Annotated in this window: 99 protein-coding genes (1 of these 99 running past the window's edge); 50 read left to right on the plus strand and 49 right to left on the minus strand. The window is 51.2% G+C overall.

The window, feature by feature from the left end; all coding sequences use genetic code 11:
* Window positions 1-54: 54 nt before the first annotated feature.
* From AACZ19_RS16390 to AACZ19_RS16415, 6 genes are all read right to left on the minus strand, one after another.
* The gene (locus AACZ19_RS16390) at window positions 55-351 is read right to left on the minus strand and encodes a DUF3102 domain-containing protein (protein ID WP_339635580.1); all 297 of its coding nucleotides are present in this window, start codon (window positions 349-351) and stop codon (window positions 55-57) included.
* 703 nt (window positions 352-1054) lie between these two features.
* A complete protein-coding gene (locus AACZ19_RS16395) occupies window positions 1055-3031 on the minus strand; it encodes an AMP-binding protein (protein ID WP_339635582.1) in 1977 nt (658 codons plus the stop codon).
* A 620-nt stretch (window positions 3032-3651) separates the two neighbouring features.
* The gene (locus tag AACZ19_RS16400; protein ID WP_339635583.1) at window positions 3652-4461 is read right to left on the minus strand and encodes an enoyl-CoA hydratase/isomerase family protein; all 810 of its coding nucleotides are present in this window, start codon (window positions 4459-4461) and stop codon (window positions 3652-3654) included.
* A gap of 308 nt (window positions 4462-4769) precedes the next feature.
* Window positions 4770-5555, minus strand: coding sequence for an SDR family oxidoreductase (locus tag AACZ19_RS16405; protein WP_339635584.1), 786 nt, complete (start codon window positions 5553-5555; stop codon window positions 4770-4772).
* Window positions 5556-5597: 42 nt separating this feature from the next.
* A complete protein-coding gene (locus AACZ19_RS16410; protein WP_339635585.1) occupies window positions 5598-7010 on the minus strand; it encodes an AMP-binding protein in 1413 nt (470 codons plus the stop codon).
* Window positions 7011-7408: 398 nt separating this feature from the next.
* Complete coding sequence (locus AACZ19_RS16415) at window positions 7409-8170, minus strand: glucose 1-dehydrogenase (RefSeq protein WP_339635586.1); 762 nt, start codon at window positions 8168-8170, stop codon at window positions 7409-7411.
* Window positions 8171-8286: 116 nt separating this feature from the next.
* Here AACZ19_RS16415 and AACZ19_RS16420 point away from each other — a divergent pair, with 116 nt between their 5' ends.
* The 9 genes from AACZ19_RS16420 (at window position 8287) to AACZ19_RS16460 (ending at window position 18133) form a co-directional block, all read left to right on the plus strand.
* The gene (locus AACZ19_RS16420; RefSeq protein WP_339635587.1) at window positions 8287-9588 is read left to right on the plus strand and encodes a TetR family transcriptional regulator; all 1302 of its coding nucleotides are present in this window, start codon (window positions 8287-8289) and stop codon (window positions 9586-9588) included.
* 311 nt (window positions 9589-9899) lie between these two features.
* Window positions 9900-11450, plus strand: a complete 1551-nt coding sequence (locus AACZ19_RS16425; RefSeq protein WP_339635588.1) for an AMP-binding protein — start codon at window positions 9900-9902, stop codon at window positions 11448-11450.
* Window positions 11450-12241 (plus strand): SDR family NAD(P)-dependent oxidoreductase, encoded by a 792-nt coding sequence (locus AACZ19_RS16430; protein ID WP_339635589.1) that lies wholly within the window; start codon window positions 11450-11452, stop codon window positions 12239-12241. Before AACZ19_RS16425 ends, AACZ19_RS16430 begins: the two co-directional genes overlap by 1 nt.
* Window positions 12242-12295: 54 nt before the next feature.
* Window positions 12296-13489, plus strand: coding sequence for an ABC transporter substrate-binding protein (locus AACZ19_RS16435; RefSeq protein WP_339635590.1), 1194 nt, complete (start codon window positions 12296-12298; stop codon window positions 13487-13489).
* Between the two features lie 86 nt (window positions 13490-13575).
* Window positions 13576-14460 (plus strand): branched-chain amino acid ABC transporter permease, encoded by an 885-nt coding sequence (locus AACZ19_RS16440; protein WP_339635591.1) that lies wholly within the window; start codon window positions 13576-13578, stop codon window positions 14458-14460.
* On the plus strand, window positions 14447-15382 hold the full coding sequence (locus tag AACZ19_RS16445) for a branched-chain amino acid ABC transporter permease (protein ID WP_339635592.1): 936 nt from the start codon (window positions 14447-14449) through the stop codon (window positions 15380-15382). The genes AACZ19_RS16440 and AACZ19_RS16445 overlap by 14 nt, the downstream gene beginning before the upstream one ends.
* Window positions 15379-16152, plus strand: a complete 774-nt coding sequence (locus AACZ19_RS16450; protein ID WP_339635593.1) for an ABC transporter ATP-binding protein — start codon at window positions 15379-15381, stop codon at window positions 16150-16152. Before AACZ19_RS16445 ends, AACZ19_RS16450 begins: the two co-directional genes overlap by 4 nt.
* On the plus strand, window positions 16149-16871 hold the full coding sequence (locus AACZ19_RS16455; RefSeq protein WP_339635594.1) for an ABC transporter ATP-binding protein: 723 nt from the start codon (window positions 16149-16151) through the stop codon (window positions 16869-16871). Before AACZ19_RS16450 ends, AACZ19_RS16455 begins: the two co-directional genes overlap by 4 nt.
* Window positions 16872-17350: 479 nt before the next feature.
* Window positions 17351-18133 (plus strand): transglutaminase family protein, encoded by a 783-nt coding sequence (locus tag AACZ19_RS16460; RefSeq protein ID WP_339635595.1) that lies wholly within the window; start codon window positions 17351-17353, stop codon window positions 18131-18133.
* Window positions 18134-18207: 74 nt separating this feature from the next.
* On the opposite strand, the gene AACZ19_RS16465 is transcribed toward AACZ19_RS16460, so the two are convergent.
* The 4 genes from AACZ19_RS16465 to AACZ19_RS16480 form a co-directional block, all read right to left on the minus strand.
* Window positions 18208-18672 carry a thioesterase family protein gene (locus AACZ19_RS16465; RefSeq protein ID WP_339635596.1) on the minus strand — a complete coding sequence of 155 codons (465 nt, stop codon included), beginning with the start codon at window positions 18670-18672 and terminating at the stop codon, window positions 18208-18210.
* 326 nt (window positions 18673-18998) lie between these two features.
* A complete protein-coding gene (locus AACZ19_RS16470) occupies window positions 18999-20336 on the minus strand; it encodes a dicarboxylate/amino acid:cation symporter (protein WP_339635597.1) in 1338 nt (445 codons plus the stop codon).
* A gap of 311 nt (window positions 20337-20647) precedes the next feature.
* Entirely contained in the window at window positions 20648-21820 is a 1173-nt protein-coding gene (locus AACZ19_RS16475) for an MFS transporter (RefSeq protein ID WP_339635598.1), read from the minus strand.
* 16 nt (window positions 21821-21836) lie between these two features.
* Window positions 21837-22382 (minus strand): amino acid synthesis family protein, encoded by a 546-nt coding sequence (locus AACZ19_RS16480; RefSeq protein ID WP_339635599.1) that lies wholly within the window; start codon window positions 22380-22382, stop codon window positions 21837-21839.
* 246 nt (window positions 22383-22628) lie between these two features.
* Here AACZ19_RS16480 and AACZ19_RS16485 point away from each other — a divergent pair, with 246 nt between their 5' ends.
* Complete coding sequence (locus tag AACZ19_RS16485; RefSeq protein WP_339635600.1) at window positions 22629-23423, plus strand: LuxR C-terminal-related transcriptional regulator; 795 nt, start codon at window positions 22629-22631, stop codon at window positions 23421-23423.
* A gap of 156 nt (window positions 23424-23579) precedes the next feature.
* Here AACZ19_RS16485 and AACZ19_RS16490 read toward each other — a convergent pair whose 3' ends face one another.
* The 5 genes from AACZ19_RS16490 to AACZ19_RS16510 all read right to left on the minus strand — a co-directional run bounded on the left by AACZ19_RS16490 (window position 23580) and on the right by AACZ19_RS16510 (window position 30600).
* A complete protein-coding gene (locus AACZ19_RS16490; protein ID WP_339635601.1) occupies window positions 23580-25850 on the minus strand; it encodes a GNAT family N-acetyltransferase in 2271 nt (756 codons plus the stop codon).
* Complete coding sequence (locus AACZ19_RS16495; protein ID WP_339635602.1) at window positions 25850-26815, minus strand: hypothetical protein; 966 nt, start codon at window positions 26813-26815, stop codon at window positions 25850-25852. The genes AACZ19_RS16490 and AACZ19_RS16495 overlap by 1 nt, the downstream gene beginning before the upstream one ends.
* A 6-nt stretch (window positions 26816-26821) precedes the next feature.
* On the minus strand, window positions 26822-27826 hold the full coding sequence (locus tag AACZ19_RS16500) for a hypothetical protein (RefSeq protein ID WP_339635603.1): 1005 nt from the start codon (window positions 27824-27826) through the stop codon (window positions 26822-26824).
* Entirely contained in the window at window positions 27823-29016 is a 1194-nt protein-coding gene (locus AACZ19_RS16505; protein WP_339635604.1) for a KamA family radical SAM protein, read from the minus strand. Before AACZ19_RS16505 ends, AACZ19_RS16500 begins: the two co-directional genes overlap by 4 nt.
* A gap of 606 nt (window positions 29017-29622) precedes the next feature.
* Entirely contained in the window at window positions 29623-30600 is a 978-nt protein-coding gene (locus tag AACZ19_RS16510) for a TauD/TfdA family dioxygenase (RefSeq protein ID WP_339635605.1), read from the minus strand.
* Window positions 30601-30710: 110 nt separating this feature from the next.
* On the opposite strand from AACZ19_RS16510, the gene AACZ19_RS16515 reads away from it, so the two are divergent.
* The 5 genes from AACZ19_RS16515 to AACZ19_RS16535 all read left to right on the plus strand — a co-directional run bounded on the left by AACZ19_RS16515 (window position 30711) and on the right by AACZ19_RS16535 (window position 35455).
* Entirely contained in the window at window positions 30711-31121 is a 411-nt protein-coding gene (locus AACZ19_RS16515; protein ID WP_339635606.1) for an FdtA/QdtA family cupin domain-containing protein, read from the plus strand.
* Window positions 31122-31148: 27 nt separating this feature from the next.
* A complete protein-coding gene (locus tag AACZ19_RS16520; protein WP_339635607.1) occupies window positions 31149-32360 on the plus strand; it encodes an FAD-dependent oxidoreductase in 1212 nt (403 codons plus the stop codon).
* Window positions 32361-32367: 7 nt separating this feature from the next.
* Window positions 32368-33273 carry a glycosyltransferase gene (locus tag AACZ19_RS16525; protein WP_339635608.1) on the plus strand — a complete coding sequence of 302 codons (906 nt, stop codon included), beginning with the start codon at window positions 32368-32370 and terminating at the stop codon, window positions 33271-33273.
* A 207-nt stretch (window positions 33274-33480) separates the two neighbouring features.
* Complete coding sequence (locus tag AACZ19_RS16530; RefSeq protein ID WP_339635609.1) at window positions 33481-34221, plus strand: enoyl-CoA hydratase-related protein; 741 nt, start codon at window positions 33481-33483, stop codon at window positions 34219-34221.
* Window positions 34222-34540: 319 nt separating this feature from the next.
* A complete protein-coding gene (locus tag AACZ19_RS16535) occupies window positions 34541-35455 on the plus strand; it encodes a DUF2189 domain-containing protein (protein WP_339635610.1) in 915 nt (304 codons plus the stop codon).
* A 73-nt stretch (window positions 35456-35528) separates the two neighbouring features.
* Here the strand turns inward: AACZ19_RS16535 and AACZ19_RS16540 are convergent, their stop codons facing one another.
* On the minus strand, window positions 35529-35972 hold the full coding sequence (locus tag AACZ19_RS16540; RefSeq protein ID WP_339635611.1) for a nuclear transport factor 2 family protein: 444 nt from the start codon (window positions 35970-35972) through the stop codon (window positions 35529-35531).
* Window positions 35973-36183: 211 nt separating this feature from the next.
* Between AACZ19_RS16540 and AACZ19_RS16545 the strand changes: the two genes are divergently transcribed.
* From AACZ19_RS16545 to AACZ19_RS16555, 3 genes are read left to right on the plus strand one after another with little or no spacing between them, the layout of a single operon-like run.
* Window positions 36184-37338, plus strand: coding sequence for a cyclopropane-fatty-acyl-phospholipid synthase family protein (locus AACZ19_RS16545; RefSeq protein WP_339635612.1), 1155 nt, complete (start codon window positions 36184-36186; stop codon window positions 37336-37338).
* Complete coding sequence (locus AACZ19_RS16550; RefSeq protein WP_339635613.1) at window positions 37335-38696, plus strand: MFS transporter; 1362 nt, start codon at window positions 37335-37337, stop codon at window positions 38694-38696. The genes AACZ19_RS16545 and AACZ19_RS16550 overlap by 4 nt, the downstream gene beginning before the upstream one ends.
* Entirely contained in the window at window positions 38696-39223 is a 528-nt protein-coding gene (locus tag AACZ19_RS16555) for a DUF3833 domain-containing protein (RefSeq protein WP_339635614.1), read from the plus strand. The genes AACZ19_RS16550 and AACZ19_RS16555 overlap by 1 nt, the downstream gene beginning before the upstream one ends.
* A 32-nt stretch (window positions 39224-39255) precedes the next feature.
* Here the strand turns inward: AACZ19_RS16555 and AACZ19_RS16560 are convergent, their stop codons facing one another.
* Window positions 39256-39978, minus strand: a complete 723-nt coding sequence (locus AACZ19_RS16560; RefSeq protein ID WP_339635616.1) for a DUF6134 family protein — start codon at window positions 39976-39978, stop codon at window positions 39256-39258.
* A 97-nt stretch (window positions 39979-40075) separates the two neighbouring features.
* Entirely contained in the window at window positions 40076-40936 is an 861-nt protein-coding gene (locus AACZ19_RS16565) for an alpha/beta hydrolase (protein ID WP_339635617.1), read from the minus strand.
* 106 nt (window positions 40937-41042) lie between these two features.
* On the opposite strand from AACZ19_RS16565, the gene AACZ19_RS16570 reads away from it, so the two are divergent.
* The 3 genes from AACZ19_RS16570 to AACZ19_RS16580 all read left to right on the plus strand — a co-directional run bounded on the left by AACZ19_RS16570 (window position 41043) and on the right by AACZ19_RS16580 (window position 44066).
* On the plus strand, window positions 41043-42068 hold the full coding sequence (locus AACZ19_RS16570) for an amidohydrolase family protein (RefSeq protein ID WP_339635618.1): 1026 nt from the start codon (window positions 41043-41045) through the stop codon (window positions 42066-42068).
* A gap of 262 nt (window positions 42069-42330) precedes the next feature.
* Window positions 42331-43365 (plus strand): amidoligase family protein, encoded by a 1035-nt coding sequence (locus AACZ19_RS16575; protein ID WP_339635619.1) that lies wholly within the window; start codon window positions 42331-42333, stop codon window positions 43363-43365.
* Window positions 43338-44066, plus strand: a complete 729-nt coding sequence (locus tag AACZ19_RS16580) for a gamma-glutamyl-gamma-aminobutyrate hydrolase family protein (RefSeq protein ID WP_339635620.1) — start codon at window positions 43338-43340, stop codon at window positions 44064-44066. The genes AACZ19_RS16575 and AACZ19_RS16580 overlap by 28 nt, the downstream gene beginning before the upstream one ends.
* A gap of 111 nt (window positions 44067-44177) precedes the next feature.
* Here AACZ19_RS16580 and AACZ19_RS16585 read toward each other — a convergent pair whose 3' ends face one another.
* Genes AACZ19_RS16585 through AACZ19_RS16595 form a run of 3 tightly spaced genes read right to left on the minus strand, consistent with a single transcriptional unit; the run spans window position 44178 to window position 49663 of the window.
* Window positions 44178-47459, minus strand: a complete 3282-nt coding sequence (locus AACZ19_RS16585) for an error-prone DNA polymerase (RefSeq protein ID WP_339635621.1) — start codon at window positions 47457-47459, stop codon at window positions 44178-44180.
* Entirely contained in the window at window positions 47416-48873 is a 1458-nt protein-coding gene (locus AACZ19_RS16590) for a DNA polymerase Y family protein (protein ID WP_339635622.1), read from the minus strand. The genes AACZ19_RS16585 and AACZ19_RS16590 overlap by 44 nt, the downstream gene beginning before the upstream one ends.
* Window positions 48818-49663 (minus strand): hypothetical protein, encoded by an 846-nt coding sequence (locus AACZ19_RS16595; RefSeq protein WP_339635623.1) that lies wholly within the window; start codon window positions 49661-49663, stop codon window positions 48818-48820. The genes AACZ19_RS16590 and AACZ19_RS16595 overlap by 56 nt, the downstream gene beginning before the upstream one ends.
* 69 nt (window positions 49664-49732) lie before the next feature.
* Here AACZ19_RS16595 and AACZ19_RS16600 point away from each other — a divergent pair, with 69 nt between their 5' ends.
* From AACZ19_RS16600 to AACZ19_RS16610, 3 genes are all read left to right on the plus strand, one after another.
* Window positions 49733-50923, plus strand: a complete 1191-nt coding sequence (locus AACZ19_RS16600) for a hypothetical protein (RefSeq protein ID WP_339635624.1) — start codon at window positions 49733-49735, stop codon at window positions 50921-50923.
* A gap of 151 nt (window positions 50924-51074) precedes the next feature.
* Entirely contained in the window at window positions 51075-51719 is a 645-nt protein-coding gene (locus tag AACZ19_RS16605) for a DUF1007 family protein (protein WP_339635625.1), read from the plus strand.
* Window positions 51704-52675, plus strand: coding sequence for a nickel/cobalt transporter (locus tag AACZ19_RS16610; protein WP_339635626.1), 972 nt, complete (start codon window positions 51704-51706; stop codon window positions 52673-52675). The genes AACZ19_RS16605 and AACZ19_RS16610 overlap by 16 nt, the downstream gene beginning before the upstream one ends.
* 72 nt (window positions 52676-52747) lie before the next feature.
* Here AACZ19_RS16610 and AACZ19_RS16615 read toward each other — a convergent pair whose 3' ends face one another.
* Window positions 52748-53959, minus strand: coding sequence for a methyl-accepting chemotaxis protein (locus AACZ19_RS16615; protein WP_339635627.1), 1212 nt, complete (start codon window positions 53957-53959; stop codon window positions 52748-52750).
* A 19-nt stretch (window positions 53960-53978) separates the two neighbouring features.
* Window positions 53979-54515: a PAS domain-containing protein gene (locus tag AACZ19_RS16620; RefSeq protein WP_339635628.1), complete on the minus strand. Its 537-nt coding sequence runs from the start codon at window positions 54513-54515 to the stop codon at window positions 53979-53981.
* A gap of 711 nt (window positions 54516-55226) precedes the next feature.
* Between AACZ19_RS16620 and AACZ19_RS16625 the strand changes: the two genes are divergently transcribed.
* The 4 genes from AACZ19_RS16625 to AACZ19_RS16640 all read left to right on the plus strand — a co-directional run bounded on the left by AACZ19_RS16625 (window position 55227) and on the right by AACZ19_RS16640 (window position 59636).
* A complete protein-coding gene (locus AACZ19_RS16625) occupies window positions 55227-56072 on the plus strand; it encodes a DMT family transporter (protein ID WP_339635697.1) in 846 nt (281 codons plus the stop codon).
* A 444-nt stretch (window positions 56073-56516) separates the two neighbouring features.
* On the plus strand, window positions 56517-57557 hold the full coding sequence (gene dctP / locus AACZ19_RS16630; RefSeq protein ID WP_339635629.1) for a TRAP transporter substrate-binding protein DctP: 1041 nt from the start codon (window positions 56517-56519) through the stop codon (window positions 57555-57557).
* A gap of 187 nt (window positions 57558-57744) precedes the next feature.
* Entirely contained in the window at window positions 57745-58311 is a 567-nt protein-coding gene (locus AACZ19_RS16635) for a TRAP transporter small permease subunit (RefSeq protein WP_339635630.1), read from the plus strand.
* Window positions 58311-59636: a TRAP transporter large permease subunit gene (locus AACZ19_RS16640; RefSeq protein WP_339635631.1), complete on the plus strand. Its 1326-nt coding sequence runs from the start codon at window positions 58311-58313 to the stop codon at window positions 59634-59636. The genes AACZ19_RS16635 and AACZ19_RS16640 overlap by 1 nt, the downstream gene beginning before the upstream one ends.
* 46 nt (window positions 59637-59682) lie before the next feature.
* On the opposite strand, the gene AACZ19_RS16645 is transcribed toward AACZ19_RS16640, so the two are convergent.
* The 3 genes from AACZ19_RS16645 to AACZ19_RS16655 form a co-directional block, all read right to left on the minus strand.
* Window positions 59683-60585 (minus strand): neutral zinc metallopeptidase, encoded by a 903-nt coding sequence (locus AACZ19_RS16645; RefSeq protein ID WP_339635632.1) that lies wholly within the window; start codon window positions 60583-60585, stop codon window positions 59683-59685.
* 317 nt (window positions 60586-60902) lie between these two features.
* Window positions 60903-64055, minus strand: coding sequence for an efflux RND transporter permease subunit (locus tag AACZ19_RS16650; RefSeq protein WP_339635633.1), 3153 nt, complete (start codon window positions 64053-64055; stop codon window positions 60903-60905).
* Window positions 64056-64066: 11 nt separating this feature from the next.
* On the minus strand, window positions 64067-65245 hold the full coding sequence (locus AACZ19_RS16655; protein WP_339635634.1) for an efflux RND transporter periplasmic adaptor subunit: 1179 nt from the start codon (window positions 65243-65245) through the stop codon (window positions 64067-64069).
* Window positions 65246-66496: 1251 nt separating this feature from the next.
* On the opposite strand from AACZ19_RS16655, the gene AACZ19_RS16660 reads away from it, so the two are divergent.
* From AACZ19_RS16660 to AACZ19_RS16695, 8 genes are all read left to right on the plus strand, one after another.
* Window positions 66497-67906, plus strand: a complete 1410-nt coding sequence (locus tag AACZ19_RS16660; RefSeq protein WP_339635635.1) for a bifunctional diguanylate cyclase/phosphodiesterase — start codon at window positions 66497-66499, stop codon at window positions 67904-67906.
* Between the two features lie 207 nt (window positions 67907-68113).
* On the plus strand, window positions 68114-69340 hold the full coding sequence (locus AACZ19_RS16665; RefSeq protein WP_339635636.1) for an MFS transporter: 1227 nt from the start codon (window positions 68114-68116) through the stop codon (window positions 69338-69340).
* A 133-nt stretch (window positions 69341-69473) separates the two neighbouring features.
* Window positions 69474-70238 (plus strand): N-formylglutamate amidohydrolase, encoded by a 765-nt coding sequence (locus AACZ19_RS16670; protein WP_339635637.1) that lies wholly within the window; start codon window positions 69474-69476, stop codon window positions 70236-70238.
* On the plus strand, window positions 70235-70741 hold the full coding sequence (locus AACZ19_RS16675; protein WP_339635638.1) for a TRAP transporter small permease subunit: 507 nt from the start codon (window positions 70235-70237) through the stop codon (window positions 70739-70741). The genes AACZ19_RS16670 and AACZ19_RS16675 overlap by 4 nt, the downstream gene beginning before the upstream one ends.
* Window positions 70741-72063 carry a TRAP transporter large permease subunit gene (locus AACZ19_RS16680; RefSeq protein WP_339635639.1) on the plus strand — a complete coding sequence of 441 codons (1323 nt, stop codon included), beginning with the start codon at window positions 70741-70743 and terminating at the stop codon, window positions 72061-72063. The genes AACZ19_RS16675 and AACZ19_RS16680 overlap by 1 nt, the downstream gene beginning before the upstream one ends.
* Window positions 72064-72135: 72 nt before the next feature.
* Window positions 72136-73179 (plus strand): TRAP transporter substrate-binding protein, encoded by a 1044-nt coding sequence (locus AACZ19_RS16685; RefSeq protein ID WP_339635640.1) that lies wholly within the window; start codon window positions 72136-72138, stop codon window positions 73177-73179.
* 265 nt (window positions 73180-73444) lie between these two features.
* A complete protein-coding gene (locus AACZ19_RS16690) occupies window positions 73445-73654 on the plus strand; it encodes a dodecin (protein ID WP_339635641.1) in 210 nt (69 codons plus the stop codon).
* Between the two features lie 41 nt (window positions 73655-73695).
* Complete coding sequence (locus tag AACZ19_RS16695; protein ID WP_339635642.1) at window positions 73696-73962, plus strand: hypothetical protein; 267 nt, start codon at window positions 73696-73698, stop codon at window positions 73960-73962.
* A gap of 57 nt (window positions 73963-74019) precedes the next feature.
* Here the strand turns inward: AACZ19_RS16695 and AACZ19_RS16700 are convergent, their stop codons facing one another.
* The gene (locus tag AACZ19_RS16700; protein WP_339635643.1) at window positions 74020-74982 is read right to left on the minus strand and encodes an enoyl-CoA hydratase; all 963 of its coding nucleotides are present in this window, start codon (window positions 74980-74982) and stop codon (window positions 74020-74022) included.
* 397 nt (window positions 74983-75379) lie between these two features.
* Between AACZ19_RS16700 and AACZ19_RS16705 the strand changes: the two genes are divergently transcribed.
* The 3 genes from AACZ19_RS16705 (at window position 75380) to AACZ19_RS16715 (ending at window position 79193) form a co-directional block, all read left to right on the plus strand.
* Window positions 75380-75817, plus strand: a complete 438-nt coding sequence (locus AACZ19_RS16705) for a universal stress protein (protein WP_339635644.1) — start codon at window positions 75380-75382, stop codon at window positions 75815-75817.
* A gap of 12 nt (window positions 75818-75829) precedes the next feature.
* Window positions 75830-77377 (plus strand): alanine/glycine:cation symporter family protein, encoded by a 1548-nt coding sequence (locus tag AACZ19_RS16710; RefSeq protein ID WP_339635645.1) that lies wholly within the window; start codon window positions 75830-75832, stop codon window positions 77375-77377.
* Between the two features lie 157 nt (window positions 77378-77534).
* Entirely contained in the window at window positions 77535-79193 is a 1659-nt protein-coding gene (locus AACZ19_RS16715) for a hypothetical protein (protein WP_339635646.1), read from the plus strand.
* A gap of 17 nt (window positions 79194-79210) precedes the next feature.
* On the opposite strand, the gene AACZ19_RS16720 is transcribed toward AACZ19_RS16715, so the two are convergent.
* Complete coding sequence (locus AACZ19_RS16720; protein ID WP_339635647.1) at window positions 79211-79936, minus strand: HAD-IA family hydrolase; 726 nt, start codon at window positions 79934-79936, stop codon at window positions 79211-79213.
* Between the two features lie 337 nt (window positions 79937-80273).
* On the opposite strand from AACZ19_RS16720, the gene AACZ19_RS16725 reads away from it, so the two are divergent.
* The 3 genes from AACZ19_RS16725 (at window position 80274) to AACZ19_RS16735 (ending at window position 84461) form a co-directional block, all read left to right on the plus strand.
* A complete protein-coding gene (locus tag AACZ19_RS16725) occupies window positions 80274-82886 on the plus strand; it encodes a non-ribosomal peptide synthetase (RefSeq protein ID WP_339635648.1) in 2613 nt (870 codons plus the stop codon).
* A 160-nt stretch (window positions 82887-83046) separates the two neighbouring features.
* Entirely contained in the window at window positions 83047-83931 is an 885-nt protein-coding gene (gene yghU / locus AACZ19_RS16730) for a glutathione-dependent disulfide-bond oxidoreductase (protein WP_339635649.1), read from the plus strand.
* A 65-nt stretch (window positions 83932-83996) separates the two neighbouring features.
* Complete coding sequence (locus tag AACZ19_RS16735; RefSeq protein ID WP_339635650.1) at window positions 83997-84461, plus strand: L-2-amino-thiazoline-4-carboxylic acid hydrolase; 465 nt, start codon at window positions 83997-83999, stop codon at window positions 84459-84461.
* Between the two features lie 15 nt (window positions 84462-84476).
* On the opposite strand, the gene AACZ19_RS16740 is transcribed toward AACZ19_RS16735, so the two are convergent.
* From AACZ19_RS16740 to AACZ19_RS16760, 5 genes are all read right to left on the minus strand, one after another.
* Window positions 84477-84845, minus strand: coding sequence for a YdbL family protein (locus AACZ19_RS16740; RefSeq protein WP_339635651.1), 369 nt, complete (start codon window positions 84843-84845; stop codon window positions 84477-84479).
* Window position 84846: 1 nt separating this feature from the next.
* Window positions 84847-85047 carry a YnbE family lipoprotein gene (locus AACZ19_RS16745; RefSeq protein ID WP_339635652.1) on the minus strand — a complete coding sequence of 67 codons (201 nt, stop codon included), beginning with the start codon at window positions 85045-85047 and terminating at the stop codon, window positions 84847-84849.
* 19 nt (window positions 85048-85066) lie between these two features.
* Window positions 85067-87913, minus strand: coding sequence for a YdbH domain-containing protein (locus tag AACZ19_RS16750; RefSeq protein WP_339635653.1), 2847 nt, complete (start codon window positions 87911-87913; stop codon window positions 85067-85069).
* 129 nt (window positions 87914-88042) lie between these two features.
* Window positions 88043-88900, minus strand: coding sequence for a TauD/TfdA family dioxygenase (locus AACZ19_RS16755; protein ID WP_339635654.1), 858 nt, complete (start codon window positions 88898-88900; stop codon window positions 88043-88045).
* 179 nt (window positions 88901-89079) lie between these two features.
* Entirely contained in the window at window positions 89080-89655 is a 576-nt protein-coding gene (locus tag AACZ19_RS16760; protein WP_339635655.1) for a GNAT family N-acetyltransferase, read from the minus strand.
* A 263-nt stretch (window positions 89656-89918) separates the two neighbouring features.
* Between AACZ19_RS16760 and AACZ19_RS16765 the strand changes: the two genes are divergently transcribed.
* A complete protein-coding gene (locus tag AACZ19_RS16765) occupies window positions 89919-90806 on the plus strand; it encodes an alpha/beta hydrolase (protein ID WP_339635656.1) in 888 nt (295 codons plus the stop codon).
* A 291-nt stretch (window positions 90807-91097) separates the two neighbouring features.
* Here AACZ19_RS16765 and AACZ19_RS16770 read toward each other — a convergent pair whose 3' ends face one another.
* Complete coding sequence (locus tag AACZ19_RS16770; RefSeq protein ID WP_339635657.1) at window positions 91098-91697, minus strand: XRE family transcriptional regulator; 600 nt, start codon at window positions 91695-91697, stop codon at window positions 91098-91100.
* 77 nt (window positions 91698-91774) lie between these two features.
* Here AACZ19_RS16770 and AACZ19_RS16775 point away from each other — a divergent pair, with 77 nt between their 5' ends.
* The 5 genes from AACZ19_RS16775 (at window position 91775) to AACZ19_RS16795 (ending at window position 97222) form a co-directional block, all read left to right on the plus strand.
* On the plus strand, window positions 91775-92992 hold the full coding sequence (locus tag AACZ19_RS16775; RefSeq protein WP_339635658.1) for an FAD-binding oxidoreductase: 1218 nt from the start codon (window positions 91775-91777) through the stop codon (window positions 92990-92992).
* Window positions 92989-93927: a tripartite tricarboxylate transporter substrate binding protein gene (locus tag AACZ19_RS16780; protein WP_339635659.1), complete on the plus strand. Its 939-nt coding sequence runs from the start codon at window positions 92989-92991 to the stop codon at window positions 93925-93927. Before AACZ19_RS16775 ends, AACZ19_RS16780 begins: the two co-directional genes overlap by 4 nt.
* 64 nt (window positions 93928-93991) lie before the next feature.
* On the plus strand, window positions 93992-94411 hold the full coding sequence (locus AACZ19_RS16785; RefSeq protein ID WP_339635660.1) for a hypothetical protein: 420 nt from the start codon (window positions 93992-93994) through the stop codon (window positions 94409-94411).
* 12 nt (window positions 94412-94423) lie between these two features.
* Complete coding sequence (locus AACZ19_RS16790) at window positions 94424-95968, plus strand: tripartite tricarboxylate transporter permease (protein ID WP_339635661.1); 1545 nt, start codon at window positions 94424-94426, stop codon at window positions 95966-95968.
* Between the two features lie 141 nt (window positions 95969-96109).
* A complete protein-coding gene (locus AACZ19_RS16795; RefSeq protein ID WP_339635662.1) occupies window positions 96110-97222 on the plus strand; it encodes an acyl-CoA dehydrogenase family protein in 1113 nt (370 codons plus the stop codon).
* Window positions 97223-97234: 12 nt separating this feature from the next.
* On the opposite strand, the gene AACZ19_RS16800 is transcribed toward AACZ19_RS16795, so the two are convergent.
* The 9 genes from AACZ19_RS16800 to AACZ19_RS16840 all read right to left on the minus strand — a co-directional run bounded on the left by AACZ19_RS16800 (window position 97235) and on the right by AACZ19_RS16840 (window position 106068).
* A complete protein-coding gene (locus AACZ19_RS16800; RefSeq protein WP_339635664.1) occupies window positions 97235-98101 on the minus strand; it encodes a DUF1989 domain-containing protein in 867 nt (288 codons plus the stop codon).
* A 90-nt stretch (window positions 98102-98191) separates the two neighbouring features.
* Complete coding sequence (locus AACZ19_RS16805; RefSeq protein ID WP_339635665.1) at window positions 98192-100132, minus strand: DUF2207 domain-containing protein; 1941 nt, start codon at window positions 100130-100132, stop codon at window positions 98192-98194.
* 14 nt (window positions 100133-100146) lie between these two features.
* On the minus strand, window positions 100147-100713 hold the full coding sequence (locus AACZ19_RS16810) for a LemA family protein (protein WP_339635666.1): 567 nt from the start codon (window positions 100711-100713) through the stop codon (window positions 100147-100149).
* A gap of 78 nt (window positions 100714-100791) precedes the next feature.
* Window positions 100792-101955, minus strand: a complete 1164-nt coding sequence (locus tag AACZ19_RS16815; protein WP_339635667.1) for a phytanoyl-CoA dioxygenase family protein — start codon at window positions 101953-101955, stop codon at window positions 100792-100794.
* 72 nt (window positions 101956-102027) lie between these two features.
* Window positions 102028-103245 (minus strand): FAD-dependent monooxygenase, encoded by a 1218-nt coding sequence (locus tag AACZ19_RS16820; protein WP_339635668.1) that lies wholly within the window; start codon window positions 103243-103245, stop codon window positions 102028-102030.
* 185 nt (window positions 103246-103430) lie between these two features.
* Window positions 103431-103958 (minus strand): cupin domain-containing protein, encoded by a 528-nt coding sequence (locus AACZ19_RS16825; RefSeq protein ID WP_339635669.1) that lies wholly within the window; start codon window positions 103956-103958, stop codon window positions 103431-103433.
* Between the two features lie 189 nt (window positions 103959-104147).
* A complete protein-coding gene (locus AACZ19_RS16830; protein WP_339635670.1) occupies window positions 104148-104708 on the minus strand; it encodes a fasciclin domain-containing protein in 561 nt (186 codons plus the stop codon).
* Between the two features lie 95 nt (window positions 104709-104803).
* Window positions 104804-105526: an anti-sigma factor gene (locus AACZ19_RS16835; protein WP_339635671.1), complete on the minus strand. Its 723-nt coding sequence runs from the start codon at window positions 105524-105526 to the stop codon at window positions 104804-104806.
* The gene (locus AACZ19_RS16840; RefSeq protein WP_339635672.1) at window positions 105523-106068 is read right to left on the minus strand and encodes a sigma-70 family RNA polymerase sigma factor; all 546 of its coding nucleotides are present in this window, start codon (window positions 106066-106068) and stop codon (window positions 105523-105525) included. Before AACZ19_RS16840 ends, AACZ19_RS16835 begins: the two co-directional genes overlap by 4 nt.
* Window positions 106069-106286: 218 nt before the next feature.
* On the opposite strand from AACZ19_RS16840, the gene AACZ19_RS16845 reads away from it, so the two are divergent.
* Window positions 106287-107213, plus strand: coding sequence for an aminotransferase class IV (locus AACZ19_RS16845; RefSeq protein WP_339635673.1), 927 nt, complete (start codon window positions 106287-106289; stop codon window positions 107211-107213).
* Between the two features lie 57 nt (window positions 107214-107270).
* Here AACZ19_RS16845 and AACZ19_RS16850 read toward each other — a convergent pair whose 3' ends face one another.
* The 6 genes from AACZ19_RS16850 to AACZ19_RS16875 form a co-directional block, all read right to left on the minus strand.
* Complete coding sequence (locus tag AACZ19_RS16850; RefSeq protein WP_339635674.1) at window positions 107271-108464, minus strand: ABC transporter substrate-binding protein; 1194 nt, start codon at window positions 108462-108464, stop codon at window positions 107271-107273.
* Window positions 108465-108535: 71 nt separating this feature from the next.
* A complete protein-coding gene (locus AACZ19_RS16855) occupies window positions 108536-110368 on the minus strand; it encodes an AMP-binding protein (protein WP_339635675.1) in 1833 nt (610 codons plus the stop codon).
* Window positions 110369-110393: 25 nt separating this feature from the next.
* Window positions 110394-111167, minus strand: coding sequence for an ABC transporter ATP-binding protein (locus AACZ19_RS16860; protein WP_339635676.1), 774 nt, complete (start codon window positions 111165-111167; stop codon window positions 110394-110396).
* Complete coding sequence (locus AACZ19_RS16865; RefSeq protein ID WP_339635677.1) at window positions 111164-111928, minus strand: ABC transporter ATP-binding protein; 765 nt, start codon at window positions 111926-111928, stop codon at window positions 111164-111166. Before AACZ19_RS16865 ends, AACZ19_RS16860 begins: the two co-directional genes overlap by 4 nt.
* On the minus strand, window positions 111925-113034 hold the full coding sequence (locus AACZ19_RS16870; RefSeq protein WP_339635678.1) for a branched-chain amino acid ABC transporter permease: 1110 nt from the start codon (window positions 113032-113034) through the stop codon (window positions 111925-111927). Before AACZ19_RS16870 ends, AACZ19_RS16865 begins: the two co-directional genes overlap by 4 nt.
* Before the next feature lie 2 nt (window positions 113035-113036).
* Window positions 113037-113918 (minus strand): branched-chain amino acid ABC transporter permease, encoded by an 882-nt coding sequence (locus AACZ19_RS16875; protein ID WP_339635679.1) that lies wholly within the window; start codon window positions 113916-113918, stop codon window positions 113037-113039.
* A 505-nt stretch (window positions 113919-114423) separates the two neighbouring features.
* Between AACZ19_RS16875 and AACZ19_RS16880 the strand changes: the two genes are divergently transcribed.
* Window positions 114424-115343, plus strand: the 5' portion of a protein-coding gene (locus tag AACZ19_RS16880) for a pyridoxal-phosphate dependent enzyme (protein ID WP_339635680.1). The gene runs 175 nt beyond the window's last position; the window shows 920 of its 1095 coding nt (coding positions 1-920); the start codon lies at window positions 114424-114426; its stop codon lies beyond the right edge, outside the window.

Below are 115343 nucleotides of genomic sequence, written 5' to 3' on the forward strand. Positions count from 1 at the left end.
AAACAGATTCATCTTATTCTTGCTGCTAACTGGTCAAGAAAGCAGGACCACTTCTTAAGTTAACTCATGAAGTGACGTCCAATGTGGTGGCAAAAACTGTGCATTCTTAGGATCATTTATTCTTTTGTCTTTAGCAACTTTTACTAATTTTTCAGCTGTTCTACGGGAGAAAGGAAGCGAATTAGTTACCATATCCAGCCATTCTTTCCGACCGAGTTCCTCCTCTGCATCCATTAAAGCACGTCCAATATCCAAAAAATCCTTCAACGCGCTTTGAAACGACTTTTGTATTCTATTTATATATTTCTTGGATTTGCCACTTGGAACATAGGGTTTAACGAACGTATTCACTTTCCCTCCCTCATACTTATTTTTACGATTTCACTTAATGATTTGGTCCCATGGGACCAATCCAATCAAACCATTTTACATTTGTTTTTTCTATTTCAAAATATTCAAGAATAATAAGTTTTTATTCAACTAAAGATTTTAATTACAAATTTAAATAATTGTTATTATTGGATATTATTATATTATTTTTATTTGTAGAAATTTAATACTCCTTATAAGTGTATTTCTGTATTTTCACTAATAGAGTGCTTGTCGAGTCGCAGTCATATTTACACGGCAATATCCTTCACGCCTGTTTACTCAGGAAAATTAATGATTGCACATTTACTGCACATCTAATTTTTAGGATTTTTTTCTCATTTATTTCAATACGTTATATGGCAGCAACTCAACTGAAAATCCGCGTGTCGGTGGTTCGAATCCGCCCCTGGGCACCATTTTTTCAAAGCAATAAGATAGAACCGTGAAGCGAGTGTAAGCCAGCTTATGTTTGGGCTATAGATAGTCAGCTAAACTACTATAAGCAAACCTAATACTTGTAAGACTTAGAGGTCAGCTTCTAACACAACGCAGACGTTTAGCTTACTAGCAAGCCGCTGATTGGAAGTCCGTCAGCCGGCCTAATTTATTCGATGATACGCTTACCCGCAGATAGGAAAATTATTTTCTGTAAACTTCTGCGACGGACTGAGCCCCTGTGTCGTTACGGAACCTCAACGATCTTTGTCATGTGTCCGCTCCGGGAAGCCGCCTCCGATATCGTCTCCAGCGCCTCCGGATTGACCAGCGATGACGTATCGCCGAGTGGCTTGCCGAGGCAGACGGCGCGCACCAGCCGCCGCATCACCTTCATATTGCGCGTCTTCGGCAGGTCGGGCACGGTCAGGATGAATTTCGGCTTGTAGGGATAGCCGAGGCCCGCAATCACCGCATCGGACAGTTCCTTTTCAACGGCCGCGCCCGCCGCTATGTTCTTGTCCAGAACCACGACGCAGGCGACGCTTTCTCCCTTGATGTCGTCCGGAATGCCGATCGCCGCCGCCTCCCGCACCTTGCCGGTGGCGGTGAGCAGCGCCTCGATCTCCGACGGACCGGTGCGCTTGCCCGCGATTTTGAGCGTGTCATCGGATCGTCCCAGCACGAACCAGAAGCCTTCCTCATCCTGAATGGCCCAGTCGCCCTGCCGCCAGACCCCGGGAATATCCCGCCAGTAGCTGTCAAGGAAGCGTTCGTTATCTTTCCACAGTCCCCGGCTGAGCCCGATGGAGGGCTTGCGCAGCACCAGCTCCCCCACTTGGCCGGGGCCGACGGGCGTCCCCTCCATATCGACGATGTCGGCGCCCATCCCCGGCACCGGACCGGAAAAGGCGCAAGCCTTCATGGGGCGCAGGACGGACCCCGCCAGGATACCGCCGCCGATTTCCGTGCCGCCGGTATAGTTGATGATCGGCGCGTTCCTTTTCACGACATTTTCAAAGGTCCACCACCAGGCATCGGGCGTCCAGGCTTCCCCGGTCGAGGCCACGATGCGGAGCGAGGAAATATCATGATCGCCGATCCCCGCGCCATGCATGAAGCCGCGGATCAGCGTCGGCGCAACGCCCAGAAAAGTGACGCGGTGTTTTTCGATCAGCCGCCACATGCGCGTTGCGTCCGGGTAGTCCGGCGCGCCATCGGCGAGCACGAAGGACGCGCCCGTCAATGTGGCACCGAACGCCAGCAACGGCCCGACCAGCCAGCCCATATCGGAAAACCAGATGATCCGGTCGCTGCTTTTCATATCCATCATCAGCCCGAGATCGAGCGTCAGCTTGGCCGGAAAGCCGCCATGGGTATGCACGGTCCCTTTCGGCTGGCCCGAGGTGCCGGAGGTATACACCAGCAGCGCGGGCGCCTCCGCCGGGAGTTCCATATTCGGCATATCCGCCGGGCGGCCTTCGCACAGCTCTGCCCAGTCGATATCCTTTTCCCCCATGGTGACGGGGTGCCCGGTGCGCCGCAGGCACACAACATGACGGACTGTGGCCGCGCGGGCGGCGGCGGCATCGGCAAATTCCTTCATCGGCGCAATCTGCCCGCGCCGCGATGTGCCATCGACCGTGAGTACCGCAACCGCCCCCGACGCGTTCAGCCGGGCGGCGATTGCCTCCACCCCGAAACCGGAGAACAGCGGCATCACCACCGCGCCGATCTTGGGCACGGCCAGCAGGGCAGCGACGGCCTCATTCACATTGGGCATATAGACGGCGACCACCCCGCCCTGTTTGACGCCGAGCGACTCGAGGCCCGCCGCGAGGCGGGAGACTTCCGCATTCAGCTCCTCATAGGTCCAGATGCGGCTCTCCCCCCCTTCCGATTCGCCGAGGACGGCGGGCGATGTCCAGATTTCCGTGCCGCGATGACGCTCCAGCGTATTCTCGACGATGTTGGTCGTGCCGCCGATGAACCATTCGGGAAATTCGATTCCCCGTGCGGTGTCGAGAATCTTCTCATAGGGTTTCATGAAACGGAGCCGCCCGGCGATGGCGTTCCACCACCAGTCCGGCTCTTCCTCCGCCCGGCGCATCAGGGTCTCATAATCATTGATCCCGTGCTCGGCCATAAAGGCGACAAGGTTGCTCTCTTTGATCAGCTTCTCACCGGGTTCCCAGACGATGCTTTGACGTGCCAGTTCATTCATTGATTATAACTCCCATCTGAGTGACATTGCGAGGAAAGCGGCCCCATTGGCCCGTTCGCCGTTGTCTCAGGTTTTTCTTTGTTGGTGGCATCACCGCCATTTTACACGATAATCTAGCCTAGATAACGCCGGAATGCAGCATGATTTAGCGGGTGCGGAGATGACCCTCCTGCCCGCCCCGGATGCGCCCGATGCGGCCTTGAAATTGCCGCCTATCCGGACAGACTCTCCTTGCCTTTCTTCAAAAATATCAACCCATTGGTGTGTCTTTAAAATCAAAGGTTGCAAATCCTGCCGGGGAATGTTATAATATGCTTATATGACAGGATATTCCGGGCGGGAACCCCGGTCCCGATTTGACCTTCATGACATTAAAATCAGCAACCCTATAGGAAAAACCCCTGCGGGGAATCTAATACTATCTTTTAAGACTCTTGGCAGGTCCGGCCGCCGCCCGCGCCTGTATCATCACAAACAGCGGTTTATTTCTAACTCACTCAACCCGACCGATCCGCCTCACCCGGCATCAGAACAGGAGCCTCGCCGCGCGGGAACCATCAGAGGACGAGAAAACCTGAAAACGCCCCTCCCCGAAGGGAGAGGCACGCATATCTGATAAATTACAACGGACAGTCTTTACGGAAATTCGGCGGACGCTTTTCGCGGTGCGACGCGACGCCTTCCTTGACGTCCTCGCCCATGAAGCCGAGCATTTCGAGCGCCGTCGAGGCATCGAAAATCGGCCCGGCCTGACGTAGCCAGTTGTTCAGCGAGTATTTTGTCCAGCGCAGCGCACTTTGCGCCCCGTTGGCCATTTCCGTCGCGATGTTGAGGGCGGTTTCCTGCAACTCATCATCCTCGACGCAGAGCGACACAAGACCGATGCGTTCCGCTTCCTCGCCGGAGACGGGCTTGCAGGTCAGCAGGTAATATTTTGCCTTCGCCATGCCGCACAGCAGCGGCCAGATAATGGCGGCGACATCGCCTGCGGCAACGCCGAGCCGGGGGTGGCCGTCGACAATTTTCGCGCGCTTTCCGGCGATGGAAATATCGGCCAGAATGCCGACAACCAGCCCTGCGCCGGCCGCCGGGCCATTAATTGCGGAAATGATCGGCTTGTTGCAGTTGATGATGTTGTAGACGAGATCCTTGGCTTCCTTCCAGGTTTTCATGATCTCTTCGAAATTGCCGGTCATTTTCTCGATTAGCCCGAAATCGCCGCCCGCCGAAAATGCCTTGCCTTCACCGGTGACGATGACGGCGTTAATGTCCGGATCGCGGTCGATATCGCGCCAGATGTCGGTCATCTGGGTATGGGTTTCCGCATCGACGGAGTTGAAGGACTTCGGATTACTGAAGGTTATGCGCAGGACGCGATCCGCCGGATAGTCGAATTTCAGTTTGTTGTAACTAGCATAGCGGTCAGTCATTTTTATATTCTTTCTTTTCTATCAAGCCACCATTGCCGATGACATATTTGAACGATCTATGATTTTTCAGGAACAACCCATAAGCCAACTGCGCCACTGGTTTCTATCCCATTGACGCGTCTTCATTTTACGGCAAAGCTTTCGTCAAAGTTGATTATGCTCCCCGCATCGAGGTCCTATTGGGCCAAAAATCATTTTCCTAACAAATGTTAGATTACTTTGCCGAGCGATAGCTGTCAATCCAGAACATATTGTAAGGAAGCTTGGGGACTGACTAGCTAAAACTCGCAAAAATTCGATTGCAGGCGTTATCCGCCGATGGACATGTTCGAGGTGATGCCGCCATCGACGGTGAAGATCACGCCCGAGGTATAGCTGGACCGGTCGGAGGCGAGAAAGGCGAACAGATCGGCGATTTCGCGCACCGTCGCCGCCCGGCCGAGCGGATAATTGGCCAGCAGCTCCCCATAGCGGCTTTCATCACCCCAGCGTTCTTTGGCGCGAGCTTTCATGATCTTGTCGATGCGGGTCGTGGCGACCGGCCCCGGATTGACGCCGACCACGCGGATATTATCCGCCAGACTGTGCCCGCCCATGGCCTTGGTAAAGGCCATCAGCGCCGCATTCCCCGTCGTTCCCGCAATATAGCGGAAATCGAAATTCTCCCCGCCATTGCCGATATTGTTGAGAATGATGCCATGGCCGCGCGCCTTCATGCTGGCGTAAAACAGCCGCGTCATGTCGATATAGCCCATCACCTTGACCTCCCAGCCCGGCCGCCAGTCATCGGCGCCGACCTGCCAGACGTCGCCGCCCGGGATGGCGCCCGCATTATTGACGAGAATGTCAATATCGCCCGCCGCCGCATGGACCTTGTCGATATCGCCTTTTTTCGTGAAATCGGCCGGGAAATAGTCCGCCGTGACGCCATAAGCCTCTGTCATGCGTTTGGCGATTTCCTTCAGCCGGTCTTCCTGCCGGGCGACGAGAAAGAGGTTCGCGCCCTCTTCGGCAAAAACCTCTGCCAGCCCTTCGCCAATGCCTTGCGAAGCGCCGGTGATCAGCACCCGCTTTCCTGTAAGCCCAAGATCCATTTTCCTACCCTCTGTTTTTCAAATTTTGCGTGATGGCCGCGATTACGTCGCCGCGTCCGGCAGATCTGCATATTCCCGCAGGGTGAGCGCGACCTTGACCGCGCCCGGCTTCTCGAACGTATCGACATCGAGAATGCGGACATCGGCCTTGAAGGCGAGGGAGTTACGCAAATGCGTCTCGATCGATTTTTTGAGCGCCGCGTCCTGATCGGGCGAGCGACCGGGCCCCCGCTCGACCAGCACTTTCAGCGCGCCCTGCGATGTATGGCCTTCGAAATCCGCCAGCACGCGCATGACGCCATTGGTCTCCGGCACCATATCGGTGATCACACTCTGAATGGCCGAGGGGAAGACATTCGCGCCGCGGATGATCAGCATATCATCCGTGCGGCCGATACAGCGCACTTTCGGTCCGGTCCGGCCGCAGCCACAGCTGGTGCCCAGCACCTCCACATGATCGCCGGAGCGGAAGCGGACCAGCGGGTTCGCCTCCCGCCCGATGGCGGTATAGACGAGTTCCCCTTCCGCGCCGTCGGTGAAGGGAATGACCTTCTCCGTCGCCGGGTCCAGCAGTTCGGTGATGATGTAATCCATGCCGACCATATGCATGCCGGACTGCTCCTGGCACTCACCCCAATAGGCGACGGCGATATCGGTGCCGCCGAGCATTTCGCAGCATTTCGCGCCCCAGAGTTTTTCGATTTTCTGGCGGATGGCCGGAATGCCGCCGCCGGGCTCCCCGCCCACGAGAACCACCTCAACACCAAGGGTGCTGGCATCAACGCCGACAATTTCCGGCGCTTTCTCGGCAAGATACATGGTGAAATTCGGCGCGCCAGCGAGAACGCGGGGCCGCAAATCCGCCGCCGCACGCAACAAGCGGTCCGCCCCGCCATCCGCGCCGATGGGAATATCGACAACGCCCATATACTGCATCGACTGGGCAATCGGCAGGCCGCCGACAAAGCCCTTGGCCATCGCAAAGGCATGCAGCGACATATCGCCCGGCCGAATGCCGGCGGCGAAGAAACAACGCGCATTCATCTCATGCCACATTTCCGCGTCATTCTCCGTCAGCGCCACATAAGACGGACTGCCTGTGGTGCCGGAAGAGGCCTGCATCTGCACGATATCCTTGGCGTCCGCCGCGAGATGCAGCCCGAACGGCCGCTGGGCATTCAGGCTTTCGCGGATTTCGGTCTTGTAGGTGAAAGGTAGCTTCTGCAAATCCTCGACCGCGCGGATGTCATCGAAGGAGACGCCCGCATCGGCAAATTTCTTCTGGTAAAAGGGGGAGCGTTCCTTGAGATACCCCATCTGCTGGGCCAGCTTGTCTTCCTGCAGCTTTTTGATCTCGTCCAGCGGCATCACTTCAACGGGGTGCCAGCAGGCCGCGTCTTTTTTCTCTAAGGCGTCGGCGCGCTGATATCGCATGTTATATTCCCTGGAAGCCATTATTTTTCCTTATTTTAGCATTCGTTGGAGTTCTGTGATTTTCTCATCAATGAAGCTTCGGCATAGTCAGTAATGCGGCTTGCTTATAAATCCGATTTATCGGCCTCCGCCTCCCAAAACGTCCCACACCGTTCGGCCAGCAAACGATAAGCTTCAAACTCCCCCAAGGGAGAAATAGTTACTTGTTTTAAAAATCCTAACTTACGTTAGAAAATATGACAAGACAAATAGTGGGCTTGCGCATTGAATATTAAGTGTGTTCACGGCACATAGCGGAATCGTTGTAATGGCGGAAGAAAGGCGACCAATATTCTGTCATCAACACCAATCGGACACCATATTTGTCGACCGAAATTTATAGCCTGAATTATTGATTGCCTTGTTTTTAAGAGTCTAATCTAGCCATGCATCGTCAGGCCGCCAGAAACCGAAATGGTCTGGCCTGTGATAAATCCGGCATCATCGGAAGCCAGAAAACACACGATACCCGGAAAGTCGGATGGTTGCGCGAGACGCTTCATTGGAATGGCCTTTTTCAGACCTTCGGCAATTTTCTCCGCCCCGGCGCCAGATGCCACTTCTGCGAACAGGGGCGTATCTGTCGGGCCGGGACACACTGCGTTCAATTGAATGCCTTTTCTGGCAAGTTCGCGGGCAACTGTCTTGGTAAATGAAATAATGCCGCCTTTGCAGGCTGAGTATACAGCCTCCCCTGACGATCCGACCCTACCTGCGTCCGAGCTAATGTTGATCACCCGCCCGCCACCGTTTTTTACCATGCCGGGAAGAACTGCGTGATGCATGTACAGCGGGCCGTACAGATTTATATCGATGATTTTTTTCCACAGGTCTGCGTCCGTATCGAGGAAGTTGGCCATTTTATCCCAGCCCGCATTATTCACCAATACATCCACCGGTCCGGCTTCTTCAACTTCTTGCACCGCCGTGTCGACAGCCTCACGATCTGTAATATCAACAACATAGGCAGCGCCTTGCCCTCCTGCTTCATCGATCAGGCGACGCGTTTCAGATACTCCATCGCTGTTAACATCAAAAAGAGCAACTTTCGCCCCCTCTTCCGCAAAACGAAGCGCTATCTCACGCCCGATGCCACTACCGCTTCCGGTTACGATGACATGTTTTCCTGTCAATCCGCGCATTGTCGTTCCACTCCCAGATCAAATTGCCCAATTAGTCGGACTTGTTCATTATAAATTCAAACACTTGTTAGATTTATCTCTCTTGACATTATTCTGTCAAGAAGGAATTAAAAGCTATGAACGTTAAATTAGAAATCCCGCAGCCCTCAGAAGCCGCGCTGACGAAATCCGACAGAACACGCCTTACTATTTTATCAGCGGCTGCGAGGCAATTTCGCATAGCGGGCTATGGCCCATCCACACTTCGCAGGATCGCTGAAGCTGCAGGCGTCGAAGCCGGCAGTATTTATTACCATTTCGCCTCGAAAGAGGAGATTTTTGATGTGGTTCTGGATCTCGGCCTCCGCCATGTATATGACGCCGTCAAGGAAGTAAGCGAGAACTGCCAGAAGGACGGCATCGGGTTTCGCGAAACGCTCGCCAGAATGGTACATACACATATTGAGTATTTACTCAAGGAGAGCGATTTCACCTCATCCAATATACGCAACTTTTCCATGCTCTCTGAAGACATGCGTGAACGTCACCGCCCCCTCCGACTGGCCTATACGGGCCTGTGGGATGACCTCTTGAAAAGGGCACTGGATAATAAGGAAATCAGATCGGATATCAAAATCGTTCCCCTTCGGCAGTTCCTGCTCGGGGCCCTTAACTGGATGGGTGAATGGTTTAGTGCCTCACGTTATCCTGTCAGTATATTATCCGAAAGTGCGGTAAAATTAATCCTGGATGGTATGTTGGTTGAGAGCAGTAAAAGCTTTTTCCCCGTTGAGGACACATATTTTGTGGAATCGGATTTTATAGAACAGGGAGTTAGCAAGGCGGCAAAAACGCGAATGCATATTCTGTCTTCCGCTGCGAAAGTTATGCGGGCCTCTGGATACAGGGCATCTACATTACGCCAGATAGCGGCCGCCGCCCAGATGGAAGCAGGAAGTATTTACTATCATTTCAGTTCCAAAGAAGACCTTTTGGACGAAGTGCTTGATCGCGGACTGCGCGAAATGGCAGATGGCGTCTCCAAAATTCTGAGTGATTACGAAAAGTACCCGGACCCAAGCAAGCAACTGGCATACGCAATTGATGCCCATATGAAGGTGTTGTTTGCCCGTAGTGAGTTTACATCCGCGAATATTCGGATGTACGGCCAACTACCTCAGGAAGTAAGAGCACGGCACAGGCCCGTTCGAAAAAAATATGCATCAGCCTGGGACGCATGCTTGAAAAACGCGCAAGACGACAAAATAGTCCGAAGCGATTTTGAAGTTGTTCCTTTGCGTCTTTTTCTGCTGGGCGCGCTGAATTGGACGGTTGAGTGGTTTGATCCGGAAAAAGGTGGACGAGAGGGGTTTTACTCACTCCAGGAAATGATTGACCTGCAGCAGACATTGCTTTTAAACGGTATCGCCCGTAATTAGGCTAACATAGCTCCTCAGAAATTCAGGCCGCTCGGAGACGCCTCCAGCGGATAAAATATTCTATATTCTCTTCCCCGCCCCGAATATCAATAACGGCTTATCTGGCTATCAGGCCCGGTTTCTCCATCTGATTGAATCTGGTTTATACGAAAAAAAATTTCACGAAAACGGAGCCCCTTTAATATCGGCTGCCAAAAACTAACAAATGTTCAAAACCATTGACTGACATTCACCGTTATGCCTAGACTGAAAAGAAAAGGCATAAAAGGCTGACACCAAGCTAGTGCCGGATAAGAATGGGAGAAGTGTAGGTGACCGTTACGTCTTTAGCGCAATGTCTAGACAACACATCGCACCTTGTTGGAGACCATATTTTCATCAGCTTTGAAGGCCGGACTCTTACTTTTGCAGAGTTTGATGCCAAAACTTCGCAGCTGGCAAATGTGTTCAAAGCGCATGGCGCCGGGGCTGGAGATGTGATCGGACTATACTTGCCGAGTTGTCCGGAAATGGCCCTCGGCTACTGGGCCTGCCAGAAAATAGGCGCCATCGCAAATCCCATCAGCGGCATGAATCGTGTCAGGGAGGTCAAGTCGACCGTCACCCGGACGGATATGAAACTGATCCTCACCAGCAAGGAAACACTGCCTTACGCCCTTGAAGTGCGGCAAGAAACCGGCAAGCTGGAAACGATCTTAGTTACCAAGGGCGAGGCGGAAGGAGCCCTTGATATGGAGGCGCTCATGGATCGCGCCGATACAGCCTGTTCGGCACCGGATTTCGAGGCCGATGATATTGTCGCCCTGTTTTTTACCTCCGGTACCACAGGTGAACCAAAGGGCGCGACGCAAACGCAGCTCAGCCAGTATACAACACTGCGAGATATGGCGGTCCACGGCGGGCTTTTATGGGGCAAGGAAGTCTTTCTCTGCGCGCTGCCGCTGTTCAACAATTTCGGTGCCACCTGCATGATGAACGGGGCCATTTTTTCGGGCGCGAAGATGATCCAGATGGAACGCTGGGACACCGACGCCGTGCTGGAGACGATCACCCGCGAAAAGGTGACTTACCTTGCCGGATCACCGACCATGTTCCTGTATCTGCTCCGCGATTTCGACCCCGCAAAACATGATCTCAGCTCGCTGAAGACATGTGTCACGGGGGGCTCACCTGTCTCGCCGAATGTCATGCAGCAGTTTGAAGAGAAAATGGGCGTGCCGCTGCTTCAGATATACGGCGCCACGGAAAGCTCAGGCTATGTAACGGGTGAACCCCCGTTTGGCATCCGCAAACGGGGCTCTGCAGGAGTGCCGATTGGCGGATCGAGAATCAGCATTGTGGATGACAATGGAGCGGAATTGCCGCGCGGAGAAATCGGCGAAGTTCGTATTTCCGGTGACACGATCGGCGCCGGCTACTGGGGCGATGCCGAGACAACAGCCGCCAGCTTTACGTCTGAAGGCTGGCTCAGCGGTGATCTTGGATATCTCGATGAAGATGGTTATCTGTTTATCGTTGACCGGAAAAAAGATGTCATCATTTCCGGTGGCTTCAATATCTATCCGCTGGAAGTCGAGGATCTGCTCTACCAGCATCCCGACATCCGCATTTGCGCCGTTATCGGCCTGCCGGACGAGAATAAGAGCGAAATACCCGTGGCGGTCGCCATTCCGCATGCCGGACATAGGCTGGATGGTGCGGAAATAATTGCATACTGCCGCAAGAACCTGTCCGTCTACAAGTCTCCCCGCCGTGTCTATACCGTTGACGAGATGCCTCTCGGGCCAACCAATAAAATTCTCAAACGCACACTCCGGGACTGGCACGCAGAAGGCCAGGGGAAACTGAGAGAGGTCCAGTAATGACAGAAAAAACGCCTTCCACAAATAGCGAACTTCCGCTTTCGGGCGCGGTAGCGCTTGTCAGCGGCGCAGGTGGTCCAATGGGTGCGGCGATTGCCAAGCGGTTAGCTGCGGATGGCGCCTCTTTAGGGCTGATCGATATATCAGGTCGTCGTGTTGCGGCGACCACAGAGAATATCCAGAGCAACTATCCAAACATCAAAGTCCATATGGCGCGCGCGAACGCAACTGACGAAAGCGAGACAAATACCGCCATTGCCGAGATCGTGGAAAACCTTGGTCCCGTCACTATCCTGATCAATGTGGTGGGAGGCATTCGCGGCGGCGAGTTGATTACACCCTTGCTCGGAATGACTGAAGAACGCTTCGACAGCACTTTTGCACTGAACCTGAAGCCTCTGTTCTGGATGGTTCAGGCGGTTGCGCCGCATATGGTCGCCCGCAAAAAGGGGGCTATTGTAAATATTTCGTCGGTGACGTACGCCGGCGACGGTGATCAACCCGAATATGCCGCCGCAAAAGCTGCGGTCTCCTCCCTCACTCGTTCATTGGCTATCGAACTCGCTCCGAACGTGCGGGTTAATTGTATCGTTCCAGGATTGATACAAACCTCCGTCATTGAGAAAGCAGCCCCGGATATGGTGAAGGACTACACCAACCGATCCCTACTTAAACGACTGGGCCAGCCAGAGGACATAGCGGGCGCGGTCAGCTTTCTCGTCGGCCCCGATTCAAACTTTATTACCGGCGTCGCCTTGCCGGTTTCAGGAGGGATAACCGCCAGTCTTTAACTCGTTAAAACAGTAACTTGCATAAATAAAAACTCAAAACAAAGGGAGAATATTATGTCTATGAAGAAAATTATCGGCATTACTGGCGGGGCATTAATTGCCTTGTTCAGTGCACAAACGGCTTTTTCCGAAGAGATCCTCAAGGTGGGTGTTTCCGCTCCAATGTCGGGCGCCGCGGCGGCTTGGGGACTAGGCTTTGAATATGCGGCAGAACAGGCTGTCGAAAAGGTCAATTCCGAGGGTGGCATCAAAGCCGGCGGAGAAACCTACAAGCTTGAACTGCATACCTATGACAACAAGTACAACGCCGCTGAAGGCGCCAAAACAGCCCAGACCATGCTGAACCGGGAGAATATCAACTTCATCGTCGGTTCCATCGGAACAGCACCGGTAAAGGCGACGCAGGCTCTGTCAGAGCGGAAAGGGGCGATACTTTTCAATACTGGCTGGGGGAAAAGCATCAAGGGGCCAGAGTATCCTCTTACATTTACACAAATGAACACGCCATTTGAAATTCTTGCGCCTTTCTATGGCTATGTAAAAGAGCAACATCCTGACGCCAAAACTGTTGCAATGATCACTCCGAACGATGCGACTGGTCAGGAACTTGAGCCCGTTGCAATAGATACCTGGAATAGCCTGGATGTCGAAGTGATATCGACGGACAAGTATGAACGTGGCACAACCGAATTCCAGTCAATTGCCACAAAAATTGCAAACAGCAATGCCGATATCGTGGATTTCGGCGCCTCTCCTCCTACTGACGTTGGCTCAATGTTGAAGGCACTGGACGTTCTGGGCTGGAATGGTGTCAAAGTTGTTCCCGCAGGAACTTCTGCAGGCACGTTGAGCAAAATGGCGGGCGCTGCCGCTGAAGGAACTTATCTGGGAGCATCTGCTGACTTCACAGGGGATTCCGCCAGTGACGTGCAAAAAGAGCTGAACGCCGGTGCAATGGAGAAACTGGGTGAAGCCCTTAACGGCATTACGATTTCAAGCTATGATGCGGTCATGGCCCTTAAAAAGGCAATCGAAACTGCGGACAGTATCGATCCTAAAAAAGTCGCTGAAACCCTGCCGACAATCGTCTTTGAATCCTCCTATGGGCCCGCAGCCTTCGGTGGCGCAGATGTATACGGCAACCCTCAGCAGATACTTGTTCCTGTCATGATTACGCAATTGCGTGACGGAAATGCTGTTGAAGTTGGTCGGATTTCCCCGGCTGAGCTTAAGGAACGACTTAAGTAAGGCATGACAAGAAGCAACTGATATGCCGGCCCTTTAAAAAGGACTGGCATATCTTTAATTCGGCCCTGGAATGACCGGACGAAAATATGGAACTACAAGTACAACTTCTCATGAATACGCTTCAGATCGGTTCGGTGTACGTGCTGTTTGCGCTTGGGCTGACATTGATCTTTGGCGTAATGAAAATCGTCAATTTCGCACATGGTACTTTTTTTACAGCTGCTGCTCTAATCGTCTCTTCGGTAATGATATGGGGCGTAGATACAGCAGGAATGCCAATCTGGTTTTCCTATCTTATTGCCTTTGTGCTGGCGCTTCTGGTTGTTTGCATAATTGGCTTTGTGGTTTATTTTTTCGGTTTTCAGCATGTGCTAAAGGATCTGAACGGGTCCTTCATCCTGTCAATCGGACTGCTCCTTCTCCTAAACGGTGTTTACCTGATTTTGTATGGCGGCGTGCCACGCTCCATTCCCACCGTCGTACCGGGAAACATATCCTTTCTGGGCGCAAGCCTAACCATTCAAAGGCTGTTGCTCATGATCGTCGCGGCCATCATTACGATCGGCCTGTATGTCCTCGTCCACCGAACGAAACTCGGGTTAAGCCTGCGCGCTGTCGCCGAGGATCAAGAAGCGGCGATGCTTCAGGGAATACCTTACCGCCGAGTTGCGCTGTACGGTTTTCTCATCGGCGCAACGCTGGCCGCCTGCGCCGGTGCGCTGATGGCAACCGTCACACCGGTGACGACCGTTATCGGTGATGACTTTCTTGTCAAAGCTTTCATCATCATCATTATCGGCGGGCTGGGAAGCGTCCTCGGCGCAATTTTGGGGGGCCTCCTGATCGCGCTGATCGAAAGCTTCGGTGGCTATTATTTCGATCCGTCCACGGCAACACTCGCAATGTTTGTGCTGGTCATTGTTCTGCTTATTGTACGTCCACAGGGGATTTTGGGTCATGCTGAAAGATAATTTGGGCCTTACCCTTTGCATTTTGATAGCCATTGCATCTATCGGTTTCGCTCTTTTTAGCGGCGATCCCTACTATGTGCAGGTTGTTATCTGGGTGTTCACGAATGCTGTGTTAGCGGTGACGCTCAGATTCGTGCTTTTAATCGGCGAGCTGAATATCGCAACAGCCGCGTTTTTTGGCATCGGCGCCTATACGACGGCGGTTACATCAACCATACTGGACTGGACCTTTTTCGCGTCGCTCCTTGCCGCACCGGTGATTGCCGGAATAATCAGTGCGCTGTTCGGTTGGGTCACACTTAGAACCAAGGGACCCTATTTCCTGCTGATTTCATTCGCCTTCACCGAAATTGTCCGGCTTTTATATACTAAAACAGAGATTTTGGGCGGCAATTCCGGCATGATCGGCATGTTCCCGCCGATGGCGCTAAATGATTACTTTCCTGCGATTGCCGTTACGATCCTAGCAGCGATCCTGTTCGCACTATACGCGGCGGAACGATCCAACCTCGGGCGGGTGTTCAAGGCCATCCAGAACAATGAAGATATTCCACGGTCTGTGGGATTGAATGTTATAGGCCTCAAAATTCTCTGTTTTGTTATTGCCTCTGCGACAGTAGGCCTTGCAGGCGGCGTCCATGCCTATACCAATAGCGTCATTGCGCCGGCGGATTTCACATTTTTTGTCGCGGTTCTGGCCCTCGCCTATGTCAAGATCGGCGGCGAAGGCCATATCGCCGGGCCCATTATCGGCGCGACAATCCTGACGCTGGCCGGACAGTTTCTTCATAGTTTTGGCCCCTATGAGAATATTTTCTATGGCGCCATCATCATCGGCGTCCTGCTGCTCATGCCCGGCGGAATCATCGGGCTTGGGGAGCGTTTCAAAATCCGTTCGATCATGGGGAGGAACCCGCGTTGACCGATAGCGAAACAACCATGCATTCTTCAGAGGCAGGGAACATTGTGGGCGAAGTTCTTTTAAAGGCGGAACAGCTTGAGCGTAAGTTCGGCGGCCTGACAGCCGTGGCGGATTTCAGCTTCGAGCTCAGGGACCGCGAAATACTGGGCCTCATCGGGCCCAATGGCGCGGGAAAAAGCACCACCTTCAACCTGATCAGCGGCTTCATGCCGCCGACGTCCGGACGGCTTTTCTATCTGGGTGAAAATATTACCGGCAAAAATGCGACCTATATCAGCCGCAAGGGGCTGGTCCGGACATTCCAGCATGAAAGCCTGCTGAGCGAGATGTCGGTGGCGGACAACATCATCATCGCCACGACGCACCGCCTGAAAAGCACCGCGGCGCGGCAGGAAAAAATGCGCGAGATGGCGAAGCTGACGGGACTTGAGAACTATCTTGAGGTGACGGCGGGAAGCCTGCCGCATGGGCTGCAGCGCATGTTGAGCATTGCCATCGCCCTCGCCGCCGAACCGAAGGTGCTGTGCCTGGACGAACCTCTCACCGGGCTTCAAGGGGCGGAGGTCGCCGCCGCGCTGGACCTGTTCAAAATGATCCGCAGCGAACTCGGCATAACCATCCTGCTGGTGGAGCATAACATGCGGGCGGTTATGCGGATTTGCGACCGGATTCTGGTGCTTAATCACGGCCGGTTGCTCGCGACGGGCACGCCGGAAGAAGTCAGCAGGAACGAACTTGTCGTTGAAGCCTATCTTGGACATAAAAAATGAATCAATCGAATGACATTTTATCCATCGACGACCTTTATGTCAGCTACGGCGGGGTTCCGGCGCTCGAAGGAGTAAGCCTGTCGGTCAGACAGGGCGAGATCACGACGATTATCGGCGCGAATGGCGCCGGAAAAACGACGCTGATGAAGGCGGTCGCGGGCCTGCTGACCCCGGCACAGGGAAAAATCCGCTTTCACGGGCAGGATATCACGGGCCTCACCCCGGCCGAGACTGTCGCGCAGGGGCTGACCCTCGTCCCGGAAGGGCGGCGGCTGTTTCCAACCATGAGCATCCGCGACAATCTTATGTCTGGGGCCTATATCCGGACGGACAAGGAGGCCATCCAGAAGGATCTGGAAACCGTTCTCGACTATTTTCCGGTCCTGACGGATCGCCTGAGCATGCCGGCAAATTCCCTGAGCGGCGGACAGCAGCAGATGCTCGCCGTCGGGCGCGCCCTTATGGCCTCACCAAAACTTCTCATGCTCGATGAACCCTCTATCGGCCTCGCGCCGACCATCGTGGAAACGATTGCTAATATCATCCAGACCATCTCTGGCAATGGCGTGGAAATTTTACTCGTGGAACAGAACGCCCACATGGCGCTCGAACTCGCCGATCAGGCCTATGTATTGGAGAATGGCCAAATCACCCTGCAGGGAAAAGGTCACGAATTAAGTCAAAATGACAAAGTTAGAGAAGCGTATCTGGGCCTTTAACTGCGTTGCCGCAGCACCGTCATTGCCTAACATTGAAAAAATACGGTCGTTTACCTGCCCGGTAGCATAAGCGACGAACGGAGCAAGCAAGGGGTGTTGTCAGCCTAATCCGAACTCGCATCCGTATGGCGTAATATGGCCCTAAAGTGCTTCTATTATACCGCTGCAAGTTGCTGCCACTTGGCAAGTGCGGCATTTCTTTGAAGCTTAATAATTACTCGATTGGTTAGGTGGTGTTCATGAAGAACATCTTCGACATTACGAACAATGCAAGACATGTGAAGCTAAATCATTTAGACTGAAATTCGCACCATGTCTTTAATGCCTTTGACCGACCGTTAGGCATGAAAAAAAGCCGACTTCATTCGATGATACGGCAATACACCAGTTGATATGATTTTCAACTTGCAGGCTCCACGGCTCTCGCATTGGTTTGTGGCGTCTGAAACTGTCATACTGACTTTCTATAGGAAACACCCATGCAGTTGGATATTGACGTTCAGTTACATTATCGCCTGAAAGAGCCAACCGATATTTTGATGCAGATTGAGATTGCCGATCTTCCCGATCAACAGTTATTGAGTACAAATCTTGAGCTGGGAACATATGAGCATTTCGCACGGGTCGCCGCCCAGGAGGGCATTGGCGATCGCATTTGGCTCCACATGAATGATGAGCTTACATGTCATTATACAGCGCGCGTCTCTGTTAATCGACCTGCTCTTGAACTTGCTGAACTGGACGCCGTACCATTACATCTTTTGCCCGGTGACACCGTCAGATATTTAATGCCATCGCGATATTGCCCCTCGGTCGAGTTTCAGTCCTTTGCAGCCGCAGAGTTCGGAAAATATGAAGGCGGCGCATGCATTGCCGCAATGCGGGACTGGATTACAAAAAAGATGCGATATGTTTCGGGCTCCAGCAATAACCAAACGACAGCCTTCGATACCTTCGTGCAGCGTCAGGGCGTCTGCCGCGACTTTGCTCATCTAATGATCACGTTTTCGCGCGCCTCCGGCATTCCTGCGCGCTTTACCAGCGTCTATGCGCCAGGCGTAACCCCGCCTGATTTTCATGCGGTAGCAGAGATCTATTTGGCGGGAAGCTGGCATCTTGTCGATACTTCAGGCATGGCGGAAGCGAATGAAATAGCAATAATTGGCGTTGGGCTGGATGCGGCCGAAGTTCCCTTTCTTAGCGGGTTTGGACAGATCGACCTATTGCACCAATCGGTCCAGACCAATGTTATGACAGATTAACCAGTTCAACGGCTTTATCAGAGGAAGGGGCGGGTCGAGACATTACGCATGCCAAGAAATCCGAACTCGGAGTGTTAGTGATTTCGGCTATACCCACTTTTATTGTGTTCTTGCATAGGATCTGCCTCTAATTTCGCGCGAACGGCATCAGGGATGGCGACAGATTTACGTTCTACCGTTGAAAAAAACACATTTACGCTTTCCGATGTTGCAACGCATTCATCACCGACGAAGCATCCATATCCTGTTGTTATCGATTTAGTGCCTAGTTTGCTAACCCTCGTACCAACCTCGACTGTATTGGGATAGTGAGTTTCTTTCAGGTAATCAATCACAACGCGGGCAAGAATAAAATCGATTTCCACATTCTCATCGGCGTTTAACAACCCGCCTAAAAACATGGTGCGTGCTGCCTCAAAATAGGCCGCGTATGCTACATTATTTACGTGCTGCAAAGGATCTTGATCCGAGAAACGAATAGTTACGGGGGTCCAGTGCCTAAAACTATCTCTGTTCGTCAAATCAACTGCATCATTCATCGTATAACCTACTGAAATTTTAATGGTCTAATAGGAGGGTCATTATTGAACTGTTCCTAGGGAACACAGGCATTCACCGTCAACAGTATATATGGCTCCCGCCGCTTTAAACAGGAACAAAATACTGAACATCCAAATCAACAGAGGCGATGAAGGTGGTTATAGCCCGGAGCCTTAATCTTCCGCTCCCGCATATAAACAAACTACAATTCAGCTGCCACAAGAACCGCTTTCGCATAGCATGCCGACACGCTATCTGCCTGTCAGTGGTCCAAATCCATCCCTAAGCACCATATTCGGAAAGTATAAAAATTGAAAGGTAACCCTTACGGGGAATATTCGACAGCTTGATCCGGATCAGGCATCAATCGATCAAGGATCACGCTTGCAACCATATCCCCAATGACATTGACTGAAGTTCTGCACATGTCGATAATTCGATCAACTCCGATTATCAGTGCAATACCGGCAGCTGGAATTCCGACACTTTCCAGAATAGTTGCCAGAATAACGATTCCAACGCCGGGTGTGCCCGGTGAACCAATGGATGCGCCCGTCGCCATAACGATAACGAGAACCATACCGGAAAGACCAATCTCAACTTCGAACACTTGAGCGAGGAAAAGTGTTGCCACACCTTGATATAGGGCTGTGCCGCCCATATTGATCGTTGTTCCCAGTGGGATTACGAAACGAGAAACACCGGTTCGGACACCCAGTTTTTCCTCTGTTGTACTCAACGTAAGCGGCATGACGGCGGCCGAACTGGACGTAGATAACGCCAACAACACTACTTCTTTAGAATCTGAAAGGAAAGTAAGGGGATTCTTACGGCCTGCAATTAATAAGATCGCCAGATAGACTGCAAATAAGGCAAGCAAGCCGACTAAAACAGTCGCCACATATACAGCTGTTGCCAAAAGTGTTGAGATACCAACGCGCGCACTTATGCTGGCAATCAACCCAAACACTGCATAGGGAACAAACTTAAGCACCCAACCGATAATGACCATACAGACTGACTGGATTGACCCAAGCAGATCGAGTATTGGTTTGCGCTGGCCCGATGGCATGGCCACGAGCGCAACGCCGATGATGATAGCGCTGATTACCGTTTGCAGCATATTACCGCTAACAAAAGTTGCGAGTGGATCTTTGGGAAACAGTCCAGTCAGCATTTCTGGAAGCTCCTTCAAAGTAGGGAGACCTACTTTACCGGCCCCGCTAACATCCGGCATTGAATCGGGGATGACTGCCTTCAAATGCGTGCTGTCAATGTATGCCCCGGGCTCGATGATGAGCGCGAACGCTATGCCAATTATAACGGCAATAACAGTAGTAAAAACAAAAAACAGTATGGTGGCTATTCCCAGTCGACCAATGTTTTCTGTCGCCTCTCCAGCTGCGATTCCCCGAATTACCGATGCGACAATGAGGGGGATAATAATAAACTGGATGGCAAGCAGAAACACCCTGCCAGGTAACGCCACCCATCCGGCAATCGTTTCGGCGGTATCCTTATCAAAAAACCCGGCTGCCGGGCCAATTAACACACCGAATCCGACCCCCAGAATCATTGCAATAATTACCTGAAGCCAAAGCCTGCCAATGATCAAGCTTGTCAGATTATCTTTCAACCCAATTAGGGATCGTGAAACCGCCATGCCTCTCTATCCTTTGTTTTGTGGATAGTATAACCAGTAGTCAGGGCGATGTCAGGTCAGCGTCAGAGGAAAAGGATATTAGTGCTTGGGATAATTAGGCGCGGCCACTCAGATTTTGAATTAACGCTAATTATCTAGAATACTGTTACTATAGAGCCTGAATTGTCATTGGCATGATGTAAGCATATCTCATGTTACATTTTGAATTTTAGTTTGCCATATCGCTGTTCCAGTATCATCTGATAACACGCCACCGCACTATTAGCTTTCCAGTCTTCCGTATCCGCGCTTGGGCGCCATTTTCCCCAGGTTCATGCCAGGATCGTCTTTTCGCTGCTCTTTATCAGGCGAAACATTCCATAGACAAAAATTACCGATCCAAAGAGTGCAATGCTCATGATAATAGGATCAAAGACATTTCCCGACCTATCATAGATCCATCCGGCAATCGGTGGGCCAACCGTCATAATCGCATAATAACCGGTGAAGAAAATCCCCATGCCGAAGGCGCGACGATCCGGCCGCATGGCTTCGCCGGCGAGGGCCATTATTATTCCGGCAGGGGCCATGCCGATCAAACCGAACAGGAGGCTGGAGAAGAGTGGGTTGCCGTCACCCGCCAATAAGGCCAACGCGACCATGGCGCCAATCATGCAGATGGTCAGGACAATACCCGGCCGACCGCTGCGATCCGCGAGTTGACCACATGCAGCGCCGGAAATAATCATGACCCAGCTTCCAACGCTGATAATTGCGGCGGCTTCAACAGCTCCGATCCCATTTTCCTCAAGCATCAGAGGTGAAAAGCTGAGATAAATCACATATGCGGCATTGAAGAGACCCCATGCCGCCGCGGCGATCAAGGTCAAGCCCAGTTCCCGACGGCTGAGTCCGATTGCTGGCTGATCTCGCCGTGTGATAGCGGCCTCTAAGGGCGGGCGGTAGAAGCTGAGGATGGCAAGAGTGCCTATGGCGCAATAGCTGGAAGCAGTCAGGAACGCCCAGCGCCAACCCACGGTCTCGGCAAGCCATTCATGCCCGATCTGGCCGATTGCAATACCAAAGGGCCAACTCATCACGAGAATACTCATTGCCGTCGCAATCTCTTTGCCAGCAAACCAATCCGCCGTCATTTTCGTAAAATATAATGTCGAGAATAAAAAGCCCGCACCGCTCACCAATCGGCCAAATCCGACGAGCATACTGTCCTGCGCAAATCCAGACAGCAATCCGCCTGCGGCCAATAATAACAGACCGCCGCCTCCCAGAACGCGATCGGAAAAGTAACGCCCTGACAGACCGGCAGGAATGGCAAGAAATAGGCCTGGCAGCATGAACAATCCGATCAGGGTGCCTATCTCGGTATAGTCCAGACCAAATGCCTCGATAAGGTTATTGCTGACGGATCCCAGCGTTTGAAATTGCAACCCGAGCCCGACCCGTGCGAAAAAAAGCAGCAAGAGGATACGCCAGCGAATAGCCATGGAACGTCCTTTGTCCTTAGTCGGTTATCGGGCCATCGCCGACCCGTGGATTGATGCGCCCACCATCGGCGATCACCATGATCATCACTATCTCGTCCGGGAGCGGGGCATCCGGTACGGAAACGGTCATAGTGTCGAAATGTGCAAAGGACCAGGCTTCGTCTTTGTGTCCAAGCGGCACATCAATGCAGGAGCCCACGGCACCGATTTTGACATTTGAGGGGATCAGCGCCTTGCCTCCGCCCAAAGCCGCGCGCATATGTTTTCCAAGTTTCGGGTGTATCAGCGCACCGCCATGCTCCATATCCCCTCTACTGCCCACAAGGGCCGCTTTACCGTAACTGACAGGCGGGCTTGGCAACATGGTCGCCAACTCATCCATAAGGCTTTCTCCGAGTGCGGCCCCAATATCAAATAATTCAGCAAGGTCTGCGTTGTATCCATTGGCAAGGGGGTTTTTAATCACAGCCGCCGCCGCAATCCGGGTAACGGGCGCGCAGGATATACCATACGGATCTGCGAAAGCGGTGTCCCGGATGATGACTATTCTTCGCTTTTCCATAGTGAGCGACCTCCAACATTTGCGAGTAAATAGATGTAACTATATGCCCAGCCGAGAGCTTTGAGGGACAATCTTCCATTCTTTCTTGCATGAGCCTAGTGAAGGAAGGAGAGGGTGAAAATCAGACAGTTGCAGTATTTTATCTACTGCATTTGATGTATAGGGCGATAACGCAAGATGCATTATGCTGCTTTGATGGCGCAATTAGCTGTTGTTAAAGTATCCCCTATTTCGGAGAATTAAGCCTTGTTAAGCCCGCGAGAGAAGGAAATTGCAGCAGCCTATGCGCGCGGCGAGAATTATCAAAGAATTGCCACAAGTCTTCACATCGCGCCCTCTACAGTCCGCACGCATCTTGCGACGATCTATCGGAAACTCGGCGTATCCTCCAAAATTGAACTACTTAAAGCTCTTGAAGGAGAACAACCACAATCCAAAAACTCGGAGGAACAAGCCATGTTGATCTCGGAGCTGGCCCTTAGTCTTGAAGAGGCGATCAGCCGGGAACGCGCATTGAGCGAAGTGCTGAGTATTATCAGCAGATCAGCGGGCAATATTCAGGAAGTCATTTCTGCCGTTCTTGGCTATGCACTCGAATTATGCGACGCGCAATTTGGAATACTGTTCGCGTATAGTCCCGAAAAAGGCTTCAAGGCGACGTATATCAAGGAGATCCCACTGGCGTTCCAGACATGGCTGACCGAGCAAGACTGGTTTCATGTCAGTCCCAATACGGGTCTCGGACGCATGGTCTCCGACACGGATATTATCAATATCGCCGATGTCCGTATGGAGGAAATATATCGTCACGGAGATCCCTTGAGGGACGCCACCGCTAATTTGGGAGGGGCGCGGTCGTTTACGGCCATTCCCATGGTATCGAAAGAAGGCCTGATCGGCGCCTTTACGATTTATCGCCAACAATTGCGTCCCTTTGAAGAAAAGAGCTTGCTGATCGCTAGAATCTTCGCTGATCAAAGCGTCATAGCGATTGAGAATGCAAGGTTAGTTAGCGAAGTGAGGAGTGCTAAAGGCAAGTGAGATTAGTTATGCATCGTATATCCATGCCACATTTGGTAGGCCTGCCGCCAAGATCGGCGAGTTGATCACATTCGGTGCTCGAAATAAATATAACCCGGCGGCCGGGAGGTATATTGACCACAGGTTTCAGCCTGGCGGCAGGCAAATTGCTTAGCGCTATTTGGATGGCGATAGACAGTTTTTCCGGTAGATGACCTTGTTGTCGCCGGGCCGATAGAAATCCTGAATTTCGACAATTTTCTCGAACCCGACGCGCTCGTAGAAGGCGCGAGCTTTGTCATAGGCGGCGGTTGACGAGGTTTCCGCAATCGAGAACGCGCCCCCCGCATTCCGGATGCCCGCCTCGACCCGCTCCAGGATCTGGGCCCCGAGCCCGCTGCGCTGACGATCCGGATCAACGGCCAGCCAGTATAAATCATACGCTTGGTCGCTTCCCGGCGTCTTGCCGTAGCAGGCATATCCTGCGAGTCTGCCATTTTGCGTCGCAAGAACGAATTCATAGCCGGAGGCCCGCCCCTTGGCGATCCGCTCTTCGGCCAGCTCCGCCGCGATATCGATTTCCTCACCGGAAAAGGCGTTGGTCGCCATGACGATCCGGCGGATTTCGGCAACGTCCGCCGGGAGAACCGACGTCCGCCACTTCATCGGCTCATTCTTGCCGGCGCCGCCTTTGCGTTTCAATTCCCAGGTCAGGTCCGGCGCTTTAACGACGCTCACCACACCTTCGAAAAAGCGCCGCGCGTTGACACCGAGATTGCGAACACGATAGCCGCCCTCCTGCACGAAAACCGTCGGCAGGCCGATCCCGGCGATCAGCGCGCCCATCTTGAAGAAATCGGCGGCGCGATAGGGCCAGGTGCCTGTCGGATCGCCCTTTGCGGCATCGAGACCGAGTGCGACCACCAGATAGGCAGGCGCAAAATCCCGGATGCGCGCGAACGCCTTTTTGAGCGCTTCGCGGTGATCCTCGGGCGTAATCGTCTCGGGAAGCGGAATATTGAGATTGCAGCCCGCCCCTGCCCCGCGACCGGTTTCGTCGCGAAAGCCGGTGAAATAGGGATAGGCGAAAGATGGGTCGCCATGGATCGAGACGGTGAGCACATCGCCGCGTTCGTAAAAGATGTCCTGCGTGCCGTTGCCATGATGGTAATCGACATCAAGCACCGCGACCCGCCCATAGCGCGATAGATACTGGGCCGCGACGGCAGAATTATTGAAGTAGCAGAAGCCCCCGAACGCGCGGCTTTCCGCGTGATGACCAGGCGGACGGATGAGCGCATACGCGGCACGCGCGCCGTTCAAGACCGCCTCCGTCGCTGTCAGGGTGCAATCGACCGCCCGCCGCGCCGCCGGATAGGCGTTGCGGTTGAGCGGCGTGAAGGTATCGATGCACCAGTACCCGGCCAGCACGGAGCGGTCCTTCGGCATCCTTTGCGCATTCCGGATCGGGAAAACATAAGGGTAGATCGATTTGCCCTCGGGCGCATCGGCGCAGGCGCGCTCGATATAATCGACGAGCCGGGTGTCATGGACCGCCTTGATATGGCGGTCGCCGTAATGTTTTGGGGCCGTCACCTCAAAAAACCCAGTCGGCTCCAGTTCTTTCAGGATCGACTTGATGCGGACCGGCGCCTCGACGTAGCCGCGTTCACGGATATGGTGAATATCATGCCGGTCGTTGACGATAAGCGGGATTTTCGCAGCGACAGCCTGTTGTTTGACTTGGGGCAGTTTACTGCCATAGCGCGGCAGCCGGATGGCGAATTGATTGTCCTTGATCGATTCCACAACCCGCTGGACATATTCCGGTGGACAAAGATCGGCATATTTCCGCTCCAGGATCGCGCGGACGATCTGACGCAAGGTCACCGCGGGCGGCAGCATGAATTCACCGAGTCCGTCAAACACCAGATAGGGACTGTCGAACGTTCCCGGCGTCACCGGCGTTTCATATTCGGTGCCCATGATTGGAAAGGCGTTGAAACCCTCATAAAAACGGAGCCGGTCCTCATTCTGCTTGCGGATCACCGGGTCGGGGCTCAGCTTCGGATCATCGGGCAGGCATTCGAAATAAATACCGCGCAAGCCCTTTTCCCGCGCGCGCTGCTGGATTTGCTCATAAAGAGCCGCGCCGACGCCGCCGCCCGATCCGCTCTTGGCTGTTGCAATCAGTTCGAGATAGCCGAAGTTGAGTTGCGGATCGACGAGCAGCAGAGAAAAGCCGCGAATACGCCCGCGTCCATCTTCAGCGACAGAGACCTTGGCGACGAACTGATGGGTGATCGGATCGAAAATCTGGTCCGGCAGCTTGGCGACATCCTTGTCCGTCATATCGGCGAACTGGTCTCGGATAATCGTCTGAATTTCCGCAATTGCCTTCTGGTTGGCAGGCGCCGAGGCGTCGGTCAGGGTACGAATGCGAAACATCAGTTCAACCCCTTCGCCAGTGCGGCTTCGACAATCATTTGGATGCCATCCTCGTAGCTCATGTCGGCCTTGCTGAGTGCTGCGGCAAATCCGGCATCCGGCGCAAGGCAGGGATTGGCGTTATATTCAAGGATATAGATCCGCCCGGCGGGATCGACGCGGAAATCGACGCGCGCGTATCCTGCAAGATCCGCCGCATACCAGCAGTCGACGCAAATCCGGGAGAGTTCTGACGCCAGGTCCGGCTCCCGAGCTTCAAGACCAAAGCGGCGCCTCGTATGATGATAGACATCGCTCTCCTCATCCCATTTCGCCGCGTAATCGACGATCGGATAGGTTCCCTCCGGCAGCCCATCAAAGCGCATTTCGGCAATCGGCAGCACCATGGGCCCCTTCTTCGTCTCCACCATCGAGATATTGAACTCGCGCCCCGGGATATAGGCTTCGGCGAAGAAACGTCCGCCAAACTCCTTCTCGCGGCGGGCGATCTCCTCCTCCGCCTCATGCCCCTCGACGATTGACTGCTGATCCATCCCGAAGGAGGCATGCTCGTTGACCGACTTGACGATGACTTTCTGCCCATGAGGCGCCGCGGCATGCCATTCTCGCGGCGTCGGCAGGTTCGCAGCGCGAAGCAGCGATTTCGAGAGCCGTTTCGAGTTGCTCTGGAAAAAGGCGGTTTCCCCGGCTCCGGTATAGGTCAGGTTGAAATGCTGGAGCAGGGCGCAGGCGAGATGGCCGAGGCGGCCGTCACCGCGAATACTCTCAACCAAGTTAAAAACAGCGAGCGGCTTCGTCATAGCAATTGTCTCAAGCACGGTGAAATCGATATCAAGCGCAATGACCTCGCTTCGATAGCCAAGCCTTACCAGCGCCGCCGCGATGCTCTTCGCACTCTCGATGGTATCCAGCTCGTCTGCGCGGAGATCGGTGCCTCCATGCAGGACCGGGATGTAGTCTGTCATTACGTCTCAGGCCGCCCGGACGCCTGTTTCCGGGAAAGTGAGGCCGTAGCGCGCACAGGCAGAGGCGGCGATCTCACCGATCAGCCAGTCATACGTGTAGCCCGCCTTCACCGTCAGGATCGGCAAATCCGAATGGGTCGGATGCAATCCGGCAATCGGATTCACCTCAAGAAACTGGGGTGAGCGCAGACCGTCGGATTTAAGATCGACCCGCGCCGCATCGCGGCAACCGAGCGCATGATAGGCAGCCAGCGCCCTCTTTCCGGCAAGCCGTGCTTCGGCGTCGTCTGCCAGCGACAGGGTCACGAACGGTTCCCAGTTTTCCTTGATTTCGTAACTATAGATCCCGCTATCCGCATCGGGCTTCACGGCAATTTCCAACACCGCAATCACTCGTGCCGACGCGCCATTGCCGACAATGCCAACCGTGAATTCACGGCCCTCAAGATAGGTCTCGGCAATCACCGGCTGCTGGAATTTTTCGATCAGCCGCGCGGCTTCGCGTTTCAGCTCCGCCTTGTTCGACACCTTCGACCGGCCGCCGCAGCCCTTGCCCGTTCCTTCCGCGATCGGCTTCAGGAATGCAGGAAAAGCAATCTCCGGCAACGGTATGCCCGCGTCCGAAATAATCGCGAAATCCGCCGTCGGGATGCCGCTGTCGCGGACAATGCGTTTCGCCACCGGCTTGTCGAGCGTCACCGCCATGGTCAGCGGATCGGAGAAGGCGTAGGGCTGGTCAAACATCTCGCAGAGCGCCGGAACCTGGGCCTCGCGCGAGCGTCCGTGCAGACCTTCGGCGATGGAGAAGACGAGATCGAACCGCTCCCCGTCCGCCAGCCGGCGCGCAAGCTCCTGCCCGCGCCCGATGCGCTCGACGTCCCAGCCAAGCTGGCCGAGAGCGCCGTCGAGCGCATCGATGGTGGCGAGGAAGTCGAACTCCGCCGTTTGTTCTTCCGAGAACCCGAGGGCGAGATAGTCGTCGCGCAGGTCATACACGAGGCCGAGCTTCATTGCGCGGCCTCCTGATGACAGGGCTCCGTCCCGATCACGCCACCCGGATCATGATAGCGGTAGGTTCCGCCTTCGAAGTTACGGAGGATGAGATCTTCCCCATCGCGCCCGACCACATAGTCGGGAAGCAACGGGATCTTGCCGCCGCCGCCTGGGGCGTCGATCACAAAGGTCGGGATTGCATAGCCCGTCGTATGACCGCGCAGACCCTCGATGATCTCGAGGCCCTTCGCGACCGGCGTCCGGAAATGCGAAGACCCGGTGATCGGGTCGCACTGGTAGAGGTAATAGGGCTTCACCCGGCGTTTCAATAGGCCATGCATCAACGGCTTGATGATCGAGAGATCGTCATTGATCCCCTTCAGCAATACCGTCTGGCTGCCAAGTGGAATACCGGCATCGGCAAGACGCGCGGTCGACTCGGTCACTTCGGGCGTGAGTTCATCCGGATGGGTGAAATGAATGCTCATCCACAGCGGGTGATGCTTTTTCAGCACATCCGTCAGCGACTTGGTGATCCGCATCGGCATCACCACCGGAATTTTCGAGCCGATGCGGATAAATTCCACATGCTCGATCGCCCGGAGACGCGTCAGCAGATAATCGAGCCGGTCATCCGACAATGTCAACGGATCGCCGCCCGAAATCAGCACGTCGCGGATTTCAGGATGCGCCGCGATATAGTCGAACGCCTTCTCCCACTGGGATTTCGAGAATTCATACTCGCCGCCCGCCTCGCCGACCATGCGCGATCTCGTGCAATAGCGGCAATAGGTGGAGCAGAAACCGGTCGCGAGAAACAGCACCCGGTCCGGATAGCGATGGACAAGGCCCGGTACTGCCGCGTCATGATCCTCGCCAAGCGGATCGTCCGCTTCGCCCGGCATCTTGATGAATTCATTACCGACCGGAATATGCGTGCGGCGAAGACCCTCGGAGGGGTTATCGAGGCTCATCAAACTCGCATAGTAGGGAGTAATGCCCATGGGCAACGACCCCGTATGGCGCGATACCGCGTCGCGCTCGTCGGCGGACAGATTGAAAATCCGTTCCAGACCCGCAAGGGACCTGATCCGGTTTCTGAGCTGCCACCGCCAGTCCAGCCATTCCGCGTCGGTGGCGAGCGGGAAAAACTGGTTCTTGAAAGCGCGGGAACGCTCCGATATGGGAAATGCAGACGGTTCCGCCATAGCGACATTATCTGCAACAATGTGAGGGAAAGGTTTAAAGTCAGTGCTTTGAAAGAAGCCTAGACTGGGAGGCTCAGCGGCCTCCTTTGCCGCTTGGCCAGCTACTGGTGAGTTCATCTTAAGATGGTTCTCTATGTCAAGAGGGGCCGTCGCGCGACAATCGTCGATTCTGTCGCCACACTCCCGAACATTCGCATAAATATTCCGATCCACGCAAACGTCAAGCGGTTTTTTTCAAGCAGTAGAAAATGCTAATTTATATTGTGGCAGAAAAACTGCTATACGCAATTAAACCCTTGATAAATGCGCTATTGGCCAAAAGACTGTGCGTTATGGATGGACAAGATTTGAGGCCTGTATGCGTGTCATATCCGGAACAAAAGTCTTTACGCCTACCTCAATCATTCCAACCGGCAAAGATAACCCAATATCGGTTTTGTGACTAAAGGGTACAAAATCCACGTGCGTGGCAGGCCGTTGATCTAGTGGATGAAGGTTTGGCGTTCAATTTCCATGCGATGTGCTGGATACTCAGGGTTTATGTGAGTGGCAAGACAGACCGGCAGAAAAGGTGTCAAGCCTCAGATCAGTTAAAAAACACTGTCGTCAAGTATCGCGGCCGCGCCTCTTTGGCTGCTCGCTACTCTCCACCACGCATCGGCGCATTATTCTTACCTGATTGAGGATATTATATGTCCCAACTTTATGTAAAACGCTTCCGTTGTCCCAAATTAGCATATCTCCAGGTTGCCATTGATGAGTGTAAGTTGCCTCTGAATTAAATTCGAGGCTGTTTATCTCTTTCATCAGCTTTACTCCGGTGGGCCAAAACTTGTTGGCTATCCGCCAAGCATGATCTCCGATAAAAAGAGCGGGACGACCGGTTTCCGGATGAGGACGGACCACCGGATGATATACGGCACCGTCACGAAATCGCCTCCCCATGACACTCGTCCACCATTTCAACTGCTTCAAAATCGATCGCCAATCAGCCTCCGACCGAAACCACTGTGATGGGAGCCGCTGTTGCCGTGCAGCTCGCGCAATTTCAAAATTATGCTCCGCCTTCAGAGTCTCGAAATAATCCTTCGTTCGCTGCTCAAGATCGTCGTACAGCCGGTACATGTTTGCAAAATGGGTTGTTCCTTCTCCCTCTGGCACCTGTATAGCACCCAGAACTGTTGCCCTGCTTGGTTCAGTCGCCCACGATCCATCGCTATGCCAATGAGTAGAGCCGGGATCTGGATGACGGCCAATGGGCTTCCCTTTCCTATCTACGTTGCTGAGATAGTGGACGAGATCGTTTTTGCTGGGATAATGCGGATTCTGCCAAAGTACCCGGCAGTGGCCGAATATTTGCGCAAATTGAACTTGCTGATCTTCACTCAGGTTTTGGTGTCGAAATAGCAGAACCTGATGTTTGAAAAGCGCTTCTTTGAGGGCAGATTTCATGGTCTCGGGGACGTTCTTTGACAAATCCACGCCGGAAACGAGCACACCGAACGTCTCGGAAAGCGGTGTACAACTTAGTGCTGTTGAACACTCAGATTGATTTCCAGCCTGACTTAATTCGTCGAACTTCATTTCCCAATTACGCTCCAGGCGCCCTGTACTTAATGCTCCACAGAAATTCTTTCATGTGCTTTACTAATAGATATAATAACTCAAGTCCTGAACAAATCGAAGAAGCGTGTATGAAACTATTGAATAGCCTTCTCGGCGGCAAAGCTGCAGTGTATAAAGTTGCCCCAAAAATTGATGAGCGGGGGAGCCTTGTTCCAGTCGATCTTTCAGAAATAAATTTTCCCATTAAAAGGGTACTTCTTATTAAAGCATCGTCAAATATCGAAAGGGGCGGACATGGTCATTATCATGGCCGGCAATTCTTAATGCATGTTTCAGGTACAATCGAGATCGAATTGCGATACAAAGGGAAAATTGAAACAGAGAAATTAGCTAAGGCTGGAGATTGCCTGCTGATAGAACACGGAGTTTGGTCTATTCAGAAATATTCGGATAAAAACTCTGCGCTCATGGTGTGCTGTGACACAAGTTATGATGAGTCAGACTATTTTTATTTGGAGCAGATGAAAGCGACCCAGTGAATCCATTCGATCAGGAAGTTTTTTAAAATGCGTATTGCCATTCTGGGGGCTGGTATTATGGGCAGCAGCCTCGCCATATTACTGGCGAGGCGAGGCGCCGAAGTCACTTTATTTGAGAAAGATGACGCGCCGATGATGGGGGCCAGCAGGTGGAATGAAGGAAAGATACATTTGGGGTATATTTACGCAGGTGATCAGACCTTATCATCTGCCCGTCACGTTCTATCCGGCGGTATGTCATTTGCACCGATAGTTTCCGAAATCCTGCAAACTGATATTCGTTCATTTTCTACTGTTGAAGATGACCTTTTCATTTTGCACAAAGATTCAGTTGTCGACGAGAGAGACTTTAAAGGATATCTGAAAAGGCTGGACGACCTAGCGGGATCGCACCCTAACGCAAATGACTACTTTGGGAATTTGCCCGGCTATACCTCTCGTCAAATAAGTAGAGAAGAGTTAGAATTAATTGCTGACCCGGAAACTGCAGTGGCAGGCTTTCGCGTACCGGAGCGCTCTGTGCAGACGGGAATAATTGCAGATCTTTATAATTCAGCATTGGCTGACAGCGAAAAAGTTAATCTGGAAACAAATTTCACCGTAACAAATGTTGTACCCCAAGATCTGGACAACGGATCCTGGCAAGTAATCGGAGAAACGGCCAACGGACCTAAAACTCATAAAGATTATGATTGCGTCATTAATGCTCTTTGGTATGGGCGAATGGGTTTGGATGCGAAGGTTGGGTTACCGCCAAGTGGCGTTTGGTCAAATCGCTATCGGGTATCACTTTTTGTAAAAACAAAAAAAGTCGTAAAAACGCCCAGTGCGTTTGTCGCTGTAGGAGCATTTGGTGATGTCAAGAATTACGACGATCAATCGTTCTATTTGTCATGGTACCCCGCCGGCCTTCTGTCAGACAGCACCGATGTTTTACCGAAAATGCCCGCGCCACTGACAACTGAACAAAAAAAAGAGATCGTGGGAAATATTCAGTCCGGCATCGCGACGGTATTATTCGGCGCTGACGACATATTAAATGCGGCGCAAGAGATTAGGGTTGAAGGCGGCTTTGTGTTTGCTCAAGGCAAAGGTTCGATCGCCAGAAGGTCCTCTACATTGCATTTCAGGGATAAATTCGGGATCAATCGAAAGGGGCAATATTATTCAATCGACACTGGAAAATATTCTTCAGCGCCTGAGTTGGCAACTATTATCACTAAAGAGCTAATGGGGTAACCAGTCGATGGAGTCCACACCCGAACCGCATTTAGACACAACCATTACAACTGAAATGTCCGAGAAAAGCGTGGATACTCCTCTCGTTACCGCCCTGCTACCCAGTTATAATGCCGAAGCATTTATCCGCGAGACGCTGGATAGCCTGGTCGCTCAAAGCTGGCCGAGACTGGAAATATTGATCGGAGATGATTTCTCGACAGATGGGACACCTGAAATCATCCATGAATATGCCGCGCGATATGAAAATATTCGGATATTGGAACGAGAGGAGAATCTCGGCTGGCTCGGCAATTGCAATGATTTGATGAAAAATGCGCTCGGAGAAATGATGTTTTTCGCCTTTCATGACGATGTCGTTGCGCCGGATTACGTATCATTGCTCGTCAAAGCTCTGCAGGATGACCCAAACGCGATACTGGCTTATTCCGATCTTGAGTTGGTGGAGCCGGACGGAACAAAACAATTTTTGAAATGCGAAGAACTTTCCGAGGTTAAGAGTGCCACAATGCGCGGTTTTCTGATTGCGCGCCGTCGTTCGGATTTTCATTGGTGGATTCCGAATAGAGGCCTGTTTCGCAAAAAAGCTTTTGAAATAATTGGTGGCATTCCAAAGAGTCAATATGGAGAGTTTAGCGCCGATTGGACCTGGATGTTAGATATGTCGCTATTGGGGTCATTTGTTCGTGTTCCACAAACACTTTGCTTTAAGCGGTATCAGAAAAGCAGCCTGAGTATTAATTGGAACAGAACTCCTGAAAAGTATCGTGGTTTGGCTCGCGCCGGAATTAGCGAAGTCATGAAAAGCGATCTGAATCCATTGGGAAAACACTTAATTTGCAATTATTTAAGATACCGTATCTTTCGTTCAAAACTTAAGTCGTTATTGATGGGATTGCTGAAAGGAAACTAGAGGTTCATCCGTGCTTGGAAATTATTGTTACGCCAAGATGCATTTGCAGCCGACAGATGTTATAGGGAGGAGCCCTCTTGATCACTTCAGCTGGATCCGCTCCTATTCAGCGCAGGCACCCTTGGAAAGGAAAACACTCATCTTTGAAAACATAAACACCGTAAATCTAACCACTGCTAAAAAATCTCATCAGAAAGAAGCATAGCCATGGGCACATCGACCGTAACATATGAAAGCCGCGACAACGTCGCCATCATCACCCTTACTGACTCAAAAAATTTAAACATCCTTACTCACGATATGGTTGATGCACTCCGCGACGCCTGGCATCGGTTTAATGCCTCAGACGATAAAGTGGCCATCCTGACGGGTGGTGGTGACAAAGCCTTTTCTGTTGGTGCGAACCTCTCGGATCCGCCGGAGCTATGGAAATTTGTTCCCGGCATCGGCGTTGAGGTCGACAAACCTGTCATTGCCGCGGTCAATGGCATTTGTGTGGGCGGAGCGGTGGTTCTGGTCCAGTTTTGTGATCTTTGCATCATGTCTGAAGAAGCCAAATTCACCTATCCGGAAGCCAAAGTGGGTTTGTCCGGCGGCTTGATTACGTCACTCGCGGCCCGTATTCCGCATAAAGTTGCCATGGAATTTATTTATGGTCTTGCGGAGATGAGCGCGGCGCGCGCCTACGAAGTCGGCTTGGTCAATAAAGTCGTCCCGAAAGACGAGGTTATGGATGCCGCGATGTCTTACGCCATAGAATTAAGAGATAGCGCCCCAATGGTTCTGTCAATGGTCAAGCGATTTGTAGGCGAGGTATTGGCAAAAGGCCCGTCAGAACGTGCTGGCATTTCCTTGCGGGACACCCGCGCCTTGCTGGAAAGCGATGACTGCGCGGAAGGCGCCGCCGCATTTGCAGAAAAGCGTGCCCCGGAATTCACTGGCAATTAAAATATATTGCGAACAATGGTCGGAGAGGTGAGAATCTCCGACCATCAGACAGTCCTTAGCCTCTCATGTTCAAGGGGTAAGATGCCTCACCATGGGTCGGTTCTTCACGCAGCCGCACTCACATATCAATCTTGTTTTAACCTGCATCAGCCTGAAAAGCCATATCGCCCTGACACCAACATCCTGGAATGTCCCGCCAAAGGCCGGAATCGGCCCGACCCGTCGACATCTTTTTCACCCATGCTCACATGGTGACTTTACTGAAAACCGGCAGGCCCTTAAACTTATCAGATACGTATATGTGCTTGGGGAGTGAAGCATGATAAACGAGGAAGAGTCCGCATCGAGAAAAGAAGCCGTCGCAAACGGGCTGGACCTCAGTGACGCACAAAAATCGCCGTCGCAGGACAGCCTGAAAAGAGAAATTTTCCTGGTTAAAGAGATGGCCTTGGTGCGAGACGTCAGCACAGAAGATGTCTGGAAATGGCTCGCTGCCGGTTGGTCTGACCTGAAAGCCAACACCGCCGTCAGTATCAGTTATGCCGCACTTTTCATTATTTGCGGGTTGATCTTGTCCATTGGTTTCTACTTCATGGGTTGGCCTTATCTGATTTTGCCGGGTCTGACCGGCTTTTTGCTTGTCGGCCCGGCCGTTGGCCTCGGGTTTTATGAGATCAGCCGCCGCTATGCCGCAGGCGAAAAAGTTACCCTGATGGCTGCGATTACCGCCGCGCGTTATAACAAGCTTGGAATTTTTGGCTTCGGCGTAGCGCTTGCCTTTGTCTTTCAGGTCTGGATTCGCATTTCATTCACGGTATTTGCGTTAAACTTTCCCGGCATCATGCCCGACTGGGGCATTATTCTGACCCGCGCACTCAGTATGGAGGGCGTCTATTTCGGAATATCCATCGCCGCTGTAGGTGCCGTTTTTGCAACCTGCATTTTCTTTATCGGCGCTTTCTCCATGCCAATGATGATGGACCGGAACTCGGTTTTGCTGTCATCACTCATCACCAGCGCATATGCCGTCGTCCGCAACCGGAACGCAATGATCCTATGGGCCACAATAATCGTTATCTGTACCGGAATTGGTCTCTTTACCGCCGGAATTGGCCTGATCGTTACACTCCCGCTCATCGGCCATGCGACCTGGCATGCCTATAAGCAGGTGATGTCCGGTGATCTTCAAGAGGGCGAGTCACATTCCATCGCGACCATCTCCGCCACAGAGTAAATCTTAAGCCTTGAAAATGTTGGCAATGGGGAAAAATATTTTGCTGGTTTTCCTCCGAGTACTCCGGTGAATGTCATTTCACTGTTTGCCGAATGTATCCGCGTTCCTCGTATGGAAAATCCCAAAGCTCTCGGTTCTTCGGATCCTGTAAATAATAGTTATTATGGTAACTCCGAATTTCCACTATCTTGTCGTTTTCGAATATATACCACTCCGTACCGCGTAAAACCTGTCGTTTTTGGTCACGAGGCGGTGTCCAGGGCATGCTCCATTCGATCACCGCTTCCGGCTCCTGAATGAGAATATGATCCAGGGTCCAGGACGCTTGTGTTCTGGGCCCGATTTTCATCCAATAATTCGCCAGAGCCTCCGACCCGCGAACCGGGCTATGGTCGACAAAATAATGTACGACATCCGGATCAAATGTCGACATCATGAGATCGAAATTTGCTGTGGAGCAGCCGTGATAATATTGCTGTATAATATTTCTGTACCGGTGCTGATTTTGAGACTTCACCCGAATCCTCCCAAGATTTCTTTTGTTTCTCCAGCGTCCCTCACGACCCCGTATATATAGCAAGTGATCCATACACGCCCATGTCGCGTAAATCACAATAACGACTATTTCACATCGCGAGGCAATATCCAATATGAAGAATTCCGCGACAACGGCCGCAGCATCTCCTTCTGTTTCCTATTTTTTCGGCAAAGCTGATCTGAGAGCGCGCTTGTTGCAATCCTGGCTAAGACGCATCCGCAGCGGTACAATAACCGTGAATATGCCGGGCGGATATCGCTTCAATTTTGAAGGTACGACCCCAGGACCGCATGCCTATCTTAATATTTACAATATGCGGGTCGTTACACGAACGCTTTGGGGCGGTGATACCGCTCTCGCTGAGAGCTATATGGACGGCGAATGGGATACTCCGGATTTAGCATCTCTTCTGGCACTTGGTCAAAATAATGCTGATGCCTTATCGGCGTCTCTGGGACCAACTTGGGCCATGCGTTTAGTCAGTCGTATTCATCACGCCCGACGGCGCAATACCAAAAACGGTAGTCGCCGCAACATTGCCGCCCACTATGATCTCGGCAATGATTTCTACAAGCAATGGCTTGACGAAACGATGACTTATTCATCGGCACTCTTTGAAGACATGAACGAAGATATAGTACCGGCACAACGGCGGAAATACCTGCGTCTGGCCGAAAAGCTTGAACTCAAACCCGGCGACCGTGTTCTGGAAATTGGCTGCGGCTGGGGAGGTTTCGCAGAAATTGCAGCCCGGGAATTTGGCTGTCACGTTGTCGGCCTGACACTCTCCAGGGAACAGGCAGCATTCGCGCGGGAGCGCATGGCCCGCCATGGATTGTCGGAGATGGTCGACATTCGAATACAGGACTACCGCGATATAACCGGAACATTCGACAAGATTGTATCTATCGAAATGTTTGAGGCCGTCGGCGAAAAATACTGGTCGACATTTTTCAGCGTGATCGACAGCTGCTTGAAATCCGGTGGGCGTGCTGCCTTGCAGATCATTACTATTGATGCAGCGTCTTTTGAAAATTACCGGCGCAATCCGGACTTCATCCAGCGCTATATTTTCCCGGGTGGCATGTTACCAAGTCCGGAAATCTTCACAGACATCGCCAACCGATCCGGGTTCAAGGTTTCGGACGCATACTTTTTTGGAAAATCCTACGCCGAGACCCTGAGACGTTGGGACCACCTATTTTGTGAGAATTGGCCTCAGATTTCTCCTCTGGGCTTCGATGAACGCTTCTATCGTATGTGGCGCTATTATTTCAGTTATTGTGAGGCGGGATTCAACCAAGGTACTATTGATGTCGGTCAGTTCATGATCGAGAGACCATGACTCCCGCAACCAATAGCCGACTCCCCCAACGCAGGCTGATCCTGTATGCCTTACCTGCTTTTGTCGTCGCCTTGCCGACCATTCCGGTCTACATCCACCTGCCTGCGCTTTATGGCGTAGAGCTGGGCCTTGGTCTCGCCGCGACAGGCCTGTTTCTGCTGTTGGCGCGGCTGTTCGATACAGTTAGCGATCCGGTGATCGGTTATTTAAGCGACCGGTATGGATTTCGAGGTGTCAGACGCAAGCCCTGGATTGCCATCGGTGCGGTTATTGCTGGTTTTGGCCTGTTCAAAATCCTTAATCCGCCAGGCGATGTTGGGGGTAGCTACCTTCTCTTGTGGTCGATTGTGCTGTATGCCGGTTGGACCATGGTGTCCGTCCCCTATCTAGCGTGGGGCGCAGAGCTGGCGGATGATTATGATGATCGCACGCGTTTGACCTCGTGGCGCGAGGCGATGACACTCATCGGGATCTTCGGCGCCGGCGCACTTGCTGCAATAACCGCCAATATGGGCTGGACATCATCCGACTCCATTGGCGCCATAGCCTGGCTTGCCATTGGCCTCGGCGCAGCAGTCATCCCCTTACTATTGTGGTATGTGCCAGATCGACCCCTCGACCGTCAGGAACTGCCCGCACTGACAGGATCATATCTAAGGTCGGTGATATCTAACGGGCCGTTTTTGCGCTTGCTGGGTGCCTGGTTTCTGAATGGACTGGCAAACGGTATTCCGGCGGCACTTTTCTTTATCTATCTGGAATTCGGCTTAGAAGCGGCGGAAGAGATCCGGCCATTGTTCATTCTTGCCTACTTCGGCGCGGGTATCGCTTCGATCCCGATTTGGCTGAAAATCAGCCAGCAGTTTGGAAAACACCGGACCTGGTGCTGGGCAATGGCGGCGGCGGCGCTCGCCTTCGTCAGTGTACTCCTAATACCAAGCGGAGGATTTGCGGCGTTTACGGTCGTATGTCTGATTACCGGTATGGCGCTCGGCGCAGACCTGACCCTGCCACCTGCCATGCAGGCCGATGTGCTCGATTATGACCGTTGGCGGTTTGGAGAGGAGCGTGCCGGCATACAATTCGCCCTTTGGGGTATGAGCACCAAACTCGCCCTAGCCCTGTCAGTTGGCCTCGCCTTACCCGCCCTGGAAGTTCTGGGGTTTGATCCAAATGCGCCAACCGAGTCGGGTAAATGGGCGATCATCGTGATCTATGCTTTGGTGCCCATCGTAATAAAGATAGCCGCGATTACAGTTGTTTGGCGCTTTCCGCTAACCCGAAAACGCCATGACATCATTCAGCACAGGTTGAAGAAGCGTCAGTTTAAGCTCAAGAAGTTGAAGGAGTTGGCATAGTGAAAGCCCGTTTATTTACGACCCTGTTCGTGATGATAGCTCTTACAGGGTGCATGCAGATGAAATCCATCGATTTTATGGATGCCAAACCGAGGTTCGTGCTAGAGGAATTCTTTGATGGACAGACTCAGGCATCCGGTATCTTCGAAGATCGTTTTGGGAACCTGCGCCGGGAGTTTGTCGTCGAGATCAAGGGCGTTTGGGACGGCGAGACACTGTTACTAAATGAGGATTTTTTCTACAGCGATGGCGAACGTGAGCAACGGATCTGGACTATCGAGAAAATTGACGACCACACCTATCAGGGACGCGCTGACGACATAATCGGCGTCGCCACCGGCGAAAGTTACGGAAACGTCTTGAACTGGCGCTATTATATGGACCTGAAGCTGGACGACAGCACGATCCGGGTCCATTTTGATGACTGGATGTATCTACAACCTTCGGGCGTTATGCTGAACCGGGCGAAAGTCAGTAAATGGGGGATTGAGCTTGGCACAGTGACTTTGGCATTTACAAAAAAATGAAAACAAGAGGATGACCGGAGTGCGGAAGTTATCTATTCCCCTTTTGAAGCATTTACCGCTCTCGATGCACCACCCTGACAGCGCCGGCAAACATATTCAATAATCGAGCCATCGCTCCCTTTAAAGCGCATTTTTACCCATCGGCCTGCATCGTCATACCAGACTTCGTTTTCCAGATCCCCGGTATAAGCGAAACGCGTTGCCTGGATGGGGCCGATCTCAGTATCAATAGACTCTCGATCTCCGGTTACGATACGCACATTATTGATGCGCCCTGTCAACGTGTTCAGCACCTTTGTCTGGTTTAGAACGCCGACATGCCAATGATTTGTCGGGAATAGCGGAACGTCGGTTTCAAACTGCCCATTTACGCTTTTAATCTGCATGAGCGCAGCATCGCGAGCTGCGGTAACGACGGTCAGTTCTCCATTGTCATCTGTCCGCGCTTCCAGTGTTTGCAGTTGACCATCTTGCCAGCGGGCATCCGATTCATAAAGGTAGCTATACGCCGTTAAAAACAGGAATTTAATTTCCAGTTGAAAGACGCTTCGAACATTCAAATACTCTTTATTTTCACTAAACTTGACCTTGTGGGATCCCACAAGGGTTCCTTCACGATAGACATCGAAAACAATTTCGTTCCCATAGAGCGCCATTGGATTGATCGACCGAGCACTATCAGCTGCCAAACCGTCGACCGTTGGGCTCATGAGAATGACCAATGCGATTAATCCGCCGAAAAGCAATCTGTTCACGCGTCTATCCTTCCCTAAGGTTTGATAGAATTACGTGACAAATCGGCGGCTAGATCACAGGGAAGCGTCCGATTGTCCTCGCCCCTTTCTCACGCCACTATAAAAACTCTCTCAAATCCGTGACAAAGCTGTCAAACTGATCATGGTGTAGCCAATGGCCCGCATTCATGTAGTTTTTGACGATTGCGTTCTTGAAATATTTTATGCGCCCGTCGTCAACCGGGTTTGAGGCCCAACTGTCATTCCCATAGCACAGCATCGTCGGACAGGTTATTTCACCCCATAGCTTCTGGGTTTCTTCATTGCTAATGTCGAATGGCGCCCAAACGCGCATGTAATGGTCAAACTTCCAGCTGAAGGTGCCATCTTCATTCTGGTTGACGGCATGGGTCGTTAAATGCAGGGCCTGCTCATCCGACAAATGCTTATTTTCAGATTTCATCCTTGCAAGGGCATCCTCAAATGTTTCATATCGGCGATGCGTACGGGCGCTTGCCGCGCGCTTTTGATCAATCCAGTCCCGCCAGCGCTTGACCGTTGGAGTCTCTTGGGTCTCCTTGATCATCTTCGGAGAGGGTCCAAGGCCCTCAATCGCGACAATCTTTCTGACAGTTTCCGGATAGAGCCCGGTATAGCGAAGCGCTATGCTGCCGCCCATGGAATGAGAAACAATTGTTACCGGACTCAATTCCTTTTGATGGATAAGCTGTGCAATATCATAAACATAGCTCTGTAGATTGTAATTACCGTCAGTCGACCAGCCGCTGTCTCCATGGCCCCGCAGATCCGGTGCGATGATATGCCAGTCATGGCGTAGTTCTTCTGCCACCCAGTCCCAGTTCCTGCAGTGATCCCGTCCTCCATGGATAAGCAGCAACGGCGGCGCGTCCGGGTTTCCCCAGTCCACATAATGAAGCTTAATGCGCTGCGAAATATAACTATTCGAAGTCGGACCCATGGAAGGCTCCCAGTGTGAGTATCAAATCATTCAGGTTTATTATAACAGGACTCTTTGTTTCTTTTTTGATATTAACTTAAAGCGCTTTGGGAAAGTAAGAATAAAAATGACCGATGTTCCGACCAACATTGACTGGCTGAATGCGACGCAAGAAGAAACCCTGGATCCCGCATTACCCATTTGCGATCCTCACCACCACCTTTGGGATTTGCGACCCGGCAGGGTGACACAACGGTATCTTCTGGATGAGATTCTTGTCGACGTTGGGAGTGGGCATAATATCGTCTCCACCGTTTTTATTGAGTGCGGCGCCATGTATCGGTCATCCGGTCCGGATGAAATGAAACCGGTTGGTGAAACCGAGTTTGTCAACGGCATTGCGGCAATGAGCGCTTCCGGGCTTTATGGCGATACGCGTATCGCGGCAGGTATTGTTGGTACTGCAGATCTTATGCTCGGAGAGGCTGTCGGGCCGGTATTGGATGCCCATGTTGCGGCGGGTTGCGGCAGATTTCGCGGTATTCGCCACCGGGCGAGTTGGGATCCGGACGCCGATGTGCCAAACTCCCTTCCCACAACAATCGAAAATCTTTACCTGGATGCTACTTTCCGCAAAGGGTTTGCAGAGCTTGCTCCCCGTAATCTCAGCTTTGAAGGATGGTGTTACCACCCGCAGATTCCGCAATTAACCGACCTTGCCCGCACTTTTCCGGATACGACAATAATCCTCAATCATTTTGGTGGTCCTTTGGGCATTGGGCCTTATCAGGGGAAACATGATGAGTATTTTCCGGACTGGAAAAAATCCATAACGGAATTGGCGACATGCCCGAATGTCGTGGCAAAGCTCGGCGGTATTAATATGGAAATCAACGGCTTCGACTGGCATCACATGCAGCGGCCACCTTCAAGCGCGGAACTGATGGAGGCAACCCGGCGGTTCTATGACCATACAATCGAACAGTTTGGGCCCGATCGGTGTATGTTTGAATCCAATTTCCCGGTCGACAAGGTCAGCTGCAGCTATAATATTTTATGGAATTCATTCAAGCGCTTGACGATGGATTATAGCGACGCAGAAAAGGCAGCACTATTCCATGACACCGCGGGCAGAATATACCGACTGGGGTAATCATCGCCTGTTCATCAGCCTCTTCGGCAACACTTCACTGTTTGAACATTCCCGGACCATTTGTGATACTAAGGTGGATCGACGCGTGATTTGTATGTTTTTGGTTTAAAGTTCACTTTTGAGCACCATGTCTCCCACATTGCGGGAAAAGGCAAAGCCACTTGATATATAGGAACATTGGTTTAAGCCAATTCTTGGCAACTTGCCAAGATACGGCGCTTTTGTACAAACTAACGGGTATCATTTCTGTTGGAGAATGATCTTGAACGATAAGCACCAGGACATGCGTACTCCACCCAACGTCCATAACCTGTCGGGAACCGTGCGGCGCGTCGGGGTGGAGTTAGAGTTTGCCGGTCTGTCATCAGAGCAGGCCGCCGAGTTGGTTGCTGACTCGTTCGACGGCACTACGAGGCCCATTGATATGCCGTTTGTGCTATCCGTAGCGGATACCAAATGGGGCGAATTCCAAGTGGAACTTGATACTCAATACGTTCACCCGGAAAAGGACCTTGGGGACATACTTGAAGAGAGCTCATTACCAGTGAGCAAGGAGGACATAAAAACTGTCCGCAACTTGAACTCGTATGTAAGGCAACACTGGGTCGGCAAAGCCCTTGCAGGCGTCGTCCCCACGGAAATCGTCACACCGCCCATCCCCTGGGATGAGCTGGGGGAACTGGAAATCCTGGTTGAGGCCCTGCGCGCGCATGGTGCCAAGGGTACCGACGACGGCGTTGTTTACAGTTTTGGCGTTCACCTAAATCCGGAAATCGCCCGCGAGGATGTTGATTATATTCTAGCGGTCCTGCGTGCGTATATGTTGCTATCGGATTGGCTGCGTGATGAAATTCACGTTGACCTCATGCGAAAAATTCTGCCGCATATCGATCCGTTTCCCAAAGAATATGCTGTTAAGATATTGGCGGCTGATTATGCGCCGGATTTGGACGCTCTTATCAAAGATTATTTTGCGATGAATCCGACACGCAACCGTGAACTGGACATGCTCCCATTATTTAAGCATTTAGCGCCTAAAACCTTGGCTAAACTCACTGATGACGAACGCATAAAGGCACGCCCGACTTTCCATTACCGCCTGCCGAATATGTGTCTTTCCGACCCTGGTTGGAGTGTTGTTCAGGAGTGGAACCGTTGGGTTGCTGTGGAAACTCTCGCAGCGGACGAAGACACCCTCCGACGGTTAGGCGACAGCTATCTTGCCAATGCCAAAAGCCCCATAGGAGAGTGGCTGAAGGAGGTGCGCCTATGGCTCGAAAATCTAACAAGCCCATAATCGGGATTACAGTCTCCCGCTATAAAAGCAAGATCATGCGGTTTTTCGATTGGCTGGCGGTATGGCGTGCCGGCGGAAGAGCTGTATTCCTGTCACCGGGACGCGATTTTCCTTCCGAACGTTTGGACGGCCTGATCATAGGCGGTGGGGATGATATCGGTGCCGATCTATATGGCGGCGAAATCAACATAGATGTCCGCATTGATCCCGAACGCGATGCGCTGGAATTGGAGTTGCTGCGTTTTGTCATCGATAAGGACCTGCCGGTTTTAGGTATCTGCCGCGGGGCCCAGATGATGAATGTATTTTTCGGCGGTACATTGTTTAGCGACATACGCGGAATGCCGCGTGAAAAAACGAATATCCGCACCGTGCTGGCCCGCAAAATTGTATCTGTGAAGCAGGACACCAAAGTACGTGAAATTCTTGGTCAGGACCTGGTGCGCGTGAATAGCCTGCATCATCAGGCCGTAGATATCCTCGGCGACGGGCTTTCCGTATCCGCCTGCGATCAGGGTGATTTTGTCCAGGCGCTGGAACATAATGACAAACGGTTTTTCGTTGGTGTGCAATGGCACCCTGAGTTCCTTGTCTTTGACAGGCATCATCAAGCCCTGTTTCACGCCCTGATAAAAAATGCGCGTCATGGAGATAAGGTCGACACTACGTCATTTAGCAAAACCCATTCACCCGCCTTGTAAATAGGGAGAATGTAACCCGATGGGGTATTCATTCATTCCAACTCGAAACCGGGAGGGGTATTGATGGCGGCTGATGGCCAATCTCATCAGCCTGACAATACATTCTCCGTCTCAATGAAAGTCCCGTGAGGGGAACAGGGCTTTTGTCATATCCCGGGGATGCCTATGCGGATTTATTGGCTTTGGTCGGCGCGTGCTTTGCGGAGGCGCCTGATGCCCCGTGCCATTCACAGATGACTGCGCTAAAAAGGCTTCATCATCGAGTTTTTCAAGATAATGGGAAAAATCAGTTATACGATCTGCAATCAGATGCGTCACAATCCCTTTCCGTTCCAGAACCCCCGATATTCTGACCAGTCGCCCGGTCATAACCGCCCGGCGATAGCGTTCAAATATTTTCCGCCAGACAACAACATTAATGCTCCCCTCCTCATCTTCCAGAGTCATGAAAATGACCCCCTTGGCAGTTCCCGGGCGCTGACGGGCGAGCACGAGGCCAGCAACGCTTAAAGAGTGCTTATGGGGAGTATTAAGCAGGGCTTTAGCCTGCACTGTCCCGGGAAACTGCGGACGAAGCAGCTTGAGCGGATGGTCCCGCAAGCTCAGGCGGAGAGATTGATAATCCTGCAGGACATTTTCACCAATGTGCATCGGGGGCAATGTAACGCTGGGGTCAAGTGACTGCTCGTCTTCTTTGGCATAGGCAAAAAGCGGCAGTGGGTTTTCTCCCTTTATTCCGCTTGCCTGCCATATGGCGTCCCGCCGGGACAGTTGAAGCGAGGCAAACGCATCTGCATTCGCGAGCCGTTTAAGGACCGCAGGCCGTATCCCTGCCCGGAACCATAAATCACGGACCGTCACATACCCGTTCTGCCGGGCAGCGGCTATCCAGTCCGCATCCTCTTCATTTAATCCCTTGATCTGACGCAGCCCCAACCGCAAGGCCAATCCATTTTCGCCAAGTTCCAGTATACTGTCCCAGTCCGAATAATTAACATCCGGCGGCCTTACCTCTATGCCATGCTCGCGGGCATCGCGGATAATCTGCGCGGGGGCGTAGAACCCCATAGGCTGGCAATTCAGAAGGGCGCAAGCAAACACATCGGGATAATGGCATTTCAGCCAGGCCGAGACATAAACAAGCAAGGCAAAGGACGCCGCATGGCTTTCAGGAAACCCATATTCACCGAACCCTTCAATCTGTTTGAAGCATCGTTCCGCAAATTCAGTGTCATACCCGTTTCCGGCCATTCCCTGAATGAATTTATCCCGGAAAGAATTAATGGTTCCCATCTTTCGAAATGTTGCCATGGCCCGGCGTAGCTGATCGGCTTCATCAGGACTAAAGCCCGCACCAACAATTGCAATGCGCATCGCCTGCTCCTGAAAGAGTGGTACGCCGAGCGTCTTTTTCAGGACACCTTCCAGTTCTTTCGAGGGATAGACAGGTTTTTCCTTACCATCTCTTCGGCGAATATAAGGATGAACCATGTCGCCCTGAATGGGTCCGGGACGGACAATCGCCACTTCAATCACCAGGTCATAGAAGTTACGCGGCTTCATACGCGGGAGAAAAGACATCTGCGCCCGGCTTTCAACCTGGAAAACGCCGATGCTGTCGGCCCGACCCAGCATGTCATAAACAGCATCGTCCCCCTCCGGCACCGAGGCCAGCGTGTGGGAAACGCCATAATGAGTTTTCATGAGCTCGAAAGCCTTGCGGATGCAGGACAACATGCCAAGGCCCAGCACATCGACTTTCAGAATTCCCAGTGTATCAATATCATCCTTGTCCCATTCGATGACGGTGCGGTTTTCCATTGCCGCATTTTCCACAGGCACGATATCATCAAGCCGTGATTTGGTGATAATAAACCCGCCCACATGCTGGGAAAGATGGCGGGGATAGCCCATAATTTTACGGGACAGCTCCGCACAGAGCCCTAATCGCCTGTCATCAGGATCGAGACCTGAAGCCCTTATATGGGCGCGGCTTGCGGCCTGATCCGAACCAGACCATCCCCATATGAGGCCCGTCATCGAGGAAAGCGTATCCTGCGACAATCCCAATGCTTTGCCCACTTCACGAATGGCCGAACGGGCACGGTAACAAATTACCGTTGCCGATAAACCCGCGCGATGTCTTCCATATTTCTCATAGATATACTGGATAACTTCTTCACGGCGTTCATGCTCAAAATCCACATCAATATCCGGCGGCTCGTTACGCGCGGCGGAAATAAACCGCTCAAAGACCATATCAAGCCGGTCCGGCGACACAGACGTGATGCCAAGGATGTAGCAAACCACCGAGTTGGCGGCCGACCCCCGCCCCTGGCAGAGGATTTTCTGTTCTGTCGCGAACTGGACAATGTCATAAATGGTCAGGAAATACGGGGCGTATTCCAACTCCTTGATAACAGTCAGCTCACGCTGGATAAGTTCTGTGACTTTTTCCGGAACACCAAGCGGAAATAAATGCGGCGGATATCGGACAGGCAGACGACGAGTGACCAGCCGTTCCAGCTCCGTTTGCGGGTCCTGGCCGTTTGATACCTCATCCGGATATTCATATTTTAATTCACTGAGACAAAAGTTGATCCGGCTGGTGATTTTCTGGCTTTCCCGGACAGCGGCTTCATACCCGGCGAACAGTTCCAACATTTCATCCGTGTCTTTGAGATGCCGTTCCGCGTTTTTTTGCAGGCGCGTCCCGGCCTCTTCAATCGTGCAATGCTCCCGGATACAGGTAAGAATATCTGCAACCTTGCGGTTTTCCGGCACATCCATCAAGGCATGATTGCTGGCAACCACCGGGATATTGTGAGCTTCCGCAATTTCATGCAGTTGCGCCAGACGTATATCATCATGGCCCAGCAGCAAATTCTCTGCCGCCATATATAGATTTGATCCCAGTTCCATCGCCCAATAGCGGACATTTTCTTCAAAGGAAAAATCGATTATTTCCGGCGGATGTAAAATAAAAAGAATGCCCTCACGCCATTCAAGCACATCTTCCTTATGGATCAGACATTGCCCTTTTTCCGCCCGTTGCCGTCCAAGGCTGATCAGGCGGCATAACCGGCCATAGGCATTTCGGTCGGTGGGCAGGGCAATCAGACACTGCCCATCTGAAAGAACCAGTTCCGAGCCAATGATAATCCGCTGCCCGATTTTTCTGGCTTCCGCATAAGCCCGGACGACCCCTGCCAGCGAATTACGATCCGTAATCGCAACTGCTTCCAATCCCAATTCTTTTGCCCGGCGGACATAATCCTCCGGATGAGAGGCACCCTCCAGAAAGGTAAAATTTGTTGTCGTGTGAAGCTCGGCAAATTGGAGCATCTTTTTAACTTCCAAACCCATGAACAAACCATTGATCTGTTTGCCCATTGGAGACGCCATAAAGCCAGACTATTGCGCCGGACTGGGTTTTTGCCCACCAGTAATCCCGCGCACCGTTCTGCCAGCCGGGATCCTCCCGCCACCAGTCAGGTGCGATCCGTTCCGGTCCAGATAAGGCGGTCAGATGACATTCCTTTCCATTCCAGCGAACCGCTTCCGGCAACTTTTTGCTCTTGTTGTCACGGATTAAAACAGACACCGGTTTTTTAAGGAGACGCAAGGGACGCTTGGCCAAAGATCCGGTCCAGTTTTGCGATCCAGTAGAATAAAGAGCCGCTCTCCGATTGAATGTGCGCTCGGGGATATGGCTATCGGCGGGAAAAAAATGTTGAACATGCCGGTTGCCGAACATGTTGGAAAGTTCATTGATTAACCTATTCAGGGCTTCTGCATGGGTCTGTCTTTTTGAATCTTTCAACCCCAGTTGATGGAACGATAATGGCGCTATCTGATCCGCCGTCAGGATCATGCGGTCAATCCCGAACCCAACATCAAGCTGTTCAAAATGATAAGAGAACAGTTGTTTCAGGGTATTGATGCTAACGCTCGGCTGCATCAGCTCAATAGAGAAAGACAACATTTTATGATCCACTCTTTCAAGACGCAGGCTTGCTTTGCGAATCCCCTGTTGCAGTGACATCAGGCGCTGGCATAATTTCTCCAGCAATTTACCCAGTGCTGCTTCCACACCGGCGCTTGTGGCCAGCGGGTCGAAAAACTGCATTTCCTCGATCAATCGCTCTCTATGACGGGAAAACGGCTTCGCGTCTGCTGCCCGTCCAAAAAATTGATCAATCCGGTTTAAATCCTGCGCTCCAATTCTGCTGGTCAGCGACGCGCGAGGCAGGTCAAGCAGGTTTCCTATCTTCTTCAGCCCCAGCCTCTGACAAAGCATTGTGGAGGCGTAGGACATACGCAGGGCTTCGACTGGCAGGTCTTTCGAGGCATCGCGCAAGGCCTCGCCAGTGATATTGTTCTTGCCCTTGCCGTAATGGGCAAACCCCCACGCAGACGATCTATTATCGGCAATCGCGAGTCGGGCCGTAAATCCAAAGGACTTTAGCTGGGAGTGAATTTTATTGAGAAGGTGGGCTTCTCCACCAAATAAATGGCTGGCGCCGGCAATATCAAGATACAGGTTATTGCCATCCTCCCGCGCGACCCGAGGCGTAAACCGGCTGGCCCAGCGCAGCAAGCCCCGCAGGCACCGGATATCCTGTTCAGGGTTTAAATCATAATACAGCATATCGGGCACCGCCGCGCGGATATCCGCCAGGCTCATTTCCTGCGTGAAACCCATATTGACCGCTTTCTTGCTCAATGCAGAGGCGAAGACGCGATTTGCTTCACGGGTGATCAGAACAAAGGGTTTCTGCGACAGATCGGGATTTTGCCTGATCAATCGCTCGCTCTCCAGAAATGGCAACCAAATGCAAATGATGCGTTGCATGGTCAATCTCCACAATCCAGTGACACGGAGACCCGTGCCGGTTTTTTGTCAAATGCAGTTCGATTTGTGTCGTCTCATATGTCCAGTGCAAAACCTTCACATACCAGCGGGTCAACGCGGAACCGAGCAAGCCTTGACACGCTGGAGAGACAGATCCTGTGTACTCAGTATTAATAACAAGGCCCAAAGTGTTGGTATTTTTTACGGCAATCTGTAGTTTCCTCATCTGCGTTTGCGTAAGCGGCTTCTGCACTTCAAGCAGCACAAACCCCGCTGCGTTCGATGACAAAACCTCATATGCAGCCTTCAGCAAATCCCGGGAATTTTGCAGGCGAACCACAATAAAGCGTTCCGGGCAGGAATCGGACTGCAATAGCCCATCCGGATAATATTCTTCATTCAGATTTTCCGTGGACAGCCAGACAATCTCACTTTTCCTTCGCCTGATAATCGCCTGCGTAAAAAGAATAGCCGCCGGTCCTGTGAGCTCATGCATAGCCCCAAGGTCAAGTCCCCCCTGCAACGCATCATCAACTCCAGGCAGGCCAAGTGGAAAAACCTGTCGCTCACTCCGCCCCAATTCCAATGCAATAATCTGCTCTCTTAATGAGTCATGCCACATCGCGCCCTCTTTTAATGTTCTCTTTTTGTTCTTACACAAAATACACAAAGAGTCAAAATGTAGAATTGCTATCTCCTGATTTCTCCACTGAAATTTAGCAGGGACCTTATCTCCCTGCATCGCTACTTGACAGTTCCATCTTTTTAATATTGTTATGTTATAACATTTCATTATAAGAAAGTGATGACGATGAGACTTATCCCCCTGCTCCCCTACTTCGCCGCCTTTATGCTTCCGGCTCTCTCCGCCACCGCCGATGATCACAAACATGACCACGATCATGATCATGATCATGGGCATGAGCATCATCACGACCACAGCGATCATCACAGCAAAAGCGGATTTTACGGGCATCTGGACATCAAGGTTCTCTATGATCATGTCTATAAAGCGGAAGAAGCGGATGAGGAAATAGACGAGGCCTATACCCATTCGCACCTTGAAATGGGGTACGGATTTGGCAACGGGTTTTCCGTAAACACGAATATTGAACTTGAGGGTGAGCCCGCCGGACATGATCATGGCAGCGGTGGGGCGACGCTGGACGGCAGCAACCGCTATTTCGAGGATACGCCTCTCTTCGTGCGGGCCCTGACCGTCAATTATGACGATGAGCATTTCGGCGCCTATGCCGGTAAATTCGATCCGGTTATCAGCTTTGACCAGCATGTCATGCCCGGCATTTACGGCTATCAGATCGTGGATGAATATACGGTGCGAGAGAAAATCGGCGTCGGCGGCTATGGCCGATTGAAAACGACAAATTTCGGTACCCACAGACTCGACGTCAGCACATTCTTTACCGATACGACTTTTCTCAGCAACTCTCTCCTTTATGAGCGTGGTGTCACCCACAAAAGTGATGGCGGTGTCTCCAATACGGAAGATTTTTCATCCTTCGCAGTTTCATTGGGTGGGTCCGACTTTTTCTCACAGAACAGCGATACTGCAGACGGCTTTTCATACCGCCTCGGCTTCGCCCGTCAGGCCGCAGGCGAAGGGGATGAAACGAGTGAGTACCGGTATACCGTTTCCGGTCAATATGAACACGCTTTCACCACAGATCTGAGAGCCCGGGTTCTGGGCGAGATCGTCCATATAAATCACCTGAATGGCGAAGCTCCCCACGATCGAACCTACAACACGGTTGGAGCGGAGCTCAGCTATCGACAATGGGTCTTAGGATCAACCTATAGCTATATCAGCAATGAAAATCCCGATGATGCAGACGAGGCACAGAATGGGGAAGTCTTCCAAACGTCACTGGCCTATCGGTTTAAGAACGGCATTTCGGTAGGCGCAGGCTATAAATACCAGGAGGAAGAAGGAGAGAAAAACCACCGTATCGGCGCGCTCATTGGCTACTCCCTCACTTTTTGAGTGTCCAGAAAGCAAACATCATCCTGTGTGAGGGGAGGCGACGGCGTTCTAACACTTGCAAAGCCTTCTATTGTAGAAAGCGGCCCACTGCTCTATCTAGGAGGAAATGCGTCATCTGACGCGCTGGTCGTCCCCACACAGGGAATAGTTCATGCGTTTGCTTTTTATTGCCTGCAGTTTTTTGATACTGACACCGCTACGCCCCGTCCTGGCGCATCCTCATGTCTGGACGGATATGACCATAGAGATTCAGTTTAATGAGGACGGTATGGTCACGGGCCTGCGACAAACCTGGCTTTTCGATGATTACTACACAGCTTATGCGACGGAAGGGATGGATCTGGACGGAGATGGCACGCCGGATCCGGAAAAGCTGGAAGAAATCATGCAGGTGAATATGGAGCATCTCAAAGAGTATGGATACTTCACCGAAGCACGGGATAAAGACGAGGTCCTCAACCTTATGCCCCTCACCGACAAATCTACAAGGATGCTCGACGGTCGGCTGGAAATGTCCTTCACAACCCCTTTTGAAAATCCGGTATCCCCGGAGGGCAATAATTTCTCCTATGCCATTTTCGATCCGACCTATTATGTCGACATGCTTCATGCGGAAACAGAAAATCCCGTAATTCTGTCCGGCGCGCCAGCGGGATGCAGCTACAAGATTATGCCACCCAACCCGGACCCGAGCGTGGTGGCGCAGGCGGCAATGCTCGATGCATCCGTAAGGGGTGAGACAGGTCTGGGCTCTTTCTTTGCTGAGCGGGTCAGGTTGACATGTCCGGAAAAATAGTCCCCGGCCTGTGTGTTGCTTTTGCTGTGCTGGCATGGTCGGTCTGGATGCCATCGCAGGCCCATGCTGCAAGCGGCGTTGCCGAACCTTCCCTGTGGGCCCGAGGCATAAGCTGGATCATGATGCAGCAGCGTATCTTTCATGAAGAGCTTGTTACCGCTCTCAAGACATTAACTGATGGAGGCGGCTTGGCCGCAGCCTGGAGCCTCATCTTCGGGAGTTTTCTCTACGGGATATTTCATGCGGCCGGCCCCGGACACGGCAAGGTCGTCCTGACAACCTATCTGCTGACCCATCCGCAAAGAGTTTCCCGTGGCGTTGGCATTGCCGCCGCCGCCGCGTTATGTCAGGGCCTGGTCGCAATAGTCCTGGTCTACGGCCTGATTTATCTTGCCGGATGGATTCCCCGGGAAACTGGGTCAGCCGTCGCCTGGAGTGAACGCATCAGCTATATTCTCGTGGCCGCCATCGGGGGTCTCCTAATCTTGCGCACGGCACGCCAACTACTGAACCGATATTTCCCGCGAACAGAGACTCATTCCCATCACCATCATCATGAAGACGGCGATTGCTGCGGCCATACACATATGCCAAGTGGAGAGCAGCTGGAGCAGATCCGCGATCTCCGTTCCGCGATAAGCGTTGTACTGGCTATCGGTCTTCGGCCCTGCACAGGCGCCATTCTGGTACTGGTGCTGGCAAGAGCGCTGACGCTTCCCATAGCTGGTGTCGGAGCCGTGCTCGCGATGTCGGCGGGAACGGGTATTGCCGTGGCTACGCTGGCGTTTCTCGCTGTCAGAGCACGGCAGAAGGCCGTTGCTTTCACAGCAGATAAAAGCCCGGTCTGGCAGGTGGCCGCCAATACCGCAGCCCTGGCAGGAGGCGGGCTGCTCATTGCCATCGGGATATCCCTGCTAAGTGCATCTTTCTACAGCCGCCATCCGCTCGGGTTATAGCGGAACACTCTCTATACCGCTAATGCAGTCGTACCTTATCTCTCAACCCAATGTTAGCTTAAGACTGGATACTTATCCTTCCCGTATAGCTTTAAGGAATGTCTCTGCTTCATTCTGCAGGGTTTCAACGTTCGAGTTCAACTGCTGTACTGACGCGTCTAGGTCATTTACCGCCTGTAATGTCTGAGTTGACGCATCATTGACTTTACTAATATTCGTCGAAACTTCACGCGTCCCTTGGGAGGCTTCCTGAATGTTTCTGCTGATTTCAAGGGTCGCAGCCGACTGCTCTTCCGTTGCCGATGCAATGGCCGCCGATATTTCATTCAATTGGTGGATTTTTTCTGTGATCTGAGCCGCCGCCCTAACGGTAGTGTCGGTGCTTGCCTGGATAGAGTCGACTTGTGAACCAATCTCGCCTGTTGCGTTGGTTGTTTGCAGGGCAAGCGATTTAACTTCGGACGCCACGACGGCAAAGCCCTTACCCGCTTCACCGGCACGTGCTGCCTCGATCGTCGCATTGAGGGCCAGGAGATTGGTTTTTCCGGCTATATCCTTGATTAAATCAACCACCTGCCCGATCGTTTCGGAAGCGTCCTTAAGGGATTGAATCGTATGCGAGGTTTTTTCCGCCTCGCCCGAAGCTTCAATTGTTTTCTCGGATGAAGAGGCAACCTGACGCGTAATTTCCTGAACCGATGCGGAAAGCTCCTCGGCGGCCGCGCTAACTGTTTGGACATTCACAGTCGCCTGCTCTGCAGCGGCCGCAACCGTTGACGCAAGGCTTTGGTTGTCAGTCGCAAAGCCTTTGAGCTGCTGGGAAATTGCACCAACGCTGGTTAGCGCCTCGACAAGAGTTTTGACCACCAGCCCGACGTTCTCTTCAAACGTTGTTGCGATAGCGAGGCGCGCAGAGACTTTCTCGACTTCCCGGCGCTGCATCTCCTCGCTGGTTTTGTTCATGAATCGGGCGCCTTCTGCAAAACTTCCCGACATGCCGGTCGTCAAGAATTTCCGGTAGAAATTGCCAGATGTCGCCGCACTGAGCGATGCTGTTGATTCCCGAATGAAACAATCCGTTAAATCTAACACCCGATTGAAATCCGCAAGCGGTTCGGTAAGCGGACCATAGCAGTCCCAATCAACAATGCGCGCTTCCATATCACCAGTTTTCAAGCGGACCGTCACCTCGGACAGGGCCGAAAACGCTGCCTTATATGTATCAAGTTCCTGACGAATTGAATCCAGTTCTTCCTGCGCATTCGTTTGGTTTTCTTGATGCATATGTTTTTTCATAAATCTTTTAAGCATCTTCACTCACCATTCCCCAAATAAATTCTTCATAACTTTTGCCGCTAACAGAAATGCTGCTTTCAAGAAGTGCGAAGCCCTTTTCCAGTCCCTCTTTCGGACTACTGCAGCTGGCCTCTAATTTTAGGACTTCATTGTACAACGGAATAATATTCTGAATGCCGGATTGATTTGGATAACGCCGGTTTGAATGATATCCGACAATGTTATTTGATCGATCGAACGAGGGCGTCACATGTGCGATTACCCAGTAATATTTACCCGTCGCAGACATATTCTTGATATAGGCGAACATTTCCTCGCCCCGTTGCAATGTATCCCATAGCAGTTTGAATACTGCCCGTGGCATATCAGGATGCCGAATAATATTGTGAGGTTTGCCGAGCACTTCCGACGCTGACATCTCGGCGACCCTGCAGAATACATCATTCGTGTAGGTGATATGGCCTTTCAGGTCGGTTTTAGAAACAATAATCTCATCGGCCAAAAACTTGATTTCCTGGTCAACTGGCACAGGTCTTCGATCCATCTTAGCATCTCCTGAAAATACCGATCATTGGGGGGCGATACTAGTCAGAGAGCAGCATTCTGCTATCTACACTCCACATGAATCCGGAAAATGGTTGTCAATAAAAGATAGTATTCAACATAAATATTAAATATTGATTATCACATATAACTCTTCTAATAATTTCTAATATTACAGAATACAATCGTATAATTTGCGATTGGAACTGATTGATATGCTTGGGGAAAATTCACATATCGCTTGCTCTGCCATACTCCGCGCACTGCAATTCGGATTCCGCTATTGTCGTCTGAAGACATAGCGGGAAAACATTCGCGCAATTGTAATATCGGCAGCAGCCTTGCTATCGGCTCCCACCGAGATTGGTCGAGTTAAAATGTGCCCGGGAGACAATTGTGGCTGGCTTTTCCTGGACGAGAGCAAAAACAGACGCCGGCAATGGTGCGCCATGGACATGTGTGGCAACCGGGCAAAGGCAAAAAGGTTTTACCATCGGCATTCAAAAACATAGAAGATACTATCTTCACCATATCCTAAGGGCAATCACAACAACCTACCCGATGGTCCATTATCTGGCTTGTGTTCCGAACGCACTCAGATAATATGCTACTTCGGGGGACTTGATTTCTTGCTATCACCAATACTTTCATTAACAACAAACGTCATCGTTTCGTGACGGCGGTATCATCTGATAATAACGCCGTCAAAGGTATGCTGTGCATGATTGCGGGAACATTTCTGCTAACCACCCAGGATGCTATCACCAAGTGGCTGACTACAGATTTTCATGCCGGAGAAATTCTTTTCTATCGCGGTATCTGGATGTTTCCAGTACTTGCGATATTAATCCACCTGAACGGCGGCGCTAGAATATTGCGATTGAAACAGCCGAAAGGCGTCCTGTTCCGCAGCCTGGCTGCCCTCGGGGCCAGCCTTTTTGTCACGATATCCTTGATTAACCTTCCCCTCGCGGAAACCATGGCACTTGTTTTCTCGGCGCCTTTGTTATTAACCGCTGCGTCGCCCTTCCTGTTGCGCGAACCGGTTGGATGGCATCGCTGGGCCGCCGTGCTCGTTGGTTTCCTGGGAGTTCTTATAATGATTCAGCCGGAAGCCGAGGGCTTCAAAGGCTGGGTCATATTTGCCATTCTTGCTGCCGTATGCTCTGCTTCCCGGGACCTCATAACTCGCCGCCTCGGCACCGCGGACAGCGCCGTCACAGTCATGTTTTATACCAGTGTCGTCGCCTTGCTTGCGGGTGCGGTTACCCTTCCCTTCGGCACCCATATGCCAACAATGCAGCAATGGGGATGGTTTATTCTGGGCGGGATCCTTGTGACATTTGCCCATCTCTTCGTCATAATGGCATTTCAGCTCGCGGCAGGCGCTATCGTCGCGCCGCTGAAGTATCTCTCTCTCATATGGTCGGCCGTTATCGGATATTTGATCTGGGGAGATGTTCCCGGGCCGATGAAATTTGCGGGGGCGACCCTAGTCGTCAGCGCCGGATTATTCATTCTGTATCGCGAGACCAGGCTGTATCGCACACACATATAAGGACGCAAACTTTCTCAATAGATGTAGTAAGGAATGCAAAGGAAAGGATGGATATTGACGGAATTAACTTTCTGGAATCCGCTTCAATTTCTATTTATCTTGTCAAGCGGCCAACAAGTCGTGAGAGCGGCTTCAAATTCAGCATGCATAATGTCTGTTTATATATAGTCCTCCCTCTGGTTTCAGCTGCTATATACGCGAAGATTTAGAACCCGAAAACAGCCGTTCCCCTCGGGCTTGTCAATCTTGATCCTTTATTATATCATCTTAGCGGAATGTATTGGGATTGGGCCTAATAACTAAAAGGGATAAACAAAATCCCAATTAATATCGCCCTTGCTCTGATGCATATTCCCAAAACTAAAAAATTGCTGCGGTATAAAAACTAACGAAAAATATGAATGTATTGATAGATCAGTACAGTGGCACAACGGGAGGAATATCATGACAAAAGATACAACACTTATCAGTCGGCGCGGGGCGTTGGCCGGTGGTGCAGCAGTTCTTGCAGCGCCAGCGTTCATCGGAAAAGCCGCGGCGGCGGAAAAAGTTACCTGGAAAGTTCAGTCGCATTGGCCAAAAGCCTCGTCATCATATGGCGATAGCCTTGCCGTCATAGCGGAAGAGCTAAAGGCAAATACGGAAGGGCAGTTTGAACTTCAGCTATTTGGTGCGGGAGAGTTTGCCAAAGGCGGCGAGATTTTTAATATCGTGCGCAAAGGCGTGGTTGAAATGGGAACCATTTCGCCAGGCTATATTCTCGGCGAGGCCTCAACAGCCGGGATCGCTCTCGGCGTGCCGGGCACGTTTCGCGAACCATGGGAGTTTGCCCATTATCTGAAGAACATGGGTTTTGAAGATATGTTTAACGAGGATCTGGCGGTGCATGGCGTCGTCAGCCGCGCGGAAAAAATCTACCCGACGGAACTTGTTGTCTCAAAACCTGTAAACTCAGTAGCAGATTTCTCTGCATTGAAATTACGGTCTTCTGGTAGCTATCTGAAATTCCTTGAGGCGGCGGGCGCGTCAACACAGAACATTGCTGGTCCGGAGCTGTATTCAAGCTTGGCAAGCGGTGTCGTTGACGGCGCTCATTGGGGAGCGGCGCAAGGCGCCATGTCCATGAGCCTATGGGAAGTCGCAAAGTACCACATGAAGCCAACTATGGGGCTCGCCATGGATACGTTGATTATGAATCAGCAGGCAGTGGATAACCTGTCTCCGGACCTTCGTGCGGAATTTTTGAACCTGCTCGATATGCGTTTCTGGAAACGCACGACGGAATATCAGTACAAAGAAAAGCTGGCCCTTTCGACGGGGCTTGTTGAGCAGAACATAACTATCAGCCAGTTCCCACCTGACGTGCTGGCAAAATTCTCTGAAGCCTCAAGCGCAATTCTGGCAGAAGAAAGCGCCAAGGGCGGAAATGCGACGAAAGCTACTGAATTGCTCGTCAGTTTCCTCAAGGGAATGGGATACGTATAAGAACGCCCCGTTCTGTCAAAATTTCGGCATAAGCTGACCACTCGCTTTCCGGAACCTTTTGCAGGCGATTGCAAAAGGTTCCGCAGAGAGCGACCAGTATTCACGTCCACAAAAATGACTGGTCGCACTTTTGCCGATGTCTGAAAATGCGACTTTTAGTATCAGTAAAGTTGAACTGGAGAATTTCATGGTTGCCTTAACCGCATTCGCGCGCGCAGTTACGACGACAAATGTCTGGATCGGGCGGCTGGTCAGCTATGTCGTCCTCATCTTGTTCATTCTACTCTTGAGCGACGTGATCATGCGTTATGTAACGCAAAGCCCTATATCCTGGTCCGCACTAGCCTCAAAAATGATCTTTGGTGTCTATGCGATCATTGGTGGCGGTTATCTGCTTGCCCGGCGGGATCACGTCAACGTCGATTTGTTTTACGCTCATTTCTCAGCGCGGAAAAAGGCGCTGACCGACATTGCCACCTCTTTCCTGTTCTTTCTTTTCCTCGGTGTCCTTTTAAGTGAGAGCTATTCGATGGCGTATGACAGTATATCACGACTTGAGGTTAGCTACGAAACAACCTGGCGCCCTCCGATCTGGCCCTCCAAGTCCATGATTTTCGTGGCAGCGATTTTATTACTGTTGCAGGGAATTGTGAAACTGATAGCGGATATCATGATACTAATGGGTCGTGAGGTGGATGAAAGTGCATTCGGACCGGTAGTTGATGACGATACCGGCGAAAAGGAGTCTGTGTGATGTATGAACTCCTGAGTATCGAGGTTCTTACCCTCCTCTTTTTCGGCCTCCTGTTTCTGTTCATCATGCTGGGTGTGCCTTTGGCATTCGTCCTCGGCGGCCTGTCTGTTATTTTCCTCTATTTTGAACAAGGCCCCATCGCATTTTATCTGATAGCGTCAAAAATGTGGGACCTGATGGAAACATCCTCTCTCATTGCAATCCCGCTATATGTTTTCATGGCGATGCTGCTCGAGCGCAGCGGCGTGGCGCATGATCTCTACCGAATGATGCATTTATGGTGGGGCGGGGTGCGCGGCGGCCTGGCCATTGGTACCGTCGGCATCTGCACAATTTTTGCGGCCATGTCCGGCATTTCGGGCGCGGCCGTCGTCACTATGGGGACTATCGCTCTCCCGCAAATGCTTAAACGGGGATATGATAAACAGCTTGCATTGGGGGCCATCAATGCTGGCGGCGGCTGGGGAATTTTGATCCCGCCTTCCATTTTGATGGTGCTATATGCGTTGATTACGGAGGTGTCGGTTGGCAAACTGTTCGCCGCCGGCGTTTTTCCGGGTCTGCTTTTGTTTGCACTGGTATCGATTTATATTGGCGTCAGATGCTGGTTCCAGCCTCATCTGGGTCCAGCACTACCACCGGAAGAGCGTGCGAGCTGGAGCGAGAAAATTTCGGCACTGCGTTCAGTCTTTTTGCCCATTTTTATCATCTTCATTGTTCTTGGAGCGATATTTGGGGGCTATGCAACCGTTACCGAAGCTGCCGCTGTCGGCGTTTTCGGAGCGCTGATTGCAAGCATTATAAATCGCAAACTGACGTGGAAAGTAATTTCGCAATCCTCGCTTCGTACCTTTCGGCTTACGACCATCATCACCTGGATTGTCTTTGCGGCGCATGCCTACTCTATGGCTTATACCGCAATGGGAGCTGAAGAGTTCATCACTCACCTGACCGAACAGATCCCGGGCGGGAAATGGGGAGCGCTCGGTTTCATGATGTTTGTTCTGTTTATCCTGGGAATGGTTCTCGATCCTGTTGGTATCATGCTGATTACCCTGCCCGTTTTCCTGCCGCTGGTCGCAAGTCATGGTTTCGATCCGGTCTGGTTTGGCATTCTTTTCGTTGTCATGATGGAAATCAGCTATATGACACCGCCGTTCGGGTTCAACCTTTTCTACTTACGATCAGTTGCTCCTCCCGATGTGACGATGAAGGATATTTACTGGTCTGTCGGGCCATATACGGTGGTCGAGTTGGCGGGACTGTTCCTGATTGTACTGTTCCCGGCAATTGCCTTGTGGCTGCCCAATTATCTATTTCAATAGAAACTTCCGGTGCGGAACTTGAAGGCGCCCGCACCGGAAAATTACCTTACAGGTCCTTTACTGAAAAAGTATCGCAGCCGTTCACATTCCCATCTTTGAAACCCGTCTTGAACCAACGGACACGCTGGGCAGAAGAACCATGGGTGAAGGAATCCGGCACGACCATACCCGTCGCCCGCTTTTGCAGCCGGTCATCACCAATAGCAGTCGCGGCGTTGAGCGCTTCGTCGATATCTCCCTCTTCAAGTATTTGACGTGTACGATCGGCGTGAAATGCCCAGACACCGGCGAGGCAATCTGCCTGCAGCTCAAGCCGGACAGACAGTTTGTTGCCCTCTGCTTCACTCAGGCGGCCTCTCTGTTCGTGAACCTTTTGCGAAATACCAAGTAGCGTCTGAATATGATGCCCCACCTCATGCGCAATGACATAGGCCTGCGCGAAATCGCCGGGCGCGTCGAACCGGTTCTGCAGTTCCGTGAAGAAAGACAGATCCAGATACACTTTCTGATCACCCGGACAATAGAACGGCCCCATAGCCGATTGCGCAAATCCACACGCGGACTGAACCGAATTGGAAAATAATACCAGCGTCGGCTCCTGATATGTTTGATCTGCATTCGCGAACAGGACACGCCAGGTGTCTTCAGTATCCGCAAGCACAACAGAGACAAACTCCGTCAGTTCATTATTTGCCCCCGTGCGTGGCATATCTGATTGGGGCGCTGACTGCATGCCTCCTTGTTGATGACCGCCCTGCAAAAGGACTGTCGGATCAATGCCAAGAAAAAGGGAAATTCCGACAATAGCAAGAATGCCCACAATACCTAGCTTGCCTCCGCGCCCTCTTGGCAGACGAATGGGAATACCACGATTTCGGCCATTTCCACTTGTGCGCTGCCCGCGCCTGTCTTCTATGTTGCTGCTACGCCGCCCGCCCCGCCAACGCATGACGCTATCCTTCACTATTTAATTCATAAAAGTGCTGAGCAGAGGTAATGGACCGCTAACACGCCCCTTCCGCAAAGCTATATAAAATAATGTCATGCTTCGGGAAAATTGTCATTAGTGAGCAAGCTGAGAGGGATCAGAGTCCCGAACGACCCACAAATCAAACCTTGTATCCAAGGACTGTCGGCAGCCATAACGCTATCGACGGGAAACGAGCCCGACAGACAAACTCATGGCCGGGATAGGCCGGACGACCCAACGCATATTATTGCAGATTAAATTTATGAATCGTAACCGGTCTGTTAAATCCTATAGAGCTATGATCGCCCATCAGGCTCCTCGGATACAGCTGGAGAGTTGCCAATTGTCCTGCGGTTCTTCGAAAAAATCCTGACGATGATCATGAAAAACAACGGGACGAAGAAAATTGCCAGAATTGTCGCCGCAAGCATACCGCCGATAACGCCGGTACCGACCGCATTTCGCGCCCCAGCGCCAGCACCTGTGCTCAACGCCAGAGGAAGGACGCCAAGGGTAAAAGCCATAGACGTCATGATGATCGGTCTCAACCGCTGCCGCGCTGCTTCGACGGTTGCCGCCATCAATTCCATACCCTGATCATGCAGATCTCGCGCGTATTCGACAATCAGGATAGCATTTTTCGCTGACAAACCGATTGTTGTCAAAATCGCGACTTGAAAATAGATGTCGTCGGGTAATCCCCTTAACAAGGCTGCAATCACAGCCCCCAGTACACCGAGCGGTACCACCATGAGCACCGAGAACGGTATCGACCAACTTTCATAAAGCGCCGCGAGACATAGAAATACGACAATAACAGACAGGGCGTATAAAGCAGGTGCCTGCTCGCCTGCCGCCCGCTCTTCATAGGACAGGCCTGTCCATTCCAACCCAACGCCCGCAGGGAGCCTCGAAACCATCTCTTCCATCGCAATCATGGCCTCTCCTGAACTCACTCCAGGTGCCGCAGAACCCTGTATATTCAGGGAAGAAACGCCATTAAACCTTTCAAGCCGCGGGGACCCGAAACTCCAACGGGTAGATGCAAACGCCGCGAATGGAACCATCTCACCCTTGTCATTTCTGACATACCAGTTGTCCAGATCATCCGGCATCATGCGGTAGCGGGCGTCCGCCTGCATATACACCTTCTTCACTCGCCCGTTTTCCATGAAATCATTGACATATGATGGTGCCCAGGCCGCGGTCAGAGTCTGATTAATATTAGCAATGCTGAGCCCCAACGCGCCTGCTTTTTCCTGATCAATATTGATATCAAACTGCGGCGTATCGCTAAGACCGTTTGGCCGAACTCCGGCGACCTTCTGATTTTGTGCCGCCATTCCCAACAACTGGTTTCTCGCAGCGGTCAAGGCGTCATGCCCTATTCCACTACGATCCACCAACTGCATATCGAACCCGCCTGCAACACCGAGTTCAAGAATAGCAGGCGGCGCAAAAGCAAACACCATTGCTTCGCGTATCTTTGCAAAAGCGCCATAGGCGCGGCCGATAACGGCCTTTACCGACTGCTGCGGGCTCGTCCGCTCAGACCAGTCCTTAAGGTTCACAAAGGCAATGCCCGAGTTCTGCCCGTTTCCGGCAAAACTGAACCCTGCGACAGTAAAAATTCCGGCAACATTTTCCTTCTCGTCTTCCAGAAAATACTCCTCAAGTTTTTTGAGAACATCAACCGTACGTTCCTGAGAGGCTCCAGCCGGAGTTTGGATCATTGCAAACATAATTCCCTGATCTTCATCGGGAAGGAATGAGGTGGGCAATCGCATGAACAGGAAAGCAAGCCCGCCAATCAGGATGGCATACATCAACAGGTAGCGCCATTTACGATTAACCACGTGGCCAACGCTACCCTGATAGAAACGATTGACAGAATCAAAACCACGATTGAACCAGCCGAAGAAGCCGCGCTTTGAATGCGGGCCGCCATTTGCCGGCTTCAGGATCGTTGCACAGAGCGCAGGCGTAAGCACAATTGCAACGACCACAGACAAGATCATCGCCGAAACAATGGTAATGGAAAATTGCCGATAAATGGCACCGGTCGATCCAGAGAAAAAGGCCATCGGGATAAACACGGCGGAGAGTACGAGCGCAATACCGACCAACGCCCCGGTAATCTGACCCATGGATTTACGAGTGGCTTCGCGTGGAGGCAGTCCGTCTTCCGCCATGACCCGCTCCACATTCTCCACAACCACAATCGCGTCATCGACAAGGAGGCCGATCGCCAGCACCATCCCAAACATCGTCAAAGTATTTATGGAATAGCCAAAGGCTGCCAGAATCCCGAATGTACCGAGGAGCACGATAGGCACCGCAATGGTCGGAATAAGAGTTGCCCGCAGATTCTGAAGAAACAGAAACATGACAAGAAACACGAGGACAATCGCCTCAAACAGAGTTTTGACAACCTCTTCAATTGAAACGCGGACAAACGGTGTCGTATCGTAAGGATAGACAACCTCGACATCGGCAGGGAAAAATGCTTTTAATTCATTAATGCGCTTTTCCACAGATTCTGCAGTTTCCAACGCGTTGGCGCCGGTGGCGAGATTAATGCCGACTCCGACCGCTTCCTGCCCGTTGTACCGGGCAACGGTATCGTAGCTTTCGGCCCCAATTTCAATCCGGGCGATATCCCCGAGTCTTACCTGAGAACCATCCGTGTTGACGCGGAGCAGAATATTGGCAAATTCCTCTGGGGTTTGCAGACGGCTTTGAGCCGTAATCGTGGCATTGATCTGCTGGCCGGAAACAGAGGGAGCCCCGCCAATCTGGCCTGCAGATACTTCTGTGTTTTGAACAACAATCGCACTACGAACCTCCGATACGGTAATGCCGTAGCTGATCAGCTTGTTTGGGTCGAGCCAAATGCGCATCGCATGTTGCGACCCGAACACGGTTACGCTGCCGACCCCATTGATGCGGGCAATCGGATCTTTCACTGAGGTCACTACATAGTCCGCTAGATCCGATGCACTGATGCCGCCGCCGCTCGAAACAAATCCGATCACCATCAGGAAGGAGCCACTGGATTTCGAAACGACGATACCCTGTTGCTGTACTTCCGTCGGTAGCCGCGATGTCGCGGCCTGTAGCTTGTTCTGGACCTGGACCTGAGCGATATCCGGATCTGTCTCCGGATTAAAGGTCAAGGTAATGGAAGACGTACCCGTAGAGTCGCTGGTAGACGACATATAACGCAAATTGTCGAGACCATTCATCTCCTGCTCGATATTCTGCGTCACGGTATTCTCAACCGTCAGGGCCGAAGCGCCGGGATAGACGGCGGAAATCTGAACTGAGGGCGGCGCTATCGATGGATACTGCTCGACCGGCAATTGCAGGACCGATATGCCACCTGCCAGCATGATCACCAAGGCGATCACCCAGGCAAAGACCGGGCGATCAATAAAGTATCTGGCCATCTATACCGTCCTCAACCTTTGGTGCTTTTGGGTGAAGCGACGTCAGCGTCAACGTCTTTGGGGGTAACCGCCATTCCAGGAGCAATACGCTGCAACCCATCGACAATAACACGATCTCCGGGATCGACACCTGCCGTTACAACCCAGTCTTCGTCGCGTGATTGCTCGATAGTAACATCTTTTGAAACAACTTTATTCTCATCGCCGACAAGATAGACATAAGCGCCTCCGTCGGGGCGCCTCATAACAGCGCGCTGGGGGACAAGATACGCATTCTCAATACGCCCCTGATCGACATACCCCCGAACGAACATGCCCGGCAGCAAAATCTTTTCCGGATTCGGAAACACGGCACGCAACCGGACGGATCCCGTCGTTTCATTAACGGTTACGTCAGAAAATTCCAGCTTGCCGGCAAGCGGATATTTCTGACCCGTCGCATCCAATACGAGCCGAACCTCGATATTCGCTTCATCCACTCCCGTGACGCGCCCCGTAGCGATAGCGTCCTTGATTTTAAGGAGCTTACCCCCCGCTTGGGTCACATCGACATAAATGGGGTCAAGCTGAGTAATCGTGGCAAGCGCCTCGGCCTGGCTGGCAGTGACCAAAGCACCTTCAGAATCGCTTGAAGCCCCGATCTGGCCAGACAATGGCGCCACTACGTTTGTATAGTCGAGTTCAATACGGGCTTTATCAACGCCGGCCTGGGCGGAGGCGATCGCCGCCTTGCTTTGCGCTTCCGCAGCGACGGCATCATCGTAGCTCTGCTCGCTGGCTGTACGCGATTTGCGCAATGCCTCATACCGTATGCGGGTCTTCGTCGCCAGTTCAAGATTTGCGCGCGCCCGGGCCAACTCCGCCAGGGCGGCATCCAGCTCAGCCTGATATTTATCCTTGTCAATCTGGTAGAGTTGTTGCCCCGCCTCTACATAGGCCCCTTCATTGAAGCTGCGCTTTTTGATAATGCCGTCAACTTGAGGGCGCACATCGGCTTTGCGAAATGCAACAGTCCGTCCGGGCATTTCGGCCACCAGATTGATTGTGGAAGGCTGTAATGTCGCGAATCCTACTTCCGCCGCCGGCGCAGCGGATGGAGCCGCAGCCTCCTTCTTCTCATTTTCACATGCGGACACCAACATGACGACGGCAGCAAAACCGAAGATTTTTATGGTTGATCTTATGGACAAGCTCTCAATCCTTCAAACCTTACAAAGGGCAACAATTTTACCCAATCATAATTAAACTATTGCGTAGGGATTATGGCATAAACATCCATAACCGGTAACTTTGTTAAATGATAAAAGTATAAGCCGTCACAACTCAATGTCCGAAAATCAAGTCACAACCGGATAACAGCAAGAATGGGAAGAATACGATTAGTGATTTTATATTTTACCATCACGCCGCTCAACCTTGGAACGGCCCACGCCCTGATTTCTGCCGGATATCGACCGAATATTTCAAGGTAACGTGTCCATCGTCACATTACACAGCCAACACAAGATAAAATTATATTTGACGCTATCTTCTAGTAACTTGCTTCTTGGCGTGCGGTAAATAACTGATCAGCAGTGAATTCTCTTATTGGTTGTTATTGGCAAGTGTCAAAACTCATTTTTAAGAATTATCTCGGAACCACGCGTCGAAAGATTGTAAAACCCACTTTAAGATTCATTCTTTTTTGGAATGACTTGTTTACAATTACTTCATCTATTGGGATTAGCCTCCAGAGCTATTTTTATTAATTTCAGCTTTGGTTACCCACTTTCATGACTGCAATATTTCTCCATCTCTTCAATGGGCACAGCCTGGATATTTCTGCGCTTGCCTTGATCCTGTGTGCTGTCGGATCCGTTATTACAATTCGGCTCTTTGAGAGAACAAGGGTTACAACTGGGGTGAAAAAGGCCCACTGGGTTTTCGTGGCGGGTCTCGCTGGCGGATGTACGATCTGGAGCACCCATTTTCTCGCCATGGTGAGTTTTCAACCCGGCGTAACCTGCGGTTACCAGCCCAGCTTAACCATCGCTTCGTTTTTTACGATCATCTTTGTCTGTATTCTGGGTTTCTTTGTTTCATCCGCCACAAAATCCAGCACTTTTATTGAACTGGGCGGTTTGATTGTGGGAGGCGGTATCGCCTTGATGCATTATATGGGCATGTCAGCCTATATTGTGGCAGGAGACACCCATTGGGACAAATCTCTCGTCATTGCTTCTATTTTGTTCGGAATGCTTTTTGGCGGCATAACAGCGAACAGAATCTCACGTCCTGTTACACGCTTTTGCCGGTACGGTTCGGCCCTCAGCTTTTTCCTCGCAATCCTGTTGACCCATTTCGTCGGCATGGCTGCATTTTCCATCACGGCTGATCCAAACGTCTATGTGCCCCCGTCGCTACTCCCTGATAACCTTCTGGTGGTTGGTACGATTGGCGTTATGGTTCTGATGGTTGGCTCCGGCTTTTCCCTCAACATCCTCGATAACAAAAGCAAAATAGAGGCGGCAGAGCATATTCGTCATCTGTCTCAGATGGATCCACTTACTGGATTGCCCCTCTTCCAGAAAGCTCTACAAAAAATGGAGAGCCGCTATTTCGATAAAGGAAATATGACAGCGAAACTCGCGTTCGCGATATTGGAACTGGAAGGCCTTCGCCAGATACGGGAAGTTCACGGCCAGCATATCAATGACCGTGTTATCTGTATTATCGCCGATCGGCTTTCGAGGATTTGCACAGAGAACGAAATAATTGCACGCGGCCGGGGCGATACGCTAGTCGCAATTTCAATGCAGTTGTTCTCGAACAGCAGCATTAATTCGTTTTTTCAGAAATTGGAAATGGCCGTGGAAGTTCCAATCGAAGAAAACGGACAGATATTTAACCTCCATCTGAACGCCGGCATTTCCCATTTCCCTGAAAATGCTGAAGAGGTCGCCCTTCTTCCAGGCCAAGCTGAACTCGCCCTTACCAGGACGGCACACAACAAAGGTTCCAACATTGTAGTATATGATCGCAATATTGACGAGGGGAAGCGAACCCTCAGCGCACTGGCGATGGATTTAAGATACGCTGTTGAACGCGAGGAACTTGAACTATATTATCAGCCGCAAAATGATGTAATGACGGGCGATCTGATCGGCTTTGAGGTTTTACTTCGCTGGAACCATGCTGAGCGCGGCATGATTTCCCCTGATAACTTTATTCCGCTTGCCGAAGAAACCGGATTAATTATCCCTATTGGCGAATGGGTACTCCGAACAGCATGCGAATGTGCAGCCGGATGGGATAAGCCATATAAAATTGCTGTAAACGTCGCTCCGGCACAGTTGACGACAGGAGATCTCCCCGCGAAAGTGCGTCAAATTCTTAAAGATACGGGCCTCCCGCATCAGAGGCTGGAACTCGAAATTACAGAAACAAGTATCATTGAAGATCACCTTCATACTTTGCATGTCGTGCAACAATTGAAACAAATTGGCATATCCCTCGCGATGGATGATTTCGGCACCGGCTATTCTTCCCTTTCGATGCTGCAGACCTTTCCTTTTGACAAGATCAAAATTGATCGCTCCTTTATTAGCGGAGTATCTGAGAATCCTCATTCTGCTGCAATTGCCCGCGCAACAATCGTGCTGGCAAACGGGCTACAGATCAACTCGCTCGCGGAAGGTGTCGAGGATCAGAAAGATCTTAATTTCCTGAGAGAAATTGGATGTCACGAAGCACAGGGTTATTTCTTCGGAAAACCAATGCCATTTTCTGGAATAGAGGAAATGGTCAACCCCAGGGAAAACGCTGTCACTTTCAATAAAAAGTATAAATTGGCACTCGTTCCTGGTGGCTAGCTAGACTAGTAAACGCCTCCAAAATCATGCTCACATCACGGGCATGAAGTGCCTTCACGCTTGCGTGCTCAGGAAATTTCCATTCCGGATTGTCAATTTTCCTTGAAACGGAGGAGAGCTTTTTTCGATGGTATTCCCAAAACATAATTTGCTAACGACCGGTTAGCTATACTATCGTTACAAAAATAATAACAAATATTAAAGCTTATGAACAACTTCACAGCCCTCAGGCCCGTCCTACCCATTCTCATTGCCGCGGCAATCATGCTCAGCCTGAGTTTCGGGTTGCGGCAAAGCCTTGGGCTATTCATGCCGTCCCTCACCGGTGACATTGCCGTCACTATTACAGATTTCACCTTTGCAATTGCCATTCAGAACCTGATTTGGGGTATTTTTCAGCCTTTGGCCGGTATGTTTGCAGACCGCTGGGGATTCCGGCCTGTTATGGTGGCCGGCGCTATTTCCTATGTTATTGGTATGTCCCTGCTCGCAAGCGCGGATGGCGTCCTGATGGTGATTATTGGCGCCGGGGTTTGTGTCGGTATCGCAATGGCCTGTGCCTCATTTGCAATGACACTTTCGGTAACATCCCGATTGGTGCCCGCCTCCATCCGCAGTACCGCACTTGGCATCGTCTCCGCCGCAGGATCAGTTGGCGCCATCGTGACTGCTCCGTTGGGGCAATTTCTTGAGTCCTTTTATGACTGGCGTGTGGGCCTGATTGGCTTCACCATAATTGCGCTGCTGATAATACCCGCTGCCTGGATAGCCGGTCGGGTCGATAAAGAAGCGCCGCTGGAGCTGTCTCCCGATAATTCTGACAGGCTGTCTGCAAGTGCCGCAATCGTTGTCGCGTTTCGTCATGTCCCCTTTGTGGTTATGGCAATCGCCTATTTCGTTTGTGGTATGCAGTTGATTTTTATCACCACACATCTGCCCTCCTATCTCATTATCTGCGGGATGGACCCGATGCTCGGCGCCTCAGCGCTTGGGATTATTGCCGGATTTAATGTACTCGGCAGCATTTTCTTTGGCTGGGCCGGGGGAAGATGGCCAAAGATGATCCTGCTTGGTATGATATATATATCGCGTTCTCTGGTTATCGCCTGTTATTTCATCTTGCCGCCAACACCCACGACTACGATCCTGTTCGCAGCGATCATGGGTTTCCTGTGGCTCGGTGTTTCTCCGTTGGTAGCCGGATCAGTTGTTGAAATGTTCGGCTTGCGCTGGCAGGCGATGATCCAGGGATTCGCTTTTTTCAGTCATCAAATCGGCAGCTTCATGGGAGCCTTTGGCGGCGGATGGCTGTTTGACCAGCTAGGCTCTTATAATTTGGCGCTACAAATCGGAGTTGGCCTAGGTCTGTTCGCCGGATCGGCCCAGATCATTTTCGCACTCTACACGCCCCCAAAAAAGCCGATGCCCGCCTAATCTATCGGCTACCTGCCTCTCATTCCCAGTTTCAACCCTTGTTACTTCATTGAGCGTTCAGTGAAATTTCAAAATATATTGACAACGTAAAGCAGGACGGGGAAGTTTGTAGGGAGCGGAGGGTGTAAGCAGAATGCATGATGTGACTGAGCCAGATCAACCGACAAAGCGTCTTCATGAAGACGGCACATCCATCCTTCTGATTTGTGAACATGCAAGCAACTTTATCCCCGAAGAATACCAAGGCCTTGGTTTATCTCCAGCCGAGCAGGCCAGTCACATCGCTTGGGATCCCGGCGCGTTTGCCGTGGCAAAGCTCATGCAGGCACCCCTGGACGCCTCACTGGTCGCATGTGATTATTCTCGATTGCTGTTTGACTGCAATCGGTCGCCCGATCAGCGAGATGCTATCCGCGAAGAGAGCGACGGAATAGTTATTCCCGGCAACAAGGATTTATCGGCGTTTGAAAAAAACCAGCGAACCCAGCGATTTTACAAACCCTTCAATGAGAAAGTCGACAGGGTTGCACGGAAAAACTCTGTGATTGTCACAATCCACAGCTTTACACCTGTATACTCCGGACAAAAACGTAACGTGGAGATTGGTATTCTTCATGATGCAGATGCCCGGCTCGCAGACGCCCTGCTCTTGGGTGCGAGAAACTCCACAATCTATGACATTCGGCGGAATGAACCCTACAGCGCCTCTGACGGGGTGACGCATACCCTCAAAGTTCATGGGGTTGACAAGGGCCGGTTAAATGTCATGTTCGAGATCAGGAATGACCTGATCCGCGACCTCAAATCCCAAAGAACGGTCGCTGACATGCTTTGCAATACCCTTCAAAAGGCTCTCTTTGAAATAACCAGCAAAAAAACAAGGGTGCGCACCGCATGATGCGCTTAATGGCCGCATATATCCGTGTTGTAGACAAGATCAACTACCGGGTCGGCCGTTTCATCATGTATGGCATATTCGCCATGATGGCCGTCCTGCTCTGGTCATCCATTTCAAAAACCTTTTTCCTCCCCTCTCTTTGGACCCTTGAAATCGCCCAGTTCTTTATGGTGGGATATTATATCCTCGGCGGCGCATATTCTATCCAGCTCGGATCAAACGTCCGCATGGATCTTTTCTATGCAAACTGGTCTGACAGGCGCAAAGCGGCCTTCGATACGGTCACAGTGTTCATGCTGCTGTTCTATCTCGGTGTCCTTCTTTATGGTGGTCTCGAAAGCACGATTTATTCACTGGAGTATGGAGAGCGAAGCCCGACAGCCTGGCGCCCCTATATCTGGCCTATCAAAATCATTATGTGCCTCGGCATTGTCATGATGCTGTTGCAGGCAATCTCCGAGCTTTTCAAGGACATCCTGAAACTCAAAAGTGAGGTGGCTTGATGTCCTATGAGATGATCGCACTCCTCATGTTTTCCAGCATGATGCTCTTGTTATTGACCGGCCAGCGGGTTTTCGGGGCGATCGGTGCCGTCGCCGCAATATCCGCTGTAGTGCTATGGGGTACTGGAGGGGCCGATATCCCCTTTGCCTCCGCCATGAAACTGATGAAATGGTACCCGCTCCTGACATTACCGATGTTTATCTTCATGGGGTATGTTCTGTCTGAATCGCGAATTGCCGACGATCTATACAAAATGTTCCATGTCTGGATGGGTCCGATAAATGGTGGTTTGGCAATTGGTACGATTGCACTGATGGTCCTCATTTCGGCTATGAACGGATTATCCGTTGCAGGTATGGCAATCGGCGCCACCATCGCCTTGCCCGAACTTCTCAGGCGCGGATATGACAAACGCATGGTCACGGGAGTGGTCCAGGCCGGGTCATCTCTTGGCATCCTCGTCCCGCCGTCTGTGGTGCTCGTACTTTATGCGATGATAGCCCGCCAGCCGGTCGGACAGCTATGGCTGGCCGGTATTTTGCCCGGCCTGATGATGGCGGCATTCTTTATTCTCTATATAGCCATTCGTTGCCGGATAAATCCGGCACTCGGTCCGGCACTCAAGGCGGAATCGAGAGATGTCGGCATGGCGGAAAAACTTCGCTTGCTGCGCGCCGGATTACTGCCGCTTGCAATCTTTGCGGCGATGATGGTGCCGTTCGTCAATGGCTGGACCAGCCTTGTGGAAAGCTCCGCCATCGGCGCACTGACGGCTTTCATAGCGGCAATCCTGAAAAGGCGTATGACCCGGGAGGTCTTTGAAAACTCAGTCCGGCAGACCCTCGGTATTTCCTGCATGTTTATGTGGATTATTCTGGCTGCCCTCGGATTTGGCGCAGTATTTGACGGTCTTGGTGCCGTCAAGGCGATCGAAAATTTATTTACCGAACAGCTTGGCCTGTCACCCTGGGTCATCTTGATCCTTATGCAGCTCTCGTTTTTATTGATGGGAACCTTCCTTGATGACACGGCAATGCTGGTCATTGTTGCGCCGCTCTATGTCCCTCTGGTCGGGGAACTTGGTTTCGACCTGATCTGGTATGGTGTCCTCTATACAATTACTACCCAGATTGCCTATATGACTCCACCCTTTGGCTATAACCTGTTTCTGATGCGAGCAATGGCGCCACCCGAGATTACGCTCCGCGACATTTATGGCTCTATTCTACCCTTTGTCGGAGTGATGATCCTGGCGCTTACTTTAGTAATGGCTTTTCCGGAGATCGCGCTTTGGCTCCCGGATTATATTTACGGAAAATAACGATAACCCGGCCGACCGGGAAAAAGACGGTATTGGACAACCAATATCAACCCTAGAAAGAAGGAGAGAAAAATGACAACAAGACGTAGTTTTATTAAAGGCGCCGGTGTTGCCGGTGTTGCTGCCGCTTCTTCATTTGCCGCGCCCGCTGTCCATGCGCAATCAACGATCAAATGGCGCCTGCAAACCTATGCGGGTCCTGCCCTTGCCGAGCATGTCATCAAGCCTGCCATCGACAGCTTTAACAAAATTGCCGGAGACCAGATGCAGATCGAGCTTTATTTCGCCGATCAACTGGTTCCAACAGGCGAGCTTTTCCGCGCCATGCAAAAAGGCACGATCGATGCGGTTCAGTCTGACGACGACTCCATGGCGTCCCCAACCGAAGTGACCGTTTTTGGAGGTTATTTTCCGTTCGCCAGCCGCTACTCCCTCGATGTTCCAGTCCTGTTCAATCAGTATGGCCTGAATGAAATCTGGGATGAGGAATACTCCAATGTCGGTGTCAAGCATATCTCTGCCGGCGCTTGGGATCCCTGCCATTTCGCAACAAAGGACCCGATCAACAGCCTTGAAGACCTGAAAGGCAAACGGGTTTTCACTTTTCCCACTGCCGGAAGATTCCTGAGCCAGTTTGGCGTTGTTCCCGTCACCCTGCCGTGGGAGGATATTGAGGTCGCTGTCCAGACCGGGGAGCTTGATGGCATCGCCTGGTCCGGGATTACAGAGGATTACACGGTCGGCTGGGCCGATGTCACAAACTACTTCTTGACCAACAATATTTCCGGGGCCTGGGCCGGGTCCTTCTTTGCCAACATGGACCGGTGGAACGAACTGCCGGACAACCTGAAAGAATTGGTCAAAATTACTTTCGACTCGTCACATTATTACCGGCAATGGTGGTACTGGGGCGGCGAAGCATCACTCCGGGTCAACGGCACAAAAATGAAACTGACCACAATTCCGGATGCGGAGTGGGACACGGTAGAGCAGGCCGCCACAGTCTTCTGGGATGAGATTGCCGCTGAATCCGCAACCAAGAAGAAGGTCGTCGATATTTTCAAGCAGTATAATGCCGATATGCAAAAAGCCGGACGTCCATACCGTTACGGCTGATATAGCGGGCGGAGTGCAGCGGTTGCATTCCGCCCCTGTCCTACCTAACTCTTATATTAATTAATAAAATACAGTTGGAAGGCGGGAATGCGTTGATGCGCATCAGCCTGAACGCCGATCTCCCGCAAAGCAATAATGGCTCTACATATGCGGCTGCCTTATTTTTGTCATCCTTGATACCGAGTTAAGGATAAAGAAAAAATAGCCAACTGCGTCGGCCTGTTGAAATTGCATACATGAAACCGCGATAAAAGGAGCGAATATAATGAGTGACAATATTTATTCCATCACCGAACTGGTCGGGAGCTCAACCACCTCCGTTGAGGATGCGATTGAACAAGCAATTGCCAAAGCATCAAAAACAATTCGAAACATCGAGTGGTTTGAAACCAAAGAAATCCGGGGACATGTCAAAGATGGATCGGTTGCCCACTATCAGGTCGTCGTGAAACTCGGGTTTCGTTACGAAGACTAACCGCCCTGATATTTCTGTTTATCAGCCCAAAGGAGGATATGATGGCAAATAAACCGTTCGATCTCGATAAAATACGCGAAGACCCCGCGGATCATTATGATACTCCGCATGATGTCATGAATGACACTAATCTCACGCCGGAAAACCAGAGTGAAATTCTGAAAGCTTGGGAGGACGATGTCCGTGCGCTTCTCCGGGCGGAGCAGGAAAATATGCCGGCTGCGGACAAACCTGCCAGCACAGCGGAATTGCTGTCCAACATTTCAAAATTGAGGGCACAGCTTGAAGCCAAGCATCCTGAAAACTGACCAAACTCCAGTATCACCCGCCCCGCCAGTTGGCGGGGTGGCCATTAGAGTTTAAAATTACTTTCCGGAAAAATTCGCGGGTCGTTTTTCGATGAAATGCGCAACCCCTTCCTTGAAATCCTCGCTGGCGAAGCTTTTCAGCATTTCTTCATTCCCCGTTGCAACAGCTTCGTTCAACGTCTGAAACTGAGCATTGTATACTTGTTGTTTCATCACCGCCATCGACCGCGGAGACACATTATTGGCGAGATCATTCGCATAGGCCATCACTGCCGGCAATAGTGCCTCTGAATCATGGACCTGATTAACAAGTCCAAGCCGCAAAGCCTCTTCCGCCGTTACCTTTCGGGAGGACAGCAGCAAATCAAGGGCCGCAGAATGCCCGATCAGGCGCGGTAACATCCATGAAATCCCGTGTTCCGCAATCAGGCCGCGCTTGGCAAACGCCGTCATGAACACAGCCTCGCGGCTGGCAAACCGCATGTCACAATAAAGCGAAATCACCATGCCAAGGCCAGCGGCAGGCCCATTGATCGCACCAATGATAGGCTTGCTAATTGACGGAAAATAAGAGTATCGCGTCTGGAAATCAGCCCGGATTGCCACATTATAGGCTTCCGTTCCATAAACAGCGCCCGGTTCACGCTTTTCCGAACCATCCTCGATCCCGCTCAGGAGATCCATGTCAGCACCGGCACAAAAGCCCCTCCCGGCGCCGGTCAGAACAATAACGCGGATGTCGCCGTCCTTGTCCGCTTCTTCCATCGCATTGCGGACTTCCCGCTCCATGGTCCGGGTCCAGGCATTCAGCTTATCTGGCCGGTTAAGAGTCACCGTTGCAACTCCATTTTCTTGTTCAAACACTATGTGCTCATACGCCATTACGATTCCTTTTTTTATTATTGCCGGAATATTACTGTAACCGAATTTAATAATCAGGTCTTCCCGTGTTTTGATTTTCGGCGGTGACAGCGGATAGGCCAGATTGATCTCAACATGGCGAATCAGGTTAGAATTCATCCATATTTCGCTCACAACCGTCAGAATCAACAACTGGAAAATGAGCTTTCATCTCTTTACCGGGTAAGTGTCTCATCCTGCAAGCAAGGGAGTCTCCCAACTTCAATTTTCCGTATCCCTTTGAAATTTAAAATTTAAAGGAGATACGCAAGTCTCCTATCACTGCTTTTTGAGTAGATCCCTATTTAAAATGGTTTTCCGTTTTGCGGGTCAGTTGAAAACAATTCTCATGTTTATTTCCCGTATTTGATTTTTAACCTATCATGACCGCGGGGGACAAATTTATGAAATCTACGCATAAAAGCCGATTTCCGGTTTTTCCTACCAATTTTTGAAAGCAGCTTCATCTTTCAAAAAATTTTTCGCCAGCTGGCAATCTAGAGGAGGGGAAAAGAAGATGACAACAACACTGGTTATTGGTCTTGACGGCCATAAATCGGGGGACCGCGTACTTGATTATGGAAAGCGAATGGCTGGCCTGATTAAGGACTGTGAGCTTCTGGTCGTCTATGTCGTTGAATGGTCACCCTATTCATTTCAGACACCTGAGGAAAACGCGGAGCGGCACAAACGCCGTGAAAACGAAATTTCAACGGCAATGGAGAGAGTAGTGGATCCCGCACTTGAAGAACTAAAGAAAGCGGGACTTCAGGCGCGTGGCGTTGTTCGCCACGGTCATGTCGCTGAAATTCTGAATACGGTCGCCAAAGAAGAGAACGCGGAGCAGATCATTATTGGTCGATCTTCCAGTAAAGGATTGGCGGAACGCTTTTTTGGAAGTTCAACATCCAATCTGGTAATGAGCGCGCATGTACCAGTAACAGTAATCGGATAGAGGGGGATTGTTATGAGAAAAGTATTTACCGCATTGCTTATACAAATCTCGGCAATGCTATTAGTTAGTCCTGCGCTCGCCCAGGAAGCGATGACGCTGGATCAGAAAGTGAATGAAACATTTGCAATGGTTACCGGCCCTTTCGTCAGCCTGATATTCGCTCCCATTCCCGGAACCAGCTTTCCCTGGATTGTGATGTGGCTGGTGATTGCCGCGTCCATTTTCACTGTGTACTTCGGCTTCGTACAATTTAGGTTCTTCGGCCATGCTATCAGTTTGGTAAAAGGCGACTATTCAGACCCGAACGACGCAGGTGAAGTTAGCCATTTCCAGGCACTTGCGACCGCTCTTTCGGGCACGGTTGGCCTCGGCAATATTGCCGGAGTGGCCGTTGCGGTTGGCATTGGTGGGCCGGGCGCAACTTTCTGGATGATCCTCGCCGGGCTACTCGGTATGGCGTCAAAATTTACGGAATGTACCCTTGGTGTAAAATATCGAAATGAATATGAAGATGGAACCGTTTCCGGCGGCCCGATGTATTATATTTCGAAAGGGTTCAAAGAACTTGGCATCCCAGGCGGCAAACCACTCGCCATTCTCTTCTCTATATTTTGTATCCTTGGGGCCCTGGGTGGCGGAAATATGTTCCAGGCCAATCAGGCCCATGCACAGATTGCCGGCATAGTCGGGGAATATCCCGGCTGGATTACAGGTGTAGCCTTTGCCGTCATCGTATTCGCGGTGATTATTGGCGGTATGAAGTCAATAGCGCGGGTAACGGAAAAAGTTGTCCCGTTCATGGGGATCATGTATGTCGCCGCCGCCATCATAATACTGGCGGTAAATTATGATCAGATCGCTTGGGCATTTGGCCAGATCTTTGCCGGCGCCTTTACGGGGCTTGGTATCGCTGGCGGTTTCGTTGGCGCCCTGATTCAAGGCTTCAAACGGGCCGCGTTCTCGAACGAGGCCGGTGTCGGTTCTGCGGCTATTGCGCATTCTGCAGTCAGAACAAAAGAACCCATCACAGAGGGAGTTGTCTCCCTGCTCGAGCCTTTTATCGACACCGTGGTCATCTGTACGATGACGGCTCTGGTGATCACCATTACAGGCCAGCTGATTATTGATCCGGCTACGGGTCATTATGTTCTGGATGGGTCATCAATCGCAACGGTTGGCGGTACTTCGGGTGTTGCTCTGACATCTGCCGCATTTGGTTCCGCGATTAGCTGGTTCCCTTATGTACTGGCTGTTGCGGTAATCCTGTTTGCGTTCTCAACGATGATTTCCTGGTCCTATTACGGCTTGAAAGCCTGGACATACCTCTTTGGTGAAGGAAAAACCACAGAGCTAATCTTCAAGCTGATCTTCTGTGCCTTTGTAATAATCGGCGCGGCGGCAAGCCTCGGACCGGTTATCGACTTCTCAGACGCGGCAATCTTCGCAATGGCTGTCGTCAACATCTTCGCACTTTACTTCCTGATGAAGGTTGTGAAGAAGGAATTCTATTCCTATCGCGAACGTCTTGCTTCTGGTGAAATCCGGAAGTTCAAAAACTGATCCTGCCGGAGGTGCCCGCTTGAGGGCACCTCCATCCCGCCGCCTGATCTTGCGTCACAAAGACTTCTAAATTAATGTGATATTTCACATGTGCAGTAATAAACAAAAATATTTGAAGATACGCCCTATACATTAAAAGCATACGGAATTTCCTGACATGCGAAGACTGATCTCTGCCGTTATCCTAATCTCTTTCATCATTATGGGCGCTGCGATTGCCGATACTGCCGTTGACAAGAATATTTCTGATGCAATGGCGGACATTGAAAGATATGAGCAGCAATTTGCGGGGAGAACCAGTGCCAACAAAAGCACGGTGAACCGAACATTAAAGCTGTTGAAACTTACGCGTCAAAGGCTGGATAGCGCCGCAGATCATTCCCAGCCAGCATGGCTCGCGGCGGATGAACGTTATAACGCTTTGGTGACACAACTCAACACCCTGCTAAATCCGTCAGCAACCAACAATACACAATCATCCCAGACCTCCGCCCCGGCAAAATCCAGCCAGCAACCGGCTTCGACGACCAGTTCACAAGCAACATCCCCGCAAATGATTTCCCATCAGCGAGTCCAGGTAAAAAAACTCAAGCGAGATCTTGAAAGCGCCATGGATACAATTGACAGGGCAGGACCAAAACCGTTCCAGGATCCTGCTTATGTCGAGAAGGTGGATAATGCCTTGGACAAATACCGCACCGCGCTCGGTAGATTTTCAGATTTTGCTGAAGACCCGGATGTCGTGGCGGCCAGCAATGCATTTCAAAAATTTGAAGCAATGGCCCAATTCGGTAGGGATCATGCTGCAAAAGAGCTCGCGGAGCTTGGCAATGTGCAAGATCGCCTGACAAAGGTAAATGCCGAAATCCGCAGTCTGGTAATACCGGATACACCGCAACAACCATATAAAAGCGGAGAGTTGTCAAACTGGCTCCGGTCCCTCGCCACGACCCGAAAGGCCGCAATACAAATCTATCAACCCCTTCCCGAGATTAAAAAACGGGCCTACCTGCCGGAAACCCGCGCCACTGTCGAGGAAGGCGGCGCTTTTGACATCAGGGATGTGGACAGGATGGAGCGATATCTCCGGGACGTCGTCGGCAAAATTGATAATGAGGTAAACACATTTTCTGCCAACCTTGCCCGCAACGTAGAAATAGAAGCTGACAGTCTGTCCTTCTATGACGAATTCGACCCATCAGACCGGCAGCAGCAAGCCAAGCATTTCCTGACTGAAGGTCGCGCCGACGAAGTGCGGCAGACGCTGGCTGGAAAGCGCCTCCTGGTCAGCGAGGCCGCGGAATATGCAAAGCTACTCAAGCATGACACATATGATGATAGAGTTGCACTCCTTGCACGGATCGACGACGTCATCGAACGATATGAAGAAAACTATAAAAAAGCGCGCCAACTTGTCCGTATGCCAAAATCGGCAACCGACGATGCTGAGTTAGTCGAAATTGCGATGGAAACCCTGGAAAGCCCCGACTATGATTATGTTGGGGAGATCAAGCGCCTCGTCGTCAATACGGAAAAGGTCCATCGCACCAAATCCACAAGCGAGACCCAAATTGACGATGTTGACGTTAGTTCAAGCGGCAAAATCACTATGAGCGGAACGGAAACCACCTATTTTTATGAATGGGATCAGTATCAGGTTGCCACAGCAGAACCGGTCGGCGACAAATTCTATATCTTTTATTCGACATTGAAGAATTATTCCTCCGGGGCCAGCAATACGCCGCTCAATAAATGGATCATCAGCAATCGTATTCAGGGAAGCGAGATACCGGAAGAAAACATAGAGTTGGACTAATGAGAACCGTATGCATATCAAGCTCGCATTTCATCTCTTAGAATCTTTGCAAGTTCAGTAATACTATCGACGTCATAGTCAAACGATACAGGCTTGTCTTCCATTATCGCGTCGGGCCCATATTCATACGGGCGATTGACATAGGCGGTCCTGAAACCCGCATTTCTCGCGCCCATTAAATCCTGCGCGTGGCAAGCGACCATCATAATTTCCGGTGGGTCGAGCTGAACTAGTTCTGCGGCATCATAGTAAATTGTTGGATCCGGTTTCACCTTCTTGAAAAAATCCGCCGAGATAATACCGTCCCACGGCAAATCATTGCGGCGACTTATATCCAGAAGGCACCGGAAGTCACCATTGGAAAAGGGAAGGATCATGAAGTCCTTCTTGAGCAATAATAGCCCTTCCCGCGCATCTTCCCATGTATCAAGCCGGTTCCATACCCTATTAAAATGATCGATTTCGTCGTCGCTCAAGCCGGACAAACCGTATTCATCCAGGAGATTAACCAGCTTGTTTCTGTGAATTTTTTCCGTCGAAATAATTTTTGCATTGCCGGAAGAAATCTCGCCAAGCGCCTTAAGATAACCGTCCACACGCCATTTCGTCACAAATTCGCCCCAGGGAATAGCATGATCAATTCTGCCGGACAATTCCTGCCCTTCCCTTGTTACAGTAGAATACCAGTCTGCAACTGTGCCAAATACATCGAAATATAGTGCCTTTATTTTATACGAGGACATTGAATTTCCTTAAGTCGAATTGAACGGCCACATTTTGGGCTAAATTCATATGTTTGATAAATGTTCGATTTTGGGCATAAAACTACCCAAAAAGTAAAAGCAAAGGGCTTTCGCTTTTTAATTCTTCTGAAGAGAAGGAGTATTTTTTGTCTGATTGGACATCTATGTGGTTTGGAAATTTGAGTAAGTTTAGAGTTTCTCCTCGGTTTTAGTATTATGTCACATTCGCATGATATTTTGACCCGGACCAATGAATTTAACGTATAAGGCAAAACAGTATGAAAAATCTTAGTTTTTATGTTTTACTTTTGCCTTGTTAATTGCCAGTTGGATTTTTATGAAGTCATTTCAGACACTTAATGATGCGGTTTTTTTCTGGGCAAATGAGGTCCCGAATGCGCCGGCTTTGCTTGCAAAAGAACAGCAGTCACTCACCTACCTTGGGTTATCTGAAATCGTTCTTGGATTTCGTGAATTTCTGTCGCACGCCGGTTTAAGCCGGAATGACCGCATTGCCATAGTTCATTCCGGCGGAGCCGACATGGCTGCCGCTATGACAGCCCTTGCCTGCAGCGTGACAGTCGTACCACTTAATACCGCATCGACCGTGGGCGAGTTTTATCTACATTTTCAGGACAAGAAAATTAATGCAATTGCGCTTGAGGATGGTTTAGCGACCAATGCACGGGAAGCAGCGGACAAGCTGAATATTCCAGTCCTGGAGATCAAGGTACACAGCCCGGAAATTGCTGGCAACGTCTACCTGAGTGGCGAAATCAATACAGAAACTAGAATTGCACCAACAGCAGCAGAACCAGACGATCTGCTGGTTGTTTTTACCACTTCCGGAACCACCAGTTATGGTAAAGCCGTCCCGTTGTCACATCGCGGCGTAATGCCGCGGCTAGCCAATATGGTGAATATGCTTCAATTGAGCCATGAAGACCGGATGCTGAATATCATGCCACTTTTCCATACGGGTGGTTTTTCCGCAGGCATACTCACCTCTCTCTATTCCGGTGCCAGTTTTTTCCCCATAAAGAATAATGATGTCGATCTATTGTTTCAGTCTCTTGCCGAAGCGCAACCGACGATAATCTCCGGGGGTTATACCGTCTTCCACTCCATTGAGAGAAAAGCGGCCGACTACACAGAAATTATCGATTCCATTAAACCTTCGCTACGTATGCTACGCACTGGAACGGGCCATCTTGACCAGAAAGTATCTAAGAATCTGGAGGCGATATTTGATACCCCGGTTATTGAAGCCTACGGATCGGCGGAAACCAGTTTCATGTCCTGCACCAATCTCCCGCCGTTGCCCAATAAACCGGGGAGTGTCGGACAGCCAGACAGAAGCCGAGTTTCCATTGTCGATCGAAATGAGGTGCCTGTTCAAGCCGGAGAAAAGGGCGAAATAGTCGTCACACGTGAAACCGTGTTTGATGGCTATGAGAATAACGCAACCGCTAATAGTGAAGCGTTCACGCAGGATTGGTATCACACCGGGGACGAAGGCTATCTCGACGAAGACGGATTCCTGTTCATTACAGGCCGGCTCAAGGAAATGATTAATCGGGGTGGCGTTAAAATCATCCCAACAGAAATAGATCAAGCCGCCATCGAGCATGAGGCCGTTCGCGAGGCTGTCGCATTCCCCTTACCACACAAAACGCTTGGAGATGATCTAGCGCTTGCGGTTGTTTTGGAAGCGAATAAGTCCGTAACGGCGAGTGAACTTAAGGCATTTCTCAAAACAACCCTGATTCCAAATAAAATCCCGTCACATGTTATTTTTGTTGAGGAAATACCAAAATCTGCTACCGGCAAACCCCAGCGCCGAAAGCTTCATCAACAACTCGACCTGACAAAATCCGATAAGTCTCATAGCGGGATGGAAATGGCCAGCATCCGTCCGGCCAGTGAGGAAAAGCTGAAGACGATATGGCAGCAAGTGCTCGGAAATGAAAACATCGGACCAAACGAGAATTTCTTTGCGCTGGGCGGCGATTCCCTGCAGGCAGTTGACCTGTTCATGCGTATTGAGAAAGAACTGGACCGCAGCCTTCCCCGCGACATTCTGTTCGAGGCGGGTACAATCCGTGAAATGGCACGCCTGATCGATGAAGAACAAACGGCATCCTGTATCGTGCCCATTCAGCCGAACGGTGATCGCCCACCGCTTTTCTTTGTTCATCCAATTGGCGGCGAGGTGCTGGGCTATCGTGAATTAGCCCGATATCTTGATGCAGGACAGCCTTTTTACGGAATTCAGCAATTTCAGTCTGGAGACAACTTCACGCGATATTCCTCAATCGAGGAGATGGCCGACTTCTATCTGAATGAAATACGTGAACTTCAACCTCACGGACCGTACTTCCTAGGCGGACATTCCTTTGGTGGGCTTGTCGCCTATCGCATGGCCCAAAAGCTTTCCGATCTTGGCGAAGAAACGGCGTTTCTGGCATTGCTGGACAGCTATCTCCCTAGCAGCAAACGATACATATCGCCGCAGGCATGGCTGATACAGCATTTCCGCATCTGGTTACGCCTGCCTATTTGGGAAAAGCCGGACTATATGTTTCAACGAATTAAGAATATCAACAAGGCTGTAACAAGTGCAGTAAGACTGAAGCTTCTTTCCGCATCAAAAGGAAAAAAGAGGCAGAAGGATTATCCTTTTAGCAATATCGACATCAACTCACTGAACGCGCGGAATTATCGCCCAACGCCTTATAACGGAAATGCCACATTATTTCGCACCGAACTACCAATTTCCATTCACCCCGATATTCACAAGGAATGGTATAGACTTGTAAATGGAAATTTGGAAATTTGTGACATTTCGGGCGGACATATCGAAATAATGAAAGAGCCAAACGTCCGCGAATTAGCATTTAAACTCAACGCGTGCCTGCAAAAAGCTCAAAGTGAAACGCAACCTGTTTAGCCAAGCCGGTTAAATGAAGTCCTTTAAATAGTGACAGAACTCACCAAATCACAAATGTGTTGGTGGACTTTGGATCAAATTTGTACAGAATGATTGTGGGCGCTTATCAAAAATTAAAAGTCACCTGTCAGGCAATATGACAGGCGAATGGAGTTTCGAAATGAGTGAAACAGCAGCCTATGTGCCTCCTAAAGTCTGGAAGTGGGAACAGGAAAGCGGCGGGCGCTTTGCCAGTATCAATCGGCCCATCGCCGGACCTACTCATGAAAAGGAGTTGCAGGTCGGCAAGCATCCGATGCAGCTTTATTCCCTGGGCACACCCAATGGCGTAAAAGTCACGATCATGCTGGAAGAACTGTTGGCAGCCGGCTTTTCCGGGGCAGAGTATGACGCATGGCTGATCAAGATCGGTGATGGTGATCAGTTTGGCAGCGGTTTTGTCGAAGTGAATCCCAATTCAAAAATCCCGGCGTTAATGGACCACAGCGGCGACAAGCCGATCCGCCTGTTTGAATCCGGAGCGATCCTGTTACATCTTGCTGAAAAATTTGGCGCGTTCATTCCGACCGACCCAGAAGGCCGGGCGGAGTGTCTCTCCTGGCTTTTCTGGCAGATTGGCAGCACACCTTATCTTGGAGGCGGGTTTGGTCATTTCTATGCCTATGCGCCGGAAAAATTCGAGTACCCGATTAATCGCTTTGCGATGGAAGTTAAACGACAGCTGGATGTCCTGGATCGCCAGCTTGCAGAGCATAAATATATCTCCGGTGACGAATATACGATTGCGGACATCGCTATTTGGCCCTGGTACGGTGCTTTGGTCCAGAACAAGGTGTATGAAGCCGGAGAGTTTCTTGATGCCTCAACTTATAAGCATGTCAATCGCTGGACTGAAGAAATAGCTAAGCGTAAGCCAGTTCAACGCGGGCGGATGGTCAACCGTGCCATGGGCCCCCTGGAGGAGCAATTACGTGAGCGTCACGACGCCAGTGATTTCGAGACTAAAACACAGGATAAAATAGAAGCCGCAAAGGAAGCAGGCTAACCTCTTCATTCTGGCCTGTCCGTCCATATGGACGGACAGGCCTCTCTAGCAAGGGACGTAATCAGATGACGGAAGACATGAAAATTACCCCTTTTCAACACATCAAGCTAACCGTTGAAGCGCAAATTCCACTCGTACGCGCTATGGAGAAAGAACTCGGACGGGATAAAGCACATGCACTTGTGCGAGAAACACTGGACAGTCGCAACCGCGCCATTTCAAAAGCGCGCGCCGGTAAAGAGCCAATGACCATTCCGAAACTCGAAGCCGAGTTTGCTTCCTTTGGCATCGGAGTAGACTTCGAATTCGACGTACAGAAACGAACCGACAAAGAATTTCATGTCGATGTGCACAAATGCGCCTATACCCGGATGATGGAGGAAATGGATGCCCGCGACCTCGGCCCGCTCTTGATCTGCAATTGTGATTTTGCCCTCGCCGAAGGCCTCGGTCTGGAACTAAAGCGCGAAAAAACCTGCATGAAAGGGGATGGTATGTGTGACTTTCGCTTTCGGAAAGTTGGGGAATAAGCTAACTATCCGAAGCTACTTTTGAGTCCATTTGCCGTTTTCGCCGAGAATCCATGTTCCCTTCGGCGCCTTGCTCAGGATTTGTGCTGCATAAACCCGCCCGACCTGATCAACGCTTACATTCTGAGATTTCGCACGTTTTACATATATTTCGCGGCGCTGTTCATTCAGGTTATCGACAAAAGCTTGCGCAGAGCCATCCCGGGCACGAGCAAATCCATCAAACGCTTCTCCAACAGCGCCCGAAGCCCTGAGGTCATCAAGCTGGTCCGCCCAAGCAGTGCCTGAAAAAAGCGGCAACCCTGAAACAATCGCAAAAGAGAGAAACGCGCCGAGAAGGAACGTTCTGCGATTCAGTTGTCCTTTGTGTTCCCCAATTGGCATATCAGAAAATCCCCGGATTATTGGTTATGTCGTCTTTTGCCTGCTCCTCGATTTTGAGGCGGACTTCGGCATCCAGCTTGATGTTCAGGTTAATGGTAATCGGTTCCGAAGGCGCTTCAACCTGAACTTTTGGCGTACAGGACGTTGTGGCAAAAAGGAAAGCCATCACACCGCATATCACAAGAATAGGTCGTTTCGCCACAGGTTGTCCTTCACAAAACTCAGCGTCCATCGACGGTAGCACGGAGTGCTTTTTCCGACAAGAGATAGCCTTCCAGCAAAGTATTGAATATCTTGTCCAGACTGGTCGTGAGGTTGATATTGAGAACAACCGGCCGACTATTCTCCACATCCGGATTGGCACCTTCGGCATGGAGCTTGACTGTATCTTCGCCACTTTGAGTTTTTGTGATTTCTATGGAGAGGTCAGAATACTGAAAATTCTCCAAGATATCGAGGAAGAGCATCGCTTGATCTCCCCCACCCTCCAGCGCCCGGCGGGCGGCTTCTGAAGTCATCTTCAATACGCCCGGACCGTCCGCCGCCAATAGTGCTTCATCAACGATCAGGCGATCACTTCCAAAAACAAGCGGGACACGACCGCTTACCTGGCCTGTCGCCACTAATTCCTCAACATTGCTGAGCGCCATCACTTCTTCAAGGTCAAGACTGGTGAGTTGCACTTCAATGCGGTTGGTTTCAGCTCCTGTATCAATAACGGCATCATCGATAACGGCCACACCCCCGACCAATCCGAGCGCCATGCGGTCTATATAAAGCTGAGGATCTCCATCTTCAGTCAATACGCGAAATCGTATGACCGGATTTTCAAGCGGGATGCCGACAACGGCGCTATCTGCAGTAATTTCCTGTGGCGCCGAAATAGTGAGCGGAAGTAACTCGTCAATATGCACCTTCCCGTTCAGGTTAGAAACACTGCCGCCAGATGCTTCGATGCTCAGGTTTTCCAGCGATACATCCGCCGAGGACTTTAATCCGGCTGACGCCCAACTCAACACCGCGTCCGGTTTTACCCGCCCCTCGAGGTTTAACCCGGCGTCAAACGGAACAAGGTCTGTAAGCTGTAATCCATCTTTTGCAAAGAAGATCGGTTCAACTTTCACCTGAGCACGCCCTTCTGACGAGGCAAGCGAATGACGGCCCTTTACCTCCAGATATGATCCCAGAAGATCTGACTTGGCATCGAGTGAAAAATCAAGATCGCTTCCCTTTATTTCTCCGCTCCCCGTAATGATCTGCCTTTCCTTGAAAGGCGCCGCTTCTCCGGGATCTATCGTCAGGTTTGAAAGGGTAAAAAGTGCGGACTCCACTGACTGTAAATTCTGGTGTTCCGCTTCAAAGACGGCTTCCAGACGCGGAATTGTAACGCCTTGCTCTTTAAATCTCGTGATGCCCGCCTGTCCTATTATGTTTCCTTGTATGGGCATGTCAGATTCGGCCTGTTTCGCCGTTACTTTCACGGTGAGATCCCTAGCGTCTATATCAACATCTGTCCAGCGCCCTTCGGAAAGCTCCGCATGTGCCGAAGAGATTATTAGGCTGCCATCATCCTCGCGGACAATCTCAGCCTCCCCCATTACAACGCCGGACAAGCCATCCGCTTGTTTTAAGAAGGAGGAGAGCTTGGAAGGCATGATACCCCCTGACCCTATCATGGTTGGCGGCAGGCGAAGAGAGACATTGCCTGATCCATCTGCAATTTGATATTGAGCGGCAACATCAAGTTCGAATTTACCAGACTCACCCCGAACCGCGCCAGTTGCAGAGATTTCTTGACGCCCCTTCATCTCACCTGATGCATTAAACGACATGGGTGAGAAATAAGCATTTGCGGTATTATGGGTCACGGTTCCGCTAAATGAGTTCAGCTCTACCATTTCGGCCAAGTTGATAATGCTCAATGACGCTGCTAGGTCTTTGATCGCAAATTCCTGCCCTGAATAGGACAGGACGACATCCGACGCCGGGAGCGCAACCCGCGTATCCTGCGACCCATCGTACAGTAAATATTGACCATTGATTTCAAGCGGGAGCCGCTTGGCCGCAACGCTCCCATCGTTAAGCTCCATATGAAGGTTGTTCATGTCGACATCCGCCTCATATGTAATCTCAGGCCCAGCGATTTTCGCGTTGGCGGTAAAATTCAGCATTCCATCGAATAATGGCAAATTATCGGCATAGCGCGAGAGGTCAGAGGGTTGGAAACCGTCCCGGCGGAAGGACAAATTGCCCACAGATACCTGAATCTCTCCATTTTCAGCTTCTGTTACATAACGTCCCTCTACTTGTGCGAGGGAATTTCCTTCCGGCGTTCGCAACGCTGCCTCTATTTCCGCAATACCGTCAATCAGTCGTCCGGATCCGGCAAGCGATAGCGGTGCCCAGTCCGGCCTATCAACATCATGACGAAGCGCTCCTGAAGCAAGCTCCACTGTTCCCGATTGAGTCGCAATATCGCCATCAACGGAAAGCTGTATATCATCCAGAAGTACGGGGCCTGCCACTGTATCAATACGCGCCCGTAACACGCTCTGTACCGTTAATTTCTGATCAGAAGAAAAGGACCCCGAAAGTGAGCCGGAAAGGGAAAAGCTCTCGCTTTCCGCAACGATAGCTCCCTTCTGCAATTGAATTTCTGGGTATGGACGCCCAGTGTCTGTTTCCGCTTTTGAGCCGTCTTCCCCGGCAATTTGAGAAATGCGTTCAAGAGCTGCCTGGCCTGGATTTGACATATCCAGATGCAGCTCTCCGATAACAATCTCATCTATCTGCGCGGAGAGAAGGGAGAATGGTCGATACTCAACCCTTACGTCTTTCAATATTATCTGATCGGAGAGGGAGAGCCTATCAATAAGTATGTTGTTAATCCCTACCGATCCCACGACAAGCGAAACCTCATCAAATCCATAGAGATTAAGGGCAGCTTTCCCTGCGGTTTCAAGTGCAATCGTGCGGAATAATACGGCGAGGACCAAAATGACCACGACCAGGAAAACCAAGCCCAGAAACGCTCTTCGGATATATCCTGTTTTCCTGCCCGCCGACATTGCCCCACCTTAAATGACCCTATGTCATTTACATGGGCATACTGAAAAAGCAAGCGGCCCTGTATGCAAAACTTCCACAATCCGGAACGACTGTAGACTCGTGACCTGTGCCCTCTTTCAAAAAAGACGTTATGGATGGCCCGGCGCGAATTCACTTTCCGGATCACCGGCGATCCGCGAATGATACATTATCCGCGGCTCGTTCATATCCCAGGGTGTCGCCTGATGCAGCAAACAACGATTATCCCAGAGAACAGAATCGCCTACCTCCCAGTGGTGATGATAGACACGTGGCTTCTGGCAAGTAAAATCTACCAGCTCCTCCAGAAGCTCTTCGGATTCTTTCTCACTTAGGCCCGGGATGTTGTAGGCATGCCGACCTATGGTCAGCGCAGGACGGCCCGTTTCCGGATGTATCTTGACGAGAGGCCTGAGCGGCGGATCCTGATCGAAAAAACCATATCCGCTATATTCGCTGTCCTTTTTCTTTTGGGTGAAGCCTGCCTTTTGCTGGCTGTAGTACAGTGAATGATAGGCTTTCAGGTCCTGAATACGTGCCCGGGTTGATTCGTCCAAAGCTTCATAAGCGGCTGACAGATCCGCCCAACCCGTTTCTCCCCCTGCAGAAGGAACGACATGGGCACTGAAAACCGCGCCTTTTGCCTGAACGGGCATATAGGTGCTGTCCTGATGCCATCCCATGTTTCCTTTCAGGATTTTCACCCTGTCATTCTCGTCTGATTTTATGAGATTTCCGGCCTGATCGACATTACTGATGGAAGAGAGATCAAACTCCATTTCCCCGAAGCGGCGGGCAAATTTGACTTGTTCTTCTGTCGAAAGGTGCTGGCTCGGGAAAATTAGCAATGAGTATTCAAGCCAGGTTTTGTAGAGATCAGCAAAATCATCTTCGCTCAAAGATTTAAGATCAAGCCCAGTAACAATAGCGCCAAATGTCGCATCGACAGGTTTAACTTGGAAGTTCATGGCATCAATCCTCCCAGAAAATAGCCAAGAGACGACGGTTATTCTTGATTAGTCTTGCTTGATTCCGTCGACATCAGGGCTCCATCATAATGTCATGCCACCTCGGCGTCCAGAGGTCACTTTCACCCCAAACATCTTAAAGCGTTTCAATAGGATATCTGGGGTGCTGTTTTGAAAAATTATGCCTTGATCATCAGGATCCAGTTTTTGCCCTCTCCCTTCCAGTCTTCCTTCACCATTTTCTGATCCCGCTCAGCCACATAACCGACACGCTCATATAATCGCCGGGCGTTGGGATTACCGTCTGAAACAATAATGCTCATTGCACGCCCGTCGCCTTCCTTTTCGGCAATTTTCAGCAACCCGGAGCCAACTCCCAGATTTCTATACTGCGGATAGGCCGCAAGAACACTGACATACTGGGTTGAAGGCGCGCTGTCTTCCAACTCCTGAATTGGAACAAAGATGGGCGGCATTTCATCATAATCTATGGGCTCAGGATCTTCCGGCAGAACATATGTCACTAAGCATCCGGCCAGCTCTCCGTCAATCTCCGCAACGATAGTATGGCGATAGGAGAAGCTGCCCTCCTCACGCTCTGCCCGGTTTTTCCCAATGTCCCACGGATCTTGCCCGGATTCGGCGTTTTTTTGCCAAAAATAATATGGGATGCCTTCACCGGCGAAGTTCACCAGATGTGCGAGATGTTGAGCATCGTTTTTTGTTGCGGGTCTGAAAGTCACATTTCGACTCATTTTTACTATCCTTACATATCAAATAACACAGCCTGCCGCGCCGAACCATCGGCACGGTTTCTGCGCGGCAATATGAGAGCGAAGCATTTAGAAAAATAGTAAGTTTGTGGTAGAGTCCGACTGTCTTTATTTATATATATTTTTCAATATGTTATAAATTTTCTACTAATGCCGGATCAGGAAAACTTAAGAAAACAGTACCTGTGGTAAAGTATCATTGCGCATTGGAGCTAATCATGCCCGGCCATGGGAAAGATAGGTTGATGATATTAAAGACAATCCAGGCAGGTGTATTGAATGTCGCCTATTATGAATATGGGCCCGCCGACGGCTCACCTATAATCATGTGCCATGGATTTCCGTATGATGTCCATGCCTACACGGCTTCGTCGATGACACTGGCGTTGAACGGAGCAAGGGTCATAGTTCCGTTCTTACGGGGCTATGGCGACACACGTTTTCTTTCAGACGAAACGCCAAGATCAGGGGAACAGGCCGTCCTTGCCTATGACCTTATCTCCCTGATGGATGCCTTGAAAATTCAAAAGGCGCTCCTGGCCGGCTATGACTGGGGAGGCCGCGCAGCCTGTATCGTTTCGGCCCTCTGGCCGGAGCGGGTCACGGCATTGGTGACAGGAAACTCCTACAACATTCAAGATATTGCAAGAGCCTTAGAGCCAGCGTCCCCTGCTGTCGAAGCATCCCTTTGGTACCAGTATTTTTTCCACTCAGAACGAGGGAGACGGGGTCTGGAAGAAAATAGGGCCGGATTTGCTCATCAGCTCTGGAAGATGTGGTCTCCCACCTGGGATTTTGATGAGGCGACGTTCAATCAAACCGCCACAGCCTTTGATAATCCCGACTTTGTGAATGTCGTCATCCACTCCTACAGGCATCGCTATGGATTGGTCGCCGGGGATCCAGCTGTTTCAGACATCGAGAGCAAACTTGTCGCGCAACCGTTCATAACGGTTCCTACCATATCGATCGATGGCGCTGTGGATGGTGTAAACAGTGGCACAGGCCATCACGCAAAGAAATTTACCGGAGCCCATGAGCATCGTATCTTTGAAAATGCCGGACACAACCTACCGCAGGAGAGCCCCGAAGAATGGACAAAAGCCGTAGTCGACGCAGCCAAGATGGGTTGAAGGATACGCGGTTCACACTCTATACATATCGGAAAACAAATAGCATCCATATATACGGACACCATCAATTTCCTTGACGTCATTGGAGAAGAATTCTGCAATAGCCTCATAGGCGGACCATTTCACCGGTACACCCAGATCAAAACAGTATTTTTCCTTAAAATGCCGCTGCAGATCCTCACGATCGAACCAGTCTTTGCGGGACCAGTCCTGAAAGAGCGGTAGATTTTTACAACAAAGCTGTCCCCAGCCTCTAATTAGGTCGAGGCCTGTTAAACAAAATGAAATTGGTTACATTTTTGTACAAACACAAAGTATACGAGCATCTGTATCTCCGGCTGAGGCATAAAGATGACCCCTGCGGCTGTCAAAATAGATGCTTTCTCCAGTTTCCAGAACGACGGGGTCTTTTCCTTCCAGCTGAACAACGACCTTGCCTTTCAAAACAAAGAAGAATTCCTCCCCTTCATGGCTGACCAGCCGATCAAACCGCATTTTTTCAAACGGTTTGAGCGTACCCAGCATCGGGATCATACTTTTCCCCCGCAAATGCGGAAACAGCATCTCGTAGGTATAGTTCTCCGTCTGGTGAAAACTATGCTCCCCTATGCGGGCAAGAGAGAATTCACCGGGTAGAAACTGCTCACCTTTCGCCATAAAAAGCTCGGATACATCGACACCCAATCCATCGGCGAGACGGCTGAATCGATCATAAGTTGGCGCCATAAGATTACGTTCGATTTTTGAGACGGTGGAAATGGCCAGACCGGATCGTGTCGCCACATCCTTGATCGTCAAACCCTTTTTACGGCGAATTTCCCGAACCCGTTCGGCGACCTGCGCCCGGCTGTTTCCATCTTCAGATATTTTTGCCGCCTCCAATCCGCTCATATTCGGAAGATAGAGAAATCAGGCCATCAAGTCCATATTTTCTAATCGGAAAAATAATTTTCCTATCGGAAATTTATATGTTAGTTTTTTACGCAATCCTCAAAGGACAGCGCAGGCACGATTTGGCAGAGCAGACTGAATTTGACGTAGCTATCATCGGAGCTGGCATCGCCGGAGCCTCACTCGCGTGCGAGCTTTCGCCGGACGTTTCCGTATTACTGCTGGAAATGGAAGCGCAGCCTGGTTACCACTCTACCGGCAGGTCCGCGGCCATGTTTGTTGATACATATGGTCCGCCCCCCATTCGCGCGCTGTCACGAGCATCGGCAGATTTTCTTGAGAGCCCCCCCAAAGGATTTAGTGAAAGCCCGCTGCTCTCCCAGCGCGGGGTCATCATGATCGCCCGGAATGATCAGCTCACCTCTCTTGAAAATATGGTCGGCGACCTCTCAGATTCAGGGGGCGTAAGACGTCTGGATGCGGCAGAAACAGAGGCTGCCATCCCGATCCTTCGTAAGGGATATGTAGCTGCAGGATTCGCTAATGACCGGGTAAGCGATATTGATGTCAACGCCCTACACCAAGGATACTTACGCAAATTTCGTTCCTCCGGCGGCATAATAAAGACTGCGAGCGAAGTTTTCGAGACCAAACACACCTTAGGCCGATGGCAAGTAACAACTTCTAACGGTACTTATGCCGCAAAAACGATCGTCAATGCGGCCGGTGCATGGGCAGATTCTATTGGTAAGATGGCTGGCGCGGAAGCAATTGGTCTTATTCCAAAACGACGAACGGCGATGGTCGTTGCTGCTCCCTCCGGCGTCAACCCCGACAGTTGGCCGATGGTTATCGATATTGACGAGCAGTTCTACCTGAAACCGGATGCCGGCAGGCTATTGATCTCGCCGGCGGACGAAACAAGCTCCCTCCCCTGTGACGTTCAACCTGATGAACTGGACGTCGCGATCTGTGTGGACCGGATTGAAACAGCATTCGATCTGCCCATCCGCCGGATTGAGAATAAATGGGCGGGATTACGCAGCTTTGTTGATGACAAATGCCCTGTGTGTGGATTTGATGACACCGTAGAAGGTTTCTTCTGGCTGGCGGGGCAAGGTGGCTACGGCATTCAAACCGCACCCGCCCTTGCTGTGATTGCGGCATGTTTGATCATGGATCGGAGCGTTCCACAGCATTTACTGGATCACGGAATTGATCTTGCTGACCTGGCGCCGGGTCGCAGCACTTTGAAAACGGATAAAAAAGAGAATCTGAAGAGGAGGATATCATGACGTTCAAGGGATTGTTTTTGGGGCTCGTTGCCTGGTTGTTGCTGAGTGTTTCCGCATTTGCAGAATGGGCACCATCAGGACCGATAACGCTACAGATTGGATTCGATGCCGGCGGTGAAACAGATACGCTTGGCCGCGTAATCGCAAAGGAAATGGAAAGTCAGACGGGCTGGGACATTGTCGTTGAAAACAAGCCCGGCGGTGGCGGTATCGCCATGTTCACCGGAATTGCCGTGGCCAAACCGGACGGACAGACACTGGGAATGGGTGTCAATATGCCAATCCTTGTGAACCTGGTGCTTCGTGGTGACAAACTGCCGTTCAATCTGGAAAGTTTCGATTACCTTGCCACTGTGGCACGGGCACAAGTCGCAATCATTGCAAAATCCGATGCGCCGTTCGACGACCTTCAGGGCTTGATTGAATACTCAAAGTCGAATAACGGGGCTCTTGTTGCGTTTGATGCCAAGCCGCAAGAACTTCTGATGAAATATGTGGATGGCGAAACAGAGGCGGGTTTCAAACTCGTCTCGACCAAAAGCAGTGCGGAAGCTATTCAGAATCTTCTCGGTGATCATGTTGTTGCCTCCTTTGCGGCAGGGGCGCATATTCCTTACATCGAGAGCGGGGATCTTAAAATGATTGCAAGCGCGAATGCGTCACGGCATGGGTATGCCCCCGACACTCAAACGGTTGTCGAGCAAGGCTATGAAATTTATGTAGATCCATATTTCTTTATTGCGGCACCCGCAGGTTTGCCTGCGGACACTAAGGCCGCTCTTGCCGAAGCCCTCCATAATGCCATCAATTCAGAGGCAGCAAGAAAAGCGATTGTCAACGCGCTGAAAACTGACCCGAGTGACTTGGGGCCAGATGGAACCCAAAACATGCTTGTCGAGGGCGTTGGAAATGTTAAAAAACTGTTTGGAAAATAAATAGAGAACCGCCGCAAGTTATTGAATATCTTTAGGCGATCAAACTTTGCGGGAGGTCCAGGCATTGCTGATCAATCGGCTATCAGGGGCTTTTATTGTCAGCTTGGGTCTCCTGCTTTATTTCATTGTCATTCCGGCACATACGGAAATCGTTGATTATGGCTGGATGCGGCCGCAGTCCATCCCAAATGCCTGCGCTATCCTTCTTGTCTTTTTGGGAATAGTACAGACCGCAATTCCTACCGGCGCGACTTCGGTTGGATTTTCCGAATTTTTACGCGTCTCAATGTTTGCGCTAGTTACTATTTGCGCACTTTGGGCCATGGCAAACTTCGGATTTTTGGCGGTCACTCCCCTTTTCGTGGGCGCATTAATGCTCCTCGTCGGAGAACGGCGGATAGGATGGCTGCTGGGCGGCGTTATTGTCTTACCCCTTGCTATCTGGCTGACCGTGGTTCCATTGCTTGAAAGAACTCTGCCATGAGGATGACCGCAAATGGTTGAGTTCACTACCGTTCTGGCCGGACTTGGCGATGCGCTGAATTTGACAAACCTGTTATTTGTTATTGCCGGTGTTGCTATTGGGCAGTTTATCGGCGCCCTGCCCGGCACCGGTCCGGTTATGGCAATGGCCGTCGCCATCCCGTTCACCTTTGTTCTGGATCCATTGCCCGCAATTGCTTTTCTTGTAGGTGTCAACAAGGGAGGCCTTTTCGGCGGTGCCATTCCGGCAATCCTGATCAATACGCCAGGGACTCCAGATGCCGCCGCGACGGCACTTGACGGTCATCCGTTGGCAAAGAAGGGAAAGCCCGTCAAAGCGATGAAAATGGCATTATACTCATCGGTTACCGGCGACACTTTCAGCGATATCGTCTTGATAACCTTGTCTGTGCCGCTCGCAATTATCGCGTTGCAAATGGGTCCGGTCGAGATTTTTGCCCTTATGATATTCGCGTTTTCGATCATTGCAGGGCTTATCGGCGATTCAGTAGTCAAAGCCCTGATTGCCGCCGTTCTGGGATTATTCTTTGCCATGGTTGGCCTCGATCCGGAGCATGGTACCCCCCGCCTCTATTTCGGTTATTTCGAATTGTTTGATGGTCTTCCGCTTACTGCCGTCGCGATTGGAATGCTGGCTGTGGCGGAAATTTTCCGCCGCCTCGCCAATATCGGAAAATCGATATTGCCGACCATCGAAATTCCTGACACGCAGGACGCCGACGATAAACGCGTAAGCCGGGCGGAATACTGGTCCTGCCGCTATGTGATGTTACGAGGCGCCGTTATCGGAACCGTTCTGGGCGCCATTCCGGGTATTGGGTCAACTGCGGCCGCCTTTATGAGTTATGCATCAACCAAGCAGACGTCGAATGACCCGGAATCATTCGGCAAGGGAAACCTTCAAGGTGTCGCTGCGACGGAATCTGCGAACAGCGCTGTAATGGGCGCCAACCTTATCCCGCTGCTGGCTATCGGAATTCCCGGCAGCATTACGGCGGCCCTGCTCATTTCTGCCTTCAAGATTCATGGGATACAGCCCGGCCCGCTCCTGTTTGAGCAGCAGGGTCGCCTCATTTACGGCCTGTTCGGGGCAATGTTGATGGCCAACTTGATGAATTTGCTGATCGGGCAAGCCAGCCTCCGGCTTTGGGCACGGATAATCAGCGCACCTGAGTCATTGGTCTTTTCGGCGGCGTTGGTTTTATGTATTACGGGGGTCTATGCCTCAACAGGCGGCATGTTCGGCGTCGCCGTCATGCTGGCCTTCGCGATACTCGGCTATGTAATGACATCATTTGGCTATTCCGTCGTTATTTTTATTATTGCGTTTTTTCTGGGAAATAAGCTGGAACTTTCGCTATCTCAAACACTGGTTATTCTGGATGGCAACCCAATGGCGATCATCAATTTCCCGGTCGCCCTGGCCTTGCTTCTACTGTCCCTCTTGTCCATCGTCTGGCTGGGTTATCTGGCCCCTCGAAGAGCCAACAAACGGGCTTTGATAGCAGATGATCAATCTGATACATCAAGCAAATGAAGAACCTCTTGAAAAGCCCTGGCAATATATTTTTCATGCCGGATGACGGCAGAAAGATGTTAATTTGAATTTGTATTATCGATACATCGAAAAATTACGTCGAGAAAACCAAGAATAATTTGTAAAGAGACATCCTTCGATATGGATCAATCTAAATTGCTGAAAAAAGTCGAAGAGTTTGCTACTGGCCATATCCGTCCACGACGGCTTGAGCTGATCACTGCGACATCATTCCCCAAGGATCTTTGGCAAGCTTTCGCAGATTCCGGTTTAGCAGGACTCTCAATTCCTGAGGAATTTAATGGCCTGAACGCCAACTATGGCATTTTATCCGCCGCCGCCCGATGTCTCAGCCGTGCGGGAGGAGTGCCCGGCGCAACAATGGTGTTTATGTCGCATTGGCTTATCAGTCGGCTTCACATCGCATCGGATGCGCCGGAAAAAATGAAACAGCAATTACTTCCCGCCCTCGCGAAAGGGGAGGCTACATTGTCTGTGGCGATATCGGAGCCCGGCGCCGGTGCGCACCCGAAATTCCTGAAGACGTCAGCCAGGCAAGACGGAGCATATTATATAGTGAATGGGGAAAAGGCCTATCTGACAAACGGGCCCATCGCCGATCACTTTATTGTTCTGGCAATCACGGATGAGACGGAGGGGAAAAAAGCATTCAGCGCGATCCTCGTCCCGGCAGATAGCGAGGAGCTGGAACGAACGGAGGGCGTCAAAATAGACTTCCTTCATCCCTGCCCACATGGGGGCATCCGCCTCAAAGACTGCAAAGTGGGGACGGAAAATCTTATTGGCAAAGCGGGAGACGCCTTCGCCCGCACATCAATGCGTATGCGGGCCATTGAAGATGCCGTCGGTGCCGGTGGATCTGTTGGAGCGTTTCAGTGCCTGCTGAACGATATCGCCTCTGTCGCCCCAAGGGAAAAGGCGCTTGAAATCGGCGCTATCGGCACCCAACTTCAGCTACTGGACGTGGGAGCAACTCACCTTGCAAAAATGGTAGAAAACGAAAGCGGCGATCATGCGCCAACAATGGAAATGCAACTTGGGTTCCATCAGCAATGCCAAACCATATGCAAGGCATTTGCGACATTGATCGAAGATCTACCCTCGCCCCTTACGACAGAAATAAACCTCCTTAATCGGGACATTGCAAAATCCCTGACGATTGCCCGCTCTACCCATGCCGTGCGCCTTACAAAGATCGGTCATTCAATTCAGAAATTATCGCAACACCCATAGGTAACCGGACTTTTATTCATCAAAACCGTGATTGCGTGAATACGGATTTTTAGCCGCCGGTTGCCAGTCCACCGGAAGGCCTTGTGTTGGCCGATAAACTTCGACCTTTAAAGGATAGCATTTCGCCGTATCGCTGGAATGGATAGTGCTACAATCTCCGCCGGGGCAAGTTGAGAGCCCGCCCAGAAGGTCAATTTCCGCAAAAATTTCCAGAAAATCACCGGGACGAACGGGGCTGGCCTTCATGAAATATTGATGCGTATCCTGCGTAAAACCGGTGCACATGAAGACATTCAACACATCATGGACATGCGCTTCCGCATCAGTTACGGCAATCTGCTTTTCCGTCGCTAGCGCCCGGGAAAGGTTTGAATGGCAGCAGTAATGATACTCCCCACCGTTCAAAAGCCGGTTAGTGTAGGGATCGCAGCGCGTTCCGATGACATCATGCACACCGCCGCCATATTCATCCCATCCATACCAATCCAGCGTGTCATGTGTAATGGTTGCCATGGGCCGCATGTAGGGAAGATTGCTCCAAAGCCTGTCGCCGGTACTGACATGGGTGCCATTCAGGGCACGTGTCTTGCCGCTGAAAAACCGCTCATTTATGTCAGCGGCATTCCAAAGATTAAGGTCACCAACTTGCGGCCCCTCAACACTTACAATGCGACAAAAATGGCCGGCCGGAACATGAAAGGTCTCGGCGTCCCGCGGTTCCACGATGATCTCATCTACCTGTTTTAAGTGATGCCGTGCTTCTGCGTAGATATCCACATTAGGGAGCGGTAGATTGTCCGTGGGATAACATATGACGGGTCGGACGGCGCGGCGAGTTGCGGCATCGGCAGGTTCTGAATTCTCCGGTTTGTATTTCATGGTTCTTCCTTTGATGTGACACGCTCTGGATGCTATGCCCGCAATCCGTGATGCAAGTGATTATATAATCGGGGGGGCAAGGCTGATGCCTTACCATCCTCCTCCGCCACCACCGCCACCACCGCCGCCAGACGAGCCGCCGCCTGAAGACCCGCTGGAACTGCCCGGCGCCGTTGACGCAGAAGAAATGGCATTTGTAAAACTGCTTCCCAGAGAAGACGAAAAGCCGGAAAGGTTGGACGCATTAAAATGACGGCCATGATACCAGGATGGGCGATAGCCTTGCGACTGCCAGGGCCCCTCCCCCGTCTCCGCAAACGCATCTGCGAACTGTTCGGACCAGGCATTTTCCACATCCAGCGCAATCGCGAACGGCAGGTAACGCTCAAACAATTCCGGCGTACGATCAGGCGGATTGAAGAAATTCATTCGATCCTTTTCCGTCACGCTCAGAAAATCCGCAAACCCCGCAAATCGATCCAGCATTTTGCGCCCCAGAAGCGTCGGAGCCTTTAACAGGTGATAAAAGACAACATTCACAATCTGGATCAGAAGAAAAATAACCGCGGCGGCAGGTGAAGCCATTTCAATAAAGAAGAATAATCCCGCGAACTCGCCGCCGATGAACGGGATAGCGATGATGGTTGTTAAAATGGCGGTTACCCCGGAAACAGCATCGCCGGAGACCATGGATCGCCAGGCACGCAACCCCTTGCGCAAGAGAAAATAAACACCGACCGTCCAACCAGAAAGCCAAAGAGAAATAAAGGCGGTAGGAATCGGTTCTTTTGCCCAAGCAATCATCAGGATAATGACGATGAGTGACAAGCCTGCGCCAGAGAAAAAATACATCCTGTTGTTATTGAAATAGTTTTTTTCAAACTCTGTCCGCAACCATTCTTTCAGACCGTCTCGGGCCTTTCTAAAATGCGTGTGATTAGTCTTTTTCAACTCAATCTCATCACGAAATCCGGAAAAGAGGCCGCGGGCAACGGCACTTTCCCCCATTGAAAGCGGCGCCTTCTCGCCGGTTTTTGCAAGGCGATATTTACCGGAACTGTCTTCTGTAATGGTCAGAAAGCCCTTCACCGCCATATTGACAATTGCCGCGGTGAAGACCTTGTTATCGAATCCCATTTTGCGGATATACCGCATGGCAGCGGGGGAATAACCTGCGGGTGGTTCAAAGAACGGGATGATCGTTCCGGCCACGGGATCACGCCCGACCCGCCACCAAACGACAGAATAATAGATCAACAGAATCAACAACCCCGACAATCCGGCGATAAGTATCCGGTTATCTGCCAGAAAATACCTCAGCTTTTCGCCATCTGTCGGCTTGGCAACATAGCCAATCGGCCATGAAACCGCGATGGTAAGCCCTTCCTTCGCACGCAACGGCCGGGTTGTGTAAAAGCCGATCCCATCCACAAAATCGCGAGTCATAAAGGCTTTGCCTGTCTCGCCCTGATAACCCGTGTATGCGCTGAAATTGAGAACAGATGCACCATCCGGCAAATGGACACGGGCACTCGCTTTCTCAATCTCGAAGGCCCAGCCGTTTCCTGTCACATTCCAGTATAACTCATCAAATCCGTCAAAAAAGCCGATCTGCCGGGTCGTGTTATAGGTGATGGCGTAGCGGTGCTCTCCCTTGTCGATATATTTGTCCTTGCTGCCGATATAAACACGCACACCGTTTGATAGTCTCTCGGTATGGAACGGTTCCTCCTGTCCATTCCTTGTTACTTTTTCGACCGTAAAGCCGACACGATACTGGTTCCCGGCGTTGTCTGTATAGTCGGTCGGAAAGTCACGATAAATGCCACGACGGATTTCCCGCCCTTCGCTAATTACTGTGATCTTCTCTTTGACAGTGAGGGAGGCGTCGGAATGAACCCAAAGGTCACTCTCGAAGTTTTTTATGACTTCCCGCGCGCGCAAGTCTTCAGGGACTGCGACGCATAGCAGCATGAGCAACCCCAGAACAACCGGGATACGATAGACTATGAAAAAAAACGAATGTAGCATCAGACCAGCATTCTTTAGTCGAAATTTACATCGACCGGCCTGCGTGCGGCTTCTTCATCTTCGGCTAACTCGAAAAATTCCGCTTTGATGAATTTAAACGCGCCAGCGACAAGATTACTCGGGAACTGATCAACCTTGATATTATTGTCGCGAACAACGCCGTTATAGTAGCGGCGCGCCGCCTGAATCTTGTCTTCGACATCGGATAGTTGATGTTGGAGATTGAGGAAACTCTCGTTCGCTTTGAGTTCGGGATAATTTTCAGCAAGCGCAAACAACGATTTAAGCGCAACTGTCAATATGTTTTCGGATTGGGCCTGTTCAGCCGGGGAGCCCTGATTGGCCATTGCCTCGCTCCGGGCGCGGGTGACAGCCTCAAAGGTACCGGATTCATGCTTGGCATAGCCTTTGACAGTCTCCACCAGATTAGGAATGAGATTATACCGGAGCTTCATCTGAACCTCGATCCCGCTCCATGCTTCCTTGATCCGTTCCCGCAGGCTGACGAAACCGTTATAGGCGACAATCACATAAATGATAACGGCGACAATCAGGCCGGTGACAATCAATGACGAAATCATATTCCTAACTCCTTGATCGTGCGTACCATTGCGAATATTTGGTACACAGCCACAAGTTTACGGGCAAACTCCTTAAGATTAAATATAGATATCGTTGAGGTTATAGTTTTTAAGAATTTTCTCCCGATTTTCCTCATTCCAGCGATTTTCCATCTCCTCACCGGCCAGCGGTTGATAGCAAAATCTCGGCTCATCGGGGAAGCGTTGCTGACGCGCATCGATACCAAGCGCAATAATTCGACTGCGCGCGTGAATACGCTCCGCATCATATGTTTCCATGCGTTCATCGAGCTGGCTGGTGGTCACATCGAGAACCCGCTTGCGCGGAAAGAAGCCGGCGTTAATTGTAACGCGTCGATCGGGAGAAGAATTGGCGAAGGAACCATGCACCAGCTGCCGGTTGACTGCAAAAACGTCGCCCGCCTTGCAGACCAGCGGAACAGCATCCTTAAACCGATCCGATCCGCTTTCCTCAACCAGCTTGCGAATATCCACCTTGCCCGCCCGATGGCTTCCGGGCAGCAACCATACGCAGTTTGCCGGCGTACTCGGATAAAGCTGGGTCATGAAATTAAAACCGTGGGCATTTTCATCCCAGTCCGGCGCGTCCCAATGCGTCGTGCCATCCTGATGCCAGGCGACGGAAGGGCCCAGGCCGGGCTCCTTGATAAAAGCCACCTCATTATAGGGAACGAAATCCGGTCCATTAATAGCCTCCGCAACGGCCAGCAAGCCTGGATGACCATAAAGGCGCAGGCAGGAATCCATCAAATGCAAATTACCGTGCAAAAGCTCAATCGTCCAACTCGGCGCATCCTTCGATGGTGTCGGGTTGGACATTTTAACGGGATGGCGCCCCTTGTTCTTGGTTGTTCCCCCAAGCGGATCACTCAGCGGTTTGGCAAATCGATAAGGGTATCTCCCAAACTCCGGACCAAGAGCTGGCCGTCCCAGCGCATCAACATCGGATTCCGGCGAAACCGGCGCCCTTTGCAAGACATCTTCAACATCGGCGCGAAGTTCGGCCAGTTCCTCACTCCCGACGACGTTCTCGAACACATAAAAACCATGTTCTTGATAAGCATCCAGAATGTCGTGATGCAGTTTGCCATCAGGTCCAATGCGGATCGGTCCGCGATTGCCGAGCGCATAAGCACGCGCCTCGCCCGCTTTTATATAATCCGCCATTGTTTTGGCGTGCTCTTCGGCGGACATCTGGCTTAATGTATCGGAATCAGTCATTACGTTTCTCATTATTGTTTGAACTAACCAAAGATAGACCTGACATCTCGTTCACCTTGTATTTTATTGTTTTTACCAGGCGAGCGATTGCCATTCCTCGTCCGTTCCCATTACAGCCTTCTCCGCATCATAGGAATATAACCAGCGCTGTCCCACGGGAAAGCCGTCCTGATCCTCCCGTTGATGCTTGGCAAAACGGGCATTTCGCCGGGCTATTTCTTCCGGATCGCTCATATGGAACAGGTTTTCCGCCGCTCGGGATTGCTGCAAGACGCGGTTAGCGCGAGCTAATCGCAGTCCTTCATATTTCTTGAGTGCGCCGGGAATATCACCTTCCGCCATTTCGAGGCAACGGCCCAATACCCACGCATCCTCGATGCTTTGCCCGGCACCTTGCGCATGATACGGCATCATCGCATGGGCTGCATCTCCCATCAGCGCGACCCGATCCGTAACCCACCTGTCGAGGGGATCCCTGTCAATCATGTTCGTCATGAAGAGACTCTCGGTCCCCGCGATCAGTTCCCGGATCTGGTCGTTCCAGCCTTCATATTCTTTGAGGGCGGCATCGCGGGACCCCGTCTGGGACCATGACTCCTTGGCGTTATCATTATAGGGGCCGATTCCGACCCAGTTAAATAGATCGCCCCCCCGCACATAGTATAGAACCGCAGAACGGTGCGGCCCCATCCAGACATAGGAGTTTTGCTCAAAGCCCAGGTCTTGCGCAACCTTTATAGGCACAAGACCCCGCCAAGCGACGCAGCCGGACGGACGTGGTTTCTCCGGCGCGAAAAAGGTCTCGCGAACCATGGAGTGAAGGCCGTCCGACCCGATCAAAACATCGCCCTTCTCTATCGTCCCGTCACTAAGACGAACCTCAACGCCGTTCTCATGTTCGGTGACATCAATAACTTTGCTGTTCAGACGGATATTGTCGGGGTCCATTGCCTTGACCAATATGTCCAGCAAGTCTGCGCGATGGACATGGTAATAAGGCGCACCGAAGAATTCTTCCACCTTCGGCATCAGAGGGGTCTTCAGGTAAACTTCCCCGCTTTTATAATCCTTGAAAAGATGAGCCTGCGGCGGAACTCCGATCTTGGCCAATTCATCTTTCAATCCGAGATATTCAAGAATCCGAATGCTGTTAGGGCTCTGTTGCAACCCGGCCCCGATCTCGGAAAGCTCGGATGCCTGTTCCAACACAATGTGAGAAATCCCGGCCCGTTGCAAGGTCAGTGAAAGGGCCGCTCCCGCAATGCCGCAGCCTATAAGTATGACACGCATGTTTTCCTTCCTCCGGATTTTGTCTCCGTGTTATTTTGGAACGCGCTATGTTTTTAGCCTTACAGAATTGACATCAAACAACAAGAAAAAAGCCACAGCTCACCTTATTTAACTCTCAACAAAACTTGAGCAAATCAAGTGCTCGCTCTGCTTTCAAACGCAACGGCAGACGCCGAAAAGCTCATTCAGCGGACATCTGCATCTATTAGTATAGCGCAAAGTAGTGCCGGTTCCGTGCCTTTGTTGACCCATGCATGGTTTGTCCCGCGCTGAACCACGACATCATACGGCTTGAGATGTCTTTCGTCCTCATCCAGCAAGAGAGTCACTTCACCAGAAAGAAGGATTATGTAGTCAATCGTTTCCGTTTTATGCATCGCCGGGTGACGACTTGTGTCCGGTTGCTCATGCTCCGCACCCATTTTGGCAAACCGCGCCTTCACGATTTTCGCGTACTCTTCTTCGCTGATTGATGGATCGACTGGCGGCACAAGGAACCACCTGAATTTATGCCCGCCTGGCTCCGGGGACAATGTCACCGGCATCGCGCCCCGATCTTCTGTGCTGACGCTATCAACATCGGGGCCAACCGAATTCCATATATCCCTGAGATTGCCGATTTGCCCACCTGGCGGACCGTCCAAGGTAACAATCGAGCGACCCTTGTCATTATGTCCAGTGATAATCCGCCGGAGTTCAAATCCGAAATCCATCTCCCATCTCCTTTTGCGTTTTGTTTTTTTATAGCCGACTTTTACCGGGCATTCACGTCTGGAGTTTCCTGCTTGATGAAGCTTTACATATCATTGGAAGGGGGGCAAATAAAAAGGCCGCAAACCCCGGAAAGGGTTTACGGCCCCGGAGCGACCATCCGCAGTGACGGCGACGGATGGTCTATCCGGTTAGGAGGCAGGCAGCAGAACTTTGTCGATGACGTGAATAACGCCGTTTGACTGCTCCACATCAGCAATCGTGACATTGGAAATGTTACCTTGCCCGTCTTTGAGCATGATGGTGTCGCCCTTATACATGGCAGTATAAACACAGCCACCAACCGTCTTGACTGGATGAGCTCCGCTATCATCGTCAACCATGCCTTTGATCGGGCCAGAAAGCGCTTTCGCGGCGACGACATGACAAGTCAGGATTTTCGTCAGCATATCCTTGTTTTCCGGCTTCAACAGAGTTTCTACCGTTCCGGCAGGCAGCGCCGCAAAAGCGGCATCTGTCGGCGCAAAGACAGTAAATGGACCCTCACCCTGCAATGTCTCGACGAGACCGGCAGCCTTCACGGCGGCAACCAGCGTTTCATGATCCTTGGAATTGGAGGCGTTCTCAACGATGTTCTTACTCTCATACATCGGAGCTCCACCAACCATCGGATTGTCGGCAGAAGCAGCACATCCGGCAATTGCGACAGGCAGTGCAAGCGTTGCGGCGAGTAGCATATTTTGAAGTCTCATTCCTAATCTCCTTGTTCAGTACCCGGCCCTTCAACGAGCCGTTACAGGGAGTAACGAGAGCGCTTCAAAAATAGTTTCAATCTTCGAAAAAGTTTTTAGATTTCTATCGCCCTACCGACAGCAACTACCGGACCGGTCGCCTGTCCAGTGGGTGAGCCGCCTTCTGGCTCATCACTGATGGCGATGACGGCGTCCGGGAATTTGTTACGCAGATTTTCAGGCACAGTGACTTCACCTCGGCTGGCCGTCGGGACCAGACCAAGCGATACAGGATCATTCCCGCCTTCAATCAGCCAGAGCTCGAATGACCGTCCGGAATCTGGTTCACCTTTCACCCGGTTGATTTTCATGATACCGCTGCGCGCATCATAGAGTGTGACCAACTCAACATCCCCTGTTTCACCGGTAAGCTCCGCAATGAATACAGGAGGCGCAATAGACTCCGGCCCATCAGGACCATTTATAATTCCGCTATAAAGCCCGGCGACGATGATCAGCGCCGCAAGGGAGGCCATGCTCAAACCGCGCCAAAAGCCAATATTTCCCCACCAGCCGGGAGTACCCACAGGGTCGCTGTCATTCGTCCCAAAAACCTCCGCCTCAATCTCGGACAGCAGCCGGGCAGGTGGCGTTACAGCCTCGAACTCTTCTTCAAGTTCCGCAAAATGTTCTTCCCAGAACTGAACGCGGGCCTGCAACGACGCCTCGGAGGAAAGACGTGCCGAGAAGGCAGCCCTCTCTGCATGAGGCAGGACTCCCAGCACATACTCTGCGGCGAGTACGTCATCCGGATCCTTTATGTCGTTCTCGGTAGTCATCTTTCGAGACACTCTTTCAGTTTCAAAAGGCCGCGACGCAGCCAGGTTCTCACTGTATTCAACGGAATATTCTGTTGTTCCGCTAGCTCCTGATAACTATAGCCTTCCAGATAGGCACCGCGTATCGCAATCGCCCTCGCTTCCGGTAATTCATCCAGACAGCGCTCTATGCCGCGCCGATCAGAGGATAAGATCGCCTCTTTTTCAGGGTTCGCCGCTTCATCAGACAAGTCAGCCATTTCATCGATATCAACCGCAACAGGTTTACTCGCCCTGATCCTGTCAATCGCATGATTTCGCGCGATAGCGATCAACCATGACATCGGACTGAAATCGCTCGGTGCAAATTTGGAAGCATCTCGCCAAATCTTGATATAAACTTCCTGCAAAGCATCTTCCGCTTCCGCCCGATTATTTAAGATACGAAGGCAGACTCCGAAAAGTTTCGGGCTGGTAGCGGAATAAAGATCGGTAAAGGCTTCGCGGTTTCCGAGCGCTATACGGCCAATCAATATTGAAATATCATTTGCGGTCAAAAGCACCCACTATCCCGAAGCTCTTTACTTCTCTTGATATTAAAGTAGGGAACGTATGACGGCTTGTCACCCGTTTTTCATAATGGGCGGAGCCAAGTTATAAAACTTCAAAGCGCGGTTGACATTATTACATTTGCATTCCTTAGGTTTTCATTCACCCTAAAAGACGCCTGCAAAATGTGAGACTATAGTGCATATATTGCATATCCAAAAAGGTGGATAGAATGACAGAAAGCGAAATCAGCACTCATGATGCGGAAGATGATCTACGCAACGAAACCATCAAGATATATGTGAATGGAAAGATTGTTCCAAGGGCGGAGGCCACGATTTCCGTATATGATTCTGGCTTCATGCTTGGAGACGGTATGTGGGAAGGGATGCGGCTGTACAATGGAAAATGGGCGTTCTTTGAAGAACATATGGATCGGCTCTTTGATAGCTGTAAGGCCATTTCGCTGGATATCGGTATGGATCGGGCTGGCATACTGGAGGCTCTTACACAAACTGCAAACGCCAACGGCATGACTAATGACGTACACTGTCGGCTGATGATTACAAGAGGCATCAAGTCCAAGCCCTTCCAGCATCCCGCCCTGTCTAAATCCGGGCCAACGATTGTGATCATCATGGAGCATTCAAAAGCTGCCGCGCATCTTCAGGCTAAGGGAATTTCTCTCGCAACCGTACCGCAGGTTCGCGGATTGCCGATGTCACAAGACGCTAAATACAATTCGCATTCCAAGCTAAACTGCGTCATCGCCTGCCTTCAGGCAGAACAGGCCGGTGCCGACGAAGGACTGATGCTAGACCCGTACGGGTTCGTCAATACGACAAACGCCTGCAACTTCTTCATTGTACGCAAAGGAGAAGTCTGGACCTCTACCGGAGATTATTGCATGAACGGTGTCACCCGGCAGAAGGTCATCGACCTGTGCAAGGCGAATGACATCCCAGTCTTTGAGAAGAACTATTCACTATATGAAGCCTATGGCGCTGACGAAGCCTTCCTGACAGGCACCTTTGGCGCGCAGACCCCTGTTTCTCAAATCGATGGAAAGAAGATCGGAGAGCAAGAGGGCATCGGGCCTGTCACTGCTCGCATTCAAGTTCTTTATGGGGAACTTGTCGCGCGCAATACCCAAAGCTGATCTGGACACAAAAAACCCGGCACGAAAGCCGGGTTTTTCACTATCCTTTATAAGGAACTAATAGCTGATCGGGCCAATCAGTTTCCACCTGTCACCAACGACCTGGGAGAGGCGTGCACTGTTACGGGCATCCGGACCCAGATGATCCTCAGCAGAGAAACTGTAGGGTGCGCCACCAAAAATACTATTATAATCCTTTATGCTTTCAATTGCCTCGGCGACCTTTTCCGCGGTCACATCGGGACCAGCCTTCTCAATCGCCGTCAGGAATACATCCATCGCGTCGTATCCGGCTATGGACTGCAGAACGGCGTCATCACCGAAACGCTTCTTATAGTCATCCATCCATGCTTTCACTTCCGGCGTCGCCTCATCATAGTAAGGGATTGGCGTCTGGCTTGTCCCGTACAGGCCTTCAGTCAGACCTTTTGCGAGCGTCACATTCTCGGGAACATATCCGGCAGAGCTAACAACAAAAATCGGGTCATAACCAATTTTCTTGGCTGTTGCCATACTGCCGATCGTCTCGCCGATAATCGTGCCGAGACAAACCAACTCCACACCTTCCGATTTCAACTGGGCGATCTGGGAAGAAAAATCCTTTGCGCCACGCTTGAAGTTTGTTTTTACAACTTCAGGAAGTCCCATGTCCTTGGCCTGATCTTCGCATCCATGCAGAACATTCTTGCCGAAGTCATCATCCTGGTAAAGAACGCCTATTTTCTTGATGCCCTTGTTGTCCACGAAATATTTGACAGCAGCCTGCATCTGATCGCTATAGGGGGTAAATCCGCCAAACTTCAGCTTGTGATACGGCTCATACATTTCATTTGCGGCGGTTACCGGGAAGACATTCATCACACCCATTTTGAGCGCGCGGGGCATCGTCACCATATTGGTGGGCGTGCCGAGAGCGCCGACAAGCGCAAATACCTTGTCCTTTTTTAGAAGCTTGTCGCCCGCCTGCGCGGCCTTGTTCTGCTGATAGGCGGAATCTTCGACGATGAGTTCAATCATACGGCCATTAATACCGCCCTTCTCGTTCACTTCGTCGACAGCCATGCGCATTCCGTTTGTCACAGGTACGCCCCATAGTGCGACAGGGCCAGACAGTGGTTGGTGCGATCCAAGCACAATCTTGTCATCGTAAACTCCCTGATCCGCCGAGGCGATACCGACGAACCCCGAAACCGCCGCCGCCATCGCCGTGGCGGCCACGAGTGATATTTGTAACAAACTTCTGCGTTTCATTTGTTTTCTCCCAATTAGTTCCCTGATATTGCTATAATAACCTACTTTTCTAATTTACGGAAATCCCTGCATCATTCATACATCGTGTCGATCAGTGGTTTATATTTTTGATTGACGAATGAACGCTTCAGTTTCATCGTTGGTGTCAGTTCATCATCTTCCGCCGTCAGTATCTCGTCAATCAGCCTGAAATCCTTGATAGTTTCCACCTGTGCAAAATTCTTGTTTACCTCCTCTACTTCACTTCGGATAAGATCCAGTACTTCAGAGGCCCGGCAAAGGCTCTGAAAATTCGTAAATGGCACGTCCTTATCCTGCGCGTATTTTTCGACATTTTCATGATCGATCATGATCAAAGAGGTCAGGTATTTCCGCTTATCCCCAATGACCACAGCATCAGAAATATAGGGACTGAATTTTAGCTGGTTTTCAATTTCCGATGGAGTAATGTTCTTACCGCCCGCCGTGATAATAATATCTTTCATACGGTCGGTAATCTTCACAAAGCCGCTGTTGTCGATATAACCGACATCCCCGGTGTGCAGCCATCCGTCCGTAACCGTCTCAGCGGACTTTTCCGGCTGATTGAGGTATCCGAGAAAGATATGCGGGCCTTTGAGAAGGATCTCGCCTTCATCTGAAATACGCACCTCGGTTTCCGGTGCGGCAACGCCAACGGAACCGAGCTTAAACTGATCGGGCAGGTTTGTTGTCGCAACGCCCGTATTCTCCGTCTGGCCATAGACCTCATACATATCGAGGCCGAGCGCCAGGTACCATTTGATCAAATCCGGTGAAATAGGGGCGGCACCGGACCCAAGATAATGCGCCCGATCCAAACCGAGAAGCCGTTTTACATTCCGCAAGACCAACTGATTTGCCAGCCAGAATTTGACTTTTTCCAAACCAGAAGGCTCCTCCCCGCTCAATTTACGTTCCGCAATCTTATACCCGGCGCCGATCGCCAATTTATAGGCGAGCTGCTGCAGCCTCGTCGCTTCCTTCAACTGCAAGGTAATTGCCGAATAGAACTTTTCCCATATGCGCGGCACTGCAAAAAAAACTGTGGGGGAAACCTCCCTGATATTCTCTGGCACCGTATCCGGCCCTTCAACGAAATTGATCACCGACCCCGCAAAAAGCGGCAGGAACACGCTGAACGATCGTTCCGCCACATGGCAAAGTGGCAAAAAGGAGAGCTGCTCGTCTGCCGGACCAAAGCCGATAATAGGTGTCAGGTTTGAAATCTGGAACATCAGGTTGCGATGGGAGATCATTGCTCCTTTCGGCGGCCCCGTCGTTCCCGATGTATAGATCAGGATCGCAAGATCCTCTGCTTTTGACAGAGCTATCTGCTCTTCCCAGAAATCCGGATGATTTTCATGATAAGCCTCGCCGAGCTGATACAGCTCTTCAATGCTGATAACCTGGTCATCCTCAAAATCGCGCAGCCCTTCCATATCGAGGACAATGATTTTCAGAAGATCAGGAATTCTCTCTCGAACTTCCAGAATTTTATCCAGCTGTTCTTCATTTTCCGCAATAAATATCCGTGTTTTAGAATCCTGGCAAAGATACTCGACCTGCTTTGGACTGTCCGTCGTGTAGACACCATTGCTGACGCCCCCGACACAAAGGGTTCCCATGTCGAGATAGAGCCATTCAGGGTTGTTATCGCTCAGTATCGAGACCGTCTCACCGCGCTTCAGGCCGAGGGCAACCATACCGAGGCCACAGGCGCGCGCACGCTGCCCATACTCGGCCCAGGTAATACTTTGCCAGATGCCGAACTCTTTCTCCCGCATGGCGATCTTTTGATCGTGTTGCTTTACCCGCGCCCAGAAAAGTTGGGCCGTTGTCTCGGCACCATCAATAACGGTTGGTGGATAAGTCATTGCATTCATATATGTCCTCCAGCCTCAGACAATCCTACCGCCATGTTTTTCGTTTTTTCCATCGGCGCTTGCCGCGCACACCATGGTCTTGAATACCCAGATAAAATTCGCGGATATCCTCTTTTTGCAGCAAGCTTTCCGTCGTGTCTTCCATCACGATGCGACCGACCTCAAGCACATAGCCAAAATCCGCTGTATGAAGCGCGATGTTTGCATTTTGCTCCACCAGAAGCATGGTCATCCCCTGCTCCACGTTCAGTCGTTTGATGATTGTGAAGATTTCCTTCACTAGAAGCGGACTTAGTCCGAGACTGGGCTCGTCAAGGAGCATCAGCTTCGGTCGCGACATCAGGGCGCGACTGATCGAGAGCATTTGCTGCTCTCCGCCTGAAAGCTGGCCCGCGGGTTGGTCTGTGCGTTCCTTCAGGATAGGAAAATAGCTGTGAACAAGCTCCACATCCTTGGCAACTCCGTCCCGGTCTTTGCGTGTATAAGCCCCCATCATCAGGTTGTCACGAACACTCAGGAACGGGAACACCTCCCGACCTTCGGGAACATGGCTGATCCCTCGGCGCATGATCCAGTCAGGGTCGCGCTTCTGGATCTCCTCGCCATCAAATTCAACAACTCCTTTTTGCGGGTCCATTATGCCGCTGATGGTTTTCAGGATCGTCGTTTTTCCGGCGCCATTGGCGCCAAGGACGGTTGCAATCCGCCCTTCACGCACATCGATTGAAATTCCGCGAATGGCCATGATAGGACCATAATAGGTTTCAATATTCCGGACTTTCAGAATTGATTCCGTCATTCCTGTTCTCCCAGATAGGCCTTGATCACCTCGGGATCATTCTGGACATCCTGCGGAGAGCCATGCGCCAGCATTCGCCCATAGTTCAGAACCAGCACTTCATCGGAAACCTCGGATACCAGCCCCATATCATGCTCAACCATAAGGACCGTAATTCCGAGATCTTTCTTGATATCGTCAATCCAGAAAGACATGTCCTGCGTTTCCTCCACATTGAGACCGGAGGAAGGTTCGTCTAGCAGGATAAGCTTGGGTTCCGTGCAGAGCGCGCGGCCGAGCTCCACAACTTTTCGGACGCCATACGGCAAATTCATGATCAGGCTGTCGCGGTAATGCTGAAGGTCCAGAAAATCGATAATGTCTTCTACTTTATCCCGATGCTCGACCTCCGCCCGCCGGACAGAGGGAAGAAACAACAATTCTGAAAACATGCCTGTGCGGGAATGGCAATGTCGTCCCACCAGCAGGTTTTGCAGGACAGATGCATGCTCGAACAGCTCGATGTTCTGAAACGTCCGCGCAATGCCAAGGCTCGCAATCGCATGGGGCGGAACTTTTGTTATGTCCTGCCCATCGAAAGTCATCGTTCCTTCTGTTGAATCGTAGATGCGGCTGATCAAGTTAAAGATCGTGGTCTTGCCTGCGCCGTTCGGCCCGATGATCGTAAAACATTCCCCTTTCTTGATTTCGAAATTCACACCATCGACGGCCTTCACACCACCGAAGTTGATCGCCAGGTTTTCTGCTTTGAACAACATCATTTCAACCGTTCCGACTTCATATAGGCTTTTTGCCGCTTGAAGGTCGCCTTCTTGTAGACAGGGAACATCTGGAAATAGAGTTTAATCTTCAACCAGCGGCCATAAATGCCGTAAGGTTCGAAAATAATGACAAGCACCAGGATCAGCCCGAAAATAAAGGGTTCAATACCCGGTGTCTCCGCAATGGCAACGGGCAGGTAATCTTTCAAAATGGCGAGTCCCTGCGGCAGTGCCAGAACGAAGATCGCTCCAAAGATCGCGCCATGAAGAGAGCCGATCCCGCCGACGACGACTAGCACCAGCAATTCAAGCGACTGGAAAATGGTAAAACTTTCCGGCGACAAAAACCCCAGTTTATGAGCAAAGAGAGCGCCGGCGAGCCCGGTAATACCTGCACTCAAGGCAAATGCCTTTGTCTTTATCTGCGCCAGATTAACGCCCATGCTTTGCGCCGAAATTTCGGAATCGCGGATGGCCATCATCGCCCGTCCCGTTGGCGAACGCAGAAGATTGATGGAAATCAGGAGCACCAGCAAAAGCATCCCGAGGCAGAGAAAGTAGAATGGCGGGCCATCCGTAAGTTCCATATCGCCAATATAAAGCGACTCAACCAGCAAGCCCGAATACCCATTCGTCACGCTCTCCCATCGGGACAGAATTTCTTCTATGACAAGGGCGAAGGCAAAGGTCGCAATAGCAAGATAAATACCTGTCAGCCGCAGCACAGGAATACCGATCGCCACCCCGGCCAATGCCGCAAAGATCGCCGCGACCGGCATCGATACGATAAAGGAGAAGACAACCGGCTCCTCTACAAAGGGGAGCGGGACGCCATTTCCGGTCAGCACAGCCTCTGTGTAGGCACCGATACCGAAAAAGGCCGCGTGACCGAGACTGACCAGCCCCGTATAACCGGCCAATAGCATCAACCCCACACCCGCGATTGCGATAATGTACAGCTGCGTCATCTGGCCGATGTAATACCCCTCCAGAAAGAACGGCGCCACTAAGACCACCAGAAGCAAAATCCCATACGACCAGTAATATCCGGAATGTTTCGCAATTCGAATATCCTGATTATAGTCCGTCTTGAACAAAAACCGCATGGCTACACCCTCTTCCCGGTTTTCTGTCCAAATAGCCCTTGCGGTCGAACGACCAGGACAATGAGCAGAACGACATACGCCGCGACATTCTTGAAGCCCGGGGGCAGGTAAAATCCGGCAAGTGTTTCAATGATACCGATAATCAGGCCACCGACAACCGCGCCGGGAATAGAGCCAAAGCCCCCCAATACTGCTGCAGGAAACGCCTTTAATCCGATAAATCCCATGCTCGTATCAATTAATGTGGTCGGGGCGAGCAGGATACCGGCGGCGGCGGCGACAGCCGCACTAATTCCCCAAATCATCGAAAAAACGGCCTTTACAGGAATCCCCATGTAATAGGCCGCCAACTGATTTTGGGAGGACGCCTGCATGGCAATACCCAACCGGGTATGGGTAAAAAAAGTATAGAGAACCGCGCACAGGATTATCGTTGCAACAATCACGGAAATATCCGTTTGTGAAATCACCAAAGATCCCATCGATTCCGGAACGAGCTGCATTCCCTCACTTGAAAAGGGTGTCGAGATCGCATAGGTCTCGGTTCCCCAACCGGGCATCATGCCCGCTGCACTCCGCGCCATATAACCAAAGCCGATTGTGACCATGACGATGGAGAATTGAGGCTGCCCCAGCACCGGCCGCAGGAACACCCGGTCAACCATATTCCCCGCAAAGAACATACAGACGATCGCCGCAGCAGCACCAACCCAATAGTTCCAGCCCAGAATGGAAATGAACGTATAGGCGAGAAACGCCCCCAGCATCATCAACTCGCCTTGCGCGAAATTGACAACTTCCGTCGCCTTATAGATTAAAACGAACCCAAGGGCGACGAGAGCATAAATACACCCAATCGATATACCCCCGATGACTAGCTGCAAAAATTCAAACAGGATAGCCTCCCACTATTGTTCGATTTTTGTTATTTTTATCCACATTCTTAATGTCGGGAAATGCGGTAATTGATCAAAGTATAGGCAAGCGTTTTGCTCAGCGTCAATAAAACATTTCAATAATACGAGCGTTTTTTTGTTCGCATTCGCAATATAAATGATGTATTCATTAAATACGAATATATACTAAATAAAAATAAATAATTACTTGTATTATTGTAGATTATAATTATTAAATATTACCATTTTTATTTGTTTCATGCGCTATTCACCTCTCCGGCGCAGGCGCAAAAGTTAGGCAGCAATCAAACTTTAGAAATCCTTTTTATGCTGCATTGCATGACGGACATTACAAAGCCATCGGATTTCGCTGCGTTAGTTGTTGTTGCATTTGCATTTTAAAATGTCTGCCGTTAGGCTCGTCCCCTGTAAATCGCGGCTCTTCACTTGACTTAATAAAATTGGCCCGGCCAACTTGAAGCGGGAGTGTAATATGCAACAAAATCCACAAGGCAACTCAAGAACAACTGAAGGACGTGGGCGCCTTTATAACTCAATTGTCGATACAATTGGGGATACGCCTTGCATCCGCATCAACCGACTCGCGCCAAAAGGAGTCGAGATATATGTGAAGGCGGAATTCTTTAATCCGGCGGCATCCGTTAAAGACCGTCTGGCAATCTCCATCATCGAGGAAGCCGAAAAGCGGGGAGACCTCAAGCCGGGCCAAACCGTGGTTGAGGCCACCAGCGGAAACACCGGTATCGGACTTGCCATGGTATGTGCGGCCAAAGGATACCCCCTCGTTGTCACAATGGCGGACAGCTTCTCAATCGAACGGCGCAAGCTCATGCGCTTTCTCGGTGCCAAGGTCGTACTCACGCCGCGGGCAGCAAAAGGGTTCGGCATGTACCAAAAGGCAAAAGAGCTGGCTGACGCAAACGGATGGTTCCTTGCGCGTCAGTTTGAAACCTCAGACAATGCACTGATCCATGAAAATACGACCGCACGCGAGATAATTGCAGATTTTGACGGCCAGCGTCTTGACTACTGGGTCAGCGGATATGGTACGGGCGGCACGATGACTGGTGTCTCGCGGGTCTTGAGAAAAGAACGCCCGGACACCAAGATTATCCTGACGGAGCCAGCCAACGCGCAGCTGGTTGGCAGCGGCGTTGCGCAGGAACGTGACGCGAGCGGATCGCCGAGTGAAGGGCACAAATCCTTTGAACCCCATCCAATTCAAGGCTGGACTCCGGATTTTATTCCGTTGGTTCTCCAGGAAGCATTGGACAAGGGAAACTATGACGAACTCATTCCGATTGCCGGCGCAGAGGGCATTGAATGGTCTCAAAAGCTGGCGCAGAAAGAAGGAGTCTTTACCGGTATTTCTGGCGGATCAACCTTTGCCGT

The organism is uncultured Sneathiella sp., assembly GCF_963973085.1.
Lineage (GTDB): Bacteria > Pseudomonadota > Alphaproteobacteria > Sneathiellales > Sneathiellaceae > Sneathiella.

What these genes read in the sequence shown, in the direction of transcription:
- AACZ19_RS16695 (WP_339635642.1), top strand. Translation starts at nt 73,696, where the DNA reads ATGGCAAATAAACCGTTCGATCTCGATAAAATACGCGAAGACCCCGCG.
- AACZ19_RS16865 (WP_339635677.1), bottom strand. Translation starts at nt 111,928, where the DNA reads ATGATGTTGTTCAAAGCAGAAAACCTGGCGATCAACTTCGGTGGTGTG.
- AACZ19_RS16710 (WP_339635645.1), top strand. Translation starts at nt 75,830, where the DNA reads ATGAGAAAAGTATTTACCGCATTGCTTATACAAATCTCGGCAATGCTA.
- AACZ19_RS16720 (WP_339635647.1), bottom strand. Translation starts at nt 79,936, where the DNA reads ATGTCCTCGTATAAAATAAAGGCACTATATTTCGATGTATTTGGCACA.
- AACZ19_RS16395 (WP_339635582.1), bottom strand. Translation starts at nt 3,031, where the DNA reads ATGAATGAACTGGCACGTCAAAGCATCGTCTGGGAACCCGGTGAGAAG.
- AACZ19_RS16620 (WP_339635628.1), bottom strand. Translation starts at nt 54,515, where the DNA reads ATGGATCGAAGACCTGTGCCAGTTGACCAGGAAATCAAGTTTTTGGCC.
- AACZ19_RS16750 (WP_339635653.1), bottom strand. Translation starts at nt 87,913, where the DNA reads ATGTCGGCGGGCAGGAAAACAGGATATATCCGAAGAGCGTTTCTGGGC.
- AACZ19_RS16675 (WP_339635638.1), top strand. Translation starts at nt 70,235, where the DNA reads ATGATGCGCTTAATGGCCGCATATATCCGTGTTGTAGACAAGATCAAC.
- AACZ19_RS16455 (WP_339635594.1), top strand. Translation starts at nt 16,149, where the DNA reads ATGAATCAATCGAATGACATTTTATCCATCGACGACCTTTATGTCAGC.
- AACZ19_RS16580 (WP_339635620.1), top strand. Translation starts at nt 43,338, where the DNA reads ATGGCTCGAAAATCTAACAAGCCCATAATCGGGATTACAGTCTCCCGC.
- AACZ19_RS16770 (WP_339635657.1), bottom strand. Translation starts at nt 91,697, where the DNA reads ATGAGCGGATTGGAGGCGGCAAAAATATCTGAAGATGGAAACAGCCGG.
- AACZ19_RS16820 (WP_339635668.1), bottom strand. Translation starts at nt 103,245, where the DNA reads ATGCGTGTCATACTTATAGGCTGCGGCATTGCGGGAGCGGCCCTTTCA.
- AACZ19_RS16780 (WP_339635659.1), top strand. Translation starts at nt 92,989, where the DNA reads ATGACGTTCAAGGGATTGTTTTTGGGGCTCGTTGCCTGGTTGTTGCTG.
- AACZ19_RS16510 (WP_339635605.1), bottom strand. Translation starts at nt 30,600, where the DNA reads ATGAAGTTCGACGAATTAAGTCAGGCTGGAAATCAATCTGAGTGTTCA.
- AACZ19_RS16855 (WP_339635675.1), bottom strand. Translation starts at nt 110,368, where the DNA reads ATGAATGCAATGACTTATCCACCAACCGTTATTGATGGTGCCGAGACA.
- AACZ19_RS16495 (WP_339635602.1), bottom strand. Translation starts at nt 26,815, where the DNA reads ATGACAGACTACATCCCGGTCCTGCATGGAGGCACCGATCTCCGCGCA.
- AACZ19_RS16500 (WP_339635603.1), bottom strand. Translation starts at nt 27,826, where the DNA reads ATGAAGCTCGGCCTCGTGTATGACCTGCGCGACGACTATCTCGCCCTC.
- AACZ19_RS16775 (WP_339635658.1), top strand. Translation starts at nt 91,775, where the DNA reads ATGTTAGTTTTTTACGCAATCCTCAAAGGACAGCGCAGGCACGATTTG.
- AACZ19_RS16740 (WP_339635651.1), bottom strand. Translation starts at nt 84,845, where the DNA reads ATGCCAATTGGGGAACACAAAGGACAACTGAATCGCAGAACGTTCCTT.
- AACZ19_RS16515 (WP_339635606.1), top strand. Translation starts at nt 30,711, where the DNA reads ATGAAACTATTGAATAGCCTTCTCGGCGGCAAAGCTGCAGTGTATAAA.
- AACZ19_RS16670 (WP_339635637.1), top strand. Translation starts at nt 69,474, where the DNA reads ATGCATGATGTGACTGAGCCAGATCAACCGACAAAGCGTCTTCATGAA.
- AACZ19_RS16815 (WP_339635667.1), bottom strand. Translation starts at nt 101,955, where the DNA reads ATGACTGATTCCGATACATTAAGCCAGATGTCCGCCGAAGAGCACGCC.
- AACZ19_RS16845 (WP_339635673.1), top strand. Translation starts at nt 106,287, where the DNA reads ATGACAGAAAGCGAAATCAGCACTCATGATGCGGAAGATGATCTACGC.
- AACZ19_RS16680 (WP_339635639.1), top strand. Translation starts at nt 70,741, where the DNA reads ATGTCCTATGAGATGATCGCACTCCTCATGTTTTCCAGCATGATGCTC.
- AACZ19_RS16660 (WP_339635635.1), top strand. Translation starts at nt 66,497, where the DNA reads ATGGTTCTGATGGTTGGCTCCGGCTTTTCCCTCAACATCCTCGATAAC.
- AACZ19_RS16800 (WP_339635664.1), bottom strand. Translation starts at nt 98,101, where the DNA reads ATGAAATACAAACCGGAGAATTCAGAACCTGCCGATGCCGCAACTCGC.
- AACZ19_RS16565 (WP_339635617.1), bottom strand. Translation starts at nt 40,936, where the DNA reads ATGGGTCCGACTTCGAATAGTTATATTTCGCAGCGCATTAAGCTTCAT.
- AACZ19_RS16480 (WP_339635599.1), bottom strand. Translation starts at nt 22,382, where the DNA reads ATGGAAAAGCGAAGAATAGTCATCATCCGGGACACCGCTTTCGCAGAT.
- AACZ19_RS16825 (WP_339635669.1), bottom strand. Translation starts at nt 103,958, where the DNA reads ATGGATTTCGGATTTGAACTCCGGCGGATTATCACTGGACATAATGAC.
- AACZ19_RS16585 (WP_339635621.1), bottom strand. Translation starts at nt 47,459, where the DNA reads ATGGGCAAACAGATCAATGGTTTGTTCATGGGTTTGGAAGTTAAAAAG.
- AACZ19_RS16795 (WP_339635662.1), top strand. Translation starts at nt 96,110, where the DNA reads ATGGATCAATCTAAATTGCTGAAAAAAGTCGAAGAGTTTGCTACTGGC.
- AACZ19_RS16765 (WP_339635656.1), top strand. Translation starts at nt 89,919, where the DNA reads ATGATATTAAAGACAATCCAGGCAGGTGTATTGAATGTCGCCTATTAT.
- AACZ19_RS16410 (WP_339635585.1), bottom strand. Translation starts at nt 7,010, where the DNA reads ATGGCTTCCAGGGAATATAACATGCGATATCAGCGCGCCGACGCCTTA.
- AACZ19_RS16445 (WP_339635592.1), top strand. Translation starts at nt 14,447, where the DNA reads ATGCTGAAAGATAATTTGGGCCTTACCCTTTGCATTTTGATAGCCATT.
- AACZ19_RS16595 (WP_339635623.1), bottom strand. Translation starts at nt 49,663, where the DNA reads ATGCAGGGAGATAAGGTCCCTGCTAAATTTCAGTGGAGAAATCAGGAG.
- AACZ19_RS16735 (WP_339635650.1), top strand. Translation starts at nt 83,997, where the DNA reads ATGACGGAAGACATGAAAATTACCCCTTTTCAACACATCAAGCTAACC.
- AACZ19_RS16460 (WP_339635595.1), top strand. Translation starts at nt 17,351, where the DNA reads ATGCAGTTGGATATTGACGTTCAGTTACATTATCGCCTGAAAGAGCCA.
- AACZ19_RS16435 (WP_339635590.1), top strand. Translation starts at nt 12,296, where the DNA reads ATGTCTATGAAGAAAATTATCGGCATTACTGGCGGGGCATTAATTGCC.
- AACZ19_RS16650 (WP_339635633.1), bottom strand. Translation starts at nt 64,055, where the DNA reads ATGGCCAGATACTTTATTGATCGCCCGGTCTTTGCCTGGGTGATCGCC.
- AACZ19_RS16465 (WP_339635596.1), bottom strand. Translation starts at nt 18,672, where the DNA reads ATGAATGATGCAGTTGATTTGACGAACAGAGATAGTTTTAGGCACTGG.
- AACZ19_RS16600 (WP_339635624.1), top strand. Translation starts at nt 49,733, where the DNA reads ATGAGACTTATCCCCCTGCTCCCCTACTTCGCCGCCTTTATGCTTCCG.
- AACZ19_RS16505 (WP_339635604.1), bottom strand. Translation starts at nt 29,016, where the DNA reads ATGGCGGAACCGTCTGCATTTCCCATATCGGAGCGTTCCCGCGCTTTC.
- AACZ19_RS16610 (WP_339635626.1), top strand. Translation starts at nt 51,704, where the DNA reads ATGTCCGGAAAAATAGTCCCCGGCCTGTGTGTTGCTTTTGCTGTGCTG.
- AACZ19_RS16830 (WP_339635670.1), bottom strand. Translation starts at nt 104,708, where the DNA reads ATGAGACTTCAAAATATGCTACTCGCCGCAACGCTTGCACTGCCTGTC.
- AACZ19_RS16405 (WP_339635584.1), bottom strand. Translation starts at nt 5,555, where the DNA reads ATGGATCTTGGGCTTACAGGAAAGCGGGTGCTGATCACCGGCGCTTCG.
- AACZ19_RS16805 (WP_339635665.1), bottom strand. Translation starts at nt 100,132, where the DNA reads ATGCTACATTCGTTTTTTTTCATAGTCTATCGTATCCCGGTTGTTCTG.
- AACZ19_RS16760 (WP_339635655.1), bottom strand. Translation starts at nt 89,655, where the DNA reads ATGAGTCGAAATGTGACTTTCAGACCCGCAACAAAAAACGATGCTCAA.
- AACZ19_RS16725 (WP_339635648.1), top strand. Translation starts at nt 80,274, where the DNA reads ATGAAGTCATTTCAGACACTTAATGATGCGGTTTTTTTCTGGGCAAAT.
- AACZ19_RS16520 (WP_339635607.1), top strand. Translation starts at nt 31,149, where the DNA reads ATGCGTATTGCCATTCTGGGGGCTGGTATTATGGGCAGCAGCCTCGCC.
- AACZ19_RS16535 (WP_339635610.1), top strand. Translation starts at nt 34,541, where the DNA reads ATGATAAACGAGGAAGAGTCCGCATCGAGAAAAGAAGCCGTCGCAAAC.
- AACZ19_RS16440 (WP_339635591.1), top strand. Translation starts at nt 13,576, where the DNA reads ATGGAACTACAAGTACAACTTCTCATGAATACGCTTCAGATCGGTTCG.
- AACZ19_RS16625 (WP_339635697.1), top strand. Translation starts at nt 55,227, where the DNA reads ATGCTGTGCATGATTGCGGGAACATTTCTGCTAACCACCCAGGATGCT.
- AACZ19_RS16475 (WP_339635598.1), bottom strand. Translation starts at nt 21,820, where the DNA reads ATGGCTATTCGCTGGCGTATCCTCTTGCTGCTTTTTTTCGCACGGGTC.
- AACZ19_RS16430 (WP_339635589.1), top strand. Translation starts at nt 11,450, where the DNA reads ATGACAGAAAAAACGCCTTCCACAAATAGCGAACTTCCGCTTTCGGGC.
- AACZ19_RS16640 (WP_339635631.1), top strand. Translation starts at nt 58,311, where the DNA reads ATGTATGAACTCCTGAGTATCGAGGTTCTTACCCTCCTCTTTTTCGGC.
- AACZ19_RS16790 (WP_339635661.1), top strand. Translation starts at nt 94,424, where the DNA reads ATGGTTGAGTTCACTACCGTTCTGGCCGGACTTGGCGATGCGCTGAAT.
- AACZ19_RS16615 (WP_339635627.1), bottom strand. Translation starts at nt 53,959, where the DNA reads ATGCATCAAGAAAACCAAACGAATGCGCAGGAAGAACTGGATTCAATT.
- AACZ19_RS16665 (WP_339635636.1), top strand. Translation starts at nt 68,114, where the DNA reads ATGAACAACTTCACAGCCCTCAGGCCCGTCCTACCCATTCTCATTGCC.
- AACZ19_RS16550 (WP_339635613.1), top strand. Translation starts at nt 37,335, where the DNA reads ATGACTCCCGCAACCAATAGCCGACTCCCCCAACGCAGGCTGATCCTG.
- AACZ19_RS16850 (WP_339635674.1), bottom strand. Translation starts at nt 108,464, where the DNA reads ATGAAACGCAGAAGTTTGTTACAAATATCACTCGTGGCCGCCACGGCG.
- AACZ19_RS16700 (WP_339635643.1), bottom strand. Translation starts at nt 74,982, where the DNA reads ATGAATTCTAACCTGATTCGCCATGTTGAGATCAATCTGGCCTATCCG.
- AACZ19_RS16755 (WP_339635654.1), bottom strand. Translation starts at nt 88,900, where the DNA reads ATGAACTTCCAAGTTAAACCTGTCGATGCGACATTTGGCGCTATTGTT.
- AACZ19_RS16570 (WP_339635618.1), top strand. Translation starts at nt 41,043, where the DNA reads ATGACCGATGTTCCGACCAACATTGACTGGCTGAATGCGACGCAAGAA.
- AACZ19_RS16860 (WP_339635676.1), bottom strand. Translation starts at nt 111,167, where the DNA reads ATGACGGAATCAATTCTGAAAGTCCGGAATATTGAAACCTATTATGGT.
- AACZ19_RS16490 (WP_339635601.1), bottom strand. Translation starts at nt 25,850, where the DNA reads ATGTTTCGCATTCGTACCCTGACCGACGCCTCGGCGCCTGCCAACCAG.
- AACZ19_RS16690 (WP_339635641.1), top strand. Translation starts at nt 73,445, where the DNA reads ATGAGTGACAATATTTATTCCATCACCGAACTGGTCGGGAGCTCAACC.
- dctP (WP_339635629.1), top strand. Translation starts at nt 56,517, where the DNA reads ATGACAAAAGATACAACACTTATCAGTCGGCGCGGGGCGTTGGCCGGT.
- AACZ19_RS16870 (WP_339635678.1), bottom strand. Translation starts at nt 113,034, where the DNA reads ATGCGGTTTTTGTTCAAGACGGACTATAATCAGGATATTCGAATTGCG.
- AACZ19_RS16635 (WP_339635630.1), top strand. Translation starts at nt 57,745, where the DNA reads ATGGTTGCCTTAACCGCATTCGCGCGCGCAGTTACGACGACAAATGTC.
- AACZ19_RS16715 (WP_339635646.1), top strand. Translation starts at nt 77,535, where the DNA reads ATGCGAAGACTGATCTCTGCCGTTATCCTAATCTCTTTCATCATTATG.
- yghU (WP_339635649.1), top strand. Translation starts at nt 83,047, where the DNA reads ATGAGTGAAACAGCAGCCTATGTGCCTCCTAAAGTCTGGAAGTGGGAA.
- AACZ19_RS16705 (WP_339635644.1), top strand. Translation starts at nt 75,380, where the DNA reads ATGACAACAACACTGGTTATTGGTCTTGACGGCCATAAATCGGGGGAC.
- AACZ19_RS16420 (WP_339635587.1), top strand. Translation starts at nt 8,287, where the DNA reads ATGAACGTTAAATTAGAAATCCCGCAGCCCTCAGAAGCCGCGCTGACG.
- AACZ19_RS16400 (WP_339635583.1), bottom strand. Translation starts at nt 4,461, where the DNA reads ATGACTGACCGCTATGCTAGTTACAACAAACTGAAATTCGACTATCCG.
- AACZ19_RS16605 (WP_339635625.1), top strand. Translation starts at nt 51,075, where the DNA reads ATGCGTTTGCTTTTTATTGCCTGCAGTTTTTTGATACTGACACCGCTA.
- AACZ19_RS16835 (WP_339635671.1), bottom strand. Translation starts at nt 105,526, where the DNA reads ATGACTACCGAGAACGACATAAAGGATCCGGATGACGTACTCGCCGCA.
- AACZ19_RS16685 (WP_339635640.1), top strand. Translation starts at nt 72,136, where the DNA reads ATGACAACAAGACGTAGTTTTATTAAAGGCGCCGGTGTTGCCGGTGTT.
- AACZ19_RS16645 (WP_339635632.1), bottom strand. Translation starts at nt 60,585, where the DNA reads ATGCGTTGGCGGGGCGGGCGGCGTAGCAGCAACATAGAAGACAGGCGC.
- AACZ19_RS16810 (WP_339635666.1), bottom strand. Translation starts at nt 100,713, where the DNA reads ATGATTTCGTCATTGATTGTCACCGGCCTGATTGTCGCCGTTATCATT.
- AACZ19_RS16530 (WP_339635609.1), top strand. Translation starts at nt 33,481, where the DNA reads ATGGGCACATCGACCGTAACATATGAAAGCCGCGACAACGTCGCCATC.
- AACZ19_RS16415 (WP_339635586.1), bottom strand. Translation starts at nt 8,170, where the DNA reads ATGCGCGGATTGACAGGAAAACATGTCATCGTAACCGGAAGCGGTAGT.
- AACZ19_RS16470 (WP_339635597.1), bottom strand. Translation starts at nt 20,336, where the DNA reads ATGGCGGTTTCACGATCCCTAATTGGGTTGAAAGATAATCTGACAAGC.
- AACZ19_RS16525 (WP_339635608.1), top strand. Translation starts at nt 32,368, where the DNA reads ATGGAGTCCACACCCGAACCGCATTTAGACACAACCATTACAACTGAA.